A 115,343-nucleotide genomic window follows, 5' to 3' on the forward strand; every position below is an offset into this window, starting at 1 on the left:
GCGGCGGCAACTTCGCCAGCTTCAACGCCACCAGCAGCGCAATCACCAGCAACGCACCAATGAATAAGCCGATCCCGTTCCACCCGCCCAAGTGCCAGAACACCCCGCCCGCTGTCCCCGCAATACTCGACCCGGCGTAATAGCTGAACAGGTACAGCGACGAAGCCTGCCCCTTGGCCTTCACCGCTCGCCGTCCTATCCAGCTGCTGGCCACGGAATGCGCGCCAAAGAAGCCGAAGGTGAAGATCAACATGCCGATAATCACCAGCGGCAGCGGCGTGAACATCGTCAGCGCGAGACCTGCAAGCATCAGCACAATCGTGGCCCACAGCACTTTTCGCCGGCCCAGCTGGTCGGCCAAGGAGCCGATTTTCGCCGAGCTGTAGATGCCCGACAGGTACACCACCGACAGCAGACCGACGAAGGCCTGATCCATGTGGTACGGCTCGGCCAGCAAGCGGTAGCCGATGTAGTTGAACAGGGTGACAAACGCGCCCATCAGCACGAAAGCTTCCAGGAACAGCAGCGGCAGACCGGCGTCGCGAAAGTGCATGGCGAAGCCATCAACCAGACTGCGCGGGTGCAGCGAGCGTGCGCGGAAGTTGCGTGATTCGGGGAGGATTTTCCAGAACACCGTCGCCGCGATCAGCGCCAGACCGCCGATCACCAGCATCGCCGTGTGCCAACTGACAAAGTCGATCAACACACCGGTGATCAAGCGCCCGCTCATCCCGCCAATCGCGTTGCCACCGATGTACAAGCCCATCGCCAAGCCAATGTGCTGCGGGTGGATCTCTTCGCTCAGGTACGTCATGGCGACCGCCGCCAGGCCGCTCAACGACAACCCGATCAACGCACGCATCACCAGCACGCCTTGCCAGCTCGGCATCATCGCGCTGGCCATGGTGCACAGTGCGGCGGCGAACAAGGCCGCGACCATCACCGGTTTGCGTCCGACTCGGTCGGAGATCGGGCCGGTGATCAACAAGCCAATGGCGAGCATGCCGGTGGCCACTGAGAGGATCAGGCTGCTCTGCGCCGCGTTGATCGAATATTCGTGGGACAGCAGCGGCATCATCGGCTGTACGCAGTAGAGCAGGGCGAAGGTCGCGAAGCCGCCGGAGAACAGCGCCAGTACCGTGCGCATGAACATCGGCGTGCCTTTCTCGATGTAGATCTCTTTCAATTCAGCGACAACATCGTCCGCCGCGGCGGGCGGAACTTCATGGGCAAGGGGGGCGACAGCAGTTTTCACTTCGGACCTCGGAGGGCGCAGCCGGTCAGGCAATGAAAAAAGCATATAGCTGCCTAATGATTCAATCCAATATATTGTTCGACCTGTTTGATAGGTTTAACGACCTAATGGAGTTTTCATGGAATTGCGTCACCTGCGCTACTTCATCGCCGTCGCCGAAGAACTGCACTTCGGCCGCGCCGCCCAGATGCTGGGCATCTCGCAACCGCCCCTGAGCCAGCAGATTCAGGCGCTGGAACAAGAGGTGGGCGCACGGCTGTTCGAGCGAACCAATCGTCGGGTCGAGCTTAGCGAAGCCGGTCGGTTGTTTCTGGAAGAAGCGCGACTGGTGCTGGCGCAAGTCGACAAAGCCGCTGACGTAGCACGGCGTGCGCAGTTGGGTGAGTTGGGCGAACTGAAAATTGGCTTCACTTCATCGGCGCCGTTCAACTCGACCATTCCACAAGCGATTTTTTCGTTTCGCCAGCGCTTCCCGGCAGTGCATTTGAACCTGCGGGAGATGAGTAGCACCCAAGTGGCCGAAGCACTGGTGGATGAGTCGATTGAGGTCGGCATCATGCGACCGCTTGGGCTGCCGGATTCCCTCAGCGTCGTGGAGTTGATGCGTGAGCCGCTGGTGGCGGTGCTCAGCTCCAAACATCCGCTAGTGAATGACAGCGAAGAAGGTTTGTTCCTCTCGGCATTGGCCCTCGAACCGTTCGTATTCTTCCCGCGCAGCTATGGCAGTGGTCTGTACGCACAGTTGCTCAGCCTGGCCCGCGATGCCGGTTTCAGCCCGCACTTCGCACAAGAGGCGGGCGAGGCGATGACGATAATCGGCTTGGTGGCAGCGGGGCTGGGCGTGTCGGTGCTGCCGGCGTCTTATCAGCGGATGCGCATCGACGGCGTGGTGTATCGGCCGTTGCTCGATCCGGAAGCGGTGTCGGCGGTGTGGTTGGTGCAGCGCAAGGATCAGAAGTCGCCGATGGCCAAGGCGTTTGTGGAGTTGTTGACGAGGAAGATAGAGTCTATGACGTAACGATTTTTTTGGGATGTCTTGTTAATCCGTTATCCATCCGTTGGGGTGAATTGTTTTTTTCGCGAGGCGAGCGTTTGGTAAAGTTTGAGTTGGTGAATTAGATAGGCTGAAAAAGTGATGAAGTAGAACGCGGAAATGGTTAAGTGGTTTGGGATGAGCCAAAAATTGATACTTTTAATAAGCAAAGTAGATGAAAGTGCGGTTGAAAGTAGTGAGAATGCAGTAAAAAACATGTTTGACGGTTTTTTATGTTTTAGGCGTTTGTAGGTCGGAAACTGGATAAGGGACGATAATAGAAGTGTCGTCAATGTCGCGGCGATAGCAGCGAGTGGGATGGTGGTCGAGTCTTGGTTGGTGAGGTAAATTTTGTTTTCGTAATTCGAGATGACAATGTAGGCGCTTATGACTGATGAGGCAATTAGCAGTATAAAGTACAAAGTCGGAGACCTAGTGTTAATCGTAGTCATGATAACCTCCAGCTTGAAGCAGTCAGAATGCTTCTGACTGCTTGTTAAATGGTTAGAATGGCTGAGGTTGATACCCTGCGCCGACTAAATGTATTTTATGCTCGCCTGATATATCTATCTCGTAACTGGTTCCCGGTAGTGCTCGACCAGCAGTCGTCAGCTCTTCCAATGCTAGAGGTCTGTTACTGGCATTGAAATCATATCTGTCATGATAAGCCTTGATTGTACCAATGAACCTCCAGGTACCATCATGACTCCGTATAAAATCACCGGTCATGTTTAAAGTAATTCGGCCCAGATAGGCTCCCGTTGCAATATTATCGTCAAATGTATTGTATTCAATGCGTGGGTCAGCCAAATGATAAACGCCAGGAGATTTTGTATGTTCAATAGCCTGTCGTAATAGTGGAAGTCTGTGTTCCAGTATTTTAAGTCCAATAGTGTTTATATCGACCTCGAGCTTTTGTCCGTTTCCCCATAGGTAATGCCCTAGCGCCTTGACTGGGCTGAATGTACCTCCAGAAAGTTTTGGAGTTTCCAGCTTGTAAGAGGTGCTGTCTACATATTTGGAATTTGCGATGGCAATAATGGATTCCCGTGCAGTGAATCCGCTTTTTTGAAGGGCGTCAGCCAAGCTGAAGATTACTATGTTATTTTTGAATAAGTCATCGTTAATTCTCCAGTGAGGATCTACCCAGCCACGATCACTTTCTACAATGTGCCAAATATCCTTTATTGCTCCGTAGGCATCGTTTTTGTTTAAGGCTTTATCCAGGATTCGTAAATTGAAGGTGAAAGCATCAAGCCCTGTCTGACGCTTTATCATGTCAATGTTGTAGGCTTTGTTTTCCTCAGTAACCACATCTGGCTGAGGGGGCGTAGTAACATACGTGCCGTCAATTATGATGCCATCTGTAGACCAATATCCTCCTGACGAACCTCTCCATGTTCCGATGATGTTTGTAGCGGGCAAGTCAGTTCCATTTCTTGTCATTACCTTCATCCTTGTTGGTATTTGATTGGTTTAGATCCTGCGAAGACTGCCGTCGGAGTCTTTGTTTAGACTTGATACTAATAAACCATGGATCAGAAGAGCGCTCAATCGGGTGGATACACACTCGGAAATGTATTACACAGGTTTCGGAATCTTCCTGTAACTAGATTAAATTTACGCATTTATTGTTGAGCCAAAATCAGGCTGCTCAAAGGACTACAAGACTTTGCGTCGTTGCTTACTCCTTCGCCAGAATTCTCCGGCTTGCGCGCCTTAGACTTCGTGGGTAACTTGATTCCGTCAGACCGATCAACCGATCAACCGATCAGTGATGGGATTAGTCCCGCTCCCGTAAGGGGCTTGAGAGACTCTGAGGATCCTGGGCAACCAGCCATCGCAGAGCCAGACAGGTACAGGGCGATGACAAGCCGACCTGTTTGTGAAGGGGCGCCGAAAGGCGCCCTTTGTCGTTCTCGAGGTGCTCGTCTCAGTCCACCCGCACCAGATCCCCGCGCAACGCCACCCCGGACACCACGGCCTTGAGGGCTTCCAGCCCAGGTATTTCCTCGTCGTCACTGCACTGGTATTTCCCGGTGTCCTGGCTCAGGTCGCGCTTGTTGATGCCGGCGATGTTGATCACGGCGTTGGCACCGGCCTTCTTGGCCTTGCTTTGCAAAGTCGCCAAGGTCGATTGCAATGCCCAGTAGCAGGCGTCTTCAGCGGATTTGTCTTCGTTGTCGTCGGCCCTTCGGCTGCTGCTCACCGCATTCAGCTTGTGCACCTGAGTCGGTAGCGCTTCTCCCGCCAGGTAGAACTTGACGCTGCCGTCCAGCAGGCCGACTTCGGTGGCGCGTTTCACGCCTTCCTGAAAGTCCTGGTAGGTGGGTTCATAGGCGCCTTGCGAGGCGAACACTTGATCAGCGTCCGGGTCGGAGGCCAGTTGCTTGACCACGTCGTCGCGCAGGTAGTTGATCCAGCGGTTGTAGGTGCCGTGGATCCTGCCGTCCTTGTAGTCCAGGCCGCGGCTGTCGCGGTAGTCCATTTCGAACGAGGTGGAGGTGTAGGGGATGTCGATTTCGGCGTGGTGCCGGTCGCGCACGGTGATGGCCGCTTTGATCATGCCGGGGCGCGCCGACTGCACGATCCATTGGCGCTCGATCAGTGCGGTGACGATGGCGCGGCTCATCCGATCGTCGCTCAGGCCCTTGTCGCCGGGAAAGTGTTCCTTGGCGGTGTACACCGGGCTGGTGCAGCCGCTCAGCGCAACGACCAGGGTGAATACTGCGCCGATGCGCTGAAACCGAGTCATTCCCTTCACTCCAGACGTTTTTTCAGATCAGTGCCAGCGACGGAAAATCAACGAGGTGTTGACGCCACCAAAAGCAAAATTGTTGTTCATCACGTACTCATTACTCATCTGGCGGAACTCGCCGCGCAGGTAGTCGAGCTTGCCGCAGTGCGGATCGACCTCGTCGAGGTTGAACGTGTGCACGTACAGGTCGCGGTTCATCATTTCGATGCTGAACCAGGACTCCAGTGCGCCGCAGGCGCCCAGGGTGTGACCGAGGAAGCTTTTCTGCGAACTGATCGGCATGTGTTCGCCGAACAACGCGCTGGTGGCCAGTGTTTCGGCAATGTCGCCCTGTTCTGTCGCCGTGCCGTGACCGTTTACGTAGCCGATGTCTGAGGGCTGCAGCCCGGCGTCTTCCAGCGCCAGTTCCATCGCCCGGCGCATGGTGACCTGCTCTGGACGGGTGGTGTGCTGGCCGTCGGCGTTGCTGCCGAAACCGACGAGTTCGGCATGGATGTGCGCGCCGCGAGCCAATGCGTGTTCGAGTTCTTCGAGCACCAGCATGCCGCCGCCCTCACCGATCACCAGGCCATCGCGGTCTTTGTCATACGGACGTGGGCTGGTTTGCGGGGCGTCGTTTTTCAGGCTGGTGGCGTAGAGCGCGTCGAAGACCATGGCTTCGGTGGGGCACAGTTCTTCGGCGCCGCCGGCGAGCATCAGCGGCAGGCGCCCGAATTTGATCGACTCGTAGGCGTAACCGATGCCCTGGCTGCCGCTGGTGCAGGCGCTGGACGTCGGGATCAGCCGTCCGGTGAGGCCGAAGAAGATGCTGATATTCGCTGCGGTCGTGTGCGGCATCATCCGCACGTAGGAGTTGGCGTTCAGGCCCTCGGCCACCGAGTTGAGCAGCATGTTGCCAAACGCCTTGATCTCGTCGGTGCTGCCGGTGGAGGAGCCGCAGGCGACGCCCATGCGCCCGTCCTTGATGATCGGGTTACCCAACAGCCCGGCATCGGCCAGTGCCTGCTCGGATGCGCCCACCGCTAGGCGCGAGACCCGGCCCATGCTGCGCAGCTGCTTGCGGGTCCAGTCGCTCGGGACCTTGAAGTCGTCGATAGGCCCGGCCAGGCGCGTGTTGAGTTCGGTGAACCGATCCCACTCGTCCATCCGGCGTATGCCGCTGCGGTTGGCCGCGAAGTTGCCGGCGATGGTGTCCCAATCGCTGCCCAGTGAAGTGATGCCGGCCATGCCGGTGACGACGACGCGCTTCATCAGCACAGGCCTCCGTTGACGGCCAGAACCTGCCGGGTGATGTACGACGCTTCCGCCGACATCAGGAAATTCACCGCGCCGGCCACCTCTTCCGGGGTGCCCATGCGTTGTGCGGGGATCATTTTCATCAGTTCTTCCACCGGCACGTTTTCGTCGAGCATGGCTGTGTCGATCAGGCCGGGTGCGACACAGTTGACGGTGATTTTGCGCTTGCCCAGTTCGATCGCCAATGCTTTCGCCGCGCCGATCAAACCGGCCTTGGAGGCGCTGTAGTTGACCTGGCCACGGTTGCCGATCAACCCGGAAACCGAGGTGATGCAGACAATCCGTCCGGCCGCGCGACGACGAATCATCGGCATCATCACCGGGTGCAGCACGTTGTAGAAACCGTCGAGGTTGGTGCGCATCACCACGTCCCAATCATCCTCGCTCAGCGCCGGAAAAGCACCGTCGCGCGTTAGGCCGGCGTTCAGCACCACGCCGTAATAGGCGCCGTGAGCTTCCACGTCGGCTTCGAGGATGGCCTTGCAGCTGGCGCGGTCGGAGACGTCGAATTGCAAAATTCGAGCATTGCGCCCCAGCGCCTGGATTTCGCCCTGAACGGCAATGGCCTCGGCCAGGCCGCTGCGGCAATGCAACACGATGTCGTGCCCGGCCTGGGCCAGACGCAACGCAATTGCGCGGCCGATGCCACGGCTGGAGCCGGTGACCAGTACGGATTCAGTCATGGCTGGCTCCTTGGGATTCATGAAGGTATTGAGCGGCCTGAGGCGGGCGGAACACGTTCAGGCGGGCAGTGGCGTGAATACCGGGGGCGTTGATGTGGCATTCGAACACGCCCATGCCATTGTCGTCTTCCAGCGAGCGCAGCCCATGGATGGTCAGCTCGGTGCCCGCGGGGAAGTGCTCCACGTTGCATTCGAATTTACGGGTGCCGAGCAGGAAGCCCAGCTCCACCGCATCGCCGCGCTGGCGCGCATGGCAACCGGCGTAGGCGGCGACGCTCTGGGCCATCAGTTCGATACCGACCCACGCCGGCAGGCTGCCGTCGGGGCGGTTGAACAGGCCCCCGGGCTTGACGGTGAGGCGGGTGTGAATCTGCTCGTCATCGAACGCCAGGATCTGATCGATGAGGATCATGTCGCCAGCGTGCGGCAGCAGCTCGGCGAGCGGCCAGTCAATCATGGGGCGTCTCCGATAATCAGGCTGACGTTGTTGCCACCGAAGGCAAAGGAATTGCTCATCAGGTAGCGAGGTGCAATGGACGTCAAGCGATGGTCCGGGGTCACCCACTGCAAGGCCGGCAAGTCGGGGTCGGGCTGACCGTCCCAGATGTGTGGCGGCAGGAGGTTTTCCCGATTGTCCGTGCTCAGGCTCAACCAGCAGAACGCCGCTTCCAAGGCGCCGGCGGCGCCGAGCGTATGTCCGGTCATCGGCTTGGTGGAAGAGCAGGGCACGCCGTGCGGGAACAGGGCCGAGACCGCCAGGCTTTCCATCGCGTCGTTATGTTGGGTCGCGGTGCCGTGCAGGTTCAGGTAGCCGATTTGCTCGGGCTGCACCTTCGCGCGGTTCAGGGCTTTGCTCATGGCTTGCAGGGCGCCCCGGCCGGTCGGTTCCGGCGCCGAGATATGGTGTGCATCGGAACTGGCGCCGCTGCCGAGCAGGGCAATCGGTTGGCTCGCGCCGGCTGTTTTGCTCATCAGAAACAGCACGGCGGCTTCGCCGATATTGATGCCGTTGCGGTTGGCCGAAAACGGATTGCAGCGCTGCTCGGACACCGCTTCCAGGGCCGAAAAGCCGTTGAGGGTCAGTTTGCACAAACTGTCGACGCCGCCGCACAGCACGGCATCGCACATCCCCAGATCCAGCAGGCGCTGGGCACTCATCAGCGCCCGGGCGCTGGAGGTGCAAGCTGTCGAGATCACATACGCCGGGCCGCTCAATTGCAGCCAGTCGGCGAGGAAGTTGGCCGGCGCGCCGAGTTCCTGCTGCTGATAGTCGTAGTCGGCGGGGAATTCATGTTCGCGAATGTAATGGGCCAGGCCACGGCTGGCCTCGTCGATGCCGGAAGTGCTGGTGCCGAGGATCACGCCGATTCGATCGCGGCCGTAAGTCTGGATCGCTTGATCAATGTCATCGCGAATTTGCAGGGCGGCTTCCAGCAGCAATTGGTTGTTGCGGCTGCTTTGCTTAATCAGTTCCGGCGGGATCGGCGCCAGTTCGCCACGCACCGCCGCCACCGGCAACGACCGCTCCGGCACCCAGCCGGATTCGCTGCGCATGCCGGAGCAATCGCCGGCAAACAGGTTGCGGGCGACTTCCTGTTTGTCGCGACCCAGGGCGCAGATCACCCCGAGGGCATTCAGGTAGGCGGTCATGGCGTCTCCCCGCTCAAGGGCGTCACCAGGTACTTCGGACCTTTAGGCAGGCTCAACTCAAATCTCAGCGGTTGCGAGTAATGCACGTCCCAGCGAGTGGGCAGGGAACGTTGCGAGCCATGTTGCCAGGCGTCGGGGTAGTTGCCCTGCAATTCGCCTTGCGGGGTCAGCGCGAACATTAATGCGGCGAACAATTCCCGTGCTTCCGGATTCGGCGGCAGCAGGCCGTCGGCTTGCCACTCGCCATCGATCAGTTTCTGGCGTGCCTGCGGAATGCCCAACAAGTCCATCATCGACCAGCGAATGCCGGGACCTTCACGCGCAATCACCAACACCCAGTCCTGACGCTGATCAGCCAGCAAGCGCTGAATGTGCAGTTGCTGCGGCAACGGCAGGTTTTCGGTTTGCCCGGGCAGCGGCGCCTGGCTGGCGCAAGCGCTCAGCAGCAGGAGGCAACCCAGAAGCAGGTAACGGATCATGTGACATCTCTTGCGCAAAGTTCCGACAGCACACGCAGACGACGCTTGGGTTCGCTGACGAACGGATTACGCTCGTCCCACGCATAACCGGCGAGGATCGCACTGATCATACGGCGGATATCCGCTGAGCTGCCTGGATGGTAAATCACATCCTGGAAGGTCCCGGCGTACCAGCCTTCGACGTAGCAGCGGAACGTGTCGACGCCGCGCTTGAGCGGTGCAGCGAACTCGGTCTGCCAGTCGACGCTTTCACCTTGCAGCTGGCGATGCAAAACGCCGGCGGCCATGCTGGCCGAGCGCATGGCGATGGTCACGCCGGAGGAGAACACCGGGTCGAGGAATTCTGCCGCGTTGCCGAGCAACGCAAAGCCCGGGCCGTGCAAGGTTTTGACGTTGGCCGAGTAGCCGCCGATGGTGCGGGCTGGCGTGTCCCAGACAGCGTTTTCCAGGACGCCGGCCAGGCTTGGGGTTTCAGCGATGAAGCCGCGCAGGCAATCGTCCAGATTCTCCATACGGCCTTCGAAGTGTTCGGCGGCCGCGACCACGCCCACCGAGCAGCGGCCGTTGCTGAACGGAATGGTCCAGAACCAGATGTCGCGATGGATCGGATGGGTGGTGATAAGGATCTTTTCCCGCTCGAAGGTCGGGCTGTCGATATGGTCTTCGACGTGGGTAAACACCGCCTGACGCACCGGGAAATTCGACGGTGCTTCGAGGTCCAGCAGACGTGGCAACACGCGACCGTAGCCGCTGGCATCGAGCACAAAATCAGCTTCGACACGGTACTGGCTGCCATCCTCGCGCAGCACGTCGAGCTGCGGTTTCGGCAGGTCGAAATCGGCGCTGACAATGGCTTCGCCATAACGAACGTCGACGCCTTGCAGCGCAGCCTGATCGGCCAGCAGTTTGTCGAAATCGGCGCGCTGGACCTGGAAGGTTGTCGGCTTGCCGTTGCTGAACGTATCGCCGAAATCAAAGGCGCTGTAGTGCTCGCCCCAGGCGAACGCAGCGCCGTTTTTCATCTGGAACCCGGCGGCGTTCACGGCCTCGAGCATGCCGGCTTCTTCGACGAAATCCAGGCAATGCGACAACAGGCTTTCACCGATGGAAAACCGTGGGAAATGTTGGCGTTCGATCATCAGCACGTCGTGGCCTTTGCGCTTGAGCAGCGCGGCGGCAATGGCGCCCGAAGGACCCGCGCCAATGACAACAACCTGGCGACGTTCCATTTCAACTGTTGGCACGGGGGCTCCTTGCCGGGGCGGCGATATTCAAAGGGGTTTGGTGCATGCCGGCGAGTGCCGGCAGCAGTGTGGCGATCAGGCCCATCACCATCAGCGCGAAGTACAGCGCGGGGCTGATGAGCTGTTGTTGCAGCAGCAGGTTGAGAAAGACGATCTCGCTCAAACCGCGAATATTGAGCAGCAGGCTTTCGCGCCAGCGACTGGCGCCCTCAAACGAAGCGCCGGCCCAGCCGAGGCCAAGCCAGTTGCCCAGCAGTTTGCTGGCAATCGGCAACAACAGCAGCGCTGCCAACTGCACCCAGCCGAGAGTGGCCATGGCGGCGTGGACGTTGATCTGCACGATGCCGAAGGTGAGGATCAGCGGGATGGCAATCCATGTCTGGAGCCGGTTCATCCAGATCGCCGGCAATGGCAACACCAGCGGCACTTTCAGCGCGGCCATGCACAGCAGATAACCGATGCCGAAAATCAGTGCATTGAGCTTGAAGTGTTCGGCGACCACCAGCAGCGCAAAGAAGCAGCCGCTGTGCAATAACGGTTGGCGCAAACCCAGCAAACGCAGAAGCAGCGGAAGGCAGGCGCCGGCCAGCGGCAGCAGCAGACTGCTCAGGTGCAGACTGCCCTGGGCGAAGCCGAACAGGGTCCAGCATGCCAGGTCGATGAGGATCGCGGTTTGCACCAGCCGCCGGGTTGCGGCGGGGGGGTAATTGATGTGTCGCAGGTAGAGGTACAACACCGGGATCGCGGTGATGGCGAACACCAGGCCCACTGCCAATGAACTGATCCACGGCTGCGCGGGTAACAACCAGACCGCAGTCGCCAGACCGCAGACAAATGGAATGCAAAAACTCGGCAGGGCGATTTTCAGGCTCTGGCGATCCAGCCGCAGGTCGATCACATCGCTGAGGATGTTTCCCAGCAACAAGGCAAAACCGAGGCTGTAGAGGTTTTTCAGCCACACCGGTGAGATCAGTTCGGCGCCACTGAGTTGCCAGCCCGGCTCGATCCAGAAGTACATCAGCAGCGGCAGGCCGAAGGTCGCCAGCAGCAACTGGCTGACGATCGGGATCAGGCCGAAGTGTCGACCCACACGGGTGGCCACGGCGAACATCGTCAGGGCCATCAGCCAAAACAAGGCGATCATCATGCTGCAGGCTCCACGACGGCGGCGGCATGCACTTGGCGTCCGGCCCACGGTGCCAGGATGAAACTGAACGCCAGGCCGAGGCTCACCGACAGACCGAAGTTGCTCACCGCTGGCGTGCTGGACACGGCCAGCAAACCGAATGACAGCCATGTGGTCACCGCCGCCAGCAAGGTGCCCAGCAGGCTCACGGCGGCGCCGCCGACCTGTTCGCGCATGAGGATCGCGTAATCGACGCTGATCGCCGTCACCAGCAGCAAACCGAACAGGCTGAACAGGGTCAGCGGTTGGCCCATCCAGCCAAGGCTGGCCAGGCTGCACAACGCGGCCAGCAACGGCAGCGAGACGATGCGCAACGCACCACCAAAGCCAAACGGCAGGATCAGCACCAGCACGATCAGCACGCAGGAGGCGAGTTTCAATTCAGCGGCGCTGATCTGAGTTGCAGCGAAAACATTGTTCAATTCACCGAGGCGATCTACCAATTCGACGCCCGGCAAATCCAGCGCCTGGACGCGCAACAGCGAAGGGTTGTTCAGGCCTTGCAGACTGACCATCGCCGCCACGCCGTCTTCGGTCTGCCCCAGCCATAGGGTGCGATAAGGTTCAGCCAGCGGACCGGCCAGCGCAGCGTCGATGTCTTCGACGGGCAGCGACTGCAACTTCACAAGCTCCGCTTGCAACGCTTCTGCCGGCACGCCGAGGTCGAGTAACGGTTGCCAGAACTGCGGCAACTTGCTCAACGCTTCCCGCACTTTGCGCTGCTCGCTCGGCTGGCTGACCAGTTGATTGAGCGACAGGTAACCCTGGAGTTTTTCCAGGTTGACCAACTGGTCCAGACGCTCGCTCAGTGCGGTCTGACGCTCGAGCAGTTCCTGTTGATTGGCCGCACGCACCAGGAAGAACTGGCTGGTCGGCTGAAAGCCGGTGATGCGCGCAATGGCCTGGGCTTCGTCGGTCAATTGCTGCGGTGCGCCGATCCACTGGCGGATGTCGTTTTTGCTGTCCAGTTGCAACAGACCACCGACGCAGAAGGCAATCAGCAGTGCCAGTAACACTGGCGTACTGACGTGTTTGAGCAACGCTTCGCGCAGGTTCAGCAAACACTCGCAGATACGCAGCGGCCATTGCGCCGGCCGCAGGTTCACGCCCTTGAGCAGCGCGGGCAGCAGGCACACGGCGGACAAGTAGGCGCCGAGGAGGCCGGCGGCGGAGAACACGGCAATCTGGGTCAGGGCCGGGAACGGCGTCCAGGCCAGGGCCAGGTAGCCGATGCAACTGGTGATCAGGCTCAGCGTCAGGCCCGGCAGGGTCAGGCGTAATGCCGGCCAGCTGTTCCAGGGTTTCAGGCTCCAGCTTTTCGACAGGTAATGCAGCGGGTAATCGACGGCCACGCCGATCAGGCTCGAGCCCAGCACCAACGTCATCACGTGCATGTGACCGAACAGCGCCACGCATGCCACCGCACCAAACAGCATGCCCACCAGCACGGGAACGAAAGCGAGCAAGACACGCCAGCGCCGGAAGGCCAGCAACAGCAACAACAGAATGCCGACGGTGGCACCGCCACCGACCCATGTCATTTCACGGGTGGCCTGTTGCTGACCGTTGGCGGCGTACAACAGACCGCTGGCAGCGAGCAATTGCACATCGGCCTGGGCGGCTACTTTGCGGCTCTGTTCGAGCAGGTCGGCCACTTGCAGCGGCAGGCTCATGTCGAAGGCATTGCCCGTGGTTTTTGCCCGCAGCAATACCCAACTCTTGCCGTCGGCATCGGCGACCAGCGCTCCGCTGCCGATGTCCAGTTGCACGGCACCGTGTTGTGGCTGGCTGTTCTGGATGCGCCCGGTCAGACCCAGCCAGTCATCCTGGCTCGGTACCAGGCTTAAACCGGTGAATGGGTCGAACAGCGCTTGCACCCGCTGCTGGATAAAGGCGTCGGGATGTTCGATCAGCTGCTGGCGGTCCATCGCCGAGAGCATCGACAGTCGGCCTTGCAGTAATTGGGTGCGCAACGCCGGCAAGTCGGCTTGCAGGTTCCACTGAACCTTCTCGAACAAACCGCTGGCCTGCCACTGCTCGCCGAGTTTCTGCGCCATGGCGATGGCTTGCGGGCGATCCTTATGACCCACCAGCACCAGCATTTCCCGGTTCAGCGGTTCTTGCATACGTTGTTCGGCGCGCTGTTCCAGCGCGTCCGGCGCCGTACCCGGCACCAGTTCCATCAGGTTGGCCGACAAAGGTGCGCCGTCGCGCCATTGCCAACCGGCGAGCGCGAGCACCGCCAGCAGCAGGATCAGAAACAGCCACGGAAGTCTGCGTTCACTCGGCAAAGTCATGTTGCTCCGCGTCGCTCAACGGTTGGGTGCTGGTGCTGTCCTGCATGCGCAAAAGGGTGCTGTCGCCCTGGGTTTCCAGCAGTTCGATGCTGTGCACCAATTCGCTGCCGGTGATGTTGATCTGGTTGAACACTTGCTTGAGCAACAATGAGCGAGGGATCAGCGTCAGTTTCCAGTTCTGCGCGTCGCCGCTCAGGGACAGTTCGAAGTCCCGTTGCAGCCCGCTGCTGTCGCCTTGCAGCACGGCAAGAAACAAGCGGTTCTGTTCGGCACCGGCACTCTTGCTCGGGAGCATTTGCCAACCGCTGGCGTCACGGCGGGCGATGCCTTTGCCGGAGATGCGGTAATCCTGTTGCAGCGGTGTTTTCAACAGCCAGAGCAAACCGTGGTTTTTAGCGAGGACGAAAGTGCCCTTGCTGGTCAGCGGCTTGGGCAATGCGCGCAGGTGTTTTTCCTGGATGAAATTGCCGTGGATCACATCGGGTTTGGCCAACTGATCGCTGAGCTGTTGCAGATCGAACGCGTGAGCCATCGAAGACAAGCCAAGCAGCGCCAACGCGCCGAGGTATTTGAAAAACGGGTTCATGCCAGCATCCTTTCAACGGCATCGGTGAAGATCTTCGGTGAGGCCAACTGCATTTCGCGGCTGCTCATATCGACGGCCACCTGTACGGAACTGGCGCGGGTCAATCGCTCACCGGTTTGCAGATCGCTGATCAGATAGTTGATCTTCAAACGGTTCTCCCACTCCACCAGATTGGCCCGCACGTTCAGCCTCTGACCGAACACGGCGCCGCGCACATAGCGCAATTGCAGGTCGATCACCGGCCAGGCGTAACCCGACTCGACCATGGCGGTGTAGTTGTGGCCGATCTTGTCCAGCAGCGCACAACGGGCGACTTCCAGGTATTTGACGTAATGGCCGTGCCAGACCACGTTCATGGTGTCGACGTCAAAGAACGGCACGAGGATTTCCGTATCGGTGTGAAGCACTCCCTTGCTACGCATGCAGCCTCCAGTGTTGCTCGGCGATACGTTTCAGGCACAGGCGCAATTCGCCTTCCAGCGCGCGGTCTTCGATGACCGGCGGGAAGTCCTTGGCCAGCTCTTCGTGCATGGTCGCCAGGGCTGGCGGCAACGGGCGCGCGTCCTCGGCCTTGCTGCGCAGCCACACGCCCTGGTTGGCGGCGAGGAGGGTGGCGGCGGCGACTTGCTCGGTCAGCTCCAGCACGCGGATCGCATCGCGGGCGGCGATGGTGCCCATGCTGACCTTGTCCTGGTTGTGGCATTCGGTGGAGCGCGAGAACACGCTGGCGGGCATGGTGTTTTTCAGCGCTTCGGCGGTCCAGGCGCTGGTGCCGATCTGCACGGCCTTGAAGCCGTGATTGAGCATCGCGCGGTCAGCCGTGGCGCCGGAAAGGTTGCTCGGCAAGCCATGGTTGTAACGCTCGTCCACCAGCAGCGCGAGTTGCCGGTCCAGCAGATCGGCAACGTTGGCCACCAGGTTTTTCAGGCTGTCCATGGCGAACGCAATGTGGCCGCCATAGAAGTGCCCGCCGTGCAGCACGCGTTCGGCTTCGGCGTCGATGATCGGGTTGTCGTTGGCGCTGTTGAGTTCGATCTCGATGAACGAACGCAGCCAGTTCAGGCTGTCGGCGAGGACGCCGAGGACATGCGGCGCGCAGCGCAGGGAGTAGCGGTCTTGCAAGCGATGCAGTGGTGCGGTCGGCGCGTCGATTGCCAGATCCTTGCGCAACCACGCGGCGACTTGCATCTGCCCCGGATGCGGTTTGGCGGCGAACAGGCGCTCATCGAAGTGCTCCGGATTGCCTTGCAGCGCGACCACGTTCAGCGCGGTGATACGGGTGGCCAGTTGCAGCAGGTAATCGGCGCGGGCGTAGGCCAGGCAGGCGAGGCCGGTCATCACGGCGGTGCCATTCATCAGCGCCAACGCTTCTTTCGGGCGTAGCACCAGCGGTGTCCAGCCAAGTTCGCGGTGAACATCGGCGGCTTGGCGGCGCTCACCCCGGAACATCACTTCGCGCTCGCCGGACAAGGTCGCGGCGACGTAGGACAGCGGCGTCAGATCACCGCTGGCGCCCACAGACCCTTCTTCTGGGATCAGCGGCAGGATGTCGTGTTCAAGGAAGGCTTGCAGGCGTTCCAGCAACTCCACGCGCACCCCGGACACGCCGTGGCACAACGACTGCAAACGCGCCGCGAGCACCGCACGCGTGGCCTGGGCGTCGAGCAGTTTGCCCAGCCCGCAGCCGTGGAACGTGTACAGATGACGGGGCAATGCCTCGACGTGATGCAGCGGCACCGCGACCACGCACGAGTCGCCGTAACCGGTGGTCACGCCATAGATCACGCCTTCCTTGTCCAGCAGGGAATCGAGGAATCGCGCGCCCTTGGCGATGCGCTCGCGGTACGCAGGATCATCCTGCAACTGCGTCGGCACCTGACGGTTGGCCGCGGCCAGCACGTCTTCGATGCGCAAAGGGAGTTCGCCGAAGGTTACCGGCTCAAGCGTTGGCGTCGTCATCGGTCTTCCAGAAAGGGTAAAAGTTGAACCATTGTTGGGGCGCTTCGAGGCAATAGTGACCCAGGCGTTCGGCGTAGCGGGAAGCCCACTGATGAATGACTTGTTCGCGGTCACTGCGTTTCCACACCACGGCCTCGGCAAACGGTTCGAGGGTCACTCGATATTGCCCCGTCGGTTTCTTCAGGCACATCAGCAGATGGATCGGGCATTTCAGCAAGCCGGCCAGCAGCCACGGCCCTTGAGGAAACGCTGCCTGATGGCCGAGGAAGTCCACGGTCACGCTGCGCCCGCCATGCAGCGGCACGCGGTCGCCAGCAATCGCCAGCCACTCGCCACGCTCCAGGCGTTCATGCAGTTGCAGCATGATCACCGGGTCCAGTTCGCTGACCTGAATCAGTCGCAGATTGGTCGCGCCGGCCTCGCCCAGCAATCGGTTGAACTGCTCGGCGTGCTTGGTGTGCACCAGCACGTTCATGGTGACTTTCTCGCCGATCTCCGCCAGTGCGCGGCAGACTTCGAGATTGCCCAGATGTGCGCCCACCAGCATCTGCCCGCGAGTGCCACGCAGCTGACTGCGCAGCAGCGCCGGGTCGACGATTTCGATGTGATCGATGCTCAACTTGCCGTTCCACACGTCGAGTTTGTCGAGCATCGAATCGGCGAAGGCCATGAACTGGCTGAACACTCGCCAGTGGGTCGGACGCAAGTGCGGGCGTGCGCTCCAGTCCGCGAGGCGTTGCTGGTATTGCCAGGCACTGCGGCGGGCGCTGCGGCCGAACAGAAAAAAGTACAGGACGATGCCGTACAGCAGCGGACTCAGCAGCCGCCGGCCCAGCACTTTGGCGCCGAACGCGGTGAGCTTCATTAGCCAGAAACTGCCGCGCTCCTGACGGTCGGCCCAGTGCTGTTTATCTGCGTTGATGCTCATGCTCGCCACCGTCGCCAGAGGATCACCGGGGCCCGCAGCAACATGCCGAAGAACAGCCGGGTGTGCATGCTCGAAATCAGCACATTGTCGTGGAACATACGGAAATGCGAGACACCGTCCAGCGGGTAATGGACCTTGGTCGGCAGCCACTGCATCGGCTGATTGCGCCAGGCCAGGCGCACGAGGATGTCCGAGTCGAAGTCCATGCGCTTGCCGATCTTCGCCGAGTCGATCAACGCCAGGGTCGGTGGTAATGGGTAGACGCGGAAACCGCACATGGAATCGCGGATCTGCAAGGAAAGCGTGTTGATCCAGACCATGACGTGCGTCAGGTAGCGGGCGTACAAACGGCCTTTCGGCACGCTGGCGTCGTATTGCGGATAGCCGCAGATCACCGCGTCGGGATGAGCGCGCGATTGTGCGATGAAGGTCGTGACATCCTGCAGGTCGTGCTGGCCGTCGGCGTCCACCTGCAAGGCATGGCTGAAACCCAGGCGCGAGGCTTCGCGCAGGCCGGTCATGACCGCACCGCCCTTGCCCTGGTTGGCGGCGAGGCGGATCAGGTTGACCATTTCGCGATGGGCCAGTTGGTCGAGCACTCTGGCGCAGGATGGATCGCTTGCATCGTCCACTAGAATGCATGGCAGGCCACGGGCGATCAGCGCGTCGACCACCGTGGTGATCGCGGTTTCGTGGTTGTAGACCGGGATGATTGCGCAGGGGTTATGCATCACCCGCAGCCTCCAGCAAAATCCGCCCACTGGAGCAGGTCGCGGTTTCATTGCGATAGGCGAAATACAATTTGCGGCGTTCCGGGTCAAAACGCAGGTGCAGTTGGACTTCATCGCCCGGGCGCACCAGTTGCTGGAACTTCAGCACTTCCATGCCGGCGAATCTGGCCGGCAGGTCCATCAATTGCTGACCGAGGCTCAGCGCCCAATCCACCTGCACCACACCGGGCAATACCGGCGTTTGCGGGAAGTGTCCGCTGAAGTAGGCGAGGTCCGGCGGAACGGCCAGTTGCAGGCTCCATTCGCCATCGACTTCGATCTGTTCCAACACTTCCGGCGCTTTCGGGCGGGGTGCCAACAGCAAGGCTTCGACGTCGGCCTGAGGCAGCTTGCCTTGAGCGTTCAGGGGTAATTGCCGCAGCAATCGCCAGCGTCGTGGCAGGGCCAGGGCTTCGCAATGCTGGCTCAGGTGCTGACGCAATTCTTGCGTGACGGTGCGTCGGCCCTGATTACGCAAGGCATGCAGGCCTGCGTCCGTCAGCACCAGCAACGCGCCCAGTGAGGCGCGGTTTTCCTGGACCACACCGAGGCGCGCCTCGGCGACCCAGCAGTGATCCATCAACGCCTTTTCCAGCATCGGCAGCGAAATGCGTTTTTCTTCCAGTTTGACGATCCGGTCCAGCCGTCCAAGCAGTTCGAATCGGCTGTCGGCAGCGATTCTGGCGGCATCAGCGGTGTGTTCGATGTGGCCGGCCGGCAAGTAGGGAGAGGCGATCAGCAGGGCACCTTCGCTGTCCTGGCTCAGCTTGACCTCAGCAAACGGCTGCCATAGATCATGACCCTGACGCCAGGCGATGCCACCGGTTTCCGAGCTGCCAAGGATTTCCGTTGGCCATTGTTCAAGGCGCTCGTAAAGACTTTGCGCCGCCTCGGTCGGCAAGGCTCCGCCGGAGGAAAAGACCCGGCGAACCGCACTCAATGCCGGCCAGTCGAGGTTGTCGCCCATGCGTTTGAGCAGCGCCGGGCTGGCGACCCAGGCGAACACCAAGTGTTCGCGGCTGGCGCGCTGCAAGTCTTCGGGGAAGGCCAGTTGCTTGCGCACGAACGAGCGCCCGGCACACAGCGGCCACAGCACCCGAAACAGCAGGCCGTAGATGTGCTGGGTGGCGACACTGCCGATGATGCACGCCTGGCCCAGGTCCTTGCCCCAGAGTTGCTCAAGCGCCTGCACTTCATTGGCGATCTGGCGCAGGGTCTTGTCGATGCGCTTGGGTTCGCCGCTGGAGCCGGACGTGCACAGGCTCAGCTGGCAGGTGTCCAGATCCAGTGCGGCGGGGGACAGGGGCGCATGCCGATAATCGCCAAGGTGCGCATCATCGGCCTGATCGGTCAGCCACAGATCGACTTCGCTCGACCAGCGTTGGCGAGTCTGCGGTTGCAGGTCCGCAGGCAGCAGCACACTGACCCCGGCACGCCAGGCGCCGAGCAGGGCAATCGCCAGGTCAGCGGCATCTTCAAGGTGCACGGCGATGCGCTGCACGCCCTGGGTTTGCAGGCCGGCCGCCAGGCTCAACGCCCGTTCGCACAGGTGTGCATGATTCAACGCCGGTTCTGCCGTAACGGCACGCTCCGGCTGTGCCTTGAGCAACAGCTGCTCAAGTGATATCCAATTCATGGGTGGCCTCGTACCCGTTGTCGTATGAGCCATTCAATGGCAAACAGCAGGCCCATCAATCCATAGGAAATCAGGCCGGTGTACAACATCCACCAACTCAGCGGCGCCCACAGGGTCAGGGCGGCGGCTAGCAAACCGTTAAAGAGGAAAAACACACACCAGACGATGGTCACCTGGCGGGTATAAATAATCGCCTTGGCCGGCAAGTGCGGTTCGCGCAGTCGCGCCAGGCGTTCCACCATCGGTGGTCCGACTTTCAGGCTCAGGCCAAACAGCCCCAGCATGAAGGCGCTGATCAGCACCGGGTACCAACGCAGCAACAGCGGGCTGTCGAACAGCGCCAGCAACAGGCAAAAGCCGATCGCGGTGATCGCCATCCACAGGCTTCCGGGGCGACGTGCACCCAGCAGCGCCCGCGCCAGCCACAGGCTGCCCAGCAGCAGACCGAACTGCCACGGAGCAAAGTGTTCCATGCCGAAATACACCGCAAAGGGGTACAACAGGCCCGCCAGCAACAGGCCAAGGCCGATCAGTCGACTCATGCGGCCGGTTGAACCAGACGGTAGACCGCCTCGACCACATCGCTGACGGTACGCACCGATTTGAATTCTTCGGCGGCGATTTTCTTGCCGGTCTGGCGCTTGATGTGATCGATCAGGTCGACGGCGTCGATGCTGTCGATTTCCAGATCCTGATACAGGTTGGATTCGAGGCTCACGCGCTCAGGGTCCAGCTCGAAGAGTTCGACCAAGGCATCGCGCAAGGTGTTGAAAATGTCGTCACGAGTTTGCATGGTCCGGTCTCAAGCTGCCTGTTTTGCGGTGACGAACGCCGCAAGGCTCGCCACGTTGCTGAAGTGATTACGGGTGTCCTTGGCGTCGGCGTCGATTTTGATGCCGTATTTTTTCTGGATCGCCAAGCCGAGTTCCAAGGCATCTACCGAATCCAGGCCCAGGCCTTCGCCGAACAGCGTCTGGTCATCGCCGATGTCTTGTGCGCTGATGTCTTCAAGGCCCAGGGCGTCGATGATCAGTTCTTTGATTTCACGGTGTAGATCGCTCATCTTCGGCGAGCTCCTTAATAAAGTAAGAATGCAAATAATCGTTGAGCTTGCGCGAAGCCTGAGGCGCAGGGCCACTCGCGGCAAAGGCTTGTGGGTCTATATCGGCCCCGACGCAGAAACTGAAGTGCACACGACGTTTCGGGATGCGATACCAGGGTTCGGCCTTGGTCAATGTGGTCGGACTGACCTTGATGATCACCGGGGTCAGGATTCTCGCACCGCGCAGGGCGATTGCCGCGCCACCCCGATGAAAGGCCGGCGGTTCGCCCGGCTGGGTGCGTGTGCCTTCGGGAAAGATGATCAGAGTCTGACCGCTTTTCAGTGCGTCTGCCGCAGCGTCGAGCATGTCCATGCTGCCGTCGTTGCTGATGTATTCGGTGCGGCGTAGCGGGCCACGGGTGAACGGGTTTTCCCAGAGGCTGTTCTTGACCACGCAGTTGGCGTGACGCACCAGGCCGATCAGGAACACCACATCGATCAGCGACGGGTGATTGGCCACGATCATCTGGCCCGGGCGACCGAGCTTTTCCGCGCCCTGGATGTCGTAGGTCAGTACGCCGGTACGGGCCATGAACCGGACAAAAAACCAAAAGCAGCGACTGACAGTTTGCCGTGCCCGTAATCGATGGGTCTGGGCATCGCCGGGCAGGCAGCTCAGCAACGGAAAAACCACCAGCCGCAGGCACAGACCGCCCAACCCGAACAGGGTGAAGCTTGCGGCGGTGGCCAGCAGACGCCAGTAATAGGCGTCGCGGTTTTTTTCGGTTACAGGTTGCGTTGCCAGGTCCATACACGATTTTTCCAGGCATGTTGGCAGGTGGTCTGCTGGCCGAGCAGGGTACGTAAGAGATTCAAGGCATGGGGCCAATGGGCGTTGGACAACGCATCGCAAGTGCTGTTCAGGGACAACTGCCAGTCGGTACCCGGTGTCAGCAACAGGCCGACTGCATAGGGGAACGGCACGTCGTCGATCCAGGCCGAGTAGGCGTCAGGCGGTTTTTCTTCAGTGACGATCAGCAACACGGCAGGCGCGCCTTCGGAAAGTAGCGCTGCGGCCTCTAGCATGCCGTGTTCAAGGCCATCACCGGCGGCGGCAAGGGCGGTCATTTCGCTGGTTTCACCGCGCATGATCGACCATAGGCCAATAACCGCGTTGTGCACCGACAAGCTGAATTGAGTTGGCGACAACGGTTGTCCGGCGGCCAGATCGCTGAGGATTTCGAAGGTACGAGGTGTTTCGCCATGACGGGAAATAAAGACCAACGGTAGGTCCCGGCGACCATCGGCCAGGGGCCAGCCGACGCTGAACGCCATTCGTGCCAGGCGACTGAGCCGTCGGCGCTGCATGGCCGGCAGAAAAGACACGTCGGGGGCGGCATCGCTGCTCTGAAGCGCGACCGGTTGTCGGCTCCAGACCTGCCAATCGTCCACGCTTTCGAGCCCAGGGGCCCACGCGCGCCATTGGGCGATGTTGAAATTGATCACAGGCATACATCCCGCCCCTGCGGGCTTCCTTGACGCGGCGAATCGCAAAAAAAAGCGAACTGCCTGGGTGGCGCTTGGCGCCGAGTGGCGCGCATTATCCCGTTGCGACGGGTGCGTAGCAAATGATGGTTACATTTTGCTCAATGAAACGTACTGGTTGGTCCGTGAAAAAGCTGTCGTTTGGCCATTATCCACATCGGGGTGAGCATGTCTGTCAGCCTCGTCGGTAATCAGTGGCGGGTTTGGCGGCTTTTTTATTAAGAGATTGCCCCTGACTGTGTAGTCCCCATGCCGGCGAGGTAGCTAAGCAGCGCCGTGGACTACTACACTCGGTCATTCTTTGATACACGGAGGTTTTTGACATGCGGCGCGTGGTGTTCAATCAGAAAGGTGGCGTGGGCAAATCCAGCATTGCCTGCAATCTGGCGGCGGTCAGCGCCAGCGAGGGTTATCGCACCCTGTTGGTGGATCTCGATGCCCAGGCTAACTCCACTCAATACCTGACGGGCCTCACCGGGGATGACATCCCGATGGGCATTGCCGACTTCTTCAAGCAAACCCTGTCCTCTGGACCGTTCTCGAAGAAAAACCAGGTCGACATCTACGAAACGCCGTTCGAAAACCTCCATGTCATTACCGCGACCGCCGAGTTGGCTGACCTGCAGCCCAAACTTGAGGCCAAACACAAGATCAACAAGCTGCGCAAATTGCTTGAGGAACTGGGGGAAGATTACGACCGCATCTATCTTGATACCCCGCCTGCGCTGAACTTCTATGCGGTATCGGCATTGATTGCCGCTGACCGGGTATTGATCCCCTTCGATTGCGACAGCTTCTCACGTCAGGCGCTGTACGGTCTGTTGGCGGAAATCGAAGAATTGAAGGAAGACCACAACGAAGGCCTGGAGGTTGAAGGCATCGTGGTCAATCAGTTCCAGGCCCGTGCCAGCCTGCCGCAGCAAATTCTCGACGAGCTGATCGCCGAAGGGTTGCCGGTGTTGCCGGTGTACCTGACCAGCTCGGTGCGCATGCGCGAATCCCACCAGGCCAATACGCCGCTGATCCACCTCGACCCGCGGCACAAGTTGACGCAGCAATTCGTCGAACTGCATAACCTTCTGGAAAACGCCTGATTCCTGGCGTGACACCAATCCACTGTGGGAGCCTGCTCCCACATTGAATCGCGGTGGTGTTAAATCCCCTGGCTACGCAACCAGCTCATCAACTGCGGTAACGGAAACGCCCCGCTCTGACGCGCCACTTCCCGACCGTTCTTGAACAGAATCAGACTCGGAATCGAGCGAATCCCCAACTGCGCCGACAATTGCTGATTCGCCTCGCTGTCCAGCTTGGCCAGCCGACACTTGCCCGCCAATTGCCGCGCCGCCTGCTCGAACACCGGCGCAAACGACTTGCACGGCCCACACCAATCCGCCCACACGTCCACCAGCAGCGGCAGATCACCTTTGATCTGACTGGCGTAATCGCCTTGCTTCAACTCGAACGGCTTGTTCAACAAGACCTCGGCCTTGCATCGGCCACACTTTGGATGATCGTTGAGGCGTTCGGCGGGGATGCGGTTGAGGCCGTTGCAGTGGGGGCAGGGGATGAGGAGTGGGTCGGTCATGGTCGAGGCTCTGAATGTTTGGGCTGTCTAAAACTGATTTGGAGTCGCGCGCTACGTTTATCAAGACAACAAAACCGGGCAGGCACCGTGATGCTCACATATTCGGGAGAAACAAACGGTGTCGCGGTTTGTAATCAAGTACGTAGTTTTGATATTGAGCAGCGGGTGCGCGACGGCTCAGCCACGTTCATTGAGCGACTTGATGACGTTACGATGGCAGACATCGTTGCTCGCGTCGTCAGTGCCATTGATCCCCTGGACTGACCAACATCACGACGAACAACTGATCTCCAAATGCTTCCCCCATTCCGGCGGCCGCTCGGCGTAGCTTCCCATCCCCGCTTGCTCGTCAAACGGATTGCTCAGCACCGCATGCAGTCGCCGAACCTCGGAATAATCGCCGCTTTCCGCCGCATCGATGGCTTTCTGCGCCAGATAGTTGCGCAGGATGTACAGCGGATTGACCGCGTGCATCCGCTGGCGGCGCTGCGCCTGATCAACCTCGCCTTCGCGGGCAACCCGGGCGACATACAACTCGGCCCAGGCATCGAAGCCTTTGATGTCGATGAAGTCATCACGCAAGCGGGCGACTGCCAGTTCCGCTGATTCATCCCCCAGGCGGCGGAAGAACAGCGTGTAATCGACGCCGCTGTTTTGCATCAGTTGCAGCAACTGCTCCAGCAGTTTCTGGTCATCTTCTTCAGCGGTGGTGAGACCGAGGCGGCGGCGCATCAGGTCCAGGTAGTGGGCCTGGTACAGCGGCAGGTACAGGCCAAGGGTTTCGCGCAGGGCGTCGACGCTGATGAAAGGCGTCAGTGCCTGGGCGAGGGCGCTGAGGTTCCACTGGCCGATCGGCACCTGGTTGCTGAAGGAATACCGGCCCTGGTCATCCGAGTGATTGCAGATGAAATGGGCGTCGAAGTCGTCGAGAAAGGCGAACGGTCCGAAGTCGAAGGTGATGCCGAGGATCGACATGTTGTCGGTGTTCATCACGCCGTGGCAGAAGCCGTAGGCCTGCCATTTGGCGATCAGTTCGGCATTGCGTTCGACGATTTCGCGGAACATCGCCAGGTACGGTTCCGGTTGTTCCAGGCATTCCGGGAAATGCATGGCCAATACGTGCTCGCCGAGTTCTTTCTGCTTCTCGGGGCGTTTGGTGTAGTAGAAATATTCGAAATGCCCGAAGCGCACATGGCTCGGCGCCAGGCGCAGGACCATGGCTGCGCGTTCCTGCTTCTCGCGCCACACCGGGGTGTCGGAGCCGATTACGCACAGGGCACGGGTGGTCGGGATGTTCAGGGCATGCAGCGCTTCGGAGGCGAGAAACTCGCGGATCGAAGACCGAAGCACTGCCCGCCCATCGCCCATGCGCGAAAAAGGCGTCTGGCCGGCGCCCTTGAGGTGCAGGTCCCAATGTTCGCCCGCTTCGTTGTAGACCTCGCCCAACAACAACCCGCGACCATCGCCCAGTTGTGGGTTGTAGGAACCGAACTGGTGCCCGGAGTAGACCATCGCCCGGGGCACTGCGTCGGCCCAGAGCTTATGGCCGCTGAACAGCTCGGCGAACTCCGCGGTATCGGCAACGGCAGGGTCGAGATCCAGCAGCGCCATGGCCGCAGGGCTGGCCACCACCAGACGCGGGTTGTCGATGGGCTCGGGCAGCACATGGGCGGAAAACGTATCACCCAGGCGGGCGAAGCGATTATCGAAGGTCAGTTCGTCGAGGGCTTTCAACGGCCATCTCCAGCAGAATGTCCGAGCATTCTGCTAGGGATAGGGCGGTTAGTCGAGCTTGGCGGGCGGCGGCTCTTGCGGCGACTTGCCATCCACCAGCGGCACGATGGTTTTGGTTTCAGGTTCGATCGGCACCATTTTGTATTCCTGGCCGTGAAGGTTCTTGAGGTAGACCTCCATCTGCCGGAACGAGATGTTGATGTGCTGCTTCTTGAACTCGCGATTGATGAAGCGGTTGACCTCGTCCAGCACCGGGTTGCGGTCACCGAGGTCACGCACGTGCATGCGCAACTCGTGGTCGAGGGTGCTTTCGCCGAAGTTCAGGAAATACACGTGGGGTTCCGGGTCTTTCAGGACTCGCGGGTTATCGCGCGCGGCTTTGAGCAGCAGCTCTTTGACCAGGTCCAGGTCCGAACCGTAGTCGACGCCGAGCTTGAGGGTCACCCGGGTGATGGTGTCGGTCAAGGACCAGTTGATCAGTTGCCCGGTGATGAACGTCTTGTTCGGGACAATGATGTCCTTGCGGTCGAAGTCGGTGATGGTCGTGGCGCGGATACGGATCTTGCTGACCGTGCCCGACAGGTTGCCGATGGTGATGGTGTCGCCGATCCGCACCGGACGCTCGAACAGAATCATGATGCCGGAGATGAAGTTGGCGAAGATTTCCTGCATCCCGAAGCCGAGACCCACCGACAGCGCCGCTACCAGCCATTGCAACTTGTCCCAGCTCACGCCGAGTGTCGACAGGGTCGAGACGAAGCCGATGCCGGCGATCGCATAGGAGAGCAGCGTGGTCGTGGCGTAGGCGCTGCCCTGTGCCAGGTTCAACTTCGACAGCACCAGCACTTCCAGCAGCCCCGGCAAGTTGCGCGCGAGGGCGAAGGTGATGCCGATGATGATTAGCGCACCGAGCATGTCGCCGATGCTGATCGGCACCATGCTCATGTTGGCGCCGGTGCCGCTGGTGTATTCGTAGAGGGTGACGTTGTCCAGGTACGAAAACACCGAGATCAGATCGGACCAGACCCAATACAGTGCCGCGATGAAACCACCCAGCAGTGCCAGACGAATCAGGCGCAAGGACTGTTCGTTGACCTTCTCGATGTCCAGCGTCGGCTCTTCGATCACCGCTTCGCCGTCGCCGGCCTCTTTCGCAGCCTGGCGTTTGGCCAGGGCGCGCTGATAGGCCAGGCGCCGTGCCGCCACACTGAGGCCGCGAACGAAGGTGGCTTCGATCACCAGCCAGAACATCAGCAGGTAAAGGGTGTTGATCAACCGGTCGCTGAGCTTCAGCGCGGTGTAGTAGTAGCCGAAACACACGGCCACGAACAACGCCACGGGCAGGACGGTAAACATGACCCCGACAGCCTTGCGAAACAGCGAAGCGTTCTGGTGAGTCGGGCTGCTGATCAGCAGGCGGCTGAGCAGCCAGGCCATCAAGGCGTAGCAGATCAGTACGACCGGCATGCCCAGCACATCATCGGCCAGCGCCGCCGGTTGCAATTCGGCAACGGCCACCACGGCGACCAGAGCCATCACCACCAGCCCGAGCCGTCGGACCCAGCCTTGCAGGAATTCGACCTGAGGTTTTTCCCAGCGGAAATGCAGTTCGGCCACACCGCCCGGCGCGAGGATCCGGTAAGCGGTGTAGAACACCAGCCAGGCCTGGGCCATTTGCAGCAGTGCCGCGCCCATGTTGGCGTTCTGCCCGCGGGCGTCGATCTGCAAGGCCAGACCGCACAAGGCCAGGCCCAGCGAGACCGGCATCGCCAGCAGAATATTGATCAGGATGGCCTGAGGCGTGTGCCATTGGCTGTCACGCTTGAAGTGACCGATGTCCTGGTGAACTTTGCTCAGTCGGGCATACAGGCTTTTTCGCCGCCACAACAGTGCACCGATCAACAGCGCCAACGGCAGAAACAGCAGCGGCCGCTGGGTCAGGCCATCGCTCAATTCGCTCAGGCTCGAGGTCCAGGGCAGCGTAGTGACCTGCCGTTGCAGACGTTCCGGCACGCCGTGCATCCATTCCAGATCCAGCGGCTTGTTGCTGGGAATCCAGAACATCTGCTCGTCGAGCGTTGCCCGCAGGCTTTGTGCGGTGCTGAGCAGTTGCTTCTGGTTAAGTTGCAGAGTGATGGATTGGTTGAGCACCGCGCTGAGTTCGCGGTTTAGCCGCTCCAGCAGGTCCGCGCGGGTGGTGGCCAGTTCCAGCAGGCTCTTGCGCAGCTGCGGGGTGACTTGCTCCGGCGGTTGGGTGGCCAACAGATTGTCGACGTAGGTCGCCGGGTTGTTGAGCAGTTCCCGTTGCTGGTTCACTTCAAATTGAAACAGGCGAATGTCAGCGATCTGGTCGGCCAGGTCGCGGTCGAGCTTGAGGCGCGGCAGGGCCTGCTTCTGCTTGTAGAGAATCTTGGAGAGCAGCAGGCTGCCCTTGAGTACGTTGATTTGCTCGTCCAGGGCCGAATCGCTTTGGGTCACGCTGTCCAGTTGCTGCTTGGTCTGCAGGTTTTGCTGGGTGATCGCATTGAGGCGGTCAGTGTTTTTGAGCAGGTAGTCAGAGAGTTTCAGGTTCGCCGCGCTTTCAGTGGCCAGCAAGGCGCTGCCGCCGGACTTCTGTGCTTCGATGGATTGTTGGGTGACCGCCTCTTGGGAATGAGCCAGGCGCTTCTGGTTGATCAGGGTTTGCAGCTCCTGGATTTCCTGATCCAGGCGATCGGATTTTTCCGAGAGCAGGTCATGCTGGCTGTTGCCCAGGTCTTGCAACTGACTGTTGCCGGCCAGTTCCTGGCGACGCAACGGGATCAGGGCATTCAGTGCCGCAAGTTCGGCATTGAGCTGGTCACGCTGTTCGCCGCTTAAGTTTTTGCCGTTGTCTTTGCCGGCCTTGAGAATGTTGTTGATCTGCTGGATGCGCGTCTGGCTGGTGGAAATTTCAGCCTGGGCGCGCTCAGGGCGGGTCTGGGCGGTAATCACCAGACTGTTGGCGTCGGCCAGTGCTTTCTGCAGATCGCTTTGCTGGGTCGAGCGCTCAGTGAGCACTTGTTCGAGCTGCTGGACCGACTGGTTGGCGTAGCGCTGCGCAACCGGTTGGACTTTGCTGGCTTTGAGCCTGGCCAGTTCCCGCTGGTTCTCAATGTTCTGCTTGGGGGCGGTGGCCAGTTGCTGCTTCAGATCGGCCAGTTTCTGATCGTAATCGCTCTTGTTATTGAGCTGGGTCAGCGTGCTCTGCAGCAGGGATTGCAGGGCTTTCTGATCCGCCTCCGGCAGTTTGCGATCGGCGATCTTGTCCAGACTCGCCTGCACGGCTTCGCTGGTCGGCGGTTCGGCCGCTTGCAACGTACCGACAGAAAGACTCAAGCCCAGCAGGGCCATGATGAAAAAAGTGCGCAGGGTTGACATAGAGACCGATCGAAAACGAGACGAAGAATGGAGTTTAGAGGAACAAGCCCGGGCCGGGGCGACTTCCTTCGGGGAATCTGACGCCCACTTTGCCGATCTTGTTCCCCTCCATGACCGCAACAGTCCAGATGGTGTTGTTCCACTCCACCTGGTCGCCGACGACGGGAGCTCCGCCGACTTTCTGGGCAATGAAATGGCCGAGCGACATGTCCGGATCGATGCCTTCGACTTTCAACCCGTACAGCGCCGCAACCGCGGCCAGCTGGGCGTCTCCTTCGAGCACGAAGTCGCCGAAGAAGCGCAGATCGAGGCCGCGTTGCGGTGCCTGGCTGAAGAGCTTTCCAAGGGCTGGAAGGTTGTGTTCATGGCCGATAACACACAGCAAATCATCGACTTCGAGCACCGTACTACCCGACGGATGGAGCAGTTGCTGACCACGAAACAACGCCGCAATACGTGTGCCTTCGGGCATTTTCAGTTCGCGAAGGGGCGAACCGATGCACCATTTCTCGGCACCGAGGCGATAAACGAACAGCTCCCACTCGCTGGTGACATGCACCTCCAGCGCTGCGCGGGAGATCGGCGCCGGCTCCGGCGGAACGGTCACTTTCAAAAGCTTCGCCACCCACGGCAGGCTCGTGCCCTGCACCAGCAGCGACACCAGCACGATAAAGAAGGCGAGGTTGAAGTAGAGCTGGGCATTCGGCAGGCCGGCCATCAGCGGGAACACCGCCAGAATGATCGGGACCGCGCCGCGTAGGCCGACCCAGGAAATAAACGCCTTCTCGCGACCATGGAACGCCTTGAACGGCAGCAGGCCGACCAGCACCGACAGCGGCCGCGCAAACAGAATCATCCACAGCGCCAGACCCAGAGCGGGCAGGGCGATTGGCAGCAGGTCATGCGGCGTCACCAGCAGACCCAGCACCAGGAACATGCCGATCTGCGCCAGCCAGGCCATGCCGTCGAGCATGTGCAGAATGCCGTGGCGGCTGCGCACCGGACGATTGCCGATCACCAGGCCGCAGAGATAAACCGCCAGGAAGCCACTGCCGTGCAGGGCGTTGGTCAGGGCGAACACGACCAGGCCGCCAGCAATCACCAGAATCGGGTAGAGGCCGTTGGCGAGGTTGATCCGGTTGACCAATTGCAGCATGACCCAGCCACCGCCGAGGCCGACCACGGCACCGATGCCGAATTCACGCACGAAGTGCCCGAGCAGGCTCCAGTGCAGGCCGGTCTGGCCGCTGGCGAGCATGTCGATCAGGGTGACGGTGAGAAACACCGCCATCGGGTCGTTGCTGCCGGATTCGATTTCGAGGCTGGCGGTGACCCGTTCGTTCAGGCCTTTACCGCCCAGCAGCGAGAACACCGCCGCGGCGTCGGTCGAGCCGACAATGGCGCCGATCAGCAAACCCTGAATGATGTTCAGGTTGAACAGCCAGGCGGCGACCATGCCGGTCAGCGCGGTGGTGATCAACACCCCGACCGTCGCCAGCGACAACGCCGGCCACAACGCCACGCGAAAGCTGGATACGCGGGTGCGCAAGCCGCCATCGAGCAGGATCACTGCGAGGGCGAGGTTGCCGACCAGATAAGCCGTGGGGTAGTTGTCAAAGATAATGCCGCCACCGTCGACGCCAGCGGCCATGCCCACGGCGAGGATGATCACCAGAATCGGGATGCCGAGGCGCGAGGAAAGTGAACTCACCAGAATGCTCGCACCTACCAGCAACGCGCCGATCAAGAACAGGCTGTTGATGGTCGTCGCATTCAAAGGCAGTACTCCAGAAAGCTGAAAGGCGGGCACAAACTGACCATGCAGTCTGCGTGCCAGCGATTCTAACCTGTTGAAATGTGATGCTGTCAAAAAGCTTTTGCAGAATTCCGACAACGTCCACGGAACCGGTCGACATCACCGTAGAAAGGGGATTTATCTTTGGTGAAGGGATTTCTGTGGCGAGGGATAAATCCCCTCGCCACAGAAAAGGTGTCGCTGCTTACAGGCTAAACCGCCCAACCATGTTGTTCAGGTCCAGCGCCAATCGCGACAACTCATTGCTCGCCGCACTCGTCTGATTCGCCCCGGTCGCCGATTGCACCGACAAATCACGAATGTTCACCAGGTTGCGATCCACTTCCCGCGCCACCTGCGCCTGTTCTTCAGCCGCGCTGGCGATCACCAGATTCCGCTCGTTGATCTCGAGAATGGCGCTGTTGATCGTGTCCAGCGAAAGACCTGCACCACGGGCAATGTTCAAGGTCGATTCAGCACGTTCGGTGCTGTTGCGCATTGAGTCCACCGCGTGTTCGGTGCCGCTCTGGATGCTGCCGATCATGCGTTCGATCTCGCTGGTCGATTGCTGGGTGCGATGCGCCAGTGCACGCACCTCATCCGCCACCACCGCGAAGCCACGTCCGGCTTCACCGGCACGCGCGGCTTCAATCGCTGCGTTCAACGCCAGCAGGTTGGTCTGGTCAGCCAGGCCACGGATCACGTCCAGCACCTTGCCGATGTCACGGGATTCGTTGGCCAGATCACCAATCAGGGTTGCGGTGCTCTGCACATCGGCGCTCATGCGTTCGATGGCGCTGACGGTTTCCTGCACCAGGTCACGACCGTCGCCGGCCGAGGTGGTGGCGTTCTTCGAGGCTTCGGACGTGCTCACGGCGTTGCGCGCGACTTCTTCCACGGCGCTGGTCATTTCATTGACGGCGGTGGCGGCTTGTTCGATTTCGTTGTTCTGCTGGGTCAGGCCACGGGCGCTTTCGTCGGTGACGCTGTTCAGCTCTTCAGCGGCGGACGCCAGTTGCGTGGCCGAGCCGGAAATCCGTTGCAGGGTGTCACGCAGCTTGTCCTGCATCTTCGACATGGCCAGCAGCAAGCGGCCTGCCTCGTCTTCGCCATCGACATGAATCGGACGAGTCAGGTTGCCCTCGGCGATTTCTTCAGCCGCGCTCAAGGCGTTGGCGATGGGCTTGGTGATGCTGTTGGTCAGCAGCCAGGCGAACAGCAGGGTCAGGGCAGTGGCGATCACCAGCAGGGTGACGACCAGGTTGAACGCCGAGGAATATTGATCCGTTGCTTGCTGATTAAGGTCGACCGCTTGTTGGTTGTTGATCAGCATCAGGCGGTTGAGCACGGCGTTGACGGCTTCAGAGTTGTTCAGCAGATCGGTGTTGAGCAAGGTGCGCAGTTCTTCCACCTGGTTGTTGCGCGACAGACTCTTCATCCGGTCTTCAAGCTGACGGTACTGACCAAGCAACTGCACGTACTGGTCGTAAGCCGCACGCTCGTCAGGGCTGCTGATGAATTTTTCATACTCAGTCTGGGCGGCACGGATCTGCTGGTTGCGCTGTTCGAACAGCTCGATGGTTTTTTGCTGTACGTCGGGTTCGCGGTTGGTCAACAAGCGATAGGACAGAACCCGAAGGCGCAGGGTCAGTTGGGTGAACTCATCCAGCGCCTTGATGCTCGGCACGCTGCTCTCGACGATGTTCTCGCCGGCGCCGCGAATCTTGCTCATCTGGTTCAAGGCAAACACACCCAGAACCAGCATCAAACCGCCAATCAGGGCGAAACCGAGGAACGCCCGCGGTGCGATATTCATATTACGAAGGGACATGCTGTTTACCAAAGTGAGCGCACCCGAGCGGCGCTGAAGCTGACGTATGAGTGACTTATCGGTCATACGACTAAAGTCTTGAGTGCCTGCGCGTTTTTGTCGCAGACGGGCTCCGGCGACGAAGTGCAGGAACCAGATCCGCCAATCACAGTCTTTAAAGCTCGCGAGGAAGGTCGCCCGCCAGGAAAATCAAGGCCTTGCGCCTGAATAACCCTGGCATCCGTGGTGACTTTTCTTTATCTTACGCGCCCTTTGAAAATGCTTGGAAAATCAAAATGTTGGAAGCATCCCTTAGCCAATTGGAACAGCTGGTCAGCGATCTGGTGCAACAGAACCAGACCCTGCTCGCCACCAACCAGACCCTGAGCGCAGAACTGGCCCAGGCCAAGGATGAAAACGAAAGCCTGCAATTGAACCTGATGGAACAGGAAGAGAAACAAGGCGCCACCGCGGCCCGCATCCAGGCCCTGGTTGAGCGCGTCAGCGCCGGCCCGGTCAGCGCATGAATCACGGCGCCGCAGGGGTAAAAGTCGTCTCGATCCTGGGGGAGGACTATTCGATCAAGGCGCCGGCCGGGGAAGAGCAAACCCTGCTGGACGCCGCGATGATGTTGAAAGCTGCCTTGGCCGACACCAAAAGGAAGTACCCGACGCTGATCGGTGACCGACTGCTGGTGCTGGCTGCGATGAATCTGTGTTCCCAGCAGATTGAAATGCAAAAGCAGCACAAGCAGGAACTCGACCGTTACCAAGAGCAAGTCAGCGCCACGGTTGAAGTAATCTCCAAGACGATCAATCAGGCCTGATCGGCTTTGCGCACAACCAAAGAATAGATTGTCGTTTGAGTTGTATACAATCGGCACGGCTGTTGCAGTGTTTCAGCCTCTTATTCTTTGGGGGTGCTCCATGCAGTTCTGGCGACGCAGTATTCAATGGCAGTTAATCCTGAGTATGGGCACTGCCCTGCTGGTCAGTATTCTGATCGTGGTTGGCATTTATACCCTCGTGGTCAACCGCCTCGCCCAGAGCTATCTGGTTGAACAGGCACTGCCGTCGAGCATCGAAGCGATGCGCAACGACATCGAACGAATCCTCGTCCAACCCCTCACCGCCGCCAAGGACATCGCCAGCAACAGCATGGTGCGCGACTGGCTGGCCGGGGGTGAAAACAGTGCCCAGACCGCCGCGTTCGTCCAGTATCTGGAGGGTATCCGCGCCGAACACAAAGCCTTCACCGCGCTGATCGTCGGCACGGCTTCAAACCATTACTTCACTGAAAAAGGCCTGGACCGGACCCTCAGCCGTTCCAACCCCAAGGACGCCTGGTTCTACGCATTCCTCGACAGCAACCAGCCGCGCACCCTCAATATCGACAATGACACCGCGACCGGAGAATTGGCGCTGTTCATCGACCTCAAGGTCGAGCAGGCCGGTAAAGTCGTGGGTGTTGCCGGGCTTGGGTTGAGCATGAAAGAGCTGTCGGAGCTGATCCACAACTTCAACTTCGGTGAGCGCGGCAAGGTCTATCTCGTGCGTTCCGACGGTTTGATCCAGGTTCACCCCGAGGCGCAATTCAGCGGCAAGCGCACCTTGGCCGAACAGATTGGCGCCCCGGCGGCGCAAGCCGTCATGGGCCAACAAACTGCCACCAACAGCAGCTTCGTCCGCGATGGCGAAGATTATCTGGCGTTGAGCCTCCCGTTACGGGACCTGGGCTGGACCCTGGTGGCCGAAGTGCCACAGTCGCAGATCTACGCCGAAGCCCGTCGCGCCATGTGGATGAGCAGCGGCATAGGCCTGGCGGTGGCGCTGGTGTGTCTGTTGCTGGTGGTCTTGCTGGCCCGTGGCCTGGTGCGGCCGATCCGCCAGGTAACAGCCGCGCTGGTAGCCATCGGTAGCGGTGGGGGAGATTTGACCCATCGGTTAGATTCCAGCCGCGCCGATGAGCTGGGTGACCTGGCACGCGGCTTCAATCGATTCCTCGACAGCCAGCGCGAGATGATCGGCGAAGTGCTGACCACCAGCGAGCGTTTGCGCACGGCGGTCAGCCAAGTGGCGAAGGTCGTGGACAACACCGCCGAGCGCTCCGGTCGTCAGCAGGAAATGACCGACATGGTTGCCACCGCCGTCCACGAAATGGGCCTGACCGTGCAGGAAATCGCCCAGAACGCGGGTAACGCGGCGGTCGCTTCGCAGAACGCCCGGGATGAAGCGATGCAGGCGCGGGAAGTGGTCGGTGGGTCGATCCGGCATATAGAAAGCATGTCCGACGAAATTGGCATCGCCGCCAGTGCCGTCGGCGAATTGGCCGATCAGGTCGCGTCCATCGATCAGGTGCTGGCAGTGATTCGCGGGATCTCCGAGCAGACCAATTTACTGGCACTCAACGCGGCCATCGAAGCGGCGCGGGCCGGGGACATGGGGCGTGGGTTTGCAGTGGTGGCGGATGAAGTGCGCACGTTGGCGCGGCGCACTCAATCGTCGACCGACGAGATCCAGCAGATGATCGGCAGCCTCAAGCAGGGCGCGGAGAATGCTGTTTCATCCATGCATTCCGGGCAGGCAGCGACGGGCACCGGCGTCGAGTCGAGCCAGCGCACCGGCGCGTCGTTGACGGCGATTACCGGACAGGTCGAGCGCATCAGCGACATGAACCATCAGGTGGCGACGGCCACGGAAGAGCAGTCGGCGGTGACGGAAGAGATCAACCGGAACGTGCAGGGGATTTCCGATTTGGCCCGGGCGACGGCGGGGGAAGTGAGAGCTTGCCGTGAGGATTGTCAGACGTTGCAGCGGTTGGCGGATGATCTGGCGCGGCAGATGGGCAGTTTCAAGCTCCGCTGATAGATGTATCGCCTGACTGACGCCATCGCGGGCAAGCCCGCTCCCACAGTGTCAGCGAGAACCACAATCCTAGGTTCACCGCAAAACTTTGTGGGAGCGGGCTTGCCCGCGATTGGATGTCAGCTTCACTACAAGGCTCTAATCAGAACCACTCATCCTGCATCGTCAGGCACACATCATCCCGAGCCTCAAGAATCGCCAGCTCATGGTGGCAACCCGGCACTTCCCACGTCAGGAAATACCGCGCCGCCTGCAGCTTGCCCTTATAAAAGCTCACATCCGCCGCACTGCCTTTGGCCAACCCTTCCTCGGCCCGAATCGCCTGTTCCAGCCAGCGCCAGCCAATCACCGTGTGCCCGAACACTTTCAGGTACAGCGCCGAGTTCGCCAGGCTGCTGTTGACCTTGCCTTGTCCGAGATCCGTCAGCAAGCCGATGGTCACCGTCTGCAGGCGCGCCACCAGTTTCTCCAGCGGTTCACGCAGGGCGGTCAACGACTCATGCGCCTGCGACCGTTCTGCGGTGTTGGCAATCAAGCGGATCAACTGCTTGAGCCCCGCGCCACCGTTCTGCGCCAGTTTGCGTCCCAGCAAATCCAGCGACTGAATACCGTGGGTGCCTTCGTGGATCGGGTTCAAACGGTTATCGCGGTAATACTGCTCCACCGGGTATTCGCGGGTGTAACCATGGCCGCCGAGAATCTGGATCGCCAGTTCGTTGGCCTTCAGGCAAAACTCCGAGGGCCAGGATTTGACGATGGGTGTCAGCAAATCCAACAGCTCGTGGGCCTGCTTGCGCTGGTCTTCAGTCTCCAGCGTGGTGGTGTCATCGAACAGTCGCGCTGCGTACAGCCCAAGGTCGAACGAGCCTTCGACGTAGGCTTTCTGCGTCAACAACATGCGCTTGACGTCAGCGTGCTGAATGATCGGCACCGGCGCGGTGTTGGGGTCCTTGCTGTCCGGCACGCGACCTTGCGGACGTTCGCGGGCGTATTCCAGGGAATACAGATACCCAGCGTAACCGAGCATCACCGCGCCCATGCCGACGCCGATCCGCGCCTCGTTCATCATCTGGAACATGTAGCTCAGACCGTGGTGAGGCTTGCCCACCAGGTAGCCGACGCACTCGCCGTTGTCGCCGAAGTTCAGCGCGGTGGACGTGGTGCCGCGCCAGCCCATCTTGTGGAACAGCCCCGCCAGCAAGACGTCATTGCGCTTGCCGAGGCTGCCGTTATCGTTGACCAGAAACTTGGGCACGATAAACAGCGAAATGCCCTTCACCCCGGCCGGCGCATCCGGCAGTTTTGCCAGGACCATGTGCACGATGTTCTCCGACAGCGGGTGATCGCCACCGGAGATGAAAATCTTGTTGCCCTTGAGTCGATAAGTGCCGTCAGACGCAGGCTCCGCGCGGGTACGAATATCCGACAGCGAAGAACCGGCGTGGGGTTCGGTCAGCGCCATGGTGCCGAAGAAACGACCATCGATCATCGGTTGCAGAAAGCGCTGCTTCTGCTCATCGGTGCCGAAGCTTTCGATCAGGTTCGCCGCGCCCATGGTCAGGAACGGGTACGAAGTCGACGCCGCGTTGGCCGACTGGAAGTGTGCGAAGCAGGCCTGGGACAACAATGTAGGAAGTTGCATGCCGCCGGCGTCGAAACTGCGCGCGGCGTTGAGGAAACCGGCTTCGAGGAACGCATCCACCGCCGGTTTCACTTCCGGAATCAGAATCGCCTGACCGTTCTCGTAGCGCGGTTCGTTCTCGTCGTTCTTGCGGTTGTGCGGGGCGAAGAATTTTTCGGCGATGCTGCGGGCAGTGCCGATGGCGGCATCGAAGGTTTCGCGATTGTGCTCGGCGAAACGCTCACGCTGGGTCAGGCCCTCGGCATCGAGGACTTCGTACAGCTCAAAAGCCAGATTGCGGGAACTGAGCAACGTCTCGGACATGGCGGCCTACCTTTTTTGGAATGGACCGAGTCTAGGCGTGGGAATAAAGACTGAACAGGATGATTGATGAGCGTGATGGTGTGTTGCAGACACCGCTAATCAAATGTGGGAGCGGGCTTGCTCGCGAAGGCGGTGTAACAGTCAATATTAATGTCGACTGACACTCCGCCTTCGCGAGCAAGCCCGCTCCCACAAGGGGTTTTGCATACCGGACAGCCATTGCGGTTGCCCGGTCTTGTTGCGTTTAACCGATCGTCATCAAGCTCGCATTACCACCCGCCGCAGCGGTGTTAACACTCAACGCCCGCTCGATCACCAGACGCTCCAGCGCAATGCTGGTCTCGCCCTGGGACAGGCCATGAACACCCACAATCGCCCCGGCACGCTTGGCCACTTGCTGGCACACCGCACGCAGCTGGTCGGAATGGCCATGATGCAGAACCGCATCAAACACCACTTCGTCCTTGCTCCAGTCGGAAACAAGCTTGATTCGCGCCTGAACTTCCTTCGGCAGACGTGCGAACACAGCCTTGGTCAATTCAGCCTCCGGCCACACCGCCGAACCGCCGACAGCCAATACCGCCGTCAATTGAGTCAGCAGGTCGCCTTCGACTTCCGCCAGGCACAGCACGTGTTCACGCGGCAGGATGGCGTAGCTGTTGCGCTCGCCGGTCGGCCCCGCCAAGACACGGGTGATGCCGCTTTGCGATTGCGCCGCGAACTGCACACACAGCGTGCTCAGGTCAGCGAACTTGTTGTTGTCGGCCCAGGCCTTCAGGGCTGTCAGCGGTTTGCTCATGGCATCACGCAAACGAACGTCCGGCGCAACGATCGCGTCGCCGCGAGCGAAGGATTGTTCGATGGCATCGGTAGGACGCGTCGACAGCAGACGGTACAGGTACAGCGGACCACCGGCCTTCGGACCAGTCCCCGACAAGCCTTCGCCGCCGAACGGCTGCACGCCAACCACGGCACCCACGATGTTGCGGTTCACATAGACGTTACCGGCGTTGACGTTGTCGATCACCTTGGCGATGGTCTCGTCGATGCGGGTGTGCACGCCCAGCGTCAGGCCGTAGCCGGAAGCGTTGATCTGACCGATCAGTTGGTCGATGTCTTTGCGCTTGTAGCGAACCACGTGCAGCACCGGGCCGAATATCTCACGTTGCAGCTCGTCGAAGCTTTCCAGTTCGATCAGGGTCGGCATCACGAAGGTGCCGCGTTTGACTTCTTCGCTGTTGGCGATCGCCACCTGATACACGTTACGACCTTTGTCGCGCATGGCCTGGATGTGCTTTTCGATGCCCGCTTTAGCTTCGGCGTCGATCACCGGGCCAATGTCCACGGACAGGCGCTCAGGGTTGCCGAGACGGCATTCAGCCATGGCGCCCTTGAGCATTTCGATGACACGGTCAGCGGAATCTTCCTGCAAGCACAGCACGCGCAATGCCGAGCAACGTTGACCGGCGCTGTCAAAGGCCGACGATACGACGTCGATCACAACCTGTTCGGTCAGTGCCGAGGAGTCGACGATCATCGCGTTCTGGCCGCCGGTTTCGGCGATCAGCGGAATCGGACGACCCTGTGCATCCAGGCGACCGGCAACGTTACGTTGCAGCAAACGAGCAACTTCGGTGGAGCCGGTGAACATCACGCCTTTGACCCGATCGTCGCCGACCAGACGAGCGCCGACGGTTTCGCCACGGCCCGGCAGCAGTTGCAGCACGCCTTCCGGAATCCCGGCTTCGAGCAACAAACGCACGGCTTGTGCAGCCACCAGCGGAGTTTGCTCCGCTGGTTTGGCCAGCACCGGGTTACCGGCGGCCAGTGCTGCAGCGACTTGACCACTGAAGATTGCCAGCGGGAAGTTCCACGGGCTGATGCACACCACTGGGCCCAGTGGGCGGTGGGCGTCGTTGGTGAAATCGTTGCGTGCCTGCACTGCGTAGTAACGCAGGAAGTCCACGGCTTCACGCACTTCGGCGATGGCGTTGGCGAAGGTCTTGCCGGCTTCGCGAGCCAGCAGGCCCATCAGCGGCTGGATCTCGCCTTCCATCAAGTCAGCGGCACGCTCCAGAATCGCGGCACGTTCGGCCGGCGGGGTAGCCTGCCAGATCGGTGCAGCGTTCAGGGCGCACTGGATCGCGTTGTCGACGTCTTCGACGGTCGCTTCTTGTACGTGACCAACCACGTCACGCAGATCGGACGGGTTGAGGACTGGCGCAGGCGTTTCGGAGCTGGACGCGCAACCGAGCATCGGCGCGGCTTTCCAGTGGTTGTGAGCGGTGGCCAGCAGCGCGCAAGACAGGGAAGCCAGACGATGTTCGTTGGCCATGTCGATGCCGCTGGAGTTGGCGCGCTCGGCACCATAAAGATCACGCGGCAGCGGGATACGCGGGTGCGGCAGACCGAATCCACCTTCCACCGTCGCCATCTGCTCGATGCTGGCCACTGGATCGGCGACCAACGCCTGAATCGAGATCGACTGATCGGCAATCTGGTTGACGAACGAGGTGTTCGCGCCGTTTTCCAGCAGACGACGGACCAGGTACGCCAACAATGTTTCGTGAGTGCCGACCGGTGCGTACACGCGGCACGGACGGTTCAACTTGCCATCGGAAACTTTGCCTACGACTTGTTCGTACAACGGTTCGCCCATGCCGTGTAGGCACTGGAACTCGTACTGGCCGGGGTAATAGTTCTGACCGGCAATGTGGTAAATGGCCGACAGGGTATGGGCGTTGTGCGTGGCGAACTGCGGGTAAATGACTTCCGGCACCGAGAGCAGTTTGCGGGCGCAGGCGATGTAGGAAACGTCGGTGTACACCTTGCGGGTGTAGACCGGATAGCCTTCCAGGCCTTCGACCTGGGCGCGCTTGATTTCGCTGTCCCAGTACGCGCCTTTTACCAGACGGATCATCAGGCGATGACGGCTGCGACGAGCCAGGTCGATCACGTAGTCGATCACATACGGGCAACGCTTCTGGTAAGCCTGGATCACGAAACCGATGCCGTTCCAGCCGGTCAGTTGCGGCTCGAAGCACAGGCGTTCCAGCAGATCCAGCGACAGTTCGAGGCGGTCGGCTTCTTCGGCGTCGATGTTCAAACCGATGTCGTACTGCTTGGCCAGCAGGGTCAGCGACAGCAGGCGCGGGTACAGCTCGTCCATCACACGCTCGTACTGCGCGCGGCTGTAACGCGGGTGCAGTGCCGAGAGCTTGATCGAAATGCCTGGGCCTTCATAAATCCCACGACCGTGGGACGCTTTGCCGATCGAGTGGATGGCTTGTTCATACGAGGCCAGGTATTTCTGGGCATCGTGCTCGGTGAGTGCGGCCTCACCCAGCATGTCGTAGGAATAGCGGAAACCTTTGGCTTCGAACTTGCTGGCGTTGGCCAGGGCTTCGGCGATGGTTTCGCCAGTCACGAATTGCTCGCCCATCAGGCGCATGGCCATGTCGACGCCCTTGCGGATCATCGGCTCGCCGCTCTTGCCGATGATGCGGCTCAAGGAGGAAGTCAGGCCCGCTTCATTATGGGTGGCGACCAGTTTTCCGGTCAGCAACAAGCCCCAGGTCGCGGCGTTGACGAACAGCGACGGACTGTTACCCAAGTGCGGGTGCCAGTTGCCGGTGCTGATCTTGTCGCGGATCAGCGCGTCACGAGTGCCTTTGTCCGGGATGCGCAGCAGCGCTTCGGCGAGGCACATCAACGCGACGCCTTCCTGGGACGACAGGGAAAATTCCTGCAATAGACCCTGAACAATTCCGGCACGGCCGCCGGCGCTCTTCTGATTGCGCAGTTTCTCGGCAATCGAGGAGGCGAGCTTGTTGGTGGCTTCGGCCATCGCCGCAGGCAGACGCGCCTGCTCGATCAGCATCGGCACCACTTCAGGTTCCGGGCGACGGTATGCGGCGGTGATCGAGGCGCGCAGCACCGATTGCGGCAGGATGCTTTCGGCGAACTCGAGGAAGCACTGGTGGGCGTGATCCAGAGGCGCATCGACGGTTTCGTCGGAATCCTTGGTCAAACCGCTCAGCTCGGTCAGGGTTGCACCACCCTCGAGTTTTTCCAGGTAATTGAAAATTGCCTGCTTGATCAGCCAGTGCGGCGTACGATCAATCGAGGTCGCGGCTGCCTTGAGGCGCTCGCGGGTCGGGTCATCAAGTTTGACCCCAAGGGTGGTGGTAGCCATATTTTTATCCTCATGTTTGCCACGACCGCGTGGCATCAGCTGGCCGCAAGATTAGCTGGGCAACCTTTGAGGTGCAACCGGGTGCAACCCTTTTTTTGTCGGAATAATAAGCAGCTCGTCAGGAAATAAATTCCGGCACGAACGTCCCGCTCCTGCTTGGTGCTTTTAATTCTAGAAAAGCGTGCGGACTGCCCTAAAAGGGAGCAAAAACAGGGCTTTTTCAGGTAAATCCGACTAGGTGCAACTTATTCTCAAGAAATGGGTTGCACCTTATTTGCTTTGTTGAATAGCATTCGCCGCCAAGGTGCAACCGGTCATAAAAGACAGGTGCACCGGCTGATGGCTTTCCTGGGGAAACATCAGTCATAAATGCGCGGGACCTGAAATCGTCTGTCAAACGTCGTCGTTTGCGCGCGGTTCACCAGCCGCCGCTACATAAAAACAAAGCCAGGGCGTAACTTAATGAGCGTTAGCAATCCAACACTGATCACGTTCGTGATCTACATCGCAGCAATGGTGCTGATCGGCTTCATGGCCTATCGCTCCACCAACAACCTTTCTGACTACATTCTGGGCGGTCGCAGCCTGGGCAGCGTCGTGACTGCATTGTCCGCCGGTGCTTCCGACATGAGCGGCTGGTTGTTGATGGGCCTGCCGGGCGCTATCTACATGTCCGGTCTTTCCGAAAGCTGGATCGCCATCGGTCTGATCATCGGTGCTTACCTGAACTGGCTGTTCGTCGCCGGCCGTCTGCGCGTGCAGACCGAGCACAACGGCGATGCACTGACCCTGCCGGATTACTTCTCCAGCCGTTTTGAAGACAAAAGCGGCCTGCTGCGGATCATCTCTGCCGTCGTGATCCTGGTGTTCTTCACCATCTACTGCGCCTCCGGCATCGTGGCCGGCGCCCGTCTGTTCGAAAGCACCTTCGGCATGTCCTACGAGACTGCACTGTGGGCCGGCGCTGCGGCGACGATTGCCTACACCTTCGTCGGCGGTTTCCTGGCCGTGAGCTGGACGGACACCGTACAAGCCACGCTGATGATCTTCGCCCTGTTGCTGACGCCGATCATCGTGCTGCTGGCCACCGGCGGCGTCGACACCACGTTCCTGGCCATCGAAGCGCAAGACGCCAGCAACTTCGACATGCTGAAAAACACCACCTTCATTGGCATCATCTCGCTGATGGGCTGGGGCCTGGGCTACTTCGGCCAGCCGCACATCCTGGCGCGTTTCATGGCGGCGGATTCGGTCAAGTCGATCGCTAACGCTCGCCGTATCTCCATGACCTGGATGATCCTTTGCCTGGGTGGCACCGTCGCTGTTGGTTTCTTCGGTATCGCTTACTTCTCGGCGAACCCGGATCTGGCTGGCCCGGTCACTGAAAACCACGAGCGGGTGTTCATCGAGCTGGCGAAAATCCTGTTCAATCCATGGATTGCCGGTGTCCTGCTGTCGGCCATTCTGGCAGCGGTCATGAGCACCCTGAGCTGCCAACTGTTGGTGTGCTCGAGCGCCCTGACCGAAGACTTCTACAAAACTTTCCTGCGTAAAACCGCTTCCCAGCTGGAACTGGTCTGGGTCGGTCGCGCCATGGTGCTGCTGGTTGCCCTGATCGCCATCGCGTTGGCCGCTAACCCGGAAAACCGCGTACTGGGTCTGGTCAGCTACGCCTGGGCCGGTTTCGGTGCCGCATTCGGTCCGGTTGTCCTGATCTCCGTGATCTGGAAAGACATGACCCGCAACGGCGCACTGGCCGGCATCCTGGTCGGCGCGATCACCGTGATCGTGTGGAAACACTTCGAGCTGTTGGGTCTGTACGAAATCATCCCGGGCTTCATCTTCGCTAGCCTGGCCATCTACATCGTCAGCAAACTGGGCGCGCCGACTCACGGCATGCTTCAGCGCTTCGCCGCTGCCGAGGCTGATTTCCGCCTGAACAAGTGATGGGGATGAGCTGAGGCTCTGACCTTTCGCCGAACATGAAAACGGCCCGCTTCCATTTGGAGGCGGGCCGTTTTTTTTTGCTTACGCAAATCCCGAGATGTTGAAGATCCCTTGTGGGAGCGAGCTTGCTCGCGATAGCGGTTGGTCATTCAAGATTGATGTCGACTGACCCGACGCTATCGCGAGCAAGCTCGCTCCCACAGGGGGTTAGGGTGGGTTTGGAAGAGATGTCTGTAGCCAAACAAACCGATTATTGAAGGAAAAATCCCTAAAAAAGTAGGGAAAATCTGATTTTCCTGTCCCTCCCTCAACACCCCTTGTCGCTCATGCAGAATCGCCCGCCCTCATTCTGCAGAGACACATCGGATGTTCGCTCCTGCCAATCAACCGCGTTTCACGTTGACGATCGACGGCGTCCAGATTGAGCTCAAGGTGCTTGAGTTCACTGGCACGGAAGCCATCAGCCAACCCTACCGCTTCGACCTGGAACTGGTCAGCGACCGGCCGGACATCGAGCTCGAAAGCCTGCTGCATCGTCAGGCCTTTCTGAGTTTCGATGCACAAGGTTGCGGCATACATGGTCAGATCTTTCGCGTCGGTCAAAGCGATTCCGGGAAACGTCTGACGGGCTACCAAATCAGTCTCGTACCGCGACTGGCCTACCTCAGTCAGCGCATCAACCAGCGGATCTTCCAGCACAAAAGCGTGCCGGCGATCATCGCGCAGGTCCTCAAGGACCATGGCATCCAGCGCGATGCCTTCGAATTTCAACTCGGCAGCGACTACTCGCCGCGCGAGTACTGCGTGCAATACGCCGAAAGCGACCTCGCGTTTATCCAGCGCCTGTGTGCCGAGATCGGCATTCATTACCACTTCCAGCACAGCCCCGACGGACATCTGCTGGTGTTCGGCGATGACCAGACGGTATTCCCGCGCCTGCCCGAGCCGACGCTGTACTTGCCGGGCAGTGGCATGGCGGTGGATGCGCCGGCCATCAAGCGTTTCAACGTGCGCCTGGAGACCCGCACCACGGCGGTCACCCGTCGCGATTACGACTTCCAGAAACCGCGTCTATCCCTTGAAAACCGGGTCGACAGCGAGCAGCGACCGGTGCTGGAGGATTACCACTTTCCCGGCCAATTCACTGACCGTGAGCATGGCAAACAGCTGACACAGCGAGCGCTGGAACGGCACAACGCAGACTTCCGTCAGGCCGAAGGTCGTGGCGACGATTCTGCCTTGGTCAGCGGACATTTCCTGCACCTCGCCGAGCACCCGCGTCAGGCGTGGAACGATCTGTGGCTGATCACCGGAATCGAACACCGTGGCCGACAACCGCAAGTGCTGGAAGAGTCGGCCTCCAGCGACGACCCGGATGATTTCCAAGGCTACCGCAATACCTTTCTGGCGACGCCGTGGGACGTTTCGTTTCGCCCACCGCTGGGGCCGGAAAAGCCCCGCATGCTCGGTTACCAACCGGCGGTGGTCACCGGCCCGGTCGACAGCGAAATCCATTGCGATGAGTTCGGTCGGGTCAAGGTCCAGCTCGCCTGGGACCGCGACGGTCAGCTCAACGAACATTCCAGTTGCTGGTTGCGGGTCGCCACGGGCTGGGCCCACGACCATTACGGCAGCGTATTGATCCCGCGAGTCGGCATGGAAGTGCTGGTGGGTTTCATCGACGCCGATGCCGACAAACCGCTGGTGATGGGTTGCCTGCCAAACGCCGCGACACCGGTGCCGCTGGATCTGCCCGCCGACAAGACCCGCAGTATTTTCCGCAGCCAAAGTAGTCCGGGTGGCGGCGGTTACAACGAGTTGCGCATCGAGGATCGCAAAGGCGCCGAGGAAATCTACCTGCGCGCCCAGAGAAACTGGACGCAGCACGTGTTGAACGATCAACAGGTGCAGGTCGACAACGCCCGCAGCATTGTCGTCACCGGCATGGCTCGCCATGAGTTGAAGGCTGACGAGCAGCGCATCACCCACGGCCAGCGCCAGGCCGAAGTGAAGCTCGACGATCACTTGGTTGTGGTCGGTGACCGGCACATTCGCGTGACCAGTCAGGCGCTCAACGCGAGTCAGCAATTCCATGTCAGCGCCGGTCAGCAAGTGGTCATCGATGGCGGTGCCAGCGCGACGATTCAGGCGGGCGGGCAGTGGATCAACATCGGTCCTGGTGGAATTTTCAGCAGCGTTCCGATTCAGGTCGGGGGCGCGTTGATGCCGTCTATGGCCGCTACGCCCGTGTCGCCAAATACGCCGTTGAAACTCGTCGCCGCCCCGGCCGCTCTGCTGAGCGCCGCGCAGATCATGAGCCTGCAAAGCGACGCGCCGTTCTGCGAAGAATGCGAGCGCTGCAAGGACGGTGTCTGTGCAGCCTGATCGCTTGTCACCTCGTGAATGGCTGGAACGGCAGCCACTGAAACCGTCGGAACAACTGTTTGCGATCTTCAGCAATGCCAGCACGGCTGAGCCGTTCAAAGCGTGGCGGCAGTCAGTCGCCGTTCAAGCGCCTAATCCGATCTGGGCCGACACCGCTTACGCCGAGTGGGAACCGGTCATGCCCTACGTCGGAATCGTCGCGGCTGAGGGTGAATTTCTGGAGTGGGTTGCCACGACTGAGTCTCGCGACTGGGGTTGGCTGGCGGTTTCTTCTGCGTCCAAAGAGGTGCTGATCGAGCATCTGCGCAGCCTCACTCAAGTGCTATTGCCCAACGGTAATGCGGTGTTTTTCCGCTTCTGGGATGGGCGTTATCTGTTGCCGATTCTTCAGTCTGCCGACGTAAACCCTACGCAATTAATGCCGGTGATTGACCGCTGTTTGATCAATGGGCAGCCGCTCGATATCGGTGGCAGTGCATTGAAAACCTCCCGGGTTTTTCCGTGGTGGGAAGTTTCCGAGCCGCTGCTCGAACACCTCGCCGCCGAGTCAGCGACAACCCGCATCAACAACTTGATCAAGTGGTTGAACGAGGACCGTCCTGATCTTTTTGAAGCGTTTTCTGAGCATGTGTTGCGGCACAAGGTGGTGATCTTTCTGCAAGCGCCTGACTTGCCTCAAGCACCGAAACAAGCCTTGGCTGATTACCTGATGGCGGAGCTGAACTGATGGATCAGATTGTGCGCATCGAGCAGGAGCTCGACGGATTTAAAGACACGTTGGTTTTGTATCGCGAGCAGCTTGGCGAATTCTTGGGTCGGAATGCGGACAGGGTCAGCCGGGCGATGGACATGCCTTCGCTGATGGATATGGAGCGGAAGATCAAACTGGGAAATACCAGTAAGTCCGTAAGCCAAAGTGACGATGATTTTTTCTCCAGTGTTGCGCAGTGCCCGGCAAATCGAATTCTTGAAATCGAAAGCAAGTTTGAGTCGGTCTACGACATTCCGTTGGGGAACATTTCGGTTGATGTGATTGCCATGGATGGGGGCAAGCGCACATCGGTGCCGCTTGATGAAAACGGTAAAGGACAGTTCGAAGGCACTTCCGGGAAGTTCTACCGCGTTCATGTCCAGAGTGAAGTCACTCCAGAGCAAATTGATGATCTTTTTTCCTCTTACGACGGCCTGACCACAGAGTTGGAGAGTTGGCTGCGCAAAGAGTGGGAGGGATTTAAACCGCAGTGGTCGCAGCAATCGGCGTCGGCATCGTTGGCCGCAGTGGGCAATGGAATGCTTGCGGGAGGTTGGGCGGCGATTCAGGAGGTTTGGGATGGCATTGGTGAAATTTCCGACATCCTGAAAGACCCCGGCGCCTTTGCCGAGAAGTTGGGTGAAAGCGCTGGCCAATTTGCCGAACTGGCCGAATCTGCCCCCGAATTGATGGAAAAAGCCATGTTGCTGGCCAGCGACGAGGCCGCGCTGTGTTTACTTATGCGCACCGCGATGTTGTGGCTAGAAGCATTGCCACCTTCGCAACTGGCCGGGTCCTCGGCCGAAGCCATCTCCAAGGTCGTCGTTGGTTTGGTCATCGACTTGTTGATTGGCTTGGTGCTGAGCGTGGTTGGGGTGGGCATTGCCTGGCTGACAGTAAGACTGGCCAAGTACAGCCCGCAGATTTTTCAGGCCGCCATGGACTTTGTGAAGTCGATGGTCACGATCATCAATAACTTCATGGAGTATGTCGACCGCTACAAAACAGTTGCTGCGCGCGGTGTAGCGGCGGGTCTCAAAAAAGGGCGCATGCAACTGCGTTGGGATGCCAAGCGCAACACCACGCTCAAGCAAAACGAGCACCACGACAACGTTCCGGATCAGTCAAAAAACCCCAACGGCGACAGCGCTGATTCCGTCGATAAAACCGCCACCAACAAATGCCCGGTCTCGATGGTCACCGGCGAAGAACTGCTGACCCTCACCGACGGTTCGCTGGACGGCATCCTGCCGTTCGACTTCACCCGGCTCTACCGCACCAGCGCTGCCGAAATCGATACCGGCCTCGGATTCGGCTGGAGCCATTCGTTATCCCATCGACTGGAAATCGACGGTGAAACGGTCATCTGGATCGACCACGAAAACCGTCGCACCACTTTTCCTCTGCCCAACAGCGAACGCCCGGCAATCCACAACAGTCTCTCGCGCGCCGCGATTTATCTGGGTAACGAACCCGAAGAGTTGATCCTCGCCCAGGCCGGCGAAGAAGCACGTTTCTACCATTTTCATAATGGTTTTCTCACAACCATCAGCGACGCTTACAACAACCGCCTGCGCATCACCCGCGACCGCCATGGTCGCATCCAGCGCCTCGACAACGGCGCCGGCCGCGCCTTGCTATTACGTTATGAGCGCAGCCATCTGGTCGCCGTCGACTATCAGGTTTTTGTCCCCGCCCAGACCCTCGAAGAAGCCTGGCAGACCGAGCAAACACTGGTCTGTTACCGCTACGACGAACGCGCCCGACTCATCGAAGCCACCAACGCCGCCGATGAAAGCGAGCGCTACGACTACGACGATCAGCACGTCATCCTGCAGCGGCAACTGGCCGGTGGGGCGAGTTTCTTCTGGGAGTGGGAAAGGTCCGGCAAGTCCGCCCGATGCATCCGCCACTGGGCGTCGTTTGCGCAGATGGACGCGCGGTATATCTGGGATGACGAGGGCAGGGTCACCGTCCACAACATCGACGGCAGCGAAGAGGTTTACGTCCACGACGAGCGAGCGCGGCTGGTGCGCAAGGTCGAGCTGGACGGTGGCGAACAGCTCAAGGCTTACGACGATCAAGGCCGGTTGATTGCCGAACAAGACCCGCTCGGCGCTGTCACCGAATACCGCTACGACGAAGTCGGACGGCTGGTCGCGCTGATTCCACCGCAAGACGAACCAACGTCCTACGAGTACCGCAACGGTTTCCTGCACGCACGCTATCGCGGCAAAGCCGTGTGGAAGTATCAGCGCAATGCCCAGGGTGACATCACCGAAGCGACCGACCCCGACGGCCACGTCACCCACTATCACTACGACGAAAAAGGTCAGCTGCTGTCGATCCGCTACCCGGACACCAGTCGGCATGTGTTCGTCTGGAATGGCCTGGGGCAACTGGTCGAAGAGACACTGCCGGACGGTGGCGTACGGCGGTTTTCCTACGATGCGCTAGGGCGGCAGATTACCCGGCAGGACGAACACGGCGCGATCACCAAGTCCCGGTGGGATGCCATCGGCCGACTGATTCAGACGACGCTTCCTACAGGCGCCAGTCGCGCCTTCAGCTACAACGCCTACGGAAAAATCACCGCCGAACGCGATGAACTCGGCCGGGTCACGCGCTACGAATACGTCGACGATCTGCACCTGGTCAGCCGCCGCCTCAATGCCGACGGCACCCAGCTGAATTATCGCTACGACAACGCGCAGCTGCTTCTGACCGAGATCGAAAACGAATCCGGCGAAAAGTATCAGCTGGACTACACACCCAACGGATTGATCCGACAGGAAACCGGCTTCGACGGGCAACGCACGGCGTACGCCTACGACCTTAACGGCCACCTGCTGGAAAAAACCGAGTTCGGCGACGACGGTTCGCAGCTCGTCACCGCTTATGAACGAGACTCGGCAGGGCGGTTGCTGGTCAAAACGCTGCCCGACGGCATCAAGGTCGAATACCGCTACGACAGCCTCGGCCGCCTGATCGGCGTCGACGACGGCCACGACCAGCCGCTGGAATTTGAGTACGACCAACAAGACAGGCTGATCACCGAGCATCAAGGCTGGGGCACGCTGCGTTATGGCTACGACGCCTGCGGCCAGCTCAATCGCCTGCGCCTGCCGGACGGCAGCAGACTCGATTACCACCACGCCAAGGGCGGCGCGCTAACGGCCATCGACCTCAACGGTGCGCGACTCACCAGCCACCAATTCGTGTTCGGTCGCGAGCAACAACGCCAACAAGGTCAACTGCTTAGCGAATATGCCTACGACGATCAGGGCCGATTGAAGGCCCATGCTGTCAGTCAACAGCACCAAACACAGTATCGCCGCGACTATGCCTACAGCGCCAACGGCAATCTCGACAGCATCGCCGACACCCGTCATGGCCAACGCAACTACCAATACGACCCGCTCAACCGCCTGACTCGCGTCCGCCACACCCACGACGACCCACCGGAAACCTTCGCCCACGACCCCGCCGGCAACCTGCTGATGCAGGACCGGCCCGGATTGGCGACCGTTAAAGGCAATCGCCTGCTGATGCAGGGCGACCGGCATTACGACTACGACGCCTTCGGCAATCTGGTACGTGAGCGCCGCGGCACCGCGCAAAAACTCGTCACCGAATACCGCTACGACTGCCAGCACCGATTAGTCGGCGTCACAACCCCGGACGGCCGCTGCTCAAGTTACCGCTACGACGCCTTCGGCCGCCGCATCGCCAAAACCGTCGACGGCCAAACCACCGAGTTCTTCTGGCAAGGCGACAACCTCATCGCCGAAAGCAGCCGCGAACACTACCGCAGCTACGTCTACGAACCCGGCAGCTTCCGCCCGCTGGCGATGCTCGACGGCAAAGGCCCACGCAAAGCCTGCCCGTTCTACTACCAACTCGACCAACTCGACCACCTCGGCACACCGCAGGAACTGACCGATTTTGGTGGCGAGATCGTCTGGTCAGCGAAGTACAACGCCTACGGCAAAGTCACGCAGCAGGCGTTCGGCGGGGGCGAGCAGCTTGAGCAACCGTTGCGGTTTCAGGGGCAGTACTTTGATGTTGAGAGCGGCCTGCACTACAACCGGCATCGGTACTATGATCCGGTGGTTGGACGGTACCTGACGCCGGACCCGGTGAAGTTGGCGGGTGGGCTGAACCAGTATCAGTACACGCCGAATCCGACGGGGTGGGTTGATCTGTTGGGGTTGGCATGTCTACCTTGCCCCGGTGATCCCGAAGGACCGTTTAGCGTAATTGTTCCGGGCGGTGGTTTGGCCGCACACGAAGCTCAGGGAGGTCATCTCATTGCGAAACATGTTGATCGGACTGAAGCCCAGTTGCGAGAAAGGCTTAGGGAAGAGCCACATATACCAATTGCATCGACATTTCCTAATCAAACTCTCGCGGAAGCCACAGTTTCAAGCGTCATGGATAGAAATAAAACACTAATCGATGATTTTATGAAAGGTAATGCGCGCATGCTCGTTATTACACAACCAATGTCGGCGCCGGTAGGTGTTGGAGTTATTCGACGCAGTGGAAATCTTGAGCCTCTATCTGTCGTAAAGCTAATACTTAAGAGAACTACCAACTCGCCGTCCGGCTACATCATATACACGGGGTATGCAAGTGATCGATAATTCGTTTTCGCAGCTTTACCAATTCTTGGGAGCCTATTTTCATGAAGACTGGATGTGTGAATTTCACGCAGCGGATGATGTTGTTAGATCTTTCTTGTCTGAATCAACAGTCGAGACAATTTCGGTTGTAAAAAATGAAATTGCTGCTCTGCTCAAGAGGCAGATGACCGAGATAGAGTTGCGAGAGTTTTTGCTCAAAAAGATGAGCTGCTGCTACTGCTACTGGCACGAATGGGAATCGGGAGAAGTATGGCTTAGTCATCTTATTGATATTTTTGGTGAGTAAAAAATATCCCAAGGCGCTCGTTTTTTTGCTGTGTACTTTCATGGGGCAAAGAGGGGCTGCAAAGTGGGCGGATTTATTTCTTGCTGGCTTCGAAGGTGTTGTTATAACGCAACAAATAAATCCGTCCCCTTTTGGGTCCTAGCTAGTAACGAATAACTTAATTTCCGGTTGCGCGAGCAGCCATACTATGGAAGGTGTTGTCGTGGTTGGTGTATTTAAAATAATCCGAATTTTTTCGGTTTTTATAGCAATTTTATTTGTTAATAGTGTCTACGCTAGCCAGTCTGGCGACCTTTTGGTCGCGATGGAAGCTGGAAAGTGTGTTCCCCAGGCAGAGCAACTTCACAAGATGGCGTTGGCGGGTGACGCTTTGAGCCAGTTGGCTTTCGGACAGGCGGCAAACAAAAATCTCTGCAGAGTAGTAGAACTGGGGAAGGAGTTTTCTTTTTATTGGTATCGAAAATCTGCTGAACAGGGAAATTCTATAGCACAGGCTGCGCTTGGGACTTACCTTGCGACGTCCGGGATCCGTAAAGACGAGGAAGAGTCGTTGATATGGTATCAACGAGCTGCTGACCAAGATAATGCGGATGGGAAGTTTGGTTTGGCTCAATTATATGGTCGACATAGAGCATGGTCAAAAATAATACCTCATAATAATGAGTTGGCATTGAAGCTTTATCACGAAGCGGCGTCTCAAGATCATGAGTTATCATATTTTGTTCTGTCTCAAATTTACGATAAAGGAAGTAACGGTGTAGAAAAAGACGATGCGGTAGCCGCGTATTGGTATCGTAAGTCTGCCGATAGTGGTAGTGCTTTCGCTCAGGGTCAATTGGCAAAAATGTTTCAAGAGGGGCGTGGTGTTGATCAAAGTAATGAGGAGGCGAGACGTTGGTATGGCAAATCTGCAGCTCTGGGTAATACATATGCTCAAACAAGTTTGGCAAAAATGTACCGTGACGGGAGCGGAGGAATTAAAGATGAAGGCAAGGCGCTGCAATTGTTTTTAAAATCCGCTGAGGAGGGCGAGTCTAATGCGCAGTTTGAACTGGGAAGGATTTACTTGTTAGGCTTAAGTGGTGTTCCGCAGAATAGAAGCAAGGCAGAGTACTGGTTCGCAAAGTCAGCGGAGAAGTGGCACTCTTTGGCGATAAAAGAGCTTGAGAGTTTTCGATAAAAAGGTGGTTTCATTGGTGTGGCAGTAGTGGTGCTAGCGTGATTTGTGCTTGTATGATATTTCCTACGCAGATGAGGAAAGTGGTAGTTTAAATCCAGAAAGGATAAATAATAGCTGGAATTTGGCGGGAGTAGGCGCAAAGCGAATTTCTGGACAAGCTCATCGGAAGTTTCCTTCAATTCGTATCGGTTTCCATGAACTGGTGCGAAATATGTTCCAGCGATAGTCTCTGGTGGTCACTGAAAACTCAGTGGCAGGGTGTAGGAACCCTTCAAGACTAGAGAGGACGCTTCGGCGTCGACACCTGAATTGCGGCCATCGACATGCGTCCGTAAGATCAGTTGCGGCGGCTGTGCGCGGGCACGCTTCGGTGTGGTCGAGTTCTCTGGTCTCGATATTCCTACCCCGCGTATAGCTGCCACCCAAGCCTGTAGGAAGGCCGATGGTAGCGCCCATTACTACCAGAGGTTTCAATAATGAAAAATCTTCACCCCGATCCACCCTACGAAAAGCCTATTCCCCACCCCAAAAGCCGCTTCATGGCCCTCACCAGCAACTGCACCGACATGCCCACGCTGTTCGTCGATACCCACGCGCCGCTCGATGCTTTATACGACGCTGCCAACTATCGAATTCGCGCCGTCACGCAGGTGCTGGAGAACATGTCGATGCGCGGTTCGGTTGAGTGTGAGTCGTTCATTCTTAGTGATTTTGCGTTGCTGTGTGCCATTCCGTTGCGGGATGGGTGTGATGTGCTGGATGTAGTGGGGCGACGGTTGAGGGCTCGGCCTTCGGACTAAGGGCAGGATGTGGCGAGGTTGGCTGGGATGTTTTGGGGTTGCTGCGCAGCCCAACCGGGGCAAGCCCCCTCGCCACAGGCTCTTGGATTGACGTGAGATTGCGTGTCGGCAGTTGCCCGCTCAGCCGCGAACCCCTGACGTTCGCCTCGGTACAAGGTAAACTTCCCGCCCTTCGCAGGAGCAATCATGAATTATCGTCACGCCTTCCATGCCGGCAATCACGCCGATGTGTTCAAACACCTGACTTTGACCCGCCTCATCGCCCTGATGTCGCGCAAGGAGCAGCCGTTTGCCTATCTCGACACTCACGCCGGCATTGGTCTGTATGACTTGCAGGGTGATCAGGCGAGCCGTACCGGTGAGTACCTGGAAGGCATCGCGCGGTTGTGGGATCAGCCGGATTTGCCGGAACTGACTGCCGATTACATGAAGGTGTTGCACGACATGAACCCGGATGGCCAGTTGCGCTATTACCCGGGGTCGCCGGAGTTGGCGCGGCGTCTGACGCGGCCGCAGGATCGGGTGATGCTCAACGAGAAACACCCGGAGGACGGTGTGTTGCTCAAGGACAACATGGCCGGCGACCGTCGGGTGAAGGTGCATCTGGGCGAAGGCTGGCATGTGCCGCGTGCGATGTTGCCGGTGCAGGAGAAGCGGGCGGTGATGTTGATTGATCCGCCGTTCGAGCAGCTCGATGAGATGCAGCGATGTGCGGCATCGCTGAAAGAGGCGATTGGCCGGATGCGCCAAACCGTGGCGGCGATCTGGTACCCGGTGAAGGACCAGCGCCTGTTGCGGCGGTTCTATCAGGATCTGGCGGGGACGGGCGCGCCGAAGTTGTTGCGCGTGGAGTTGCTGGTGCATCCGCTGGATACGCCGAACAGTCTGAACGGGTCCGGGTTGGCGATTGCGAATCCGCCGTGGGGGCTGGAAGAGGAATTGCGTGAGTTGCTGCCGTGGTTGTCCAAGAAGCTTGAGCAGACCCAGGGTGGGTGGCAGATGGATTGGTTGATTGCTGAGAGTTAATCAATTGCATGAGTGGCGTCTGATAGGACGCCATCGCGGGCAAGCCCGCTCCCACAGGGATTTATGTCGATCCCAAAAATGGGGTCAAACATAAAACCTGTGGGAGCGGGCTTGCCCGCGATGCTTTCAGGGCTCGAAAATCAGATCGGGCAGGTAACGCCCGTACCGCCAATCCCGCAATACCCTTCAGGGTTCTTCGCCAGGTACTGCTGGTGATAGGCCTCGGCGAAGTAGACCGTCGGGGCTTCGTCGATCTCAGTGGTGATTTCGCCTTTCCCAGCCTTGGTCAACTCAGCCTGGAACACGTCCTTGCTGTGCCTGGCCGCTTCCAGCTGCGTCGGGTTGGTCGCATAGATCACCGAGCGATATTGAGTGCCGATGTCGTTGCCCTGACGCATGCCTTGCGTCGGGTTGTGCAACTCCCAGAACATTTTCAGCAGTTCTTCATAGCTGACTTTTGCCGGTTCGTAGACCACCAGCACCACTTCGCTGTGGCCGGTCAGGCCCGAGCAGACTTCTTCATAGGTCGGGTTCGGCGTAAAACCGCCGGCATAACCCACTACCGTGCTGACCACGCCTTCACGTTGCCAGAACCTGCGTTCCGCACCCCAGAAGCAGCCCAGGCCGAAGATCGCGAAATCCACGTCCATCGCGAACGGGCCCAGCAGCGGGGCGTCGTGGACGAAGTGCTTTTCCGGCAGGTTCATTGGGGTTTCACGGCCGGGCAGAGCTTGTTCTTTGGTAGGAAGCACGTTTTTGTTCACCAGGATTTCCGAGCGCAAGACCATCATCAGTCCCCTCAGTCAGGTTGAATGTAAATTGTCAGACACGCAGTTTGCCCAATGCTGGCCGGTTACGCACTACCCGTGTGCCCCTGTGGGAGCGAGCTTGCTCGCGATAGCGGTGGATCAGGGATATGGATGCTGGCTGACACGCCGCCATCGCGAGCAAGCTCGCTCCCACAGGGATTGGGGGTGCTCCACAGGGATTTTGCGGTGTTATGTCAGACGAGCGGGCCGCGCGGGTAGCGCTTGAGTTTTTCGATCAGCTCGGCGCCGGGGATCGGGCGGTCGAACAGGTAGCCCTGGCCGACGTCGCAGCGGTGACGCCGCAAAAACGCAAGCTGCTCGGCGGTCTCGATGCCTTCCGCCACGACCTTGAGTTTCAAGTTGTGGGCCATGGCGATCACGGCGGAGGTGATTTCCATGTCGTCCTGGTTGTCCGGGATTTCGTGGATGAAGCTGCGATCGATCTTGATGATGTCGATCGGGAATTTTTTCAGGTAACTGAGCGACGAGTAACCGGTGCCGAAGTCGTCCATGGCCAGGGTCAGGCCCAGGCGCTTGAGCTGATCGAGCTGCAAGTGGGTGTCTTCGGTGGCTTCCAGCAGCAGGCCTTCGGTCAGCTCAAGTTCCAGCAGGTTCGCTGGCAGCGCTTCTTCCTTGAGGATGTTGGCGATGGACGCCACCAGGTCCGGGTCGGAGAACTGCTTGGGCGACAAGTTGATCGCCACCTGAAGATTGCCCAGGCCGGCGGCGGTGAGGTCTTTGCTCATGCGGCAGGCCTGGCGGGCGATCCATTTGCCGATGGGGATGATCAAGCCGGTTTCTTCGGCGACGCTGATGAACTGGTCCGGGCGGATCATGCCTTTTTCCGGGTGGTTCCAGCGCAGCAGGGCTTCCATGCCCAGCAGGCGACCGCTGCGCAGGCACAATTTGGGCTGATAGAACACGTCCAGCTCGTTCTGGGTCAGGGCGCGGCGCAGGTTGTTTTCCACGAACAGCTTGTAGCTGGCCTCGGCATTCAATGCCTCCGTAAATACCTGGACCTGGTGTTTGCCGTTGGCCTTGGCCTTGTGCAGTGCCAGGCCGGCGTTGCGCATCAACGTCTGTGGATCGCGACCGTGCAGCGGCGCGCAGGCCAGGCCCACGGAGCCGGTGACGCTGATCAACTGGTTGTCGACGAACATCGGCTTGTCGAGGGTCGCCAGCAATTGGTTGGCGACTTGCTGACCCACCGCGAGGTCGGTGTTGTCGAGCAGTACGGCGAATTCGTTACTGGCAAACCGCGCCAGGCTGCCACTCGGGCTCAAGCTGTTGCGCAGGCGCCGGGCCAGGCTGATCAGCAGTTTGTCGCCGGTCTGGTGGCCGAGGCTGTCGTTGATGCGCTTGAAGTTGTCGATGTCCACCAGCAGCAGGCTGATCGGCGTATCGCTGTCCCGAGCGAAGCGTTCGTCGAGGTTGCGGATGAACGCCGGGCGGTTGCCCAGGTTGGTCAGGTTGTCGGTGTAGGCCAGGCGCTCGATGCGCTGCTGGGCGAGCTTGGTCTGGGTGATGTCTTCGTAGATGCCGATGTAATGCGTCAGCTCGCGGTTGTCGCCGTAGACCTTGGAGATCGACAACTGGCCCCAGTAGGGTTCGAGGTTTTTACGGCGGCTCTTGAACTCGCCCTGCCAGCTGTTGCTTTTGGCCAGCGCCGAGGGCGCGTCGAACAGCAGCTCGCTGAGGTTTTCCAGGGCCGGCAGTTCCGACAGCCGCTGGCCGTGGACTTCTTCGGTGCTGTACTGGGTGATCGCCGTGAAGCTCGGGTTGACGTATTCCACCACGCCATCGCAATTGACCAGCAAAAAGGCGTTGGCGCTTTGCTCGACCGCACGCTGGAACAGATGCAAGGCACTCGTGGCGGTACGGCGGTTGTGGTTGTTGATGACTTGGGCGAACTGATCGGCCAGTTCGCCAGCGAAGGCGATTTCGTCCGACTGCCAGGCGCGGGTCGCGCCGGTCTGTTCCAGGCACAGCACGCCGACCACCTGGCCGTCGACGCGGATACTGGCGTCGAGCATCGCGTTCACATCGCGCGGGCGCAGGTGTTCGGCCATTTCCCGGGTACGCGGGTCGCGCATGGCGTTGTGCGCATCGATAGCGCGGCTGCTGTGCAAGGCGTCCAGGTAACCCGGGAAGCCGCTGACGTCGATCGGATCCGGCAGTTGATAATCCCCGGAGGCTCGGTGATAGGCCGAGATCGGCACCAGCAGCGAGCCGTCGAGGTTCCACAGGCTCGCGCAGTCGATTTCGTAGATATCGCAGGCGCATCGGGTGATCAGTTCGGCGGCTTCTTGTAGGGAATTGTTGGAGCTGTAGCGCTGACGGGTCAGCAGCAGGATCAAGTCTTGCTGGGCGCGGACCCGATCCAGATGCTGCAGTTGCTCAAGCTGGGCGCGCTGATTGAGTTCCAGCGCGATTTGCAGGCGCGAGTTCTGGGTTTCCAGGTCCAGCGACGGCAACAGTGCTTCACCCTCGAACAAGCCGTCCACGACCATCAGGTAGCCGCGCAGCAGGTGTCGATTGTGTTGTCGGTAGGCTTCGCCCAGTTCGAGCAGACTCAGGGAGCCTTTGGCGGTGTGCAGGTTGTAGCGGATCAGGTAATGCGGGCTGTCGCTGAGTTGCTGCTGAATCGCGTCGTGCAGTTGATAGCGCGCTTCGGGCTCCATCAGACTGGCGTAAGGTGAGTCGACCAGGGCACAAAGCTCCACGGCCGGCAGACCAAACTGTCGTTCGCAATTGGGATCGAGAAACAGGAGTGCCCAGCTAGCTTCATTCAGCCGTTCGAAACGCAGCATGCCGAGCCGCGAGGGCACAGGCAATTGCGTCACTACCTCGGCCACCATACGGCTGGCGGCATCGGGTTGGCTTTTCATGAGGGAAACTCGCTTCGAATATGCTGATCGCGCCGGGCTCTCGCCCTCTTTACTGTTGTCTGCGGCAAGGTTGCATCATTGCGACACTGACTGACAAGAGACATGAAGGCCAAGTGCTATAAGAATATGTCGGCAGGGGCGAAGATTTCTCCAGTCAGGGCCGAAAACTAATGCATTTGGCCTTCTGTGGCGAGCGAGCTTGCTCGCCACAGGTGCTCCGGATTTAGCGAATAGGAATGTTGATCGATTGCAGGCGCAGGCCATTGCGGTCGTGATAATTGACCTGAATCCGCTCGCGATCCACCACCAGATGGGCAAAGTTGTCTTCGCTGATCACTTTGCTGGTCAATTCATGCCGATAATCTCCCGCTGCGGTTCGTGCCAGCGCCTGATCGAGAATGAAGGTGGACGCGGAGGCATACGGCAGCAATTTGCTGTTGCACAGCGGGGACGAGACGATGGTGTGCACGTCGAAGTCCGGATCCTCGCTGTGGGTCAGGCGACTGGTCAGGGAGCCGTGGACATCGCCTGAAACGAAGATGACGTTCTTGATGCGATGCGTGCGAATCGTCTCCAGCAACCGCAGGCGTTGTTCCGGGAAGGCTTTCCAGGCGTCATCACCGTTGAGTTTGCGGTCGGGATAGAACATCACGCTGGTGACCACGAACTTGACCCGGGCCGGACTGTGGATCAGCCATTTGCACAGCGCCTGTTCCTGCTCATCGTCGAGGATGCGGCGATCATCGGCCGACAAGTTGCGACGGGTTCGGCTGTCGGTGACAAACCATTCAATATCGCCTTGGGCGAACTGATACCCATACTGTTCCAGCTTTCGGCTTACTTGACCGTTGGCTAGTAAGTCATGCGCCGGACTGTGGCTGGCTTGGTATATCTCATAGGCTGCCATGGCGTTCTTATATAAATAGGCATCGGCCTTGCTTTCGTTGGTGGGCCAATTGTCTTCTATTTCATGATCGTCGAGGATCATATAAGTCGAGGTGTTGGACATTAACCTGGCGATATTCGGTTGGGAAAACGCTGCGCGATATTTGCTGAGTATTTCCTTGTATTCCCGGTCGGGAGCAATAACGTTCAGGTCATCGACATAAATTTGATCACCGGTCATCAACATCGCGCTGATGGGCGGCTCGGCCTGCTGCGCAAGTTCGGTGATCGAGGCAAAAATCCGGTCGCCCAGACGAGGTGCCGAAGGGATTCCTGCGGTCATGCGCAGGTAGCGGCATGAGCCGACGATGTACGCCCGCGGTGTGTTGGCCTTGCTGGACAGGGTGCGAAAGCGATAAATCTCCCGTGGCCATTGCAGCGGCAGTTCCTGAACGGTCTCCACGGTGTGCACCGGGCTCATGGGGCTGAACCATCCAGCCTGGTATTCGTACTCGGTGTCGGTGGCGAGGTTGTTGAGTGCAATCACATCGGACATATCGCGCAAGATCGACAGTTTGGCAAAGACACCTTGCGACCAACGCTCTTCTCCCGCGCGTCGATAACGAATGCCGGCAAATACCAGTGAGTGATCTTGAAGTTCTCCGCGCAAAAAAATACGTACGTGGTTAGTTGTAGTGTGGCCAATGATAGGGCCGACAGTTGGTTTGAGCATGTTCGAGTCCGTTCGAAATAACGTTAACTAAGCAAGTGAGCTTTTCAGTATTTATAAGAAAATTCTGTCGAACTAAGCCTAGTTATTAAACAGCAAAAAATATCGAGCGAAAGTCGCCATGAGTTGTGGGCGATGTAAACCAAGACTGTAGGAAGATGCTTTATTCAAGGCAAAAAAAGCCCCGCCAAATTGGCGGGGTTGAGGTACGAGCGTGGCGCTCGGAAACGTGGAACGCGACAGGCCCTCCGGTGAAGGAGGGCCGTCGGTGTTACAGCAAGATGGTGCGGATGTCCGCCAGCAGGTCGCTCAGACGCTTGGTGAAGCGTGCAGCAGCGGCGCCGTTGATCACACGGTGATCGTAGGACAGCGACAGTGGCAGCATCAGTTTCGGCTGGAAGGCTTTGCCGTCCCAGACTGGCTGGATGGTTGCCTTGGAAACACCGAGGATCGCCACTTCCGGCGCGTTGACGATCGGCGTGAAGCCGGTGCCGCCAATGTGGCCGAGGCTGGAAATGGTGAAGCAGGCGCCTTGCATGTCGTCAGCGGTGAGCTTTTTGTCGCGGGCTTTGGCGGCCAGCACAGCGGCTTCGGCTGCCAGTTGCAACAGGCTCTTCTGGTCGACGTTCTTGATGACCGGTACCAGCAGGCCATCAGGGGTGTCGACCGCGAAGCCGATGTTCACGTACTTCTTGCGGATGATCGCCTTGCCGCTTGGCGCCAGCGAACTGTTGAAGTCCGGCAGTTCCTTGAGCAGGTGCGCGCACGACTTGAGCAGCAGCGGCAGGATGGTCAGCTTGACGCCGGCCTTCTCTGCGACGGCTTTCTGAGCGATACGGAACGCTTCCAGGTCGGTGATATCAGCCGAATCGAACTGAGTCACGTGCGGAATGTTCAGCCAGCTGCGGTGCAGGCTCGACGCGCCGATCTGCATCAGGCGGGTCATCGGCACTTCTTCGGTTTCACCGAAGCGGCTGAAGTCCACGACCGGAATCGGCGGGATGCCCGCGCCGCCGGTCGCGCCAGCAGCGGCTGCCGGTGCTTCCTTGGCCTTCTGCATCATGGCTTTGACGTAAACCTGCACGTCTTCTTTCAGCACACGACCGTGCGGGCCGCTTGCGCCGACCGCGCTCAGCTCGACGCCGAATTCACGGGCCAGTTGGCGTACAGCCGGGCCTGCGTGAACCTTGGCGCCCGGCTTGGCCGGAGCCGCCGCGGGTGCGGCAGGTGCCGGAGCAGCAGGCGCCGCAGCGGCTGGAGCAGGGGCGCTAGGTGCGGCAGCAGCGGCGGTCGCCGGGGCAGCAGCAGGCGCCGCGCCTTTGACTTTCAGCTTCAGGATCAGGTCGCCGGTACCGACTTCGTCATCCAGCTTGATGGAAACGCTTTCCACCACGCCAGCGGCAGGCGATGGAATTTCCATGCTCGCCTTGTCGGATTCCAGGGTAATCAGCGACTGATCGGCGGTGACGGTGTCGCCAGCCTTGACCAGCACTTCGATGATCTTGGCCTTGCCCGACGAACCGATGTCCGGGACATGAATGTCCTGAACGCTGTCGGCAACCGGTGCAGCAGGCGCGGCGGCTGGAGCAGCAGCGGCGGCCGGAGCAGGCGCAGCAGCCTGGGCTGGCGCGGCAGCAGCCGGGGCCGCAGCACCCGCCACTTCCAGGTCCAGAATCAAGTCGCCAGTGCCGACTTCGTCGTTGAGCTTGACGCTGATGCTCTTGACCACGCCAGCGGCAGGCGATGGGATTTCCATGCTGGCCTTGTCGGATTCCAGGGTGATCAGCGATTGATCAGCCTCGACGGTGTCGCCGACCTTGACCTGGATCTCGATGATCTGGGCCTTGCCCGCCGAACCGATATCCGGCACGTGCACTTGCTGAACCGAAGCGGCAGCAGGCGCGGCGGCTGGCGCTGGAGCAGCGGCGGCGGCAGGCGCAGCAGCCGGTTTTGCTTCAGCCTTGGCAGCCGGCGCAGCGGCAGCCGCAGGGGCCGCAGCCGCGGCACCTTCGACTTCCAGCTCCAGCAGTTCGTCGCCTTCTTTCAGGCGGTCGCCCAGCTTCACTTTGATCGCTTTGACGATACCGGCCTTCGGCGCAGGAATTTCCATGCTCGCCTTGTCCGATTCCAGCGTCAGAATGCTCTGGTCGGCTTCGACTCGGTCGCCGACCTTCACAAACAGTTCAATTACTTCACCTTCACCGCTGCCGATGTCAGGTACGCGAATGAGTTCGCTCACAGAGTGTCTCCTCAGCAGTCCAGTGGGTTGCGTTTTTCCGGGTTGATCCCGAACTTGGCGATGGCCTCGGCCACCACTTTAGGTTCGATATCACCACGGTCAGCCAGTGCTTCCAGGGCTGCCAACACCACGAATTGACGATCGACTTCGAAGAAGTGACGCAGCTTCTTGCGGCTGTCACTGCGGCCGAAACCGTCGGTGCCCAGGACTTTGAATTCCTTGGACGGGACCCACTGACGAATTTGCTCAGCGAACAGCTTCATGTAGTCGGTAGACGCGATGACCGGACCTTTACGGCCGTTCAAGCATTCTTCGACATAGCTCAGTTTAGGCTTCTGGCCCGGGTGCAGACGGTTGCTGCGCTCGACGGCCAGGCCATCGCGACGCAGTTCGTTGAAGCTGGTAACGCTCCAGACGTCGGCGGCAACGTTGAACTCTTCACGCAGAATCTTCGCTGCTTCACGCACTTCACGCAGGATGGTGCCGGAGCCCATCAGCTGAACGTGGTGCGCCGCTTCGCGGGTGTCTTCTTCGAGCAGGTACATGCCCTTGATGATGCCTTCCTCGACACCGGCCGGCATGGCAGGTTGCTGGTAGGACTCGTTCATTACGGTGATGTAGTAGAAAACGTCCTGCTGCTCTTCGGTCATCTTCTTCATGCCGTCCTGGATGATCACCGCCAGCTCGTAGCCGTAGGTTGGATCAAAGGTGCGGCAGTTCGGGATGGTGCCAGCCAGGATGTGGCTGTGACCGTCTTCGTGTTGCAGGCCTTCGCCGTTCAGCGTGGTCCGGCCGGCGGTGCCGCCGATCAGGAAGCCACGGGTGCGGCTGTCGCCAGCGGCCCAGGCGAGGTCGCCGATACGCTGGAAGCCGAACATCGAGTAGAAGATGTAGAACGGCAGCATCGGCTGGTTGTGGCTGGAGTACGAAGTACCGGCAGCGATGAAGGAGCTCATGGCGCCCGCTTCGTTGATGCCTTCTTCGAGGATCTGGCCCTTCTTGTCTTCCTTGTAGAACATCACCTGGTCTTTATCGACTGGCTCGTAGAGCTGGCCGACGGACGAGTAGATGCCTAACTGACGGAACATGCCTTCCATACCGAAGGTACGGGCTTCGTCCGGGATGATCGGGACGATGCGCGGGCCGATTTCCTTGTCCTTGACCAGTTGCGCGAGGATCCGCACGAAGGCCATGGTGGTGGAGATTTCACGGTCGCCCGAACCGTCGAGGATAGCCTTGAGGGTATCCAGCGATGGGGTCGGCACGCTGAAGCTTTGTGCGCGGCGCTGTGGCACGAAACCGCCCAGAGCAGTGCGGCGCTCGCTCAGGTAGCGGGCTTCGGCGCTGTTTGGCTCTGGCTTGAAGAACGGCAGGTTTTCCAGCTCTTCGTCGCGCACTGGAATGTCGAAACGATCGCGGAACAGCTTCAGGCTTTCAACATCAACCTTCTTGGTGTTGTGCGCGGTGTTTTTCGCTTCGCCGGCACCGGTGCCATAACCCTTGATGGTCTTGGCCAGGATGACGGTCGGTTGTTCTTTGTGGTTGACCGCTTCGTGGTACGCCGCGTAGACCTTGTACGGGTCGTGGCCGCCACGGTTGAGTTTCCAGATCTCGTCGTCGGACAAATCAGCAACCATCGCCTTGAGTTCTGGCGAGTTGAAGAAGTGTTCACGCACGAACGCGCCGTCTTTGGCTTTGTAGTTCTGGTACTCGCCGTCGATGACTTCGTCCATGCGACGTTGCAGGATACCGTCGACGTCTTTGGCCAGCAGTGGGTCCCAGAAACGGCCCCAGATGACTTTGGTCACGTTCCATTGAGCACCGCGGAACACGCCTTCGAGTTCCTGGATGATCTTGCCGTTGCCGCGAACCGGGCCGTCGAGGCGCTGCAGGTTGCAGTTGATGACAAAGATCAGGTTGTCGAGCTTCTCGCGGCCAGCCAGCGAGATCGCGCCCAGGGATTCCGGCTCGTCGCACTCGCCGTCGCCCAGGAAGCACCAGACTTTCTGCTTGCCTTCAGGGATGAAGCCACGAGCTTCCAGGTACTTCATGAAGCGTGCCTGATAGATCGCCTGGATCGGGCCCAGACCCATGGATACGGTCGGGAACTGCCAGAAATCAGGCATCAGCCAAGGGTGCGGATAGGACGACAGGCCCTGACCGTCCACTTCCTGGCGGAAGTTGTTCATCTGGTCTTCGGTGATGCGGCCTTCCATGAACGCACGGGCGTAAACGCCTGGCGAGGTGTGGCCCTGGAAGTAGATCAGGTCGCCGCCGTGTTCGTCGGTCGGGGCCTGGAAGAAATAGTTGAAGCCGATGTCATACAGGGTGGCGCTGGAGGCGAAGCTGGAGATGTGACCGCCCAGGTCCGAATCTTTCAGGTTCGTGCGCATCACCATGGCCATCGCGTTCCAGCGTACCAGCGAGCGAATGCGGCGTTCCATGAACAGGTCGCCAGGCATGCGTGCTTCGTGGGTAACGGGAATGGTGTTGCGGTATGGCGTGGTGATGGCGTAAGGCAACTGCGAACCGCTGCGGGTTGCGAGTTCGCCCATACGGGTCATCAGATAGTGAGCGCGGTCTTCGCCTTCTTTGTCGAGAACCGATTCCAGGGCGTCCAGCCATTCCTGGGTTTCGACGGGATCGAGGTCTTGCATGGCTTGCTCCAGGGCGGAAAGGCTTCCAGAATCGGTTGCCTGAGTTTGCGACTGGCCTTGTGGGCAGACGATATAAATTCTTGGATTGCCGAGTGGTAGGTTCCGGCGGCGTGTAGTTTTACTACAAATCATCGGGCATTTCAGCTATCTGGATGTATATACGAGTAGTAAAACTACAGATGAGCGGCTTGTGGCCTCCGGCTGCGTTGTGAGAATAATCGTTAAGGTTGGTCTTTTGCCAACCGAAAAAGGTGAAAGCTTGATGCTGCCTGCCAAAAATAAAGAAATTTCAGCTATTTCTAACCTTTGTTCGACAGTCGATCAGGTAGTGCGAATTGAAAATTCACTACATGCAGCCTTCTACACGCCGATCAAGGATAGACCATGAGCCTCCCTCCGCTTGCCGAACTGCCCGGCATTCTCCTGCCGTTTGTCACCCGCGCTGAGCAGTCGTTCCGTACCGCCGTTGCCGAGTTGGAAGACGACCATGGCCTGTCTGCCTGGACCGCTGAGCGCTGGGCGCAATTCGCCCGCGTCACCGCCGCCAGCGACTTCGTGACCGAACAAAGTGTCCGTGACCCCTTGATGTTGTTGGCGCTGGTGCAGTCTGGCGAACTGGACCGCAGCTTCGCACCCGGTGAGTTGTGCGGGCAGATTGCGGCGGCCGTGAATGCGGCCGACACCGATGATGAACTCGGTCGCGCCTTGCGCCGTCAGCGCACCCGTCAGCAAGTGCGGATCATCTGGCGCGACCTGACTCGCCAGGCCGACCTGGTCCAGACCTGCCGCGACCTCTCGGACATGGCCGATGCGAGCATCGATCAGGCCTATCAGTGGTTGTACTCGCGGCATTGCCAGCAGTTCGGCGTGCCCACCGGCCGGCGCAGCGGCGAGCCGCAGCAGATGGTCATCCTCGGCATGGGCAAGCTCGGCGCAGTGGAGCTCAACCTGTCATCGGACATCGACCTGATCTTCGCCTACCCCGAGGGCGGCGAAACCGTCGGCGTGAAACGCTCGCTGGATAATCAGGAATTCTTCATTCGTCTCGGCCAGCGCCTGATCAAGGCGCTGGACCCGATGACCGTCGACGGTTTTGTATTCCGCGTCGACATGCGCCTGCGGCCCTACGGTTCGGCCGGTGCCCTGGTGTTGAGCTTCAACGCGCTGGAGCAGTATTACCAGGACCAGGGGCGCGACTGGGAACGCTACGCGATGATCAAGTCGCGGGTGGTGGCCGGCGATCAAGTGGCCGGCGCGCAACTGCAAGAGATGCTGCGCCCGTTCGTTTATCGGCGTTACCTCGACTTCTCGGCGATCGAAGCGCTGCGCACCATGAAGCAGCTGATCCAGCAGGAAGTGCGGCGCAAGGGCATGGCTGACAACATCAAGCTCGGTTCCGGCGGCATCCGCGAAGTGGAGTTTATCGCCCAGGCGTTCCAGCTGATCCACGGCGGTCGCGACCTGAGCCTGCAGCAACGCCCTCTATTAAAAGTACTGAGCACCCTGGAAGGTCAGGGCTACCTGCCGCCGGCCGTGATCAGCGAGCTGCGCGAAGGCTACGAATTTCTGCGGTACACCGAGCACGCGATCCAGGCGATTGCCGACCGCCAGACCCAGATGCTACCGGACGGTGCGCAGGATCAGGCGCGCATTGCCTTTATGTTGGGCTTCGCTGACTGGGAGGCTTTCCATGCTCAGCTTATGCATTGGCGCGGCCGCGTGGCCTGGCACTTTGGTCAGGTGATCGCCGATCCCGATGAAGAGGAAGGCACCGAAAGCGAAGTGGTGGTCGGCGGTGAATGGCTGCCGCTGTGGGAAGAAGCTCAGGATGAAGAGGCCGCCTGCCGTCAGTTGGAAGAGGGCGGTTTTGCCGATGCCACCAAGGCCTTGAAGGCGTTGGCCGGTTTGCGCAGCAGTCCGCAGTTGCGGGCGATGCAGCGCTTGGGGCGCGAGCGCCTCGATGCGTTTATTCCGCGGTTGCTGGCTCAGGCGGTCGAGCATGCCAATCCGGATCTGGTGCTTGAGCGCGTACTGCCGCTGGTTGAAGCGGTGGCCCGTCGCTCGGCGTATCTGGTGTTGCTGACCGAGAACCCCGGCGCGCTGCGACGTTTGCTGACCTTGTGCGCGGCAAGCCCGTGGATCGCTGAGCAGATCACCCGCTTCCCGCTGTTGCTCGACGAATTGCTCAATGAAGGGCGATTGTTCAAACCGCCCCTGGCGCCGGAACTGGCCGCCGAATTGCGTGAGCGTCTGACCCGGATTCCCGAAGACGACCTCGAACAGCAAATGGAAGCCCTGCGCCATTTCAAGTTGGCGCACCGTTTGCGGGTCGCCGCGTCGGAAATTGCCGGCAGCCTGCCGTTGATGAAAGTCAGCGATTACCTGACCTGGCTGGCTGAAGCGATCCTCGAGCAAGTGCTGGCCCTGGCCTGGCGCCAGACCGTGGCCAAATACGGCACGCCTTTGCGCACCGACGGCACGTTGTGCGATCCGGGCTTCATCATTGTCGGTTATGGGAAAGTCGGCGGCCTGGAACTGGGGCATGGTTCGGACCTGGACCTGGTGTTCATCCACGACGGTGATCCGCAGGCGGAAACCGATGGGGCGAAACCTATCGACGGCGCGCAATTCTTCACCCGCCTGGGGCAGCGGATCATTCACTTGCTCACGGCTCAGACCAACTCCGGCCAACTGTATGAAGTCGATATGCGCCTGCGACCTTCCGGCGCCTCTGGGTTGCTGGTGAGTTCGGTCGGGGCGTTTGCCCGCTATCAGGAAAACGAAGCCTGGACCTGGGAACATCAGGCGCTGGTGCGGGCGCGGGTGCTGGTGGGCAGCCAGGATGTCGGCCTGGCGTTCGAGAAGGTTCGCGCGGCGATATTGGGCAAACCACGGGACCTGGCGACCTTGCGTCAGGAGGTCAGCGAAATGCGCGCCAAGATGCGCGATAACCTCGGCAGCAAGAGCACCGCGGCCGGCACCGCGGCAAATGCCTTCGAGGCCACGGCGCCGTTCGATCTCAAGCAGGACGCCGGAGGTATCGTCGATATTGAATTTATGGTGCAATACGCGGCCCTGGCGTGGTCCGAAACACACCCGCCATTGCTTCGCTGGACGGATAACATCCGCATTCTGGAAGAGCTGGAACACGAAGGGCTGATGCCCGCCGAAGACGCCAGCCTGCTGCGCGAGGCTTACAAAGCCTACCGCTCCGCCGCGCACCGGCAGGCCTTGCAGAAGGACGCCGGGGTGATACCGGGCGACCAGTTTGTCGATGAACGCCGGCAGGTATTGCGGATCTGGCGTGAGCTGGGGTTAAGCTGAAACGCGCGAGTTGAAGCAACAAGATTCAAATGTGGGAGCGAGCCTGCTCGCGAAGGCGGGGTGTCAGTCGCCATCGATGCTAGATGTGACGGCCCCTTCGCGAGCTAGCTCGCTCCCACAGGAGATCTGCTTTGTATCGCAGATCGATGTACACCAAATCCCAATGTGGGAGCGAGCCTGCTCGCGATAGCGGAGTGACAGTCGACAGCAATGTTGAAGGTGATGACCCATCGCAAGCCGACAGGCTCTCGCAGTGATTCTCGAGGCGGGGAGGCGTATGCCTCCCCGGTTCGTTTTTGGAAACCACATGAAAATTCTGATCGTTGGGCCCAGTTGGGTCGGTGACATGGTGATGGCGCAGACACTGTTTCAGTGTCTCAAGCAACGCCACCCGCAATGCGAAATCGACGTCCTGGCCCCCGAATGGAGCCGGCCGATCCTGGAGCGCATGCCCGAAGTCCGTCAGGCCTTGAGCTTTCCGCTCGGCCACGGCGCCTTGGAGCTGGCGACGCGTCGGCGCATCGGCAAATCCCTGGCCGGCGAGTACGACCAGGCGATCCTGCTGCCGAACTCCTTGAAGTCGGCGCTGGTGCCGTTCTTCGCCGGGATCCCGAAACGCACCGGCTGGCGCGGCGAGTTCCGCTACGGCCTGCTTAATGACGTGCGCACGCTGGATAAAGAACGTTTTCCGCTGATGATCGAGCGCTTCATGGCGCTGGCTTATGAGCGCGGTGCCGAACTGCCGACACCGTATCCACGGCCAAGCCTGCAGATCGACCCGGTCACCCGCGAGGCGGCGCTGGCCAAGTTCGGTCTGGCCCTCGACCGTCCGGTGTTGGCGCTGTGCCCCGGCGCCGAGTTCGGCGAATCCAAGCGCTGGCCGTCCGAGCACTACGCCAAGGTCGCCGAAGCGAAGATCCGCGAAGGCTGGCAAGTCTGGTTGTTCGGTTCGAAAAACGATCACGCGGTGGGCGAAGACATCCGCGCGCGGCTGATTCCCGGCCTGCGCGAAGAATCGGTCAACCTCAGCGGCGGCACCTCCCTGGCCGAGGCCATCGACCTGATGTCCTGCGCCGATTCGGTGGTCTCCAACGACTCAGGCCTGATGCACGTCGCTGCCGCGTTGAACCGCCCGCTGGTGGCGGTCTACGGCTCGACGTCGCCGGGCTTCACGCCACCCTTGGCCGAGCACGTCGAGATCGTGCGCCTGGGCCTCGAATGCAGCCCGTGCTTCGATCGCACCTGCCGCTTCGGTCATTACAACTGCCTGCGCCAGCTCATGCCGCAAGCGGTGAACGAAGCCTTGCAGCGGTTGCAGGGCACTGTGGTCGAGGTCAAATAGTTTGCGCGTTCTGCTGATCAAGACATCTTCCCTGGGTGATGTGATTCACGCGTTGCCCGCGTTGACCGACGCGGCGCGGGCGATCCCCGGCATCACGTTCGACTGGGTGGTGGAAGAAGGATTTGCCGAAATCCCGACCTGGCACCCGGCCGTGGGCAAGGTGATCCCGGTGGCGATCCGTCGCTGGCGCAAGAACCTCTGGCAAACCCTCAAGAGTGGCGAGTGGAAGCGCTTCAAGCAAAGCGTTCGCGCTACCCCATACGATCTGGTGATCGACGCCCAGGGCCTGCTGAAAAGCGCCTGGTTGACGCGCTATGTCAAAGCGCCGGTCGCCGGGCTCGACAAGGACTCGGCGCGCGAGCCAATCGCCGCACGTTTCTATTCCAGACGCCTGGCCGTGGGCCGTGGACAACACGCGGTAGAGCGGGTGCGTCAATTGTTTGCCCTGGCTCTGGGCTACGACCTGCCCAAAGGCCTGGGCGATTACGGGCTGAACGTCGAGCGCCTGGTGGAACTGCCGCGCAAGAATCCTTACGTGCTGTTCCTGCATGGCACCACTTGGGACACCAAGCACTGGCCGGAAGCCTATTGGCGTGAACTGGCCGAGCGCGTTGGTTATCTGGGCGTTGCCGTGAAGCTGCCGTGGGGCAATCCAGTTGAAAAAGCCCGGGCCGAGCGCATTGCCGCAGGGTTCCGGCATGTCGAAGTCTTGCCCAAGCTGAACCTGGCCGGTGTCGGCAAAGTGTTGGCCGGCGCTCAAGCCTGCGTGGCCGTGGACACCGGCCTCGGTCACTTGGCCGCGGCGCTCGACGTACCGACCCTGTCGCTGTTCGGCCCGACCAACCCGGGCCTGACCGGCGCCTACGGCAAGGCGCAGATTCACATCGCCAGCGACTTCCCCTGCGCACCGTGCCTGCAAAAGAAATGCACCTATCAACCGACGGCCGAAGATGCCCGTCAGTTCGACCTGAAACGCGAGTGGCCCCTGTGCTTCACGCGTCTGAATCCCGAGCGTGTCGCGACCCGACTGAGCACGTTGTTACTGGCTGAGGAGCTGCGTTGATGCAATTGGCATTCGTCTTGTACAAGTACTTCCCGTTCGGGGGCTTGCAGCGCGACTTCATGCGCATCGCCCTGGAGTGCCAACAGCGCGGCCATCAGATTCGCGTCTACACGCTGATCTGGGAAGGCGATGTCCCGCCGGGTTTCGAAGTGCTGGTGGCGCCGGTCAAGGCGTTCTTCAACCATCGCCGTAACGAAAAGCTCAGCGAGTGGATGGAGGCGGACCTGGCCAAGCGTCCCGTGGACCGTCTGATCGGCTTCAACAAGATGCCGGGCCTGGACGTTTACTACGCCGCCGACGGTTGCTTTGAAGACAAGGCGCAGAACCTGCGCAACTCGCTATACCGTCGCTGGGGCCGCTACCGGCACTTCGCCGAGTACGAGCGCGCGGTGTTCGCCAAGGACGCCAAGACCGAAGTGCTGATGATTTCCGAAGTCCAGCAGCCGCTGTTCATCAAGCATTACGACACACCGCTGGAACGCTTCCATTTGCTGCCGCCGGGCATCTCCCAGGACCGTCGCGCGCCAGCCAATGCCGCCGAAATCCGAGCTGATTTCCGTCGCGAATTCAACCTCAAGGACGATGAGCTGCTGCTGGTGCAGATCGGCTCCGGGTTCAAGACCAAGGGCGTTGATCGCAGCCTCAAGGCGCTGGCCGCGTTGCCCGCTGATCTGAAGAAACGCACCCGGCTGTTTGTAATTGGCCAGGATGACCCCAAATTGTTCCAGATGCAGAGCGCCACCTTGGGGCTCGGCGACAACGTGACGTTCCTCAAGGGCCGCAGCGATATCCCGCGCTTCCTGCTGGGTGCCGACCTGCTGATTCATCCGGCGTATAACGAAAACACCGGGACGGTGTTGCTCGAAGCCCTGGTGGCCGGGTTGCCGGTGTTGGTGAGTGCGGTCTGTGGTTACGCCCATTACATCGCCGAGGCCGATGCCGGCCTGGTGTTGGACGAACCGTTCGACCAGGCGCAATTGACGCAGTACCTGACCGGCATGTTGAACGACGCTCAAGCACGGGCGGCCTGGAGCCGCAACGGTCTGGCCTTCGCTGAGACGGCCGACCTCTACAGCATGCCGCAGCACGCGGCCGATGTGATTCTGGCGGAGCACGCTTAATGAAGTTGATGCTGGCTGAACCGTTCAAGAGCCTTTGGGCCGGACGCGATGCGTTCACCGAAGTCGAAGGCTTGCAGGGCGAGGTTTACCGTGAGCTGGAAGCGCGCCGGACCTTGCGCACTGAAGTGAACGGCAATGGCTTTTTCGTGAAGATCCACCGTGGCGTCGGCTGGGGCGAGATCTTCAAGAACCTGCTGACGGCCAAGCTGCCGGTACTCGGCGCGGGCCAGGAGTGGAAGGCCATTCAGCGCTTGAAAGAAGTCGGCGTGCCGACCATGACGGCGGTTGCGTATGGCGAGAAGGGCAGCAACCCGGCGGATCAGCATTCGTTTATCGTCACCGAAGAGCTGGCGCCCACCGTCAGCCTCGAAGACTTCAGCATCGACTGGATCAAGAACCCGCCCGAGCCAAGACTCAAGCGCGCGCTGATCGCCGAAGTCGCGCGCATGACCGGCATGATGCACCGCGCCGGGGTCAACCACCGCGACTGCTACATCTGCCACTTCCTGCTGCACACCGATAAACCGGTGACGCCTGACGACTTCAAACTCTCGGTGATCGACCTGCACCGTGCCCAGACCCGCCCGGCGATCACCCAGCGCTGGCGCAACAAGGATCTGGCGGCGCTGTACTTTTCAGCCTTGGACATCGGTCTGACCCAGCGCGACAAGCTGCGATTCCTCAAGGACTATTTTCAGCAGCCGCTGCGCCAGGTTCTGGCTGAAGAAGCGTCGCTGCTTGCCTGGCTTGAAGGCAAGGCCAACAAACTCTACGACCGTAAACAGCGATACGGGGATGCGCTCTGATGCCGGGTTGGAAACTGGAACCTGAATACAGCGACCTGGCGGAAGATTTTGGCAGCCTGGAAGCGGTGTTCGCGCTTCAAGGCGAACGCTTGACCCGCGACCTGTTGTCCGAAGTCATCCGCGTCAATCGCAACGGCGTCAATTATTACGTCAAGCGTTACGTAGGTGCCGGCAAAGGCCTGCGCCGTTATTTGGGTAAGCCCCGGGTCAAGGCCGAATGGCAGAACCTCAAGCGCTTCGCCAAGTGGGGCATTCCCACCGCTGAAGTGGTTGCCTGGGGACTGGAGCGGCGCGGCGCGGCGTATGCCCGTGGCGCGATGATCACCCGTGAACTGCCCAACACCGAAGACTTGTCGGCCCTCGCCGACCGCCACGATCCCAAGTTGGCGGACCGCGCCTGGGTCGACACGGTCAGTCGTCAGTTGGCCGGTTATACCCGGACCATGCACGACAACCGTTTCACCCATAACGATTTGAAATGGCGCAATCTGCTGATCGACGATAAAGCCAAGCTGTTCCTGATCGATTGCCCCAACGGCGATTTCTGGCGCGGCTTCTGGCTCAAGTACCGGATCACCAAGGACCTGGCCTGCCTCGACAAGGTGGCGAAATATCACCTGTCGGCCACCCAGCGCCTGCGCTTTTACCTGCAATACCGCCAACGTGACCGGCTGAATGCCGACGACAAAAAACGCATCCGGCACGTGGTGAGATTTTTCGAGGGACGCGAATGACTGATTTTCTGGCCGCTGAAGACCGTGCGCTACTTGAGCGTCATGGCCTCGGCACGTTCGACGCACTGTGGGCCAAGCAGCTCGACGCGGTGGATGAACCCAATACCGTCGGTGGCGGCTGGAGCAGCGTGTTTCGGCTGGATCTGGAAGGTCATGGTTACTACCTCAAGCGCCAGAGCAACTACCTGACGCGTACCCTTCATGCGCCGTTTGGCGAACCGAGTTTTGCCCGCGAGTTTCGCAACATCAGTCGTTATCAGAAGCTGGGTATTCCAGCGCTGAAAGCGGCATTTTTTGGTGAGCGCAAAGTCGACGGGGAAGTACGGGCGATTCTGTTGACGCGCGCGCTGGACGGTTGGGATGACCTGGATTCGCTGTTGCAGCGCTGGTCGGACCTGAGCGAAGCGCAACACACGGCCATTATGAAATCCTGTGGCGAACTGGCGCGGCACCTGCACGGCGTGCGTCAGCTTCATGGTTGCTTCTACCCCAAGCACATTTTTCTGCAGGCTACGGGCGACGGTTATCAGGCGCAGTTGATCGACCTGGAAAAAACCCGGCCGTTGCTGTTCGGCCAGCGTGACCGAGTCAAGGACCTGGAACCGTTGCTGCGCCGTGCGCCAGAATGGACTGAAGCGCAGTTGCGCCAGTTGCTGGCAGTTTATGTGGATCAGCCACCGGACAGTTCGCTGGTGGACAGTTGGGTTTCGCGCCTGGCCGCGCGACGCAGTCACAAGGAGGCGCGCTGATGCGCTTGTCCGAACTGAAAGGCGCCGGCCGCAGTCCGAGGCTGCCGATGAGCATTTCACTGGCCGATGCCGCCGGATCTGCCGAGTTGCAGTTGCTGAGCCTGTTGCGCGTGTTGCCGGGGCAGCGTTATGTCGGCGCTGGCGTGTGGCGCGGCCGGCCGGTGCTGGCCAAGCTGTTGGTCGGCAGCAAGGCGGCGCGGCATTTTCAGCGTGAACTGGACGGCGTGCGCTTGCTCGCCGATCAAGGGCTGACCACGCCGCAATTGCTGGTGGACGGCCTGAAAGAAGGCGAGGGCGGCTGGCTGCTGTTCGATTTCCTTGAGGGCGCCGAGAGCCTGGGGGATACCTGGAAAAAAGTCGAACACCTGCCGGTGCTGGCGGATATGCAAGGGGCCGTGCTGGCCGAGGCGTTGGGCGCTATCGGCCAAATGCATCGCAAGGGGCTCTGGCAGGAAGACCTGCACCTGGACAACCTCCTGCGTCAGCGTGGCCGGTTGTACCTGATCGATGGCGGCGGCGTCTGCGCTGAAACCCCGGGCCAGCCGCTGTCACGGCAGAAAGTCCTGGAAAACCTCGGCGTGTTTTTCGCCCAGTTGCCCAAGTCGCTGGAACCGTTCACCGAAGAACTGCTGGTGTATTACCTGTTGAGTAACGGCGAACACGCGCTGCCGATGGAAGCATTGCAGAAGCAGATCGACAAGGTTCGCAGCTGGCGCTTGAAGGACTACCTGATCAAGGTGGGCCGCGAGTGTTCGTTGTTCAGCGTCCAGCGCGGGGCTTTTGGCTTGCGGGCTATTCGTCGCGACGAAGAAGCGGCGATGTTGCCGGTGCTGGAGCAGGCCGATGCCTTGCTTGATCAGGGTCATTTGTACAAGACCGGCGGCGCGGCGAGTGTAGGAAAAGTCGAGGTTGATGGTCGGACGCTGGTGATCAAGCGCTACAACATTAAAGGTTTTGCCCACTGGCTCAAACGCTTCTGGCGCCCGAGCCGTGCCTGGCACTCGTGGCGCGAAGGCAATCGCCTCGCGTTCCTCGGCATCGCCACGCCCAAACCGCTGGCGTTGCTGGAGAAGCGTTTTCTCTGGCTGCGCAGTCGGGCGTACCTGGTGACCGAGTACCTGCCGGGGCCGGACATCATTGAGCGCTTTGCGCCGTATGTTGAGAGCGGTAATGCGCCCGAGGCTGAATTGCTGGCACTGGATCATTTGTTTGCCGAGTTGATCCGCGAGCGAATCAGTCATGGGGATTTCAAGGGTCATAACCTGTTCTGGCAACAGGATCGCTGGGCGCTGATCGATCTGGATTCGATGTGTCAGCATGGCTCGGTGGGGAGCTTTGCCCCAGCATATGCACGGGACCGGGCGCGGTTCATGCGTAACTGGCCCGAGAGCAGCGCGCTGTATCAGGTCATCGACCAGCGTCTGCCCAAAGGCATTTCTGGCGTCGCCTGAATCGCCATCGCGAGCAAGCTCGCTCCCACAAGGGTGTTATGCACGACGCAGATCCGATTTGGGAGCGAGCTTGCTCGCGATGGGGCCATACCTGCCCATCGAGATCTAGGGGACAAGTTCTTGTGAACTATCCTACATGATCCCCAGACCCCATGAACTGTGCCCTGAAGAGCCGCGATGCTAGTTTGCCTGACGTTCACGGAGGGCAAATCTTGACCATAAAAACGGCTGTTGCAATCGGTACTTTCTCACTGGCTTTATCGGGTTGCGGGACCGCACTGACGGTGCTGCAAGATGACGAAGACGCCGCTCGCGGCCTGCGAAAACAAAAAACCTACTGCCAGTCCATCCCCCGCATGTACAGTGGTCTGGCCTACGACTTCTGCATCTTGAATGCCCCGCCAGATCCCACCGGCTTCCTCGTCCCCTTCGTATTGCTGGACCTGACCCTGTCAGGGGTCATGGACACCGTTTCCTTGCCCTATACGATTTACCGCCAGGCCACCGACGGCAACCTCGGTATTTACTGGTGGGCAGGCCGCGGATAAGCGGGATGCCACGCTTTCGTCCAGGAGGGGTAATAAGCGCTGGGTCATTCCCGTCATGTTTACGCTATAATCCCGCCCTTTAGCTGTCTCTCGCCCCTTGCGAGGGGCACATTAATTTTTGAGGCGCTTGTCGCCTGCATGCAGACTAAAGAGGCTAGACCCCTGTGGCATTGACGATTCTTGGCCTGTCCGGCGCCCTTAGCCATGATCCTTCCGCAGCCTTGTACATCGACGGCAAGCTGGTCGCGGCGGCTGAGGAAGAGCGCTTCGTACGCGATAAACATGCAAAGAACCGCATGCCCTACGAATCGGCGAAGTTCTGCCTCGAGCAGGCAGGCATCAAGCCGTCCGACGTTGACGTGGTCGCGATTCCCTTCGCCCCGATCAGCCTGTTCGGCAAGGCGCGCTGGCACTACGCCAAGCGTTACTGGTACGCCCCGGACCGCGCCCTCGATGCGATCCTGATGGGTAACCGTCGTTACAAGCGTTATCGCAACAAGATCGTCTGGTGCCTCGAGCAATTGGGTTTCGATCCGAAGAAAATCAAGATCGAGCCGGTCGAGCATCACCTGGCCCACGCCTCCAGCGCTTACCACTGCTCCGGTTTCAAAGAGAAAACCGCGATCCTCGGGATCGATGGCAAGGGTGAGTACGCCACGACCTTCTTCGGTTACGGCGAAAACGGCAAGATCCACAAGATCAAGGAATTCTTCGACCCGGACTCCCTCGGCGGCCTGTACGGCGCGATCACCGAGTTCCTCGGTTTCGAGATGCTCGACGGTGAGTTCAAGGTCATGGGCATGGCGCCCTACGGCGATGCCAGCAAATACGATTTCTCGCGTCTGGCCTCGTTTGAGAATGGCGAGTTGGTGATCAACACCGACTACGCCAACGTCATCGGCCTGCGTCGTTATAAAGAGAAGGGCAAGGGTTTCTATTTCTCGCCGAAGTTGATCGAGTGGCTGGGTCCCAAGCGCGAAGGCGACATCGCCGACGAGCCGTACATCCACTACGCCGCGAGCATGCAAGCGCTGTTCGAAAAGATCGCGCTGCAGATGATCGACTACTACCTGGGCGACGTGCTCAAGGAAACCGGCAAGCTGGCCTACGCCGGCGGTTGTGCATTGAACGTCAAGCTCAACCAGAAAATCATCGCTCGCGATGACGTCAAAGAGTTGTTCGTGCAGCCTGCTTCCGGTGATGCCGGGACGGCGGTTGGCGCGGCAGCTTACGTGTCTCACGCCCGTGGCGTGCCGGTCGAGAAGATGGAACACGTCTACCTCGGCCCGTCGTACAGCAACGAAGACGTGGTCGCTGCCTGCGCCCGTCACCCGAGCAAACCAGTTTGGCGCAAGCTCGAAAACATGCCGGAAAACATCGCCAAGATCATGGTCGATGGCAATCCGGTTGCCTGGTTCCAGGGCCGCATGGAGTTCGGTCCGCGCGCCTTGGGCGGTCGTTCGATCATCGGTTGCCCGAGCGCTGTCGGCGTGGCTGACCGGATCAACCACCAGATCAAGTTCCGCGAGCGCTGGAGGCCTTTCTGCCCGTCGATGCTCGACACCGTCGCCCCGCAGATGATCAAGATCGATCACCCTGCGCCATTCATGACCTTCACCTTCGAAGTGGCTGAAGAGTGGAAGACCCGCGTGCCGGAAGTCGTCCACGAAGACGGCACTTCCCGGGCCCAGGTGCTCAAGCGCGAATACAACCCGCGCTACTACGACATGATGAAGGCGCTGGAAGTGCTAACAGGCAACGGCGTGTCGCTGAACACCTCGCTCAACCGTCGTGGCGAGCCGATGATCTGCTCGCCGACTGACGCGTTGAACATGTTCTTCGGTTCCGATCTACAGTATCTGATCATGGAAGACATCCTGGTGGTCAAAGAGGGCGCCAACGCTTATGACACGCTCGGCTGAACGCCATGTGTTGCAGTTCTGTCACGGCTATGACGGGCCGTTTCTGGACTGCGCCCGGCAGTACGCCAGCCTGTTCGCGGGGACCGGTTATCGAGTGACCACGGTGTTTTTGACCGGGGCTGCCGATGCTGAAGTTGCCGCGGGCTGCGCTTCCGATGAAGTGCTGTTCATGGAATACAGCTCCAAGGCCATTCGTGGCCTGAAGCTGGGCGCCATCAGCGATCTGCGCAAGATCGCCGCCTCGCGCAATTTCAGTTTCTGCATTGCCCACCGCTTCAAGCCGATCTACATCGCCTTGCTCGGCACCTCGCTGCCGGTGATTGGCGTGCATCACGCGTTTGGCGATTACAAACGCGGCACCCGCAAACTCTTCGCGCATATTTTCCGCAAGCGCCTCAGCCTGCTCGGGGTCTCCGATGCGGTGCGTGACGACATGCGCCGTTGCCTGCCGAAATGGCCGGCCGGGCGGATTCAGACGCTCTATAACCGTGTCGATGTGCTGGCGTTGCAGACCAGCCAGGTATCGGTCCGTGAGGCCCGGGAAACCCTCGGTCTGTCGGCGGATGCCTGGATTGTCGGCAACGTCGGGCGGCTGCACCCAGACAAAGACCAGGCCACGCTGCTGCACGGATTTGCCGAGGCATTGCCGGGCTTGCCGGGCAACAGCCAACTGGTGATCCTCGGTAGTGGTCGCCTGGAAGAGGACCTCAAGGCCCTGGCCCGGGAACTGGGTATCGGCGACCGCGTGCTGTTCCTCGGCCAGGTGCCGGATGCCCGTCGTTACTTCCGAGCCTTCGATGTGTTTGCCTTGAGCTCTGATCACGAACCCTTCGGCATGGTGCTGCTTGAAGCCATGGCTGCCGGCGTGCCGTTGCTTGCCACTGCGTGTGGCGGGGCGAAGGAAGTGGTCGAGGGCGTCGGTATTCTGTTCCCGCTGGGCGATGCCGAACACTTGGCCCAAGGGCTGCAACATCTGGCTGCGATGGACGACCAGCAGCGTCACCAGTGCGCCGAGCTGATGCTCGATCGCCTACGTGAGCGTTTCTCCGACCGCGCGGTACGCGATGCTTTCTGGCATTTGCCGCATGTCACCGAACTGGCACCGAGGGGCTGATGCTCAACCGATTTCAAGGCTGGCGTGAACGGGGCTGGGCGGTGGTCGACGCCTCGACTTATGCACAAGCCTGGCAACGTTTTGGCGGCAGCGTCGCGACCCATCCTCTGGTAGTTGAACGCCTGGCACAGTTGGCCGACATCCCGGTGCGTTACCTGGCCTGGGAGCAAAACGGTGAAGTGAAAGCCGCCATCCCGACCTGGGGCCGCGACCTGGCACTGTCTAAAGACGTACTCAAGCGCCGTGGTAAAAAAGGCCTGTTCGACCTCGGTAATGCCGAGTTGATCCTGCCGGCCGCCGTTGATGCGCACGCGCCGCTGCGCCACCGCGGACGTTATTTGTCGGCGCTCAGTGAAGGCCGTTTCACCGACATCAAGTTGCAGACCGAACAACTGGCCATGGCCCGCACGCCCGAAGAGTTGTCGAAAAAGTTTCGCTACAACCAGCGTCGTGAATTGCGTCTGCTGGAAGAGGCGGGCGGGGTGGTGCGGCCGGTCGCCGAGTTCTCCAGCGCTGAGCTGGCCGCGATCTACTGCGACCTGTTCCAGAGGCGCTGGGGCTTCCCGGCCACCGGTGCCGAACGCATGGGCGAGGTGATCGAACTGCTGCGGGACTTGCTGATCGGCTCGGTGATTTTCCTCAACGACGCACCGATTGCGATTCAACTGGTGTACCGCGTCGAGGCGCCGGAGTGGATCAGCGTCGAGTACATCAATGGCGGTGTCGATCCCGAAACGCGGGAGTTCAGTCCCGGCAGCGTGCTGAGTTTCCTCAACACCCAAAGTGCCTGGGAACATGCGCGGGCCCTGGATAAACCCTTGCGGTTTTCCTTCGGTCGCGCCGACCGAGAATACAAGGACCGCTGGTGCAATCCCGTGCCGGTCTTCACCGTGTGAGTGAGCCCATGAGCCGCAAACAGCAACTGCTCAAGCGCCATCGGCGCAACAAACGGATCGGCCTGTTGATCGCGCTGGTGCTGTTGATTGCCATCGGCGTGCTGGTGGCATGGTGGTTGCCGCTGGTGCTTGCGGTGCTGGGCTGGATTGCCCACGAGGCATGGTTCGCCGACCATTTGTTTTATTCGCCGAAAGACGATTACCACTACAGCTTCCCGCCCTACACCCCACAGCCCAAGGTGCATCTGGACGGTGAGCGTCTGCGCCTGGACGAAGGTGTGATGCTGGTCAACGACGCAACGCTGGTGTTGGCGTTGCGGGTAAAAAGCACGTGGCTGGGGCGCTTTATCGACCCGATGGTCGAGTTGCTGGGTGGCGACAACCCGGACCGACAAACCTTTGAGCGCGGTGTGAATGGCCTGCGTTACCTGAACCTCAGTGGTCAGGCGCAAGTGCTGTCGCGGGGCGAGTTGCGCCTGCACGGACGCTTCTGCCGCTTGCTCGGTGAGCCGGTGCTGTGGGCGCTGGAGCAACCGGATTACCGCCGCCAGCGGGTGATGGTGATCGCGCCTCACGCCGACGACGCTGAATTGGCCGCCTATGGTTTGTACAGTCAGGCCGATGAAGCCTGGATCGTCACCCTCACTGCCGGTGAAATCGAAGCCGAACACTATCAACAGCTGGGCCTGAACAAGGTCGAGGCGGCGCGCCTCAAGGGCCGTTTGCGCGCCTGGGACAGCATCGCGGTGCCGCGTTGGGCGGGTGTGCCTGAAGCGCATTGCGTGCAGCTGGGTTATTTCTGCCTGCAACTGGCGGCGATGCAAGCCGCGCCAGCGCAGCCGATGGGTTCCCGTGAAGCCGAGTTGAGCGACACCCGCGTCTATCGCCAGTTGAATCCGTTTGCCCTGCCGGGCGACATCGATGGCGCACCGACCTGGAACAACCTGCTGGCCGATCTGCGTGAGCTGTTGTTGCGCGCACGCCCAGAAGTGATCGTGCTGCCGCACCCGACGCTCGATCCGCACCCCGATCATCTCAGCGCCCAGCAAGCGGTTCTCGAAGCCTTGAAAGGCCTTGAATGGCAGCCGACCACGTTGCTCGGCTACGCCAATCATCTGCACGATAACGATCGCTGGCCGATGGGCGACTCGGGAACCGGTACGGCGCTTCCCCCGGCTTTCGATTCGACCAGCCTGCTGGTTCCCTATTGCCTTGTGCTTTCTGCGGCGCAGCAGCGTGACAAGGCCATGGCGTTGGGAATGATGCACGACTTGCAGCCCCGGGCACCTTTCAAGCGGCGTTTGCGCCGCGTGTTGCAGCGTCTGTTGGCGGGGCGCTCCGGCTCACCCTACGGTGAAAACGAATTTTTTCGCAAGGCTGTGCGTCGCCATGAACTGTTCTGGCGTTTGTAAGTAAGTGACTCTGCCTCTGGACAGGGTTGGCTTCAGGTTTGGCTCAGTTTGCCTGGTGCGGCAAGGAAGACGATGAAGATTCTATTTCTGGTACAGAAAGATCAGCGGGCCATTCTGGACCGCTTGTACGAGGGTGTGGCTGCTCATTGCGAGTGCGACTTGCGGTGGCTCAGCAGTGAGGACCAACGCAACTTGCGCGGCTACTTCCGGCGTGAAGTCGACGTGTCACGGTATGACCGGATTGTGTTCTTCCTGCGCTTCAAGCAGGAAATCCGTCAGGCCGGGTTTATCCGTACGATCCCCAACCTGGTGATTCTTGAGCACGACGCTTACCAGAATTACATTCCTTGCAAGTACACCGGCAAGTTCAGCGCGCATTACCGCCGCATGCCGTGGGTACGGGTGATCAGTTCCGGTTTCGTGGTCGCCGAACGTTTGCGCGGGGAGGGGTTCGACGCGGTGTTCGTTCCCAAGGGATACGACCAGACGCTGTTGCAGGATCAGGGCCGCGAGCGCGATATCGAACTGGCGTTTGTCGGCAGTACCAACAGCGTCGCGTACAGTGGCCGCAAGGCTTTGCTCGATGAGTTGGGGCGCGTTGAATCCCTGGTGGTGACGCGTACCAAGTCCGGTGAAGAGTACTGCGACACGCTCAACCGTATTCGCTTCTTCGTCAGCGCCGATGTCGGTATGGGCGAATTCATGATCAAGAATTTCGAGGCCATGGCGTGCGGCTGTGTGTTGCTGGCCTATGATCAGGGCGCGGCGGAAAGCCGCGCGCTGGGTTTGCAGGACATGCACAATGTCGTGTTCTATCAGGACATCCCTCAGCTACAGGAAAAGCTTGCCAAGCTGCGGGCCGACCCTGAGCTGGCGCAGCGTATCGCCCACAATGGCCGCGAACTGGCGGTCAGCCAGTTCAGCTTTGCGCGTATCGGTCAGCGTATCGTCGAGGAACTCGAACCGGTATTGCGCCCTCGAGCGCCGTTAAGCCTGCTGGAAAAAGTGCGCCTGAAACTGGGTGTTTGACAAGAATTGTTCAGCCATTGATATTGCTGATACTTCGACTTTATCGAGAATCAGGTGCTGTTTTCCGAAGAAAGTAACATCACATTGGTAGTCACCAGCTGTGGCCGCCTGGATCTGCTCAAGGCTACTCTCCAGAGTTTTGATCGGTTTAACACCGCCCCCATTCGCGAAGTGTTCATCACTGAAGATGCGGGTGATGAGGGGGTGCACGCGGTCATTCCTGCACATTGGAAGGATCACTGCACGGTGTTCGTCAATCAGCCGAAGCTGGGCCAGTTGGCGTCGATCGATCTGGCATACGAGCACGTCACCACGCCGTACATCTTTCATTGCGAAGATGATTGGGAATTCTATCGCTCTGGGTTTGTGGAAGATTCCATGACCATACTTGAGTTGCGCCCGCAAATTCTTCAGGTGTGGCTACGCAACTATATTTATGATCTGCGTGTTCACAGTCCCTACATTCATCTGGGGGCGCGTGAGGTTATCGCTGGGGTGCCTTGCTATCCATTGATCTCCGACAAGCCAGAGTGGCAGAGTTTCTCGCTGAACCCCGGGCTGCGCCGCATCAAGGAATATCGGCTGTGCGCTCCCTTTGCCGCGCATAGTGGGGAGAAGGCGCTGTCACAACGTTACGCGCAGCTGTATTTAACGGCAGTGACGCTTGAAGGGGATGCTGTTCTGCATACTGGCTTTGGCGTTCACGTACAGACGCCAGTTGAGCGTCAGCGCAAGGCGCGCCGCAGTCGACGCGAACACGTAAAGTCCGCATTGTTTCTATTGCTGGGAGTCGGCATTGGCTGGTTCATCAATTAAGTGCACCGCAGCTTATATCCTGAGAACCGTGCATTGGCTTCTTGCCCTATGAGTATTCTTAACGTCATGTGGGCAGGCGGCTCTCCGTTCGCCTCGATTCACAAGGTTCATCAGCAGATACTGTCTCAGGCCGACCCCGCCGCGTCGGTCAAGACCTGGTTACTTCAGGGGCACGGGTCAGTATGCGGGGTCAATGTCGGCGACGTTCGGGAGTGGGGGCTGTCCTCTGCCCGCTTGAAAGGGCGACATTTCTGGCGGCTGATGAGGCCCTGGACGCGGGCTAATTTTCAGAAGGCCCTCAAAGACAGTGATGCGAGTGTGCTGCTGCTTGATGGTCTGGGCGTAGCGCGAACGCTGTTGCCCATACTCAAAACCCTACCGCATCTGCGAGCAGTGGTGATTTTTCATGGATCTTCACGACTTCATGCTGCTGACCGAGCGCTCTTTCAGCAGTTTCCGGCTTCCCGGCTGACATTGGCCGCGGTGTCGAACACTCTGGCAGCCTTGCTGGCCCGTGACCTTCAAATGCCGGTCATGACCTTGCGCAGTGCGTTCGACCCTGTCGCCTTCCGCGCGGCAGTGCTCCCTCGGGGGGAGGCCCGGGTCCGGCTGGGATTACCCCTGGACGACACGCCGGTACTCGGTGCGGTGGGACGACTGGTGGAGGAAAAGGGTTTTGCCTGCCTGCTCGATGCCTTCGCCAAGGTGTTGCAGCATCGGCCCGATCTGCGACTGGTGATTATTGGCGAAGGTCCGACCCGCGCAGCGCTGCAAGCCCGTATTGATAACCTGGGGTTACGCGCCAGCGTCTCATTACCGGGCCATCTGAACGACGCCGCGCGGCTTTACAGTGCGTTCGACTGGGTTGCGATCCCTTCGCTGGACGAAGGCCTGGGCCTGATCATGCAAGAAGCTGTGATGGCGGGTGTTCCGGTACTGTCCAGCGAACTGGCAGTGTTTCGCGAGCAGTTGGCAGAAGCAGGCTGGTATGCCCCCGTAGATGATGTGAGCGCCTGGAGCGATGCCATCGAGCGAGCGCTCAGTGTCTCCCCCGGGACGATTGCGGCGGATCAATATCAGGTACTTGCGCCCGACCAGGCCTGGCGGGATTTCAGTCAGACCGCCCGCACATTGCTCTCATGACGGCAGTAAAGCCTGCTCCAGTGCCTGCATTGGAAAGCTGTCGTTCAGCTTCTCTCGGTCAATATAGCGAGCGAAGTGCTGCAGGTTGCGCCTGATCAGATACTTGGGCAGCGGTCCCCGCAAAAAGCGCATGTCCGCCACATCGATCAGGCCCATCCGGTTGTCCGGTGTGACCACGATGTTGCCCAGGTGCAGTGAACGAAAATAGATACCCGATGCGTGAAGGCTGCGGATCAGCCCGACCAGAGCAGGCAAGGACTGTTGCCAGTTGAAACCGTCCTTGCTGGCGATCTGGCGCAGGGTTTCACCCGGCAGAGGCTGGTAAAGCACAGCCGTGATGCCTGGGGCTTGCAGTCGATAGAACTGCAGGACCTGAAAGGTCGGCACGCCAAGCTTTTGCAGTTCGACGGCATTGTCGATGAAGCGTTTTGAATACGGGCGGAACAACGCGGAAGAAAAAACACGCTTGCGACGAAACAGTTTGAGGATATTCCCATCCTGCAACAGGTAGACTTTCGGACCGAAGCTGTCGGTCTCCAGTACTCTGGCGCCTTCAATCATTTGATTTAAAGCGGCTTGCGGAAGCCGGGAGCATTGCATCGTAGGAAGCCTTGTTGAAATAGCGGGGCACTGTGGCGGGCAATGATGCCGAAAAGTTTCAGTTTTAACCATGCCGGGATGGGTGGGAGAACTATCTCAGGAGTAATTTGATGCAAGCAACTCGTTGGGCACAGGTATGGATGACGATGGGGCTGTTGTGGTTTCTGCTGGCCATCGCTTTTGCGCCTACCAACAAAATTTATCAACAGGGGCTGGTTGCACTGCTCTGGTTGCCGGCCATGGTATTCGCCTGGCCGGCGCGTGCTCGGCTTCGGGAGCTCCTTTATGAGCAGCGCTGGGTCTACCTGCCAATGCTCGGCCTGCTGGTCTGGTCGCTGATCAGTCTCTTGTGGACGATCGACCCGGACCCGACTCGCGGCGCCAAGCGTTTGCTGTACATCGCAGTATTCCTGCTGTTCTTCCCGGTGTTTGCCGATGCCCGACCCGAGCGAGTGATTCGCGTCATGCAATGGGGCTGCATCGGGTTGGCGCTGGGTGCGCTACTGGCCATCATCAAGTTCTATTGGGTCAATGGCAATTCCTGGTACGGGCGAATTGAAGGTTTGGGCCAGTTGTCTCACCCGATTTTGGGTGGCTACGTCATTGGATTGGCAGCCGTGTGGCTGGTCCACTGGGTGCCGCAGACCCGCTGGATGAGGGGTGTCTGGGCGGTTGCACTGGCGTTGCTTGGTATGTTTGTGGTGCTTAGCCAGAGTCGTGGTGCCGCCTTGGCGTTGTTGCTCTCTTTCCTCGCCATGCCGATCTGGTGCCGTGATCGACGCAGCCGCATCGTCGCGGTATCGGCGCTGACATTGGCGATGCTGGCTTTCTGGTTTCTCGAGCCTTTGGTCATGGCGCGCGGTGTTTCCTATCGCCCGCAGATCCTCATGGCCAGCCTGCAAATGATCTCCGAACACCCATGGACCGGCCTGGGCCTTGGCGGCAACTACAAGGTGATGGCCGACGGTCAGTACTTCGACCACGCCCATAACCTGTTCACCCATGTGGCTATCGAACTGGGTCTGCCGGGCCTGCTATTGTGGTGCGCGGTGTGGCTTGCAGTACTGCGCGAGGCCTGGAAAGCCCGGGAAACGATATACGGACAAGGTGTCATCGGTGTCTGGTTATTCTCGTTCCTGGCCATGCAGTTCGACGCGGCCAGCCTGACCGGAACGCCAAGAGCCGAGTGGTTCATCAGCTGGTTGCCCATTGGCCTGGCCAGTGTTTTGGTATGGGCGCGGGTCAAAACCGACGCTTGTGATAAAATTTCGCGTTCTTCCTAACCAGTGAGCTCTACGATGAGTGACGCACCGCCCAAAGCGGGACAGGATTCCAGCCTGAAAATCTATTTTCGGCTGTTGGGGTATGTAAAACCCTATGTTGGCCTTTTCCTGCTGAGTATCGTGGGCTTCGTGATTTTTGCCTCCACCCAGCCCATGCTGGCCGGGATTCTCAAATATTTCGTCGATGGCCTGAGCAACCCTGAAGCGGTGCTCTTTCCTAATGTGCCCTATTTGCAAGACTTGCAGTTGCTGATGGCTGTGCCGTTGCTGATCATCCTGATCGCCGCGTGGCAAGGCCTGGGGTCCTTTCTCGGCAACTACTATCTTGCGAAGGTTTCGCTGGGTCTGGTGCATGACTTGCGTGTCGAGCTTTTCAACAAGCTGCTGGTGCTGCCCAACCGCTATTTTGATACCCACAACTCCGGGCATCTGATCTCGCGTATCACTTTCAACGTGACCATGGTCACCGGTGCTGCCACGGATGCCATCAAGGTGGTGATCCGCGAAGGTCTGACCGTGGTCTTCCTGTTTGCCTATCTGCTGTGGATGAACTGGAAGCTGACCTTGGTGATGTTGGCGATCCTGCCGCTGATCGCGCTCATGGTCGGCAATACCAGCAAGAAATTTCGCAAGCAGAGCAAGAAGATCCAGGTTGCGATGGGCGACGTTACTCACGTGGCGTCCGAGACCATCCAGGGTTATCGCGTGGTACGCAGTTTCGGTGGCGAGAGCTACGAGCAGCAGCGTTTCGCCGAGGCCAGTCAGAGCAACACCGACAAACAGCTGCGCATGACCAAGACCGGCGCGGTCTACACGCCAATGTTGCAACTGGTGATCTACTCCGCCATGGCCGTGCTGATGTTCCTGGTGCTGTTTCTGCGCGGTGATGCGACCGCCGGTGACCTGGTGGCCTACATCACCGCTGCCGGTCTGCTACCCAAGCCGATTCGCCAGTTGTCGGAAGTCAGCTCGACGATTCAAAAAGGTGTGGCCGGTGCCGAAAGCATTTTCGAGCAGCTGGATGTCGAGCCGGAAGTCGATTTGGGTACCGTCGAGCAAGAGCGAGTCAGTGGCCGTCTGGATGTGCGCAATCTGAGCTTCACCTACCCTGGAACCGACCGTGAAGTCCTGAAAAATATCAGTTTCACCGCAGCGCCGGGGCAGATGATCGCGTTGGTGGGACGTTCCGGCAGCGGGAAGTCAACCTTGGCCAGCCTGATTCCGCGTTTCTATCACCACGAAACCGGCGAGATCCTGCTCGATGACGTTGAAATCGAAGACTATCGCCTGCGCAACCTGCGTCGGCATGTTGCCCAAGTGACGCAACACGTCACGTTGTTCAACGACACTGTGGCCAACAACATCGCCTACGGTGATCTGGCTGGCGCACCGCGTGCGGATATCGAGAAGGCCGCTGAAGACGCTTATGCGATGGACTTCATTGCCCAGCTGCCGCAAGGCCTGGACACTGAAGTCGGGGAGAACGGTGTGCTGCTTTCCGGTGGTCAGCGCCAGCGTCTGGCAATCGCCCGGGCGTTGCTGAAAAACGCACCACTGCTGATTCTCGACGAAGCGACGTCGGCATTGGATACGGAGTCCGAGCGGCACATTCAAGCCGCGTTGGATAAAGTCATGAAAGGCCGCACTACCTTGGTGATCGCGCACCGTCTGTCGACGATCGAGAAGGCTGACATGATCCTGGTCATGGATCACGGCGAAATCGTCGAGCGTGGCACCCATGCTCAGCTGCTGGCGCAAGGAGGCTATTACTCGCGCTTGCACGCCATGGGCCTGGACACGCCGGCTGAAAACATCGCCTGACACAGACGAGAGGGTGAGCCCGGCTCACCCTCTCGTTCACCCGACGTGCAACGCGCCCGGTGATTTATATCCAGGTCTTTACCTTTCTTGATCAAACGTGAATAAAACTCCGCGCCGCACTTGTTAAGGTTCCTGAGCGAACCTCTGACTTGAATCGAGGGGGCCATCCTCTTCGCACGTGTACTGCAATGTGGCAGATTTCGGATGGTCTGCGAGCAGTTGGGTCACTCGATGGTGCTGCCCCACCTCAACGGCTCGCAGCCGTGTCGCGCGATGCTCGCCGGTGATTTTTGCTCGGCTCCTGCCCATCGGCTGGTGCGGCCGGTGTACCGGCGCGATTACGAGATGCTTGGTTATGAAAGCAGAGCGACCGATGTCGGTTTGCGCGCAAGTGACCCAAAGGGCTTGTACCAGAGGGGGCAGGGAAGGACGGATCAAGGATTTCACCGGCATCGACAGTCCCCATGAGGCACCACTGCGTGCTGAATGCGAGATTGACACGCAGACGCTGTCGATTGCGGATACCTGCCATCGGTTATCGGGTTTATTGATCAATAAATGAGTAAAAACCCCTGTTGAATCATCCCATTGCAGCCGCCACACAAGCCCACGCCAACCCTGTGGTAATATCGCGGCCCTGTTCATTTTGTATGTGGGTTGCTCCATGAAGTTGTCCATGCCGCGATTCGATCAAGCCCCTGTCTTGGTGGTCGGCGATGTCATGCTCGACCGTTACTGGCATGGTGGTACCTCACGGATCTCCCCTGAGGCGCCGGTACCGGTCGTCAAAGTCGAGCAAATCGAGGACCGCCCGGGCGGTGCCGCCAACGTTGCGTTGAACATTGCCGCCCTGGGCGCACCGGCCTCGCTGGTTGGTGTGACCGGCGACGATGAGGCCGCCGACAGCCTAGCCAATAGCCTCAAGGGCGCTGGCGTGCGGGCGTTGTTCCAGCGCATCGCGCACCAGCCGACCATCGTCAAGCTGCGTGTCATGAGCCGTCACCAGCAACTGCTGCGTATCGACTTTGAAGAGCCCTTCGCCACCGACGCCCTGGCGCTGGGTGAGCAAGTCGACGAGTTGCTCGAAGGCATCAAGGTGCTGGTGCTGTCCGACTACGGCAAAGGTGCGCTGAAAAACCATCAGGTGCTGATCCAGGCCGCCCGTGCCCGTGGCATTCCGGTGCTGGCCGATCCCAAGGGCAAGGATTTCTCGATCTACCGTGGCGCGAGCCTGATCACGCCGAACCTCAGCGAATTCGAAACCATTGTCGGCGGTTGCGCCGATGAGCACGAGCTGGTGAGCAAGGGCGCGCAGTTGATGCACGACCTGGACCTCGGTGCGTTGCTGGTGACACGTGGCGAGCACGGCATGACCTTGCTGCGCCCGGATCATCCGGCGCTGCACCTGCCGGCGCGCGCGCGCGAAGTGTTCGACGTGACCGGTGCCGGCGACACGGTGATTTCCACGCTGGCGGCTGCGATTGCCGCGGGCGAAGAACTGCCCCACGCGGTGGCCCTGGCCAACCTGGCGGCGGGCATCGTCGTCGGCAAACTCGGTACAGCGGCGATCAGCGCCCCGGAACTGCGTCGTGCCATCCAGCGCGAAGAAGGTTCCGAGCGCGGTGTGCTGGGCCTTGAGCAGTTGCTGCTGGCGGTCGACGATGCGCGTGCGCATAAAGAGAGAATCGTTTTCACCAACGGCTGCTTCGACATCCTGCACGCCGGCCACGTGACCTACCTCGAGCAGGCACGCGCCCAAGGCGATCGTCTGATCGTTGCGGTCAACGACGATGCCTCTGTCAGCCGCCTGAAAGGGCCGGGTCGTCCGATCAACAGCGTCGACCGTCGCATGGCCGTACTGGCCGGTCTGGGCGCCGTGGATTGGGTGATCAGCTTTCCTGAAGGCACCCCGGAAAACCTGCTGCGCGAGGTCAAGCCGGACGTGTTGGTCAAGGGCGGAGATTACGGGATCGACCAGGTGGTCGGCGCCGACATCGTCACCGCTTACGGCGGAACCGTGAAAGTGCTGGGGCTGGTGGCAAACAGCTCGACCACCGCAATAGTCGAAAAAATCCGCAATAACTGAAAACGACGCGGTCACTGTGGCGAGGGAGCAAGCTCCCTCGCCACACAAGCACTCTTGTTCCTATCGCACTGCCTTACGTGGCACGATTTTCTTCAGCAATTGCTTCGCTTTCCCACGCAACCGCGCTAAACCGGAATCCTTCCCCGGCGGGCTCAACCCCTGCTGACGTACCCAATCCTTCCAGCGAATCCGCTCATCGCGCACCAGCCAGCCTTCCTGCTGGGCAAAACTCTCTGCCAGGTACAGCCCGCGCGTACTCGCCGGGTACAGCTGATCCTTTTTCAAGGTATACAGCTCAGCCATCGGCTGGCCGTCCTGCAGTGGCATCAAATACAAATCGGGGCGCTTGCGATCGAGCCGGGCCACCAGTTGATCGCCCTCCAGTCGCTCATCGACATGAAACAGGCTCAGGGACTTGGCTTCCTTCGGTACGTCCAGGCGCAAGTCATAGATCAATTGCAACGAGGCCGTCGGCAAGTGCACGTAAGCCCGTGGACGTTCGATCAACTGCATCTTGGCGCAACGCACTGGCCGCGCCGAGCCGGACAACGGCGTCAGGCGAAAAGGCAACGCCTCGCGATAATGCAGCGCAGAGGAGTAGGGCGCCGGCAGCCAGGTGTCATTGAAACGTCCGCCGAGCCAGCCTTCGGGGGTTTCCAGCAGACACTCTTCGGCGATCTCCTGGATCGCCGTATGCAGCGGCAGGTTCAACTCGTGGGCCGGCACGTAACCGGAGATCAACTTGAGCACCACATCGCCGCGGTCTTGCCGGCGCTGACGTACCAACACCCAGTAATCGCGATTCTGCCAATGCAGGGTCAGGCGCACCGAGACCCCAAGGTTGGCCAGTTCCAGCGCGAAGCGCTCAGTGTCGGGCACCGTCACCGGACGGCGACGTTGCAGGGTCTGGGAGAAATTGAGCGGCATCCCGACGCTCTGATAGCTCAAGCCTTCGGGAGTCGCTTCGACGTACAACGGCAGGGTCTTGAAGTTGCTCGGGTTCTTTCTTATGAGCGTGCGCGGCATGTCGGCTCCTGCTTAAGGCCGCGTGCGCGGCATCAGTTTCTACGTAGGACCTGGGCAACGGTCGCGACGTTGTGGGCGAGGTGCAGCGGATTGATGGTCCCGACAATAGCACTGGCAACACCCGGATGTTCAAACAACAACTCGAAGCTGGCGCGCACCGGGTCCACGCCCGGACTCAGGCAGACGTGACCGCTGGCGAGGGCTTTTTTGACCAGAATGGCTTTGCCGTGAGCAGCAGCATAGTCAATGACTGGCTTCTCGTTCTGTTCGTTCAGATTGTAGGTGACCATGGCGCAATCACCCTGTTCCAGAGCCTTCAATCCCCCTTCGACGGTTTTTCCGGAAAAACCGAAGCCGCGAATCTTGCCTTCGGCCTTGAGCGCGGCGAGGGTCGCGTAGACCTCGCTGTCATTGAGAATCGCCAGGTCGTTGCCGTCGGAGTGCACCAGCACCAGATCGATAACATCCGTTTCCAGGCGTTGCAGGCTGCGCTCTACTGAACGTCGAGTGTGGGCGGCGCTGAAGTCGTGACTTGACTGGCCGTCGGCAAATTCTTCACCAACCTTGCTGACGATCACCCAGTCCTGACGCTGACCACGCAAGAGCGGGCCGAGGCGCTCTTCGCTGCGGCCATAAGCCGGGGCGGTGTCGATCAGATTGATGCCCATGTCGCGCGCGAGTTTGAGCAGCATGCGTGCTTCGTCATCACCGGGAATCTGGAAGCCGTTGGGGTATTTCACGCCCTGATCGCGGCCCAGTTTGACGGTGCCCAGGCCCAGTGGTGAAACCAGCAGGCCGGTGCTGCCCAGGGGGCGATGCAGGTCGTGCAGGGTCTTTACGCTCATGGCAGCAGTTGCTCCCAGGCTGGAATGCAAATCGGTGGTTTTGGCAGGTCGGGCAACGGCGCCGGGTGGCTTGGCTGGATGCCGTCACGCTGCAAAGACGTGATGACCCGGTCGGCGAAGTCCGGTGCCAGCGCCAGTTTGGTCGGCCAACCAACCAGCAGCCGGCCTTCTTCGGCAAGGAAGGCATTGTCCGGACGCGTCAGCCCCGATTGCAGCGGTTCGGCGCGATCCACACGCAAGGTGGCCCATTGCGCGGTGCTCAGGTCGATCCATGGCAGCAACTGGCCGAGTTCTTTCTGAGCGGTGGCGATTTGCTCGGCGGGTTCGCGGGCGACCCCTTCGGCTTCAGCAATGTCGCCGCCCATGTACCAGACCCATTGGCCATCGGCGGCAGGGTGGGTGGTCACGGTCAGGCGCGGTTTGGTGCCGCCACCCAGGCAGTGGGCGTACAGGGGTTTGAGGCTTGGGCCTTTGGCGATGATCATGTGCAACGGCCGGCGTTGCATGGCCGGCTGGCTCAGCCCCAGGGCTTCGAGCAACGCCGCTGTGCCGGCACCGGCGCTGAGCACGATGCGCTGGGCGCGGATTTCGCGCTCGTCGACCTTCAGGCCTACCAGACCGCCAGCTTCCAGTAACGGTTCGATCTTCTGGCCGGCGAGCAGGCCGTCACCGGCCAGATCGGCCAGGCGCTGAATCAGGCTCGGCACGTCGATCACCAGTTCCGCCAATCGGTAAACCTTGCCCTTGAAGCGCTTGTCTTGCAGGGCCGGCGGCAGTTGGTCGCCCTTGACCTGATCGACACGGCCGCGCACCGCTTTGCTGGCGAAGAAACTGGTGAGGTTGCCGGCGAGGGTGCCAGGGGACCAGAGGTAATGGGCTTCTGACAGCAGGCGCACGCCGGACAAGTCCAGCTCGCCGTCGCCGGCCAGGGCTTCACGCCAGCGGCGCGGCATGTCGGCGATGGCTTCCGAGGCACCGGTCAGGGCGCCATGCAGCGCGTACTTGGCGCCACCGTGGATGATGCCCTGGGACTTCACACTCTGCCCGCCGCCGAGGCTGGCGCTTTCCACCAGCACGGTCGAAAAACCCTGGCGGCGCAGGCGTGCATTCAGCCAGAGGCCGGCGACACCAGCGCCGACAATCAGAACGTCGGTGGAAATAACGGATGGCATGCAGCGACCTCAGTGTTCAAGACGAGGGCGCAGTATACAGACTCGAAGAAGAGGGGATTTGTTGGGGATCAATGTCTATTAGGCAATGGAGATTACGGTGGCGAGGGAGCTTGCGCCCGCTGGGTGGCGAAGCCGCCCCAAAACCTGAATCCGAGGTCTGTCTGACACTCGGGTTTACGACCGCTTCGCAGTCGAGCGGTAGCAAGCTCCCTCGCCACAGGCTTGTTGTATTCAGTCAGTGCCCGGCGGTTTTGGAGAAAAGCTGGATGACGACGACGCCCAGCACGATGAGCGCCATTCCGAGCATCGCCGGCACATCCAGTTTCTGCCCGTAGATAAACAGCGCCGCGACGCTGACCATCACGATCCCCATGCCGGCCCACACCGCATAAGCGACGCCCACCGGAACGCTGCGCACCACCAGGGTCAGCATCCAGAAGGCAATGCCGTAACCGACAATCACCAGAATCAGCGGCAGCGGGGTGCTGAAGCCTTTGACGGCTTTCATTGAAACGGTCGCGATCACTTCGGCGCAGATGGCAATGGCCAGGTAGTAGTAAGCGGTCATAGGTGCATCCTCGTGTGAAGTGTTGCTGTCTGAGTTCGGCATTCTAGAGATTCTCCAGATGCGGTAAAGTCATTACCTATCTGTTCTGAAGATGGGTTGCCTCATGAACATGCAATGGAATCTGGAGCAGCTGCGCTTGTTTGTCAGCGTAGCGGAGCAGCGTTCGTTTTCTGCCGTAGCGCGGGATCAGCGCAAGGCGCAGTCGGCGGTCAGCAGTTCGATTGCGCTGCTGGAGGAAGACCTCGGCGTCAGCCTGTTCGACCGCAGCAGCGGCCGTCAGCCGAAACTCACCGAGGCCGGCAATGCCTTGCTGGAAGAGGCGCGGGAAGTCTTGCGTCAGTGCGAACGCCTGAACGGCCGGGCGCTGGCGATGATGCGCGGTCAGGAAGCGCGTTTGCGGGTGGCTCAGGATGAGGCGATGCCCTATCAGCCGATCATCGAAAGCTTTGCAGCTCTGGCGGACAAATTCCCCAGCCTTGAAGTGCAACTGACCAGCGCCGCTCAAGGTGATGTGGCGCGCAAACTGGTCGAGCGTCGGGCCGACCTGGGGCTGCTGTTTTATCACGACCAGATCCCCGAAGCGCTTGAGCGTCGCGTGCTCGGCAGCGTTGAGATGCTCACCGTGTGCGGCGTCGGCCACCCATTGGCGAAACAGGCGCAGGTTGATTGTCAGCAACTGGCACGGCACCGCCAGTTGCTGATGTCCACGCAGTCCAGCGTCTATCCCGGCAGTGAACCCGCCAGCCCGCAGGTCTGGCGGGCCGACAGCTTTTACGTGATGGCCGAATGGCTGGTGCGCGGCCTCGGCTGGGCCTGGCTGCCGCGGCACGTGGTGCAGTACCCGGCGTATCAGGACCTGATGGTCGAACTGGACAGCGAATGGACCCCGCCGGCGCTGGTTGTGGAACTGGTCTGGCGCCGCGACGAACCCCTCGGCCCGGCGGCTCGCTGGCTGGCAGAACGTTTTGCCGTGCACTTGCAGGCGATCGGTGAAAAAACCGATAAACTCCGCCGCCATGAATAGAACTCTCTACACCGCGCTGTTTTACCTGGGGCTGCCATTGGTGGCGATTCGGCTGTGGCTGCGTTCGCGCAAGGCGCCGGCGTATGCCAAACGCATTGGCGAACGCTTCTCCCTCGGCCTGCCGACGATGAAGCCGGGGGGCATCTGGGTGCACGCAGTATCCGTGGGCGAGAGCATTGCCGCAGCGCCGATGATTCGCGCCCTGCTGCAACGTCATCCACAGCTGCCAATTACCGTGACCTGCATGACCCCGACCGGTTCGGAGCGCATCCATGCCCTGTTTGCCAACGAGCCGCGCATCCAGCACTGCTATTTGCCTTACGACTTGCCGTGCGCGGCGGCACGGTTTCTTGATCGGGTCCAGCCGAAACTGGCGGTCATCATGGAAACCGAACTCTGGCCGAACCACATCCATCAGTGCGCCAAACGCGGGATTCCGGTGGCGTTGGCCAATGCGCGATTGTCCGAACGCTCCGCCAAGGGCTATGGCCGCTTCCGAAAACTCACCCAGCCGATGCTGGTGGAGATGAGCCTGTTCGCGGTGCAGACCGAAGCCGAGGCTCAGCGCTTCCGTAACCTGGGTGCGCGTGCGGACACCGTCGAAGTGACCGGCTCGATCAAGTTTGACCTGACCATCGATCCGCAATTGCTTCTGCGCGCCACCGAATTGCGCGCGCAATGGCAGGCGCAGGAACGCCCGGTGTGGATCGCCGCGAGTACTCACGAAGGTGAAGACGAAGTGGTGCTGGCGGCCCATCGTCAGTTGTTGGCCCATCATCCCGATACGTTGCTGATTCTGGTGCCGCGTCATCCAGAGCGTTTCAACCCGGTGTTCGAGTTGTGCCAGCAGCAGGGTTTCGCCACGGTGCGTCGTTCTTCCGGCGAGCCGGTCACGGCGAATACGTCGGTGTTGCTGGGCGACACCATGGGTGAGTTGTTGTTTCTTTATGCCTTGGCGGACAGCGCGTTTGTCGGCGGCAGCCTGGTGCCAAACGGCGGGCATAACCTGCTGGAACCGGCGGCGCTGGCCAAACCGGTGCTGAGCGGCCCGCACCTGTTCAACTTCCTCGAAATCGCCGCGCAATTGCGCAGCGCCGGGGCGTTGCAGGAGGTGGAGGATGCAGAAGGCCTGGCGCTGGCGGTGCAGCGGCTGTTCGAATTGCCGCGCGATGCGCAGCGAATGGCGGAGGCGGGGTTGAGGGTGATGCGTACCAATCAAGGTGCGTTGCAGCGGTTGCTGGATGGGCTTGGTCGATTGATCGACAAATCTTGAATCCGCCATAGATCCATTGTGGCGAGGGGCTTCTGTGGCGAGGGGGCCTGTCGGAACGCCGCTTCGCCCCGTTCGACTGCGTAGCAGACGTAAAATCAACCAATGCGGTCTGTCTGGCAGACCGCTTGCTCAGGATTTGGGGTCGCTTCGCTGCCCAGCGGAAGCAAGCTCCCTCGCCACAGAGCTGGTTTTTACTGCGTTGGATTTGCCTTCAACTGCGCCGCCGCAGCCTTGGCCAGGTCCGGTGGCAGGAAGTCCTTGTCCGGGTTGTAGTCGGCCTTGAGATAGCGCGCCAGGTCCTGCAAATCCCCCGGGTTCAATGTGCCGGCGGCCTGCTTCAAGCGCAGGTTGTCGAGGATGTAATCGTAGCGGGTGTTGTTGTAGTCGCGCACCGAGGTGTACAGCTGACGCTGGGCATCCAACACGTCGACGATGTTTCGCGTGCCGACCTGATAACCGATTTCAGTCGCTTCCACCGCGCTCTGGTTGGAGATGATCGACTGCTTGCGCGCCTGCACCTGCTCGACGTCGGTGTTCACCGCCCGGTGCAGGTTGCGGGTGCTTTCCACGATTTGCCGGCGCAGGGATTCACGTTGCTGCTCGGACTGGTCCAGTTGCGCATACGATTGGCGCACCTGGGAATTGATCAGACCGCCACTGTAGATCGGGATGTTCAGTTGCAATCCCACGGACGTTTGGTCGACGTTGCCTTTATAAGCCGGGCCGGAGATGGTCGGGTTGCTGAACCCCAGGGCGTCGTTGTCACCTTTCTGGTACTTCGCCACGGCATCCAGGGTCGGCGCATGACCGGCCTTGCGCTGCTTGAGGGTTTCTTCGGCGGCACTGACGGCGTAGTTGCTGGCCAGCAAATTCAGGTTCTGCTTGGCGGCGGTTTCGACCCAGGCCTTGGCATCATTCGGTGCTGGCGGCAGGATCGGCAGTGTGTGGACGATGCCCTGGATCGAGTTGTACTGACGATTGGTCAGGGTGATCAGCGCTTCGAACGCGTCATCCACCTGGCGCTGCGCAACTATCCGGTTGGCCCGTGCGGTGTCGTAACTGGCTTGCGATTGCAGCACGTCGGTCTTGTCCGACAGGCCGACATCGAAGCGCTCGTTGGACTGGTCGAGCTGGCGTTTGAATGCCGCTTCCTCGGCCTTGGTCGAGGCCAGGTTGTCCTGGGTGCGCAGCACGTTGAAGTAGTTTTCAGCGGTCTGCAGAATGAGGTTCTGTTCGGTGGCCGAGAGTTGCAGCGCGGCCTGCTCGTTGACGTCTTTGGCAGCCTGGAACTGGAACCAGCGATCAGCTCGGAACAGTGGCTGCGCCAGAGTAGCCTGATACGAATGCGCATTGCGGTTGATCGTGGTCGCAGGCTGATCGATCGAGGTGCGCACGTTGTTCAGTTCGGCGCCGCCCGACAGGTTTGGCAGCAGCCCGGCGCGGGCCTGGGGCACGACTTCTTTCTGGGCGCCATATTGAGCGCGGGCGGCAGCCAGGTCGGCGTTGTTGTCCACCGCTTCCTGGTAGACGCTGACCAGATCGGTTTTTGTCGATAAGGGCGCTTCTGCTGCCCATGCCATTCCATTGGACGCACAAGACACGGCAAGGGCCAGTGAGAGTTTGCGCAGCATTTGACGATCCCTAGAAAATTACGCTGATAATTTGAGCGCCAAGGCTACGGCGCGGCCCATACAGCGTCAAGGCGCGGCACGGCGTAGCGAGTGTAGTTGTGCGCAACGATGGCAACAATCCTGTAATTGCGCCATTCATCATGGTGTTTACCGCGGTGTTGGCGTTCTTTGCCAGTTGTGTCTAGACTGGCCGGGTTCTTGTCGGGGTGCCTTGCTATGAGGCTGAGATCGAATAATTTCGGATCCCGTTGAACCTGATCAGGTTAGCGCCTGCGTAGGGAACAAGATTTCTCGTCACCCGGCGAGTCCTCTTGTGCTTCGTCCGGGATGTTGTTCGACAATCGAACACCCCTCGAGCACTGAGCACAGCACCAACGGCTTCGTTATGGCTGATTGGTCGCGTCCATTCGTTACAGGTTCGCTCCGACAAAATTCCACTGCCTGGATGCTGTCTGGAGAGCCCGTGATGACGATAAAACTAAAAAACACTACGAACCTGAGTGACTCGGCCCAAGTCGATCAACAATCGGTTCAGCCGTTTACCCGCTCGCAAAAAATCTATGTCCAGGGTTCTCGCCCGGACATCCTCGTGCCGATGCGCGAAATCAGCCTCGACGTGACCCCGACCGACTTCGGCGGCGAGATCAACGCGCCTGTCGTTGTGTACGACACCTCGGGCCCGTACACCGACCCCAACGTCATCATCGACGTGCGCAAAGGCCTGGCCGATGTGCGTTCGCCGTGGATCGAATCCCGTGGCGACACCGAGCGCCTGCCCGGCCTGAGCTCGAACTTCGGCCAGGAACGCCTCGCCGACGCCGAACTGACCAAGCTGCGTTTTGCCCACGTCAACAACCCGCGCCGCGCCAAGGCCGGGGCCAACGTCAGCCAGATGCACTACGCCCGCCAAGGCATCATCACCGCCGAGATGGAATACGTCGCCATTCGCGAAAACATGAAGCTCGAAGTGGCTCGCGCTGCCGGGCTGCTGGACCAGCAACACGCCGGTCACAGCTTCGGCGCCAGCGTGCCGAAAATCATCACCCCCGAATTCGTCCGTGACGAGATCGCCCGTGGTCGCGCGATCATCCCGGCCAACATCAACCACACCGAACTGGAACCGATGATCATCGGCCGTAACTTCCTGGTGAAGATCAACGGCAACATCGGCAACAGCGCACTGGGTTCGTCCATCGAAGAAGAAGTGGCGAAACTGACCTGGGGCATTCGCTGGGGTTCGGACACGGTCATGGACCTGTCCACCGGCAAGCACATTCACGAAACCCGCGAGTGGATCATCCGCAACTCGCCGGTGCCGATCGGTACCGTACCGATTTATCAGGCCCTGGAAAAAGTCGGCGGCGCGGCCGAAGACCTGACCTGGGAGCTGTTCCGCGACACGCTGATCGAACAGGCCGAGCAGGGCGTCGATTACTTCACCATCCACGCCGGCGTGTTGCTGCGCTACGTGCCGCTGACCGCCAAGCGCGTCACCGGCATCGTGTCCCGTGGTGGTTCGATCATGGCCAAGTGGTGCCTGGCGCATCACAAAGAGAACTTCCTCTACACCCATTTCGAAGACATCTGCGAAATCATGAAGGCCTACGACGTCAGCTTCTCGCTGGGCGATGGCCTGCGTCCGGGCTCGATTGCCGACGCCAACGACGCCGCGCAATTCGGTGAGCTGGAAACCCTCGGCGAGCTGACCAAGATCGCGTGGAAGCACGACGTGCAATGCATGATCGAAGGCCCGGGCCACGTGCCGATGCAGTTGATCAAAGAGAACATGGACAAGCAGCTCGAGTGCTGCGACGAGGCGCCGTTCTACACCCTTGGCCCGCTGACCACCGACATTGCGCCGGGCTACGACCACATCACCTCGGGTATCGGTGCGGCGATGATCGGCTGGTTCGGTTGCGCGATGCTGTGCTACGTCACGCCGAAGGAACACTTGGGCCTGCCGAACAAGGATGACGTGAAGACCGGGATCATCACCTACAAGATCGCCGCGCATGCCGCCGATCTGGCCAAAGGGCATCCGGGCGCGCAGATCCGCGACAATGCCTTGAGCAAGGCGCGTTTCGAATTCCGTTGGGAAGACCAGTTCAACCTGGGCCTTGATCCCGACACCGCGCGTTCATATCACGACGAGACGTTGCCGAAGGATTCGGCCAAGGTCGCGCATTTCTGTTCGATGTGCGGGCCGAAATTCTGTTCGATGAAGATCACCCAGGAAGTCCGCGAATACGCGGCCAACCAGCGCATCGAAACCGTCGACGCCGAAGTCGCCCAGGGATTGGCGGACCAGGCTGAGCGGTTCAAGCAGGAAGGCAGTCAGCTGTACAAGAAGGTTTGATCTGACCTGAAAAGGTGGGGCTTGAAAGGGCCCCATCGCGGGCAAGCCTGCCCCCACAGGATTTGTGTCGGACACAGAGTTTGTGATCGACACGATACCTGTGGGAGCGGGCTTGCCCGCGATAGCGGTCAACACAACAAAAAATGTCCCTCTGAGATAACACCCTTGAGCATTCAACCCAGCACTTATTCCCCTGACATCGCGGTGCCAATCGACAAACGTGTCTTCGGCGGTCGCGATCTGTTTTCCCTGTGGTTCTCCCTCGGCATCGGCCTGATGGTGCTGCAGACCGGCGCCTTGCTCGCACCAGGTCTTGGCCTGTCCGGCTCGTTGCTGGCGATTTTTCTCGGCACACTGGTCGGCGTTCTGCTGCTGGCCGCTGTCGGCGTGATCGGCAGCGACACCGGCCTGTCGTCGATGGCCGCGCTCAAACTCAGCCTCGGCAAACGCGGCGCGAGCCTGCCGGCCGTGCTGAACCTGCTGCAGCTGATCGGTTGGGGTTCGTTCGAAATCATCGTGATGCGCGACGCCGCCAGCTTGCTGGGTGCGCGGGCGTTCAGCGAAGGCAGCCTGCTGTCGAACCCGCTGCTCTGGACCGTATTTTTTGGTGGTTTGGCGACCTTGCTGGCCGTCAGCGGTCCGCTGACTTTTGTCCGTCAGATCCTGCGCAAGTGGGGTATCTGGCTGCTGCTGGCCGCGTGCATCTGGCTGACCTGGAACCTGTTCGCCAAAGCCGATCTGACCGCGTTGTGGGCTCAGGCCGGTGACGGTTCGATGCCGTTCGCCGTGGGCTTTGATATCGCGATTGCGATGCCGCTGTCGTGGCTGCCGCTGATTGCCGACTACTCGCGTTTCGGCAAGCGTGCGAAAAACGTGTTCGGCGGTACAGCGATTGGCTTCTTTATCGGCAACTTCTGGCTGATGAGCCTCGGCGTCGCCTACACCCTGGCGTTCGCGCCGAGCGGTGAAGTGAATGCCTTGCTGTTGGCATTGGCCGGTGCTGGCTTGGGGATTCCGCTGTTGCTGATTCTGCTGGACGAGTCGGAAAACGCTTTTGCGGACATTCACTCGGCGGCGGTTTCCAGCGGGATTCTGTTGCGCTTGAAAGTCGAGCATCTGGCCTTGGCGATTGGCGTGATCTGCACATTGATCGCGTGCCTGGCGCCGTTGGCCCAGTACCAGAACTTTCTGCTGTTGATCGGCTCGGTGTTTGCGCCGCTGTTCGGCGTGGTGCTGGTGGATCACTTCATCCTGCGCAAACGCAGTGCTCAAGTGGCGTCAGCCGCATTGCGCTGGCCGGCGCTGCTCGCCTGGTTGGGCGGGGTGAGCACTTATCACTTGTTGGCGAATCTGTATCCGGACATCGGCGCAACCCTGCCGTCGTTGATTCTGGCAGGGCTGCTCCAGCTGGTGCTGGGCCGGGCCTTCAGTTACGGCCGGGAAACAGCTCGGGCTTGAGAATGCCGTTCAGGCGTGGGTAGGGGATCTTCAGTTCGACGTGGCCCAGCGCGTAAGGCGCGATGGTGCTGGTTTCGTACTTGAGGATCACCCCGCCGTAGGTCAGCGCCACGTTCTGGGTTTTCTGGAAATGCCATTCCTTCAGGAAATCCGGTTCCTGATCGAGCTTGGTGCTGATCAGCCAGCTGTTGTGCGCCACTTGCGCGGCTTTCCAGAACGCCTCTTCCTGCCCCGGTACCAACATGTCGGACAAGGTCAGCACTTTATGCTGCTGGCGCGAATAGTTGATGAAGCTGCGGCCCGGCGTGCCATGCGCGCCGCCAGTGTCCAGGTAGCTGGAAAACTCGACGATCACCAAGCCGTCATGCTGCTCACGTACTTTGGCTTGCAGGTAGCTGCTGTAGCGCGGGCCGGCGGTGCGCAAAAACTCATCGCGATAGGCCGTCAGCGTCGGTGCCGCAGGGGCATCGGGCGAAGTGCGGGTCATCTGCAGCAGGCGCTTTTCGACAATACCGTCAAGTTGAGGCTCGGCCGGGAAGCGCAGCGTATCGATGTTCACCAGCGGGCAGTCAGGTGTCGTGCAACCCGGTTTCAGCGTTTCGGTGGCGTCGCGGGTGGTTTCCAGCGGCGCCCGGTAGTTGGGTTGGAACAAGCTCTGGCAGGCGCCCAGGGTCAGGGCGATTGCGGCCACGGAAACGATTTTAAAAAGCGACATGGGCGTCCTTCATAAAACAGGGAAAGGCAAAAAGTTATCCGCTTCGACTCTCAACGAAGCAGTCAGTTCGCCACTAAGCTAATTAGAGTTGGTTTCGCCCTCACCGTCTATCTCGCTGATGGGAAAGGGGCTGCATCAAACGGCGCGAGCGCGTTAGGATGGCGCGAAGTTGAGGTTGGAGCCTCTTCATGGATTTGCAGTAAACGAGGATTGTCATGACTGATTTTGCCAACGCCATTCCGACCGCCGTTGATATCGTTCGGCGCGAAAAGTGCTACGAGGGCTTTTACAAGCTCGATCGTGTGCACTTGCGCCATGAGTTGTTTGCCGGTGGCATGAGTCGCGAGATCAATCGTGAAGTGTTTGTTCGCCATGATGCGGTGTGCGTGTTGCCCTACGATCCGCAACGCGATGAAGTGGTGCTGATCGAGCAGTTTCGCGTTGGCGCGATGGGCAAGACCGACACCCCGTGGCTGATCGAGCTGGTCGCCGGTCTGATCGACAAGGATGAAGTACCGGAAGAAGTTGCTCACCGCGAGGCGCAGGAGGAAGCTGGGCTTGTGTTCGGGGCGCTCTGGCCGATGACCAAATACTTTCCATCGCCGGGCGGCAGCAACGAATTTGTGCACTTGTACCTGGGGCGTTGCGACAGCACCGGAGTCGGCGGCCTGCATGGGCTGGAGGAAGAAGCAGAAGATATCCGCGTCACGGTCTGGGCGTTCGAAGATGCCCTGCAGGCCGTCCGCGACGGACGAATTGCCAACGCGGCCAGCATCATTGCCTTGCAATGGTTAGCTTTGAACCGCGCTGAAGTGAGGGGGCTATGGTCGTAAACAAGCTGCGCGATCGTTACAGGGTGGACCTCGTGGGGCTGCAGGCCTCTTGCGAGGCCAACTACGCGCGCCTTATGCGACTGCTGCCGGACATGCGCAACGAACCCGAGGCGCGGCGAATTGCCGTGACCCACGGCGACCAGATGCTCGGCGTACTGGCCCTCGAAGTGCTGCAGGTCTGTCCGTACACCACGACCCTGCAAGTGCGCCAGGAACACAGCCTGCCGTGGCTGCCGGTACCGCAACTGGAAGTGCAGGTCTATCACGATGCGTGCATGGCCGAAGTGGTCAGCGCCGAACATGCGCGACGCTTTCGTGGCATCTATCCTTACCCGAATGCCTCAATGCATCAGCCGGATGAAAAGGCCCAGTTGAATATGTTCCTGGGTGAATGGCTGAGCCATTGTCTGGCGTGTGGGCATGAGTACGCTGTCGTTCGATAGATGTGAACTGTGTCAGGTTCGCAGGTTTCCCCTTTTGATCGTCCCCCAGCATAATTGCGGCACTCATCCAATCCCGTGATTCAGCCTGGGAGAACGCCTTGCCGAGCGTATCCACTTTGACCACCGCCGATCCGGCGTTGCTGGTGCAACTGTCCGACAGTCATCTGTTTGCCGAAGTGGACGGGACGTTGCTGGGCATGAATACCCGGGACAGCCTGCAAAAGGTCATTGAGCTGGTGCGTGTTCAGCAGCCGCAGATTGATCTGATCGTTGCCAGTGGTGATCTGTCTCAGGACGGGACGCTGGAGTCGTATCAGTTGTTTCGTGACCTGACCCGACAGCTTGATGCGCCGGCGCGCTGGATTCCTGGCAATCATGATGAGCCGCGGATCATGGCTGAGGCGGCGGTGCAGAGTGCGCTGCTGGAGCCGGTGGTGGATGTCGGTAACTGGCGGGTGACTTTGCTGGATTCGGCGGTGCCGGGGTCGGTGCCGGGGTATTTGCAGGATGAGCAGTTGCAGTTGCTGGCGCGTTCGTTGAGTGAGGCGCCGGAGCGGCATCATCTGGTGTGTTTTCACCATCATCCTGTGTCGATTGGTTGTGCGTGGATGGAACCTATTGGCTTGCGCAATCCAGAGGCTTTGTTTGCTGTGCTGGATCGCTTTCCGCAGGTGCGTGCTGTTTTGTGGGGGCATGTGCATCAGGAGGTTGATCAGGAGCGCAATGGGGTGCGGTTGATTGCTTCGCCTTCGACGTGCATTCAGTTTGAGCCTGGGAGTGATGATTTCAAGGTCGGGGAGCAGGCGCCGGGGTATCGGTGGTTGCGGTTGTTGCCGGATGGGCGGATTGAAACTGGCGTTGAGCGGGTCACCGGGTTCGACTTTCGGGTTGATTACGGCTCCAACGGCTACTGACACTTGGCGGCCTACGGGCCGACCATGTTGTGGTTGACGGGGTATATATCCATTTCTGCGGTAACGGCTGCTGGCGGTTTCGCCCTTACGGCGAGGCACTTTTTTCAAACGCCAAAAAAGTACCCAAAAAGGCTCGCCCCAAACGTCCGGCCCCTCGCCTAGGCTCGGCGTTCCCTCGCTCCGGTATCCATCCGGGGACACTGCCCTCCGGTCTGCTTCGCGACGACCTACATGCAGCGTGTTCGACTGCGTCGAACGGCGCTACGCGCCACTCCCCGGATGAACACCTCCACTCAGCCTCCCGACGGGGCGGGTGGATCAAGATCAAGAGCAGGCGAGCTAACGCTCGACCTATTGAGTGGTGAAGAGCGAACGGTGTACGCCGTCCCCTTGTGGGAGCTGGCTTGCCAGCGATGGCGGCCCGAAAGCCGGCTGGATAACGTCGATCCAGCGTAATTTTTTCAGATAGACCGCGTTATCGTTCATCGTCGGAACGCCGCCCGGAGCAAGCTCGCTCCCACAGTGGGCCGCGTCCGGCTGGACAATTCGGTCACCTGTGGGAGCGAGCTTGCTCGCGATAGCGTCAGTTCAGGCGCCTGTAATCCCGAGGATATCCCCGATCCCCCCGACTCCCTGTAAACTCCGCCTTCTTTACCCGACGCACAGGGAGTTCAAATGTCTGGTTCGATCCTTTATATCCACGGTTTCAACAGCGCGCCTTCGTCAAAAAAGGCCACGCAGTTGATGCAAGTGATGGACCGGCTGGGTTTGAGCGATCAGTTGCGCGTCCCGGCCCTGCATCACCACCCGCGTGAGGCCATCGGTCAGCTGAACAAGGCGATTGAAGCGCTGGGGCGGCCACTGCTGGTCGGCAGCTCACTCGGCGGCTACTATGCGACTCACTTGGCCGAGCGCCATGGCCTCAAGGCTCTGTTGATCAACCCTGCCGTCAGTCCGCACCGGATGTTCGACGGGTATCTGGGGACGCAGAAAAACCTGTATACCGATGAGGCCTGGGAATTGACCCACGACCATGTGACGGCCCTGGCCGAGCTGGAAGTGCCGGCGCCCCAGGATCCGCAGCGGTATCAGGTGTGGTTGCAGACCGGCGACGAAACGCTGGACTATCGCCTCGCCCAGCAGTATTACCGCGCCTGTGCCTTGCGCATCCAGGCCGGCGGCGACCATAGTTTCCAGGGTTTTGCCGCGCAACTGCCGGCAATGCTGAGTTTTGCCGGTATCGGCGCAGATTTGTATCAGGCGATCGATTTCACTGCACTGTGAGTCGTCGCCTCTTTTTCACAGAACACTTTTTACAGGCGGACGACGAGACCCCATGGCCACTCCCAGCGCTAGCTCTTATAACGCAGACGCCATCGAAGTCCTCTCGGGCCTCGACCCGGTGCGCAAACGCCCCGGCATGTACACCGACACCAGTCGGCCGAACCACCTCGCCCAGGAAGTCATCGACAACAGCGTCGACGAAGCCTTGGCCGGGCACGCGACCTCGGTGCAGGTCATCCTGCACGCCGATCACTCCCTGGAAGTCAGCGATGACGGCCGCGGCATGCCGGTGGATATTCACGCCGAAGAAGGCGTGTCGGGCGTCGAGCTGATCCTCACCAAGCTTCATGCGGGTGGCAAGTTTTCCAACAAGAACTATCAGTTCTCCGGCGGTCTGCACGGGGTGGGTATTTCGGTGGTCAACGCCTTGTCGAACGAAGTCCGGGTGCGCGTGAAGCGTGACGGCAACGAATACCAGATGACGTTCGCCGACGGTTACAAGAAAACCGAGCTGGAAGTGATCGGCACCGTTGGCAAGCGCAACACCGGCACCAGCGTGTTCTTCGCCCCGGACCCGAAGTACTTCGATTCACCGAAATTCTCCATCAGCCGCCTCAAGCACGTGCTCAAGGCCAAGGCCGTTCTGTGCCCGGGGCTGCTGGTCAGTTTTGAAGACAAGGCCACCGGCGAGAAAGTCGAATGGCATTACGAAGACGGCCTGCGCTCCTATCTGGTCGACGCTGTCAGCGAATTCGAACGCCTGCCGGACGAGCCGTTCTGCGGCAGCCTGGCCGGTAACAAGGAAGCGGTCGATTGGGCGCTGCTGTGGTTGCCGGAAGGTGGCGACAGCTTGCAGGAAAGCTACGTCAACCTGATTCCGACGGCGCAGGGCGGTACCCACGTCAACGGGCTGCGTCAGGGCTTGCTCGATGCGATGCGCGAGTTCTGCGAATTCCGCAGCCTGCTGCCGCGCGGTGTGAAGCTGGCGCCGGAAGACGTCTGGGAACGCATCGCTTTCGTGCTGTCGATGAAAATGCAGGAACCGCAATTCTCCGGCCAGACCAAGGAGCGTTTGTCCTCCCGTGAAGCGGCGGCGTTCGTGTCCGGTGTGGTCAAGGATGCATTCAGCCTGTGGCTCAACGCCCACCCGGAAACCGGCATGCTGTTGGCGGAACTGGCGATCAACAACGCCGGTCGTCGTCTCAAGGCCAGCAAGAAGGTCGAGCGCAAGCGCATCACCGCCGGTCCGGCACTGCCGGGCAAGCTTGCCGACTGCGCCGGGCAGGACCCGATGCGTTCCGAACTGTTTCTGGTGGAAGGTGATTCCGCCGGCGGTTCGGCCAAACAAGCGCGGGACAAAGAATTCCAGGCAATCCTGCCGTTGCGCGGCAAGATTCTGAACACCTGGGAAGTCGACGGCAGCGAAGTGCTGGCCAGTCAGGAAGTGCACAACATCGCCGTGGCCATTGGTGTCGATCCGGGCTCGGCGGACATCGCCCAGCTGCGTTACGGCAAGATCTGCATCCTCGCCGACGCCGACTCCGACGGCTTGCACATCGCCACCTTGCTTTGCGCCTTGTTCGTCCAGCATTTCCGTCCGTTGGTGGATGCCGGTCACGTTTATGTCGCGATGCCGCCGCTGTACCGCATCGACTTGGGCAAAGAGATTTACTACGCCCTGGACGAAGCCGAGCGCGATGGCATTCTCGATCGCCTGGTGGCCGAGAAGAAACGCGGTAAGCCACAGGTCACCCGATTCAAAGGCCTGGGTGAAATGAACCCGCCGCAGCTGCGCGAAACCACCATGGACCCGAACACTCGGCGTCTGGTGCAGTTGACGCTGGACGATTTCGAAGCGACTTCGGAAATGATGGACATGTTGCTGGCGAAAAAACGCGCCGGTGACCGTAAATCCTGGCTGGAATCCAAAGGCAACCTCGCCGAGGTTCTTGGCTGATGCGGGTTGGCTTTGCCCTGGCGTGTGCGTTACTTCTGACCTCCGTTTCGGCGTTTGCCGAACCGGCACCGGAGTTGCGCCTGTTGTCCGAGCATCCCGTCGACGGTATGCGCGGCGGCAATCTGTCGGGGCTGGCCCAGTGCGGCAAAGACTTGTGGACGGTCTCCGATCGCGACGATGACCAGATCTACCGTCTCGATACCCGCGACACGGTCTGGCAGGCCGAAACCGTGGCCATCGGCGTGCCTCCAGTGCCGGACAGCGGTTTGCCCTGGGGGTTGCGTTCGCGGGCCTGGGTCGCGGCGTTTGTTCGGGGCGGGGACCTGGATTTTGAAGGCATTACCTGCGACAGCGCCGGTAATCGCTACATCGTCAGCGAGTCCCATGCAGCGATCCTGCAAGTACCGCCCGTTGGGCCGTCGTCCTGGCTCAAGATCTCGCCGATGCTGGTTCGCGAAGCCCGGGCCAGCGGCATGCTGTTGCAGTTCAATGCGCTGTTCGAGGGCCTGGCGATCAATCCGGCGGGCGATCAATTGTGGCTCGCCGCCGAGCGTCAAAGCCGTGGCTTGTTGCTGATCAAGCGCAAACAGACGGTGTGGGATTGCGACGGTGGTTGCGTACTGCTGAGCGAAGCGGGGAAAGAAATGCAGCCGGCACAGTTTCCACGAGCCAAAGCCGTGACTCGGGACTTTGCCGATGTATCGCTGTTCAACGGCAAGCTGTTTACCCTTGAACGCAACGCTTACCAGATCTGCCGCCGCGATCCGGTGACGGCTAAGGTCGAGCGCTGCTGGTCGTTTGCCGATGAAGCCTTGCAGGAACACCGCCGCTATCAAAATCCGTTTGGTCTGACTGAAGCGTTGATTGTCGACGCCGAGGGGGCCTGGGTTGGCACCGACAACAACAACGATGTTCGCGCCGATGGCGAGGTTCGCCCGGTCGTCTGGCGCTTCGCCGCGCCTGAAGGTGGTTGGAGTGCCAAGCCGTGAGCCAGCAAACGCCGGGAAAGCGCGCCGGCCGGGTGTTCATGGTGCTGGCCTGGTGCGCGGCGCTGTTTCTGGCGACGCGGTTTTTCGGCCAGTGGGAGGATCGGCAGCAAAATCCCAATGTGGTCGTCACCTCGGAGCAGGGCGAAGGTTTTATTGAAGTGAAGCTGGCCAGCAACACCCAGGGACACTTCGTCGCCAGCGGCCAGATCAATGGTCAGCCGGTGGATTTCATGCTCGATACCGGGGCAACCGATGTGGCAATCCCGGCGCAAATGGCCGAAGGGCTGAAACTGGAACAAGGCTTCGGGGTGACCCTGAGCACCGCCAACGGTCGTACCGAGGGTTATCGAACCCGCGTCGACCGGCTGCAACTGGGCGACATTGTGCTGCGTGATGTGCGCGCCATCGTCGTGCCAGGCCTGGATGGCAAGCAAGTGCTGCTCGGTATGAGTGCGCTGAACAAACTTGAATTTACCCAGCGCGGTGGCACCATGCTGCTGCGCCAGACAACGAACCGATGAGGCCCGCATGAGCGACTCCCTTGATCTCAGCCTGGACGGTGTAGAACGCCGGTCACTGGCTGACTTCACCGAAAATGCCTACCTCAACTACTCCATGTACGTGATCATGGACCGTGCCTTGCCGCATATCGGCGACGGCCTGAAACCGGTACAGCGGCGCATCATCTATGCGATGAGCGAGTTGGGGCTGGACGCCGATTCCAAGCACAAGAAATCGGCGCGTACCGTCGGTGACGTGCTCGGTAAATTCCACCCGCACGGCGATTCGGCCTGCTACGAAGCCATGGTCCTGATGGCCCAGCCGTTCAGCTACCGCTACACGCTGGTCGACGGCCAGGGTAACTGGGGTGCGCCGGATGATCCCAAGTCCTTCGCCGCCATGCGTTACACCGAGGCGCGGCTGTCGCGTTATTCCGAAGTGCTGCTCAGCGAGCTGGGCCAGGGCACGGCGGACTGGGGCCCGAACTTCGACGGTACACTCGACGAGCCGCTGGTGTTGCCGGCACGTTTGCCGAACATCTTGCTCAACGGTACCACCGGCATCGCCGTGGGCATGGCCACCGACGTACCGCCGCACAACCTGCGCGAAGTCGCGACAGCCTGCGTGCGCTTGCTCGATGAACCCAAAGCCACGGTCGAACAGCTTTGCGAGCACATCCAGGGCCCGGATTACCCGACCGAAGCGGAAATCATCACGCCCCGCGCCGATCTGCTGAAAATGTACGAGACCGGCAAGGGTTCGGTGCGCATGCGCGCCGTGTACCACATCGAAGACGGCGACATCATCGTCACCGCGTTGCCGCATCAGGTCTCGGGCGCCAAGGTGCTGGAGCAGATCGCAGCCATGATGCAGACCAAACCGTCCAAGGCCCCGCAGATCGCAGACCTGCGCGATGAATCCGACCACGAGAACCCATGCCGGATCGTGATCATTCCGGGCGCGCGGAAAAACTTTGACCACGATGCACTGATGCAACACCTGTTCGCCAGCACCGAGCTGGAGTCGAGCTACCGGGTCAACATCAACATCATCGGCCTGGACGGCAAGCCGCAGCTGAAGAACCTGCGCGCGCTGCTGGTGGAATGGCTGGAATTCCGCGTTCAAACCGTGCGTCGTCGCCTTCAGTTCCGCCTCGACAAGGTCGAGCGTCGCCTGCACCTGTTGGACGGTTTGTTGATTGCCTACCTCAACCTGGATGAAGTGATTCACATCATCCGCACCGAGGAGCACCCGAAGGCCGCGCTGATCGCACGGTTCGCCCTGAGCGAAATCCAGGCCGACTACATCCTCGACACCCGTTTGCGTCAGTTGGCGCGACTGGAAGAGATGAAGCTGCGGGCCGAGCAGGATGAATTGCTCAAGGAACAAGCCAAGCTGCAAGCCCTGCTGAGCAGCGAAGCCAAGTTGAAAAAGCTGGTGCGTACCGAACTGATCAAGGACGCCGAAACCTACGGCGACGACCGTCGTTCGCCCATCGTCGAGCGCACCGAAGCCAAGGCCCTGACCGAGCACGATCTGCTGCCGAACGAGAAAGTGACTGTCGTGCTGTCGGAAAAAGGCTGGGTGCGTTCTGCCAAAGGCCACGAGATCGACGCCACCGGGCTTTCCTACAAGGCCGGGGATGGTTTCAAGGCGTTGGCGCCGGGTCGCTCCAACCAGTTTGCGGTGTTTATCGACTCCACCGGTCGCAGTTATTCGGTGGCCGCCCACACGCTGCCATCGGCCCGTGGCCAGGGCGAGCCGTTGACCGGCCGTCTGACGCCGCCGCCAGGGGCGAGTTTCGAGTGCGTGCTGATGCCGGAAGACGATTCGCTGTACGTGATCGCCTCCGACGCCGGATACGGCTTCGTGGTCAAGGGTGAAGACCTGCAAGCCAAGAACAAGGCTGGCAAGGCGTTGTTGAGCTTGCCGAACAATTCGAAGGTCATTCTTCCGCGCCCGGTGACGGATCGCGAGAACAATTGGCTAGCGTCGGTGACCACCGAAGGTCGCCTGCTGATCTTCAAGATCAGTGATCTGCCACAATTAGGTAAGGGCAAAGGCAACAAGATCATCGGGATCAACGGTGAGCGTGTGGCCAGCCGCGAAGAATATGTCACGGACATCGCCGTACTGCCGGATGGCGCCACGTTGGTGTTGCAGGCCGGAAAACGTACGTTGTCGCTGAAAGCGGACGACCTCGAACACTACAAAGGTGAGCGTGGGCGTCGTGGTAACAAACTGCCACGTGGCTTCCAGCGGGTCGATGCGCTGCTCGTCGAAAACCTCAATTAAGCGTCCTAGAGCGCTCGATCTACGATTTAACGCGTAGATCGACGCTTTGCCGCTGGAGTCGGAACGCATATTCACGGATGATATGGCCTTTCAAGCGCCGGCGTGGCCGAGCGTTCTTCATATTTATTGAGTATTTTCACTGTGGTTAGCCTTGTGGCAACCACCTGGATGGGACGATGACTGCTCTGCGCCTTCCTTTTATTTTGATGCTCGCTGGCGTTCTTGGCCTGGCGGGTTGCAGCGTTCACCAACCGGTGTCGCTGTATCAGCTGGACAGCGGAAGTCCGGCTCAGCCTGCGCAAAGCGCGGGCATGGCGGTTCTGCTGGGCCCGGTAACGGTTGCGGATTACCTGCAACGCGAAACCCTGTTGCAGCGACAGCCCGATGGTAGCCTGCAAGCGTCTCCTGACGGTCGTTGGGCGGGAAGCCTGTCTTCCGACATCGATCAGCTGCTGCTGCGTCAGGTAGCGGGTCATCTGGACAGCCAACGCGTGGTGCTGGCGCCTGCGACATTGGGCTTCACACCGGACGTTCAGGTGCTGCTGACGATTACTCGCCTGGACTCGGGCGAATCGCAACCGGCGATCCTGGATGCGCAATGGCGTCTGATTGACCGTCGTGGCCAGGTTCGCGATAACCGCATCATTCACCTGCAGGAACAGCACGCAGGCGGCACAGCGGCTCAGGTTCAGGCTCAGGGCGTATTGCTGCAGCGTCTGGCCGAGCAGTTGTCGGTGGCGCTCAAGCCACTGGCTAACCAGCCACCCATTGCCGAAGCACCAAAAAAGCCTGCTCCGAAGCCCGTGGCTCCCGCAGCAGAGCAAGAGAAACAGCCGAAGATCCCGATGGCTTCGCCGATCCGCACCGATATGGAAGTGTTCAGGTTCTAAGCCTGGATTGATTCAACACAAAGCCCGCCGCGATGCGGGCTTTGTTGTTTCTGGAGGTTGGAGATCTCCGCTGCCTGTTCTGGCCTCATCGCGAGCAAGCTCGCTCCCACAAGGACCCTCTGGTGTTCACAAAGAATATGTCCACTAAGGAACCCTGTGGGAGCGAGCTTGCTCGCGATGAGGCCAGAACAGGCAACAAAAAGCCCGCAGACAATCACTCATCTGCGGGCTTCTTTTATAGCGGGGGTTAGGATCTACGCCCGACGCTCATGCATCCGCGCCAGTTGCCGTTCCAGCATCGACGGATAAGGCTCCATCAACCGCTCCACACAGCATGCACCCTCAGGGCTGGCAATCGGGCGGATCCGTGCACGCTGACGGATCAGCGCGTCGTCACTGATCTTGCGCTCCACCAGCAGCAGGTTGCGGCTGTGTTGCGACAAGGCCAGGGCATCCTGAGCGGCTTCGGTCAGCAGCAGGTCGATCTGGCTCAGACCGTATAGCTCATCACCCAGCGTCAGGCCCAGCTGCAATTGCAGGGTGATGCCGCTGTCCGCCACTTCGATCTGCAACTGATGGCCCAAGGCTCGCAGCAACTCACCGCAGCAGATCGCGTTCGTCAGGTAATCGTCGCCGCTGTCTTCGGTGTGGAACAGCATCAGCGTGCTGCCATCGTTCAGGGTGTGCAGTTCGCTCTGATAGAGCGAAGCCGCCTGATCGAGGCAATCGCGATAGCGTTTCAGCAGTTCTTCCAGGCGTGTGCGAGGCAGACGACGCAGTTGATCTTGAGCGCCCAGTTGCACGGCCAGTACGGCGCTGTGCTGTGGTACGTTCGAAATCACCGGTTTAGCGATCGGTTTAGGCGCAGCGTCGGCCGATTCATCACGCAAGTCAGCAAACGCATCGTCGTCATCGTCGTCTTCAACGGTGCTGACACTGCGCCGTGGCGCAGGCTTGAGGCCGGCCACAGGCTTGCTTTCGTCGAAACTCGGATCCCGCAGGTTGCGCACTTCGAAGGACGGCTCGTTATCGTCGGCGTCTTCGTAGTCGCTGTCGTCGTATTCCGGCTCAGGCACAGCTTCCGGTTCGGCCGGCTCCGGCGCGAAGTTGGCGTGCAGCTGACGGGCCAGGTCGCCGATCTCGTCCTGGCGCTCGGTGGCCGGGGTGTATTCGTCGATATTGCGCAGCCACACGCGCAGTTGCAGCAGCGGCGTGGAAATGTGCCGGCCCAGGCGCAGGCTCAAGGCCAGGGACAGGGCCAGCAGAATCGCACTCAAAATGCCCATGCTTTGCAGGCTGATGGTCATCGGCTGCTGGAACTGATCCATGTCCAGGCTGATGCGCAGCTGGCCGGCGGTCACGTCCTGGAACGTGATCTTGCTCTGGTACATGCCCTCGGCTTCGCCCAGCAGGCTGTGCTTTGGACGCTGACCGGCTTCGGCGAGGATGCGGTTATCCACGCTGTAGATGGCGGCGTGGGCCACCAGCTTGTTTTTGGTCAGGTTATTGAGCAGCACGTTGAGGCTGAGGATGTCGTTGGACACCAACAGCTCCGTGGCGGAGGTGGCGGTCTGCGTGGTCAGGCTTTCGCCCAGCGCATCGGCCTGCTCATGCATGGCCTGCTTGAACTGCAAACCCATCACGCAGGCGTAGATCACCAGGGCCAGAGCGACCAGGATCACGTTATGGCTGGCGATGCGCAATGCAATCGGTACACGGCGGTGGCGCAGTGCACGGAAGATCAGCAGAAAGAAGTTATCGGTTTTTACTGGCGTGGGCCGGTTCACTTGAGCTCGGCTCTTTTGTCCGTGAAGTTGACGCGCAGTATAGCGACAGGCCCTAGACCGGCAAAGCGCTCACGGTGCCCGATGGTCACTGAAAGTGGGTAGAATGCGGTTTTTTTCCACTTGCGGGGGTGCGCCTTGCGCGAAATCGTCCTGATAAACATCACGGGAGTCGACCGACCGGGTCTGACTGCGGCCATTACCGGCGTTCTGGCCCAGGGTGGTGTGAACATTCTCGACATCGGTCAGGCGGTGATCCACGACACCCTGTCGTTCGGCATCCTGGTTGAAATTCCTGATACCGAGCAAGGCAAGTCGGTGCTCAAGGACATCCTGTTCAAGGGTTACGAGCTCGACCAGCAGGTGCGTTTCACTCCGGTGTCCGAAGAGGATTACCAGCAGTGGGTCGGCAATCAGGGCAAAAAGCGCCACATCGTGACGCTGTTGACCCGCAAAGTGACCGCCGGGCAATTGCAGGCCGTGAGCTCGATCACCGCCAAATATGGCCTGAACATCGATCACATCGATCGTTTGTCCGGGCGCATGCCGCTGGACACCCCGGCCGACAAGGGCAAGGGCTGCATCGAGTTTTCCGTGCGCGGCGAAGCGGCTGATCCGCAGGCGCTGCGAGCTGAATTCCTCAGCGTCGCCCAGGAACTGAACGTCGACATCGCCTTCCAGGAAGATTCGCTGTTCCGCCGTAACCGTCGCCTGGCGGTGTTTGACATGGACTCGACGCTGATCGAAGCCGAAGTCATCGACGAACTGGCCAAGGCAGCGGGCGTGGGTGACCAGGTGTCTGAAATCACCGAGCGAGCGATGGCCGGTGAACTGGATTTTCGCGCGAGCTTCAAGGAGCGCCTGGCCTTGCTCAAGGGGCTGGACGTCAGCGTGCTGGACTCGATCGGCGCTTCGCTGCGTCTGACTGAAGGCGCCGAAACCCTGTTTGCCGAACTCAAGCGCCTGGGCTACAAGACCGCGATTCTGTCCGGCGGCTTTACCTACTTCGCCAAGCAATTGCAGGCCAAGTTGGGCATCGACTATGTATTTGCCAACGAGCTGGAAGTGGTCGACGGCAAGGTTACCGGCGTGGCGGTCGAGCCGATTGTCGATGCGCAGCGCAAGGCGGATCTGCTGAAGGAGCTGGCGCACAAGGAAGGTTTGCGCCTGGAGCAGACCATTGCGGTCGGCGACGGTGCCAACGATTTGCCGATGCTGG

General features: G+C 60.0%; 90 protein-coding genes, 2 pseudogenes and 1 riboswitch (1 of these 93 running past the window's edge). Of the genes and pseudogenes, 49 read left to right on the plus strand and 43 right to left on the minus strand.

Annotation, left to right across the window (positions count from 1 at the left end):
* On the minus strand, positions 1–1,255 hold a 1,255-nt coding region (locus K0F88_RS01340; protein WP_219093419.1), incomplete at its 3' end, for an MFS transporter.
* Between the two features lie 118 nt (positions 1,256–1,373).
* Between K0F88_RS01340 and K0F88_RS01345 the strand changes: the two genes are divergently transcribed.
* Positions 1,374–2,273, plus strand: a complete 900-nt coding sequence (locus tag K0F88_RS01345) for a LysR family transcriptional regulator (RefSeq protein WP_219093421.1) — start codon at positions 1,374–1,376, stop codon at positions 2,271–2,273.
* A gap of 519 nt (positions 2,274–2,792) precedes the next feature.
* Here K0F88_RS01345 and K0F88_RS01350 read toward each other — a convergent pair.
* The 21 genes from K0F88_RS01350 to K0F88_RS01450 form a co-directional block, all read right to left on the minus strand.
* The gene (locus tag K0F88_RS01350) at positions 2,793–3,734 is read right to left on the minus strand and encodes a lipid II-degrading bacteriocin (protein ID WP_219093425.1); all 942 of its coding nucleotides are present in this window, start codon (positions 3,732–3,734) and stop codon (positions 2,793–2,795) included.
* A gap of 487 nt (positions 3,735–4,221) precedes the next feature.
* Positions 4,222–5,043, minus strand: coding sequence for a hypothetical protein (locus K0F88_RS01355; RefSeq protein ID WP_094469504.1), 822 nt, complete (start codon positions 5,041–5,043; stop codon positions 4,222–4,224).
* Positions 5,044–5,070: 27 nt separating this feature from the next.
* Positions 5,071–6,297: a beta-ketoacyl-ACP synthase gene (locus tag K0F88_RS01360; protein ID WP_219093428.1), complete on the minus strand. Its 1,227-nt coding sequence runs from the start codon at positions 6,295–6,297 to the stop codon at positions 5,071–5,073.
* The gene (gene fabG, locus K0F88_RS01365) at positions 6,297–7,025 is read right to left on the minus strand and encodes a 3-oxoacyl-ACP reductase FabG (RefSeq protein WP_219093430.1); all 729 of its coding nucleotides are present in this window, start codon (positions 7,023–7,025) and stop codon (positions 6,297–6,299) included. Before fabG ends, K0F88_RS01360 begins: the two co-directional genes overlap by 1 nt.
* Positions 7,018–7,482 (minus strand): hotdog family protein, encoded by a 465-nt coding sequence (locus tag K0F88_RS01370; RefSeq protein WP_219093433.1) that lies wholly within the window; start codon positions 7,480–7,482, stop codon positions 7,018–7,020. Before K0F88_RS01370 ends, fabG begins: the two co-directional genes overlap by 8 nt.
* Positions 7,479–8,675 (minus strand): beta-ketoacyl-[acyl-carrier-protein] synthase family protein, encoded by a 1,197-nt coding sequence (locus tag K0F88_RS01375; RefSeq protein WP_219093435.1) that lies wholly within the window; start codon positions 8,673–8,675, stop codon positions 7,479–7,481. Before K0F88_RS01375 ends, K0F88_RS01370 begins: the two co-directional genes overlap by 4 nt.
* Positions 8,672–9,154 carry a hypothetical protein gene (locus K0F88_RS01380; RefSeq protein ID WP_094469501.1) on the minus strand — a complete coding sequence of 161 codons (483 nt, stop codon included), beginning with the start codon at positions 9,152–9,154 and terminating at the stop codon, positions 8,672–8,674. The genes K0F88_RS01375 and K0F88_RS01380 overlap by 4 nt, the downstream gene beginning before the upstream one ends.
* On the minus strand, positions 9,151–10,398 hold the full coding sequence (locus tag K0F88_RS01385) for an NAD(P)/FAD-dependent oxidoreductase (protein WP_219093437.1): 1,248 nt from the start codon (positions 10,396–10,398) through the stop codon (positions 9,151–9,153). Before K0F88_RS01385 ends, K0F88_RS01380 begins: the two co-directional genes overlap by 4 nt.
* On the minus strand, positions 10,385–11,545 hold the full coding sequence (locus K0F88_RS01390) for a sodium:proton antiporter (RefSeq protein ID WP_094469499.1): 1,161 nt from the start codon (positions 11,543–11,545) through the stop codon (positions 10,385–10,387). The genes K0F88_RS01385 and K0F88_RS01390 overlap by 14 nt, the downstream gene beginning before the upstream one ends.
* The gene (locus K0F88_RS01395; RefSeq protein ID WP_219093439.1) at positions 11,542–13,881 is read right to left on the minus strand and encodes an MMPL family transporter; all 2,340 of its coding nucleotides are present in this window, start codon (positions 13,879–13,881) and stop codon (positions 11,542–11,544) included. The genes K0F88_RS01390 and K0F88_RS01395 overlap by 4 nt, the downstream gene beginning before the upstream one ends.
* The gene (locus K0F88_RS01400; RefSeq protein ID WP_219093442.1) at positions 13,865–14,467 is read right to left on the minus strand and encodes an outer membrane lipoprotein carrier protein LolA; all 603 of its coding nucleotides are present in this window, start codon (positions 14,465–14,467) and stop codon (positions 13,865–13,867) included. Before K0F88_RS01400 ends, K0F88_RS01395 begins: the two co-directional genes overlap by 17 nt.
* Positions 14,464–14,889, minus strand: coding sequence for a thioesterase family protein (locus K0F88_RS01405; protein WP_219093443.1), 426 nt, complete (start codon positions 14,887–14,889; stop codon positions 14,464–14,466). The genes K0F88_RS01400 and K0F88_RS01405 overlap by 4 nt, the downstream gene beginning before the upstream one ends.
* On the minus strand, positions 14,882–16,426 hold the full coding sequence (gene hutH, locus K0F88_RS01410) for a histidine ammonia-lyase (protein WP_219093445.1): 1,545 nt from the start codon (positions 16,424–16,426) through the stop codon (positions 14,882–14,884). Before hutH ends, K0F88_RS01405 begins: the two co-directional genes overlap by 8 nt.
* On the minus strand, positions 16,407–17,354 hold the full coding sequence (locus K0F88_RS01415) for a glycosyl transferase (protein ID WP_219093448.1): 948 nt from the start codon (positions 17,352–17,354) through the stop codon (positions 16,407–16,409). Before K0F88_RS01415 ends, hutH begins: the two co-directional genes overlap by 20 nt.
* Entirely contained in the window at positions 17,351–18,085 is a 735-nt protein-coding gene (locus tag K0F88_RS01420; protein WP_094469493.1) for a glycosyltransferase family 2 protein, read from the minus strand. Before K0F88_RS01420 ends, K0F88_RS01415 begins: the two co-directional genes overlap by 4 nt.
* Positions 18,078–19,760, minus strand: coding sequence for an acyl-CoA synthetase family protein (locus K0F88_RS01425; protein WP_219093450.1), 1,683 nt, complete (start codon positions 19,758–19,760; stop codon positions 18,078–18,080). Before K0F88_RS01425 ends, K0F88_RS01420 begins: the two co-directional genes overlap by 8 nt.
* Positions 19,757–20,302: a hypothetical protein gene (locus K0F88_RS01430; RefSeq protein WP_219093452.1), complete on the minus strand. Its 546-nt coding sequence runs from the start codon at positions 20,300–20,302 to the stop codon at positions 19,757–19,759. The genes K0F88_RS01425 and K0F88_RS01430 overlap by 4 nt, the downstream gene beginning before the upstream one ends.
* Positions 20,299–20,553, minus strand: coding sequence for an acyl carrier protein (locus K0F88_RS01435; protein WP_007992314.1), 255 nt, complete (start codon positions 20,551–20,553; stop codon positions 20,299–20,301). The genes K0F88_RS01430 and K0F88_RS01435 overlap by 4 nt, the downstream gene beginning before the upstream one ends.
* A gap of 9 nt (positions 20,554–20,562) precedes the next feature.
* A complete protein-coding gene (locus tag K0F88_RS01440; RefSeq protein WP_008149626.1) occupies positions 20,563–20,823 on the minus strand; it encodes a phosphopantetheine-binding protein in 261 nt (86 codons plus the stop codon).
* Positions 20,804–21,613, minus strand: a complete 810-nt coding sequence (locus K0F88_RS01445; RefSeq protein WP_219093455.1) for a 1-acyl-sn-glycerol-3-phosphate acyltransferase — start codon at positions 21,611–21,613, stop codon at positions 20,804–20,806. Before K0F88_RS01445 ends, K0F88_RS01440 begins: the two co-directional genes overlap by 20 nt.
* Entirely contained in the window at positions 21,589–22,314 is a 726-nt protein-coding gene (locus tag K0F88_RS01450; RefSeq protein ID WP_219093458.1) for a beta-ketoacyl synthase chain length factor, read from the minus strand. Before K0F88_RS01450 ends, K0F88_RS01445 begins: the two co-directional genes overlap by 25 nt.
* A 356-nt stretch (positions 22,315–22,670) precedes the next feature.
* Here K0F88_RS01450 and K0F88_RS01455 point away from each other — a divergent pair, with 356 nt between their 5' ends.
* The gene (locus tag K0F88_RS01455) at positions 22,671–23,441 is read left to right on the plus strand and encodes a ParA family protein (RefSeq protein WP_219093459.1); all 771 of its coding nucleotides are present in this window, start codon (positions 22,671–22,673) and stop codon (positions 23,439–23,441) included.
* 59 nt (positions 23,442–23,500) lie between these two features.
* Here the strand turns inward: K0F88_RS01455 and trxC are convergent, their stop codons facing one another.
* Positions 23,501–23,935, minus strand: a complete 435-nt coding sequence (gene trxC, locus K0F88_RS01460; RefSeq protein ID WP_219093461.1) for a thioredoxin TrxC — start codon at positions 23,933–23,935, stop codon at positions 23,501–23,503.
* Between trxC and K0F88_RS32200 the strand changes: the two genes are divergently transcribed.
* Entirely contained in the window at positions 23,858–24,199 is a 342-nt protein-coding gene (locus tag K0F88_RS32200; protein WP_255142040.1) for a hypothetical protein, read from the plus strand. The two genes, trxC and K0F88_RS32200, sit on opposite strands and share 78 nt — an antisense overlap.
* A 6-nt stretch (positions 24,200–24,205) precedes the next feature.
* Here K0F88_RS32200 and selO read toward each other — a convergent pair whose 3' ends face one another.
* The 5 genes and pseudogenes from selO to K0F88_RS32890 all read right to left on the minus strand — a co-directional run.
* A complete protein-coding gene (gene selO, locus K0F88_RS01470) occupies positions 24,206–25,669 on the minus strand; it encodes a protein adenylyltransferase SelO (RefSeq protein ID WP_219093464.1) in 1,464 nt (487 codons plus the stop codon).
* Between the two features lie 48 nt (positions 25,670–25,717).
* Complete coding sequence (gene mscK, locus K0F88_RS01475) at positions 25,718–29,068, minus strand: mechanosensitive channel MscK (RefSeq protein WP_219093467.1); 3,351 nt, start codon at positions 29,066–29,068, stop codon at positions 25,718–25,720.
* A gap of 34 nt (positions 29,069–29,102) precedes the next feature.
* On the minus strand, positions 29,103–30,845 hold the full coding sequence (locus tag K0F88_RS01480) for a potassium/proton antiporter (protein WP_219093470.1): 1,743 nt from the start codon (positions 30,843–30,845) through the stop codon (positions 29,103–29,105).
* 223 nt (positions 30,846–31,068) lie between these two features.
* Complete coding sequence (locus K0F88_RS32885; RefSeq protein ID WP_374039698.1) at positions 31,069–31,941, minus strand: methyl-accepting chemotaxis protein; 873 nt, start codon at positions 31,939–31,941, stop codon at positions 31,069–31,071.
* Positions 31,924–32,760: pseudogene (locus K0F88_RS32890) on the minus strand (MCP four helix bundle domain-containing protein); the annotation flags it as partial. The gene K0F88_RS32885 and the pseudogene K0F88_RS32890, both read right to left, overlap by 18 nt.
* A 209-nt stretch (positions 32,761–32,969) precedes the next feature.
* Between K0F88_RS32890 and K0F88_RS01490 the strand changes: the two are divergent.
* The 4 genes and pseudogenes from K0F88_RS01490 to K0F88_RS32900 all read left to right on the plus strand — a co-directional run bounded on the left by K0F88_RS01490 (position 32,970) and on the right by K0F88_RS32900 (position 35,537).
* Positions 32,970–33,200, plus strand: coding sequence for a hypothetical protein (locus tag K0F88_RS01490; protein WP_094469479.1), 231 nt, complete (start codon positions 32,970–32,972; stop codon positions 33,198–33,200).
* On the plus strand, positions 33,197–33,499 hold the full coding sequence (locus K0F88_RS01495) for a cell division protein ZapA (protein ID WP_010464343.1): 303 nt from the start codon (positions 33,197–33,199) through the stop codon (positions 33,497–33,499). Before K0F88_RS01490 ends, K0F88_RS01495 begins: the two co-directional genes overlap by 4 nt.
* A gap of 145 nt (positions 33,500–33,644) precedes the next feature.
* A pseudogene (locus K0F88_RS32895) lies at positions 33,645–34,673 on the plus strand (cache domain-containing protein); the annotation flags it as partial.
* Positions 34,674–34,805: 132 nt separating this feature from the next.
* Complete coding sequence (locus K0F88_RS32900; protein ID WP_374039699.1) at positions 34,806–35,537, plus strand: methyl-accepting chemotaxis protein; 732 nt, start codon at positions 34,806–34,808, stop codon at positions 35,535–35,537.
* Between the two features lie 142 nt (positions 35,538–35,679).
* Here the strand turns inward: K0F88_RS32900 and K0F88_RS01505 are convergent, their stop codons facing one another.
* Positions 35,680–37,482 (minus strand): acyl-CoA dehydrogenase, encoded by a 1,803-nt coding sequence (locus K0F88_RS01505; RefSeq protein WP_219093476.1) that lies wholly within the window; start codon positions 37,480–37,482, stop codon positions 35,680–35,682.
* Between the two features lie 244 nt (positions 37,483–37,726).
* The gene (putA, locus tag K0F88_RS01510; protein ID WP_219093478.1) at positions 37,727–41,677 is read right to left on the minus strand and encodes a trifunctional transcriptional regulator/proline dehydrogenase/L-glutamate gamma-semialdehyde dehydrogenase; all 3,951 of its coding nucleotides are present in this window, start codon (positions 41,675–41,677) and stop codon (positions 37,727–37,729) included.
* Positions 41,678–42,139: 462 nt separating this feature from the next.
* Between putA and putP the strand changes: the two genes are divergently transcribed.
* The 8 genes from putP (at position 42,140) to K0F88_RS01550 (ending at position 54,698) form a co-directional block, all read left to right on the plus strand.
* A complete protein-coding gene (putP, locus tag K0F88_RS01515) occupies positions 42,140–43,624 on the plus strand; it encodes a sodium/proline symporter PutP (RefSeq protein ID WP_219093480.1) in 1,485 nt (494 codons plus the stop codon).
* A 366-nt stretch (positions 43,625–43,990) separates the two neighbouring features.
* Positions 43,991–46,009, plus strand: coding sequence for a type VI secretion system tip protein VgrG (locus K0F88_RS01520; RefSeq protein ID WP_219093482.1), 2,019 nt, complete (start codon positions 43,991–43,993; stop codon positions 46,007–46,009).
* On the plus strand, positions 45,999–46,736 hold the full coding sequence (locus K0F88_RS01525; protein ID WP_219093484.1) for a DUF4123 domain-containing protein: 738 nt from the start codon (positions 45,999–46,001) through the stop codon (positions 46,734–46,736). Before K0F88_RS01520 ends, K0F88_RS01525 begins: the two co-directional genes overlap by 11 nt.
* Positions 46,736–51,406: an RHS repeat protein gene (locus tag K0F88_RS01530; RefSeq protein ID WP_219093486.1), complete on the plus strand. Its 4,671-nt coding sequence runs from the start codon at positions 46,736–46,738 to the stop codon at positions 51,404–51,406. Before K0F88_RS01525 ends, K0F88_RS01530 begins: the two co-directional genes overlap by 1 nt.
* Positions 51,396–51,692, plus strand: coding sequence for a contact-dependent growth inhibition system immunity protein (locus tag K0F88_RS01535; protein ID WP_219093489.1), 297 nt, complete (start codon positions 51,396–51,398; stop codon positions 51,690–51,692). Before K0F88_RS01530 ends, K0F88_RS01535 begins: the two co-directional genes overlap by 11 nt.
* Before the next feature lie 187 nt (positions 51,693–51,879).
* Positions 51,880–52,872 (plus strand): tetratricopeptide repeat protein, encoded by a 993-nt coding sequence (locus K0F88_RS01540; protein WP_219093492.1) that lies wholly within the window; start codon positions 51,880–51,882, stop codon positions 52,870–52,872.
* A gap of 476 nt (positions 52,873–53,348) precedes the next feature.
* Positions 53,349–53,672, plus strand: a complete 324-nt coding sequence (locus K0F88_RS01545; protein WP_094469472.1) for a hypothetical protein — start codon at positions 53,349–53,351, stop codon at positions 53,670–53,672.
* Positions 53,673–53,858: 186 nt separating this feature from the next.
* Complete coding sequence (locus K0F88_RS01550) at positions 53,859–54,698, plus strand: 23S rRNA (adenine(2030)-N(6))-methyltransferase RlmJ (RefSeq protein WP_219093494.1); 840 nt, start codon at positions 53,859–53,861, stop codon at positions 54,696–54,698.
* Between the two features lie 140 nt (positions 54,699–54,838).
* Here the strand turns inward: K0F88_RS01550 and msrA are convergent, their stop codons facing one another.
* From msrA to aceE, 5 genes are all read right to left on the minus strand, one after another.
* Positions 54,839–55,486: a peptide-methionine (S)-S-oxide reductase MsrA gene (msrA, locus tag K0F88_RS01555; protein WP_219093854.1), complete on the minus strand. Its 648-nt coding sequence runs from the start codon at positions 55,484–55,486 to the stop codon at positions 54,839–54,841.
* 215 nt (positions 55,487–55,701) lie between these two features.
* Positions 55,702–58,395 carry a GGDEF and EAL domain-containing protein gene (locus K0F88_RS01560; protein WP_219093496.1) on the minus strand — a complete coding sequence of 898 codons (2,694 nt, stop codon included), beginning with the start codon at positions 58,393–58,395 and terminating at the stop codon, positions 55,702–55,704.
* A gap of 223 nt (positions 58,396–58,618) precedes the next feature.
* Complete coding sequence (locus K0F88_RS01565; RefSeq protein WP_219093499.1) at positions 58,619–60,013, minus strand: alkaline phosphatase D family protein; 1,395 nt, start codon at positions 60,011–60,013, stop codon at positions 58,619–58,621.
* A gap of 268 nt (positions 60,014–60,281) precedes the next feature.
* Positions 60,282–62,249, minus strand: coding sequence for a dihydrolipoyllysine-residue acetyltransferase (gene aceF, locus K0F88_RS01570; protein WP_219093501.1), 1,968 nt, complete (start codon positions 62,247–62,249; stop codon positions 60,282–60,284).
* 11 nt (positions 62,250–62,260) lie between these two features.
* Complete coding sequence (gene aceE, locus K0F88_RS01575) at positions 62,261–64,906, minus strand: pyruvate dehydrogenase (acetyl-transferring), homodimeric type (protein WP_219093503.1); 2,646 nt, start codon at positions 64,904–64,906, stop codon at positions 62,261–62,263.
* A gap of 384 nt (positions 64,907–65,290) precedes the next feature.
* Here aceE and glnE point away from each other — a divergent pair, with 384 nt between their 5' ends.
* The 16 genes from glnE (at position 65,291) to K0F88_RS01655 (ending at position 84,376) form a co-directional block, all read left to right on the plus strand.
* The gene (gene glnE / locus K0F88_RS01580) at positions 65,291–68,230 is read left to right on the plus strand and encodes a bifunctional [glutamate--ammonia ligase]-adenylyl-L-tyrosine phosphorylase/[glutamate--ammonia-ligase] adenylyltransferase (protein ID WP_219093505.1); all 2,940 of its coding nucleotides are present in this window, start codon (positions 65,291–65,293) and stop codon (positions 68,228–68,230) included.
* Positions 68,231–68,537: 307 nt separating this feature from the next.
* Positions 68,538–69,572, plus strand: coding sequence for a lipopolysaccharide heptosyltransferase II (gene waaF, locus K0F88_RS01585; protein ID WP_219093507.1), 1,035 nt, complete (start codon positions 68,538–68,540; stop codon positions 69,570–69,572).
* Position 69,573: 1 nt separating this feature from the next.
* On the plus strand, positions 69,574–70,635 hold the full coding sequence (gene waaC, locus K0F88_RS01590; RefSeq protein ID WP_219093509.1) for a lipopolysaccharide heptosyltransferase I: 1,062 nt from the start codon (positions 69,574–69,576) through the stop codon (positions 70,633–70,635).
* Positions 70,635–71,756 carry a glycosyltransferase family 4 protein gene (locus tag K0F88_RS01595; RefSeq protein WP_077747649.1) on the plus strand — a complete coding sequence of 374 codons (1,122 nt, stop codon included), beginning with the start codon at positions 70,635–70,637 and terminating at the stop codon, positions 71,754–71,756. The genes waaC and K0F88_RS01595 overlap by 1 nt, the downstream gene beginning before the upstream one ends.
* Complete coding sequence (gene rfaP, locus K0F88_RS01600) at positions 71,756–72,562, plus strand: lipopolysaccharide core heptose(I) kinase RfaP (protein ID WP_219093511.1); 807 nt, start codon at positions 71,756–71,758, stop codon at positions 72,560–72,562. The genes K0F88_RS01595 and rfaP overlap by 1 nt, the downstream gene beginning before the upstream one ends.
* Entirely contained in the window at positions 72,562–73,296 is a 735-nt protein-coding gene (locus K0F88_RS01605; protein ID WP_219093513.1) for a lipopolysaccharide kinase InaA family protein, read from the plus strand. The genes rfaP and K0F88_RS01605 overlap by 1 nt, the downstream gene beginning before the upstream one ends.
* Positions 73,293–74,045 carry a lipopolysaccharide kinase InaA family protein gene (locus tag K0F88_RS01610; protein WP_219093514.1) on the plus strand — a complete coding sequence of 251 codons (753 nt, stop codon included), beginning with the start codon at positions 73,293–73,295 and terminating at the stop codon, positions 74,043–74,045. Before K0F88_RS01605 ends, K0F88_RS01610 begins: the two co-directional genes overlap by 4 nt.
* Entirely contained in the window at positions 74,045–75,496 is a 1,452-nt protein-coding gene (locus K0F88_RS01615; RefSeq protein WP_219093516.1) for a lipopolysaccharide kinase InaA family protein, read from the plus strand. The genes K0F88_RS01610 and K0F88_RS01615 overlap by 1 nt, the downstream gene beginning before the upstream one ends.
* A gap of 212 nt (positions 75,497–75,708) precedes the next feature.
* Entirely contained in the window at positions 75,709–76,044 is a 336-nt protein-coding gene (locus K0F88_RS01620; RefSeq protein WP_094469466.1) for a YceK/YidQ family lipoprotein, read from the plus strand.
* A 164-nt stretch (positions 76,045–76,208) separates the two neighbouring features.
* Entirely contained in the window at positions 76,209–77,966 is a 1,758-nt protein-coding gene (locus K0F88_RS01625; protein WP_219093517.1) for a carbamoyltransferase, read from the plus strand.
* Positions 77,950–79,080 (plus strand): glycosyltransferase, encoded by a 1,131-nt coding sequence (locus tag K0F88_RS01630; protein WP_219093520.1) that lies wholly within the window; start codon positions 77,950–77,952, stop codon positions 79,078–79,080. The genes K0F88_RS01625 and K0F88_RS01630 overlap by 17 nt, the downstream gene beginning before the upstream one ends.
* The gene (locus K0F88_RS01635; protein ID WP_219093522.1) at positions 79,080–79,976 is read left to right on the plus strand and encodes an antimicrobial resistance protein Mig-14; all 897 of its coding nucleotides are present in this window, start codon (positions 79,080–79,082) and stop codon (positions 79,974–79,976) included. Before K0F88_RS01630 ends, K0F88_RS01635 begins: the two co-directional genes overlap by 1 nt.
* An 8-nt stretch (positions 79,977–79,984) precedes the next feature.
* Positions 79,985–81,388, plus strand: a complete 1,404-nt coding sequence (locus K0F88_RS01640) for a PIG-L family deacetylase (protein WP_219093524.1) — start codon at positions 79,985–79,987, stop codon at positions 81,386–81,388.
* A 72-nt stretch (positions 81,389–81,460) separates the two neighbouring features.
* The gene (locus tag K0F88_RS01645) at positions 81,461–82,417 is read left to right on the plus strand and encodes a glycosyltransferase (RefSeq protein ID WP_219093529.1); all 957 of its coding nucleotides are present in this window, start codon (positions 81,461–81,463) and stop codon (positions 82,415–82,417) included.
* Between the two features lie 54 nt (positions 82,418–82,471).
* Positions 82,472–83,233, plus strand: a complete 762-nt coding sequence (locus tag K0F88_RS01650; protein WP_219093532.1) for a glycosyltransferase family 2 protein — start codon at positions 82,472–82,474, stop codon at positions 83,231–83,233.
* A 48-nt stretch (positions 83,234–83,281) separates the two neighbouring features.
* A complete protein-coding gene (locus K0F88_RS01655; RefSeq protein WP_219093535.1) occupies positions 83,282–84,376 on the plus strand; it encodes a glycosyltransferase in 1,095 nt (364 codons plus the stop codon).
* Here K0F88_RS01655 and K0F88_RS01660 read toward each other — a convergent pair.
* Positions 84,371–84,976: a toluene tolerance protein gene (locus K0F88_RS01660; protein WP_219093856.1), complete on the minus strand. Its 606-nt coding sequence runs from the start codon at positions 84,974–84,976 to the stop codon at positions 84,371–84,373. The genes K0F88_RS01655 and K0F88_RS01660 overlap by 6 nt on opposite strands.
* Positions 84,977–85,086: 110 nt before the next feature.
* Between K0F88_RS01660 and K0F88_RS01665 the strand changes: the two genes are divergently transcribed.
* From K0F88_RS01665 to hldE, 4 genes are all read left to right on the plus strand, one after another.
* The gene (locus tag K0F88_RS01665; protein ID WP_219093538.1) at positions 85,087–86,259 is read left to right on the plus strand and encodes an O-antigen ligase; all 1,173 of its coding nucleotides are present in this window, start codon (positions 85,087–85,089) and stop codon (positions 86,257–86,259) included.
* A 15-nt stretch (positions 86,260–86,274) separates the two neighbouring features.
* Positions 86,275–88,080, plus strand: coding sequence for a lipid A export permease/ATP-binding protein MsbA (gene msbA, locus K0F88_RS01670; protein WP_219093540.1), 1,806 nt, complete (start codon positions 86,275–86,277; stop codon positions 88,078–88,080).
* A 373-nt stretch (positions 88,081–88,453) separates the two neighbouring features.
* Complete coding sequence (locus K0F88_RS01675) at positions 88,454–88,642, plus strand: adenylyl-sulfate kinase (RefSeq protein ID WP_257605170.1); 189 nt, start codon at positions 88,454–88,456, stop codon at positions 88,640–88,642.
* Positions 88,643–88,744: 102 nt separating this feature from the next.
* On the plus strand, positions 88,745–90,166 hold the full coding sequence (gene hldE / locus K0F88_RS01680; protein WP_219093543.1) for a bifunctional D-glycero-beta-D-manno-heptose-7-phosphate kinase/D-glycero-beta-D-manno-heptose 1-phosphate adenylyltransferase HldE: 1,422 nt from the start codon (positions 88,745–88,747) through the stop codon (positions 90,164–90,166).
* A 60-nt stretch (positions 90,167–90,226) separates the two neighbouring features.
* On the opposite strand, the gene K0F88_RS01685 is transcribed toward hldE, so the two are convergent.
* The 4 genes from K0F88_RS01685 to K0F88_RS01700 form a co-directional block, all read right to left on the minus strand.
* On the minus strand, positions 90,227–91,192 hold the full coding sequence (locus K0F88_RS01685) for a metal ABC transporter ATPase (RefSeq protein ID WP_145310719.1): 966 nt from the start codon (positions 91,190–91,192) through the stop codon (positions 90,227–90,229).
* Between the two features lie 32 nt (positions 91,193–91,224).
* The gene (locus tag K0F88_RS01690; RefSeq protein ID WP_219093545.1) at positions 91,225–92,037 is read right to left on the minus strand and encodes an aldo/keto reductase; all 813 of its coding nucleotides are present in this window, start codon (positions 92,035–92,037) and stop codon (positions 91,225–91,227) included.
* The gene (locus K0F88_RS01695; protein ID WP_219093548.1) at positions 92,034–93,209 is read right to left on the minus strand and encodes an FAD-binding oxidoreductase; all 1,176 of its coding nucleotides are present in this window, start codon (positions 93,207–93,209) and stop codon (positions 92,034–92,036) included. Before K0F88_RS01695 ends, K0F88_RS01690 begins: the two co-directional genes overlap by 4 nt.
* Before the next feature lie 235 nt (positions 93,210–93,444).
* Positions 93,445–93,777, minus strand: a complete 333-nt coding sequence (locus K0F88_RS01700; protein ID WP_008027887.1) for a multidrug efflux SMR transporter — start codon at positions 93,775–93,777, stop codon at positions 93,445–93,447.
* A gap of 103 nt (positions 93,778–93,880) precedes the next feature.
* On the opposite strand from K0F88_RS01700, the gene K0F88_RS01705 reads away from it, so the two are divergent.
* Both K0F88_RS01705 and waaA read left to right on the plus strand, forming a co-directional pair.
* Positions 93,881–94,801 (plus strand): LysR family transcriptional regulator, encoded by a 921-nt coding sequence (locus K0F88_RS01705; RefSeq protein ID WP_219093552.1) that lies wholly within the window; start codon positions 93,881–93,883, stop codon positions 94,799–94,801.
* Complete coding sequence (gene waaA, locus K0F88_RS01710; RefSeq protein WP_219093555.1) at positions 94,794–96,074, plus strand: lipid IV(A) 3-deoxy-D-manno-octulosonic acid transferase; 1,281 nt, start codon at positions 94,794–94,796, stop codon at positions 96,072–96,074. Before K0F88_RS01705 ends, waaA begins: the two co-directional genes overlap by 8 nt.
* Positions 96,075–96,265: 191 nt before the next feature.
* Here waaA and K0F88_RS01715 read toward each other — a convergent pair whose 3' ends face one another.
* The gene (locus K0F88_RS01715; protein ID WP_219093558.1) at positions 96,266–97,705 is read right to left on the minus strand and encodes a TolC family outer membrane protein; all 1,440 of its coding nucleotides are present in this window, start codon (positions 97,703–97,705) and stop codon (positions 96,266–96,268) included.
* A 192-nt stretch (positions 97,706–97,897) separates the two neighbouring features.
* Positions 97,898–98,003, plus strand: a riboswitch (TPP riboswitch).
* A gap of 168 nt (positions 98,004–98,171) precedes the next feature.
* Here K0F88_RS01715 and thiC point away from each other — a divergent pair.
* Entirely contained in the window at positions 98,172–100,061 is a 1,890-nt protein-coding gene (gene thiC / locus K0F88_RS01720) for a phosphomethylpyrimidine synthase ThiC (protein ID WP_219093560.1), read from the plus strand.
* 165 nt (positions 100,062–100,226) lie between these two features.
* Positions 100,227–101,519, plus strand: coding sequence for a putative hydroxymethylpyrimidine transporter CytX (gene cytX, locus K0F88_RS01725; RefSeq protein ID WP_219093563.1), 1,293 nt, complete (start codon positions 100,227–100,229; stop codon positions 101,517–101,519).
* Here the strand turns inward: cytX and K0F88_RS01730 are convergent.
* The gene (locus K0F88_RS01730; RefSeq protein WP_094469440.1) at positions 101,488–102,234 is read right to left on the minus strand and encodes an RsiV family protein; all 747 of its coding nucleotides are present in this window, start codon (positions 102,232–102,234) and stop codon (positions 101,488–101,490) included. The genes cytX and K0F88_RS01730 overlap by 32 nt on opposite strands.
* A 215-nt stretch (positions 102,235–102,449) precedes the next feature.
* Here K0F88_RS01730 and K0F88_RS01735 point away from each other — a divergent pair, with 215 nt between their 5' ends.
* From K0F88_RS01735 to K0F88_RS01775, 9 genes are all read left to right on the plus strand, one after another.
* Complete coding sequence (locus K0F88_RS01735) at positions 102,450–103,067, plus strand: NUDIX domain-containing protein (protein ID WP_219093566.1); 618 nt, start codon at positions 102,450–102,452, stop codon at positions 103,065–103,067.
* A complete protein-coding gene (locus tag K0F88_RS01740) occupies positions 103,058–103,510 on the plus strand; it encodes a DUF1249 domain-containing protein (protein WP_008153350.1) in 453 nt (150 codons plus the stop codon). The genes K0F88_RS01735 and K0F88_RS01740 overlap by 10 nt, the downstream gene beginning before the upstream one ends.
* A 98-nt stretch (positions 103,511–103,608) precedes the next feature.
* Complete coding sequence (gene cpdA / locus K0F88_RS01745; protein WP_219093568.1) at positions 103,609–104,424, plus strand: 3',5'-cyclic-AMP phosphodiesterase; 816 nt, start codon at positions 103,609–103,611, stop codon at positions 104,422–104,424.
* A gap of 675 nt (positions 104,425–105,099) precedes the next feature.
* Positions 105,100–105,708, plus strand: a complete 609-nt coding sequence (locus tag K0F88_RS01750; protein WP_219093571.1) for a YqiA/YcfP family alpha/beta fold hydrolase — start codon at positions 105,100–105,102, stop codon at positions 105,706–105,708.
* A 52-nt stretch (positions 105,709–105,760) separates the two neighbouring features.
* On the plus strand, positions 105,761–107,665 hold the full coding sequence (parE, locus tag K0F88_RS01755; protein WP_219093574.1) for a DNA topoisomerase IV subunit B: 1,905 nt from the start codon (positions 105,761–105,763) through the stop codon (positions 107,663–107,665).
* Complete coding sequence (locus K0F88_RS01760) at positions 107,665–108,654, plus strand: esterase-like activity of phytase family protein (RefSeq protein ID WP_094469432.1); 990 nt, start codon at positions 107,665–107,667, stop codon at positions 108,652–108,654. Before parE ends, K0F88_RS01760 begins: the two co-directional genes overlap by 1 nt.
* Positions 108,651–109,175, plus strand: coding sequence for a TIGR02281 family clan AA aspartic protease (locus tag K0F88_RS01765; protein WP_219093577.1), 525 nt, complete (start codon positions 108,651–108,653; stop codon positions 109,173–109,175). Before K0F88_RS01760 ends, K0F88_RS01765 begins: the two co-directional genes overlap by 4 nt.
* Before the next feature lie 7 nt (positions 109,176–109,182).
* Positions 109,183–111,450 (plus strand): DNA topoisomerase IV subunit A, encoded by a 2,268-nt coding sequence (gene parC, locus K0F88_RS01770; RefSeq protein ID WP_219093580.1) that lies wholly within the window; start codon positions 109,183–109,185, stop codon positions 111,448–111,450.
* Between the two features lie 176 nt (positions 111,451–111,626).
* Positions 111,627–112,340, plus strand: coding sequence for a membrane integrity-associated transporter subunit PqiC (locus K0F88_RS01775; protein ID WP_219093583.1), 714 nt, complete (start codon positions 111,627–111,629; stop codon positions 112,338–112,340).
* Between the two features lie 254 nt (positions 112,341–112,594).
* Here the strand turns inward: K0F88_RS01775 and K0F88_RS01780 are convergent, their stop codons facing one another.
* Positions 112,595–114,127, minus strand: a complete 1,533-nt coding sequence (locus K0F88_RS01780) for an AhpA/YtjB family protein (RefSeq protein WP_219093586.1) — start codon at positions 114,125–114,127, stop codon at positions 112,595–112,597.
* A 135-nt stretch (positions 114,128–114,262) separates the two neighbouring features.
* Between K0F88_RS01780 and serB the strand changes: the two genes are divergently transcribed.
* Positions 114,263–115,343, plus strand: partial view of a phosphoserine phosphatase SerB gene (gene serB / locus K0F88_RS01785; RefSeq protein WP_054053330.1) — the 5' portion only. 134 nt of this gene lie beyond the right edge of the window; only the first 1,081 of its 1,215 coding nucleotides appear in the window; its start codon is at positions 114,263–114,265; the stop codon falls past the right edge of the window.

Source organism: Pseudomonas sp. UMAB-40, from assembly GCF_900095275.1.
Taxonomy (GTDB): Bacteria; Pseudomonadota; Gammaproteobacteria; order Pseudomonadales; family Pseudomonadaceae; genus Aquipseudomonas; species Aquipseudomonas mandelii_B.

Coding starts and splice junctions, on each gene's coding strand:
- K0F88_RS01615 (WP_219093516.1), top strand. CDS start 74,045: ATGCGCTTGTCCGAACTGAAAGGCGCCGGCCGCAGTCCGAGGCTGCCG.
- K0F88_RS01450 (WP_219093458.1), bottom strand. CDS start 22,314: ATGCCTGTGATCAATTTCAACATCGCCCAATGGCGCGCGTGGGCCCCT.
- K0F88_RS01440 (WP_008149626.1), bottom strand. CDS start 20,823: ATGAGCGATCTACACCGTGAAATCAAAGAACTGATCATCGACGCCCTG.
- K0F88_RS01635 (WP_219093522.1), top strand. CDS start 79,080: ATGCTCAACCGATTTCAAGGCTGGCGTGAACGGGGCTGGGCGGTGGTC.
- K0F88_RS01540 (WP_219093492.1), top strand. CDS start 51,880: ATGGAAGGTGTTGTCGTGGTTGGTGTATTTAAAATAATCCGAATTTTT.
- waaA (WP_219093555.1), top strand. CDS start 94,794: ATGAATAGAACTCTCTACACCGCGCTGTTTTACCTGGGGCTGCCATTG.
- K0F88_RS01490 (WP_094469479.1), top strand. CDS start 32,970: ATGTTGGAAGCATCCCTTAGCCAATTGGAACAGCTGGTCAGCGATCTG.
- K0F88_RS01455 (WP_219093459.1), top strand. CDS start 22,671: ATGCGGCGCGTGGTGTTCAATCAGAAAGGTGGCGTGGGCAAATCCAGC.
- K0F88_RS01445 (WP_219093455.1), bottom strand. CDS start 21,613: ATGGACCTGGCAACGCAACCTGTAACCGAAAAAAACCGCGACGCCTAT.
- K0F88_RS01700 (WP_008027887.1), bottom strand. CDS start 93,777: ATGACCGCTTACTACTACCTGGCCATTGCCATCTGCGCCGAAGTGATC.
- K0F88_RS01595 (WP_077747649.1), top strand. CDS start 70,635: ATGCAATTGGCATTCGTCTTGTACAAGTACTTCCCGTTCGGGGGCTTG.
- K0F88_RS01705 (WP_219093552.1), top strand. CDS start 93,881: ATGAACATGCAATGGAATCTGGAGCAGCTGCGCTTGTTTGTCAGCGTA.
- aceE (WP_219093503.1), bottom strand. CDS start 64,906: ATGCAAGACCTCGATCCCGTCGAAACCCAGGAATGGCTGGACGCCCTG.
- K0F88_RS01715 (WP_219093558.1), bottom strand. CDS start 97,705: ATGCTGCGCAAACTCTCACTGGCCCTTGCCGTGTCTTGTGCGTCCAAT.
- msrA (WP_219093854.1), bottom strand. CDS start 55,486: ATGGTCTTGCGCTCGGAAATCCTGGTGAACAAAAACGTGCTTCCTACC.
- K0F88_RS01350 (WP_219093425.1), bottom strand. CDS start 3,734: ATGACAAGAAATGGAACTGACTTGCCCGCTACAAACATCATCGGAACA.
- K0F88_RS01730 (WP_094469440.1), bottom strand. CDS start 102,234: ATGTCGCTTTTTAAAATCGTTTCCGTGGCCGCAATCGCCCTGACCCTG.
- parC (WP_219093580.1), top strand. CDS start 109,183: ATGAGCGACTCCCTTGATCTCAGCCTGGACGGTGTAGAACGCCGGTCA.
- K0F88_RS01690 (WP_219093545.1), bottom strand. CDS start 92,037: ATGAGCGTAAAGACCCTGCACGACCTGCATCGCCCCCTGGGCAGCACC.
- K0F88_RS32200 (WP_255142040.1), top strand. CDS start 23,858: ATGATCGTTGAGGCGTTCGGCGGGGATGCGGTTGAGGCCGTTGCAGTG.
- K0F88_RS01675 (WP_257605170.1), top strand. CDS start 88,454: ATGTCGGTTTGCGCGCAAGTGACCCAAAGGGCTTGTACCAGAGGGGGC.
- trxC (WP_219093461.1), bottom strand. CDS start 23,935: ATGACCGACCCACTCCTCATCCCCTGCCCCCACTGCAACGGCCTCAAC.
- K0F88_RS01380 (WP_094469501.1), bottom strand. CDS start 9,154: ATGATCCGTTACCTGCTTCTGGGTTGCCTCCTGCTGCTGAGCGCTTGC.
- K0F88_RS01550 (WP_219093494.1), top strand. CDS start 53,859: ATGAATTATCGTCACGCCTTCCATGCCGGCAATCACGCCGATGTGTTC.
- K0F88_RS01400 (WP_219093442.1), bottom strand. CDS start 14,467: ATGAACCCGTTTTTCAAATACCTCGGCGCGTTGGCGCTGCTTGGCTTG.
- K0F88_RS01545 (WP_094469472.1), top strand. CDS start 53,349: ATGAAAAATCTTCACCCCGATCCACCCTACGAAAAGCCTATTCCCCAC.
- K0F88_RS01425 (WP_219093450.1), bottom strand. CDS start 19,760: ATGAATTGGATATCACTTGAGCAGCTGTTGCTCAAGGCACAGCCGGAG.
- K0F88_RS01565 (WP_219093499.1), bottom strand. CDS start 60,013: ATGCTCAAACCAACTGTCGGCCCTATCATTGGCCACACTACAACTAAC.
- waaF (WP_219093507.1), top strand. CDS start 68,538: ATGAAAATTCTGATCGTTGGGCCCAGTTGGGTCGGTGACATGGTGATG.
- K0F88_RS01645 (WP_219093529.1), top strand. CDS start 81,461: ATGAAGATTCTATTTCTGGTACAGAAAGATCAGCGGGCCATTCTGGAC.
- parE (WP_219093574.1), top strand. CDS start 105,761: ATGGCCACTCCCAGCGCTAGCTCTTATAACGCAGACGCCATCGAAGTC.
- K0F88_RS01390 (WP_094469499.1), bottom strand. CDS start 11,545: ATGATGATCGCCTTGTTTTGGCTGATGGCCCTGACGATGTTCGCCGTG.
- K0F88_RS01630 (WP_219093520.1), top strand. CDS start 77,950: ATGACACGCTCGGCTGAACGCCATGTGTTGCAGTTCTGTCACGGCTAT.
- K0F88_RS01395 (WP_219093439.1), bottom strand. CDS start 13,881: ATGACTTTGCCGAGTGAACGCAGACTTCCGTGGCTGTTTCTGATCCTG.
- K0F88_RS01405 (WP_219093443.1), bottom strand. CDS start 14,889: ATGCGTAGCAAGGGAGTGCTTCACACCGATACGGAAATCCTCGTGCCG.
- K0F88_RS01760 (WP_094469432.1), top strand. CDS start 107,665: ATGCGGGTTGGCTTTGCCCTGGCGTGTGCGTTACTTCTGACCTCCGTT.
- K0F88_RS32900 (WP_374039699.1), top strand. CDS start 34,806: ATGGTTGCCACCGCCGTCCACGAAATGGGCCTGACCGTGCAGGAAATC.
- K0F88_RS01420 (WP_094469493.1), bottom strand. CDS start 18,085: ATGCATAACCCCTGCGCAATCATCCCGGTCTACAACCACGAAACCGCG.
- K0F88_RS01520 (WP_219093482.1), top strand. CDS start 43,991: ATGTTCGCTCCTGCCAATCAACCGCGTTTCACGTTGACGATCGACGGC.
- K0F88_RS01775 (WP_219093583.1), top strand. CDS start 111,627: ATGACTGCTCTGCGCCTTCCTTTTATTTTGATGCTCGCTGGCGTTCTT.
- hldE (WP_219093543.1), top strand. CDS start 88,745: ATGAAGTTGTCCATGCCGCGATTCGATCAAGCCCCTGTCTTGGTGGTC.
- K0F88_RS01750 (WP_219093571.1), top strand. CDS start 105,100: ATGTCTGGTTCGATCCTTTATATCCACGGTTTCAACAGCGCGCCTTCG.
- msbA (WP_219093540.1), top strand. CDS start 86,275: ATGAGTGACGCACCGCCCAAAGCGGGACAGGATTCCAGCCTGAAAATC.
- K0F88_RS01640 (WP_219093524.1), top strand. CDS start 79,985: ATGAGCCGCAAACAGCAACTGCTCAAGCGCCATCGGCGCAACAAACGG.
- K0F88_RS01695 (WP_219093548.1), bottom strand. CDS start 93,209: ATGCCATCCGTTATTTCCACCGACGTTCTGATTGTCGGCGCTGGTGTC.
- K0F88_RS01435 (WP_007992314.1), bottom strand. CDS start 20,553: ATGCAAACTCGTGACGACATTTTCAACACCTTGCGCGATGCCTTGGTC.
- K0F88_RS01605 (WP_219093513.1), top strand. CDS start 72,562: ATGCCGGGTTGGAAACTGGAACCTGAATACAGCGACCTGGCGGAAGAT.
- K0F88_RS01530 (WP_219093486.1), top strand. CDS start 46,736: ATGGATCAGATTGTGCGCATCGAGCAGGAGCTCGACGGATTTAAAGAC.
- K0F88_RS01355 (WP_094469504.1), bottom strand. CDS start 5,043: ATGACTCGGTTTCAGCGCATCGGCGCAGTATTCACCCTGGTCGTTGCG.
- K0F88_RS01665 (WP_219093538.1), top strand. CDS start 85,087: ATGCAAGCAACTCGTTGGGCACAGGTATGGATGACGATGGGGCTGTTG.
- thiC (WP_219093560.1), top strand. CDS start 98,172: ATGACGATAAAACTAAAAAACACTACGAACCTGAGTGACTCGGCCCAA.
- K0F88_RS01560 (WP_219093496.1), bottom strand. CDS start 58,395: ATGAAAAGCCAACCCGATGCCGCCAGCCGTATGGTGGCCGAGGTAGTG.
- mscK (WP_219093467.1), bottom strand. CDS start 29,068: ATGTCAACCCTGCGCACTTTTTTCATCATGGCCCTGCTGGGCTTGAGT.
- putA (WP_219093478.1), bottom strand. CDS start 41,677: ATGGCTACCACCACCCTTGGGGTCAAACTTGATGACCCGACCCGCGAG.
- K0F88_RS32885 (WP_374039698.1), bottom strand. CDS start 31,941: ATGTCGAAGATGCAGGACAAGCTGCGTGACACCCTGCAACGGATTTCC.
- K0F88_RS01430 (WP_219093452.1), bottom strand. CDS start 20,302: ATGAGTCGACTGATCGGCCTTGGCCTGTTGCTGGCGGGCCTGTTGTAC.
- K0F88_RS01735 (WP_219093566.1), top strand. CDS start 102,450: ATGACTGATTTTGCCAACGCCATTCCGACCGCCGTTGATATCGTTCGG.
- rfaP (WP_219093511.1), top strand. CDS start 71,756: ATGAAGTTGATGCTGGCTGAACCGTTCAAGAGCCTTTGGGCCGGACGC.
- K0F88_RS01370 (WP_219093433.1), bottom strand. CDS start 7,482: ATGATTGACTGGCCGCTCGCCGAGCTGCTGCCGCACGCTGGCGACATG.
- K0F88_RS01360 (WP_219093428.1), bottom strand. CDS start 6,297: ATGAAGCGCGTCGTCGTCACCGGCATGGCCGGCATCACTTCACTGGGC.
- hutH (WP_219093445.1), bottom strand. CDS start 16,426: ATGACGACGCCAACGCTTGAGCCGGTAACCTTCGGCGAACTCCCTTTG.
- putP (WP_219093480.1), top strand. CDS start 42,140: ATGAGCGTTAGCAATCCAACACTGATCACGTTCGTGATCTACATCGCA.
- K0F88_RS01505 (WP_219093476.1), bottom strand. CDS start 37,482: ATGTCCGAGACGTTGCTCAGTTCCCGCAATCTGGCTTTTGAGCTGTAC.
- K0F88_RS01375 (WP_219093435.1), bottom strand. CDS start 8,675: ATGACCGCCTACCTGAATGCCCTCGGGGTGATCTGCGCCCTGGGTCGC.
- K0F88_RS01415 (WP_219093448.1), bottom strand. CDS start 17,354: ATGAGCATCAACGCAGATAAACAGCACTGGGCCGACCGTCAGGAGCGC.
- K0F88_RS01345 (WP_219093421.1), top strand. CDS start 1,374: ATGGAATTGCGTCACCTGCGCTACTTCATCGCCGTCGCCGAAGAACTG.
- K0F88_RS01495 (WP_010464343.1), top strand. CDS start 33,197: ATGAATCACGGCGCCGCAGGGGTAAAAGTCGTCTCGATCCTGGGGGAG.
- K0F88_RS01685 (WP_145310719.1), bottom strand. CDS start 91,192: ATGCCGCGCACGCTCATAAGAAAGAACCCGAGCAACTTCAAGACCCTG.
- K0F88_RS01655 (WP_219093535.1), top strand. CDS start 83,282: ATGAGTATTCTTAACGTCATGTGGGCAGGCGGCTCTCCGTTCGCCTCG.
- glnE (WP_219093505.1), top strand. CDS start 65,291: ATGAGCCTCCCTCCGCTTGCCGAACTGCCCGGCATTCTCCTGCCGTTT.
- fabG (WP_219093430.1), bottom strand. CDS start 7,025: ATGACTGAATCCGTACTGGTCACCGGCTCCAGCCGTGGCATCGGCCGC.
- K0F88_RS01740 (WP_008153350.1), top strand. CDS start 103,058: ATGGTCGTAAACAAGCTGCGCGATCGTTACAGGGTGGACCTCGTGGGG.
- K0F88_RS01610 (WP_219093514.1), top strand. CDS start 73,293: ATGACTGATTTTCTGGCCGCTGAAGACCGTGCGCTACTTGAGCGTCAT.
- K0F88_RS01660 (WP_219093856.1), bottom strand. CDS start 84,976: ATGCAATGCTCCCGGCTTCCGCAAGCCGCTTTAAATCAAATGATTGAA.